The organism is Amycolatopsis circi (assembly GCF_003385235.1).
In the GTDB taxonomy this organism is placed as follows: domain Bacteria; phylum Actinomycetota; class Actinomycetes; order Mycobacteriales; family Pseudonocardiaceae; genus Amycolatopsis; species Amycolatopsis circi.
The window spans coordinates 1-101,076 of record NZ_PQIA01000002.1 but is presented as its reverse complement, the minus strand read 5'-3'; the positions used below and the strand labels follow the sequence as shown (position 1 = coordinate 101,076).

Sequence of the window (101,076 nt, the reverse complement as noted above, 5' to 3'; positions counted from 1 at the left end):
CTATTGGGTGGCAGCGTCAAATGTGTATACGAGACAGCCGCCACACCCGTTCCTCGACGCGCGACCCGGACCGCCATCACATCGGCGGGTTCCCGTGCTTGCGCGCCGGAACGTCGGCGTGCTTGGCCCGCAACATCGCCAGCGACCGGATCAGCATCTCCCGCGTCCGGCCGGGCTCGATCACGTCGTCGACCAGCCCGCGTTCGGCCGCGTAGTACGGATGCATCAGCTCGGTCTTGTACTCCTTGATCTTCTGCCGCCGCACCGCCTCCGGGTCGTCGGCCGCATTGATCTCGCGCCGGAAGATCACGTTCGCCGCGCCCTCCGCGCCCATCACCGCGATCTCGTTCGTCGGCCACGCCAGCGAAACGTCCGCGCCGATCGACCGCGAGTCCATCACGATGTAGGCGCCGCCGTACGCCTTGCGCAGGATCATCTGCACCCGCGGCACCGTCGCGTTGCAGTAGGAATACAACAGCTTCGCGCCGTGCCGGATGATGCCGCCGTGTTCCTGGTCCACCCCTGGCAGGAAGCCCGGCACGTCGACCATCGTCACCAGCGGAATATTGAACGCGTCGCACGTCTGCACGAACCGCGCGGCCTTCTCGCTCGCCTCGATGTCGAGCACCCCGGCGAGCGTCGCCGGCTGGTTCGCCACGATCCCGACCACATGCCCGTCGAGCCGCGCCAAGGCGCACACCACGTTCGTCGCCCAACCGGCGTGCACCTGGAGGAACTCGCCGTCGTCGACGATTTCCTCGATCACGGCACACATGTCGTACGCGCGCGCCGAGTCCGTCGGCACCACCTCAAGCAGCTTGTCCGTACAGCGGTCCGCCGGATCGGCCGTCGGCTCCACCGGCGGCACCTCGTTGTTGTTGGAGGGCAACAACGAAATCAGGTACCGCACGTCCTCAAGACAGCTGGGTTCGTCGTCGTAGACAAACGCGGCGACGCCCGACGTCGAGGCGTGCACGTCCGCGCCGCCAAGGCCGTTCTGGGTGATCTCCTCGCCGGTCACCGCGTGCACCACGTCCGGACCGGTGATGAACATCTGCGAGGTTTCGCGCACCATGAACACGAAATCCGTCAACGCGGGCGAGTACGCGGCACCACCAGCGCACGGGCCGAGCATCACCGAGATCTGCGGAATGACCCCCGAAGACCGGGCGTTGCGCTGGAAAATCCCGCCGTACCCGGCGAGCGCCGTCACGCCCTCCTGAATCCGCGCGCCCGCGCCGTCGTTGAGCGACACCAGCGGCGCACCGGCCGCCGCGGCGAGATCCATCACCTTGTGGATCTTCTGCGCGTGCGCCTCGCCAAGCGCGCCGCCGAAAATGCGGAAGTCGTGGGCATACACGAAAACCGTGCGCCCGTAGACGGTCCCCCAGCCGCACACCACGCCGTCCGAATACGGCTTCCGGTGTTCGAGCCCGAAGGCCGTCGCGCGGTGCCGGCGCAAGGACTCGATCTCGGTGAACGAACCCGGGTCAAGGAGCAGCTCGATGCGCTCGTGCGCGGTCAGCTTGCCGCGGTCGTGCTGCCGGGCGGTCGCGGCGTCGTCGGGGCCACGGCGCGCGGCCTCCTTGATCTCCCGCAGTTCCTCGAGCCTGCTGTCGAATCCGACCGCCAGTGCCTCAGACATGTGCACGCCCCTTGTCGACAAGCCGATCGGTCAGATACCGGAGAATCACGTCCTGGTGGCGGGTCAGGAAGAAATGCCCGCCGGCGAGCGGGACCAGCTCGAAGCCCGCCGAAGTGTGCTCGCCCCACGACCGGACCTCGTCGACCGAGGCGACCGGGTCGTCGGTGCCGGTGAACGCAACCACCGGGGCCGCCAGCGGCGAGCCCGGCTGGTACCGGTAGGTCTCCACGGCGCGATAGTCGTTGCGCACCACAGGAAGGATCATACGCACGACATCGTCATCGCCGAGCAGGTCCATTTCGGTGCCGCTCAACCGGCGCAGTTCGTCGATCACGCCGTCGTCGGTGCGGGTGTGCACGTTCTCGTCGCGACGCCGAGAGGGCGCGCGGCGGCCGGACACGAACAGCGTGTCCACCGCGGTGCCCGCGGCCTCCAGCCTGCGGGTCACCTCGAAAGCGATCATCGCGCCCATGCTGTGGCCGAACAACCCCAGCGGCAGGTCGTCGCGCCCGCGCAGCAGCTCGGCGATCCGGTCGGCCAGCGCGTCGACGGTGGTCAGGAACGGCTCGTGCCGCCGGTCCTGGCGGCCCGGGTACTGCACCGCCAGCACCTCGATGTCCGGCGTCAGCGCCCGCGAAACCGGGAAGTAGAACGGGGCCGAACCTCCGGCGTGCGGCAGGCACACCAGCCTTGCCTTCGCCTCGGGCGACGTGTGGAAGCGGCGAAACCAGCTGTCCTCGTCGGAATTCGCGCTACCCGTCATGTCGTCCCACCGCCTTTCCGACGTCTGCGCCGGGACGACCCGGCCACGGATCCTTCTTCGCCGACCCACGGTAACCGCGCCCACCGCGCGCAACGACCCCTAACTCCCCCTAGATCCACAATGGACAGTCAAGTCCGGCCCCTGGACAGAAGGATTCCCTCGCATGCAGCCAACGTTCGTCCTCGTCCTCGGCTCCCATGCCTCCGGACGCCGCTCCACCGCACTCCAACGCGAACTGGCCCTGCGCGGCCACCGCAGCCTGGCCGTAGACCTACCCGGCCACGGCACCGCTGGCTTCTCAACCGCCTGCGAGGCCCAAGACCGCGCAGCCTTCACCGAAGAACCGTCGCCCATGGCTGGCATCACGCACGCCGACAACGTCGCGCACGTCGCCGAGACCGTCCGCCGCGTACGCAAGCACGGTCCCGTCATCCTGGTCGGCCACAGCCGCGGCGGATTCACCGTCACGAGCGTCGCCAACGCCGTCCCGGACCTGCTGGCCCGAACCGTCTACGTCTCCGCCTGGTGCTGCGTAACTGGCACGGCCACCGACTACCTAGCCACCCCAGCCTTCAGATCACCCGACACCGGCGCAGAAATCGTCGCCTTCCGGTCGGCCCTCGACACCGACGAATCGCGAGACACCGGTACCGACCTCATAGACCCAGCCACCTGGGGCCGAATCCCGCACACCTACGTCCGGCTGACCGCCGACACCAGCATGCCCCTCGCACTGCAAGACCACTTCATCGAAGAAGCCGACGCCCTGACCCCCGGCAACCCCTTCGACGTGCACTCCCTGCCCGTCGGCCACATCGACCCGCTGCTCCGCCCGACGGGCCTGGCCGAAATCCTCGCCGGAACCGCCGACTACAGCGACGGAGCCTGATAGACGCCGAACTGCATCTCCCGGGCAAGCCGGAACCCCAGCTTCTCGTACAACCGGATCGCGCCGGTGTTCGTCCCGGCGGCGTGGAGAAACGGCCGTTCCCCGCGCTCCCGGATGCCGGCGGCCACCGCCAGAACCAGCCGGGCCGCCAGCCCCTGCCCTTGAAACTCCGGATCCGTGCAGACCGCACTGATCTCCGTCCACCCCGGCGGATGCATCCGCTCGCCCGCCATCGCCACCAGCGCCCCGTCACGGCGAATGCCAAGATAGGTACCCAAGGTGATCGTCCGCGGCAGGAAAGGACCGGGCTTCGTCCGCGACACCAGATCGAGCATCTCCGGCACGTCCGCTGCGGTCAGCCGCACCGCCTCCGCGTCGGCGACCGCCGGGGCGGCCGAACCGTCCATCTGCACCCCGGCGATCTCGGCCTCCACTGTCCAGTCCGCGGGCGGCGGCGTCCCGACCCGGCCTACCACGACCGTCGACGCAGCCGGCCCGATGAGGTCGGCGATGTCGTGCCACACGTGTTCGTCCGGCTGGTCCGGCACGGCGAGGAACGGAGAGACGTCCACCGGATACCGCAGCACCTGCCCCTTCTGCTCCGCGAACGACGCGTGCGGACCGCTCAACGCGGCCCAAGCGGGGTTTTCGAGCGGGGACGTGCTCATTCTCGCCTGCCATTCCGATCCGGGGTGCCCGATCAAGAATGCGTGCCCTGAACCGGACCCGGCCACCTCCTCCCACATGCTGAGCAGCCGAGGACCGCGGCTGTCCGCAATGCGCCATAACGTCGCCGCCATCACCGACGAAGGGACCTCGATGAGCACCGTCGACCGCAACCAGCCGCTCGGCACCCCGACCTGGATCGACCTCGCCGTGCCGGACCTGGACCGCGCGCGACGCTTCTACGGTGCCGTCCTCGGCTGGACCTTCGACGGCGGCCACTGTCTGCTGCGCGACCTCCCCGTCGCCGGTCTGCGCCAGGCAACCGACCCCAGTCCGGTCTGGACGGTCTACTTCGCCACCGACGACTGCGACGGCACCGCGAAAGCCGTCACCGCCGCAGGTGGCAAGCTCCTCGACCCACCCCACGACGACGGAGACCACGCCCGCATCGCCGTCGCGGAAGACCCGACCGGGGCGCGGTTCGGGATCTGGCAAGGCCGCAAACTCCCCGGCGCCCGACTCGTCAACGAAGCCTGCACCCTGATGCGCAACGACCTCGTCACGCCAGCCCCCACCCCGGCGCGCGACTTCTACTGCGAGGTCTTCGCCTTCACACTCGACGGCAACGACACCCTCCCCGGCGTCGACTTCACCTTCCTCCGCCGCCCGGACGGCCACGAAATCGGCGGCATCATCGGCGACCCAACCGTCCCAGCACCGGCGTGGGGCACCCTCTTCCTCGTCACCGACGCCGACGCGGCGGGCACCCAGGCGGTCGAGCACGGCGGGGAAGTCGTCGAAGCGCAGGACAGCCCGTACGGGCGCATGGTGACCGTCCGCGATCCGTTCGGCGCGGAGTTCGTCCTGGGCTCCTGAATCCCGGCCCCATTGCCCGGAACTCGGTGCTAGAACAGGAGAGGTGGACCTCGAAACCCTCCCCGGCGCGACCCTGCTCCCCGCGACCTCCGACGACGCCGCCGAGCTGATGGTGCTCCAGCGGTGTTGCTGGGTGCAGGAAGCCCTGCTCAACAACACCCTGGAGCATCCCGCGCTCACCGAAGACCTGACCGAGGTCCGCGAGGCCGTCAAGACCTGGCAAAGCTGGGTCGTCCGGCAAGGACACCGGCTCGTCGGCGCGGTCCGCGCACGCACCGTCGAGAACGACGGCTGGGAGATCGGCCGCCTGATGGTCGCGCCGGACCTGGCCGGGCGCGGTCTCGGGCGGCTCCTCCTTGAGCACGCCGAACGCCATGCCCCGCCGGAGACGAAGCAGTACGTCCTCTTCACCGGCGCGTCCAGCGAACGCAACATCGCCCTCTACGAACGGGCCGGCTACCGCCGCACGCCGATGCCGTTCGAAGCGACCGGTCTCCTCCGGCTCGCGGTCTACCTGGTCAAAGCGGCCTGACCAGGGTTCACAGCTCGTCGAACACCAGCACGGTGTGCGTCGAGAGCACGTCCGGCATGGACTGCAGCCGTTCGAACACCAAGTCCCGCAGGCTGTCCGCGTCGCGGGTTCGCACGAACAGGATCAGGTCGTTGTCCCCGGACACCAGGCCGCCGTGTTCGATTTCCGGGATGTGCTTAAGTTCCGCGCTCACCGTGCGCCACGAGTTCTGCGTGACCTTCAAGTACACGTACGCCGCCAGCCCCTGTCCCATCCGGCGCGGATCGGTGACAGCCGCGTACCCCGTGATCACTCCCTCGCGGTGCAGCCGCTCCACGCGCGTGTAGCAGCCGGCCCGCGAAATGTGCGCGCGTTCGGCGAGAGCGCGCATCGAGGCGCGGCCGTCTTTCTTCAGCTCGGCGATCAGTTTCAGGTCGACCTCGTCCAGCGCCGCTGCCATTTGTCCACCCGGCTGGGACATCCGCGCCACCTCGCAAGCCAATCGTCCAATCGGTACTCCACAACCCGGCCATCATTCCACAGTTCCTTGTCAAGTCTGGATCCCTGATCGGCCAAAAGCGAGTATCAGGGCCTACTCGTCTTGTCGATGGGAGCTGTCGGTGACCACCACGGAACGCACTGCCGCGTCCTATTTCCTGCCCAGCGACGAGCCGCTCGGCCTCGTGACCGCCGACGGCGCGCCGACGCCCGACCCGGCGCTCGCGATGCCCGCGGACGACGTCCTGCTGCGCCTCTACCGCGGCATGGTTTCCGGACGCCGCTTCGACACCCAGGCCACCGCGCTCACCAAACAGGGCCGGCTCGCGGTGTACCCGTCGGCGCGCGGGCAGGAGGCCGCCGAGATCGGCTCGATCCTCGCGCTTCGCCCGCAGGACTGGCTTTTCCCCACCTACCGCGACTCGATGGCCGTCGTCGCGCGCGGCGTCGACCCGGTCGAGGTGCTCACGCTGCTGCGCGGCGACTGGCACTGCGGCTATGACCCCTACCGCGCCAACGTCGCTCCGCAGTGCACGCCGCTCGCCACCAACACGCTGCACGCTGTGGGCTTCGCGCACGCTGCGCGTGTGAAGGGCGAGGACACCGTCTCGCTCGTTCTCGTCGGTGACGGTGCCACCAGTGAAGGCGACACGCACGAAGCGCTGAACTTCGCCGCCGTCTGGAAGGCTCCGGTCGTCTTCCTCGTACAGAACAACGGCTACGCCATCAGCGTCCCGCTCGAGAAGCAGACGGCTGCGCCTTCGCTCGCGTACAAGGGTGTCGGCTACGGCATGCCGTCCGTACTCGTCGACGGGAACGACGCGGCCGCCGTACACGCTGTCGTCGAGCAGGCTGTCGAGCGTGCCGCAGCGGGTGAAGGACCGACGCTCATCGAAGCTGTCACCTACCGCATGGAGTCGCACACCAACGCCGACGACGCGACGCGCTACCGCGACAAGGCCGAAGTGGAGAAGTGGCTCACGCGCGACCCGATCAGCCGTCTCAAGCAGTACCTCACCGACCGTGGCCTCCTCGACGACAAGGCGCAGCAGGAGATCGACGCGCGCGCCGAAGAGGAAGCAGCCGCGTTGCGCGAGCGGATGAACGTCGACACCCAGCTCGACCCGGCAGATCTCTTCCGGCACGTCTACGCCGAACCGACCGCCGCGTTGCGACAGCAGGCCGCCGAACTGGCGCACGAGAACACCGAGGACCAGGCATGACCGCCACTCTGGACACGACGCTGTCCCTCGCCGGAGCGCTCAACCGCGCACTGGCCGACGCACTCGCCGAGGACGACCGCGTACTCGTCTTCGGCGAGGACGTCGGCACGCTCGGCGGCGTCTTCCGCGTCACCGACGGCCTCGCCGCACGTTTCGGCGACGCCCGCGTCTTCGACTCGCCGCTGGCCGAATCGGGCATCGTCGGCACTGCGATCGGGATGGCGATGAACGGCCTGCGCCCAGTGATCGAGATGCAGTTCGACGCGTTCGCCTACCCCGCGTTCGAGCAGATCACCAGCCACCTCGCCAAACTCCGCAACCGCACCAAGGGCCAGGTCGAACTGCCCGTCGTCATCCGGGTGCCGTACGGCGGCGGCATCGGCGGCGTCGAGCACCACTGCGACTCGTCCGAGGTCTACTACACGCACACGGCTGGCCTGCGCGTCGTCACCCCGGCCACGCCGGACGACGCCTACACCCTGCTGCGCGAAGCGATCGACAGCCCGGACCCGGTCATTTTCCTCGAACCCAAGCGCCGGTATTGGGAAAAGGGAACCGTTGACCCGCAACGCCGTTCGCCCGGTCTTGACAAGGCAGTGATTTGCCGCGAAGGCAGCGACGTCACCCTCATTTCCTACGGCGGCGCACTCGGCACGACGCTCGAAGCAGCCGAAGCCGCCGCGGAAGAAGGTTATAACGCCGAAGTGATCGATTTGCGCAGCCTCGCGCCATTCGATCTGGAGACGGTCGCCGCATCTGTACGACGCACCGGCCGCGCAGTCGTCGTGCACGAGGCGAGCCGATTCTGCGGCTACGGTGCCGAGGTCGCCGCGCAGTTGTCCGAGCATTGTTTCCATTACCTGGAAGCACCGGTGTTGCGCGTCGCCGGGTTCGACATTCCGTATCCCGCACCGAATCTGGAACAGCACCACCTGCCGGGCGTCGACCGGATCCTGGACGCGATCGAGCGGCTCCAGTGGGACGACGCGGCATCGCTCGACGGGGAGAAGTGATGGCCGTCTTCAAGCTGCCCGACCTCGGCGAAGGTCTGACCGAGGCAGAGATCGTCGCGTGGCACGTCGCGGTCGGCGACACCGTCACGGTCGACCAGACCGTGGTGGAGGTCGAAACCGCGAAGGCCAGCGTCGAGGTCCCGGTGCCGTTCGCGGGCCGGGTCGCGACGCTGCACGGAACGGCGGGCGAAGTGCTGACCGTCGGCAGCCCGTTGATCACTGTGGACAGTGCCGCGGACTTCACCGAACCTGGCGTCGTCACGCCGGAGGGCAGCGGAAACGTCCTGATCGGCTATGGCACCAGCCAGACTCGCACTCGACGGGCGAGGCGGCCACGCGGCAGCAAGGCACCAGCACCAGCATCAGCGCCCGCCGCGGCAGCAAGGTCCACTTCGGACCGAATCCGCGTCGTGTCACCGCTAGTCCGCCGTCTCGCCCGCGAGTCCGGAGTGGACCTTCACGCGCTCACCGGAACCGGCACCGACGGCATCGTGAGCCGCGCCGACGTGGAACGCGCGATCACCACCCCGGCGACCCAAGCGACCCCGGCAGCGACTCCGGACGAGCAGCGAATCCCCCTGCGCGGCCTGCGCAAAACCGTCGCCGACAAACTCACCCGCTCCCGCCGCGAGATCCCTGAGGCGACCGTCTGGGTGGACGTCGACGCGACCGAGTTGCTGCAGCTGCGCACGGCGCTCAACAGCGATCCGCACGCCCCGAAGATCAGCCTGCTCGCGCTCATCGCCCGCTTCGCCGTCGCGGGCCTGCGCCGATTCCCTGAGCTGAACGCGCATTTGGAAGGCGACGAGATCGTCATTCCATCCGCGGTCCACTTGGGATTCGCCGCGCAGACAGACCGCGGCCTGGTCGTCCCGGTGGTCCAGAACGCCCACCAGCACACGCTGGAAGACCTGTCGGCGGCTCTCGCCGACCGCACCGAACAAGCCCGCTCCGGACGGCTCGCTCCGGCCGACCTCACCGGCGGCACGTTCACCGTCAACAACTACGGCGTGTTCGGAGTGGACGGTTCGGCCGCCATCATCAACTACCCCGAGGTGGCGATCCTCGGCGTCGGCCGGATCATCGACCGGCCGTGGATTGTCGACGGTGAGGTCACCGCCCGCAAGATCACCGAGCTGACACTGGCGTTCGACCACCGCGTCTGCGACGGCGGCACCGCGGGCGGATTCCTCCGCTTCGTCGCCGACTGCATGGAAAACCCAGTACGGCTGCTGCGCACTCTCTGAGGACGGTCAGGCTGGCAACTCTGCCAGCCTTTCCGTTTTCGCCCACACGTTCCGCTTCAAGACGATCCGTAACACGGCACGCCACGTCGCCAGCACGCCGAGCAACAGGAACGCCGGATAGCACAGCCCGGCCAGCAACGCCCGGTGCAACGGCTCGTCACGCAACCGGACAAAGTAGACGATCGCCCACATGATTCCGGGCAACAGCAACGCTGCCAGCCACCACCCCACTGCCTGCGCCAGATTCCCGGTCTCCGCGACCAAACCGCCGAACGTGTTTCCAGTCAGCAACGCCACCGGCACGATCACCAGCAGCGCTGCGGCGAGCAACGACAGCGGAACAGTCAGCCACGGCACGACGAGGTAGACCAGAAAGTCGAACAACCCCGTCCCAGCAATGAATCGCGAGGTCGCGAGACTGCGCAGATGCCGTGAACACTGGAGATTTCCCTGTGCCCAGCGGGTTCGCTGCCGCAGCAGTCGACGGGTGTCTTCCAGCCCTTGCTGAGTCACCCAAGCCCGCTGCGTGTACCGGATCCGCACCCCGGCCAAGTGCAGCCGCAGACCCAATTCAAGATCCTCGACCAGGCAGTCGCTCCACGGCGACGGCCCGAACTTACGCAACACCGACAATCGCGTGAACTGTCCGTTGCCACCCATCCCGACACTGCCGAGGACGTCACGCAACGACTGCGAAGCATCCGCGATCGCGCCGAACTCCAGGTCCTGCAACAAGGCCAGCAACCGGTGTCTATTGTGGATCCGCACCCGGCACTGCACCGCACCGACACCGCGGCTCCGCAGCATCGCCGCTACTTCCGTGAGCAATCCAGCACTGCCGCGCCCGTCCCCGTCGATGATGCCCACGACGGTCTGCGACACCGTGCCTTCCCGCTCGGCAATGGCGTCGATGTACCGATGACCCGCGTTAAGCGCCTCACCCTTGCCCCGCCGGGCCTGCGGCAAATGACGTCGCAGAACATGCAGCCGATCGTCGGCAATGCTCGCGACGATCTCCGGCGTGCCGTCGTCAGAGCCGTCGTCAATGACCAGCACTCGCACCGGAGTTTCCGGATTGCCGAGCCGTAACGCGTTCCGCACCGTGTTGGCGATAACGCGTTCTTCGTTCAGCGCCGGAATGACAATCCAGAACAGCAACGGGCGCGGCGAACGTTCCGAAGCAGGCCGAGGCGCGCGCCAGGCGAAGGCCGCCAGTACCAGGTTGTGCACCGGCCACCAGCACAGCAGCAGCACGAACCACCACGGCTGTGTCATGCCGAGTGCCGACCCCGGGACACGTGGGCGCGTAGCCGGACCGAGCGAACCGTGAACGCCATCGCCACGAAGCCGACGACGGACAGGACAAACCACAGCACCCCGTGGAACGGTGCGACACCGATCGCGGCAGCGGACACGACCGCGGGTGCGACCCGGGTGACAGACATTTCTTTTCCTTCCAGCGAAAAACTCAAGCAGTAACGGCGGCGGGAGACACGAAGCGATAGCCGAGCCCCTCGATGCCTTCGACTACCTTCTGAAGGTCGCCGATGCCAAGAAACGGGTGATAGTAGAAGCTGACGACGCTATCGGTCACCACGCGATGGGTTTTCGCGTCGGCCAGGATGTCGTCAGCAGTGCGCGCGGCGTGCTGGTTGAATTTGGCCGGAGCCACGTTGCCGACGTTCTCCGGCACCACGACAGTCCCGTAGACGTCGCGGACCGGATACGGGAAGAACTGGCCGTATACCTCGCGATAGGACACGTCGGTCAGTCCACATTGGCCGCCGTCGCACTGCCCGGCGTAGTAGCTGCCCCGGTCGTACCGCATCGGGAAGATCCGCCCGGCCTCCTGGTAGTCCACTGCGGAACCGCCGTAATGCGGGAACTCGAACGCGTCCGGCCGCGGCAGGCCGACCCGGTCGAACTCGGCGAGCCCGGTCGCGATACGGCTGCGGAACCACTCCGGCGAATCCTCCGGCACCGGACCGCTGAGCCGCACATTGTCCTTGTGATCGACGGTCGCCCGGTAGAACTCGTAGTCCGCGGCACTGGTTCCCGAGTACGGGTTGTCCGTCTCGCCGTATTGATGACTGTAGCCGTGCATCACCAAGTTTCCGCCACGCGCGACCGCATCGCGCAGAGCCGCAACGAGTTCCGGACTGTCCACCAAGCGCGCGTAGGTCGGCTTGCCGCCGTTCGCTTCCCCGCGCGGATCCGCGTAATACGGGTACACCGCCAGCGAGAACGGCACACCGCGGCCGCTGAGGTAGTCGGTGATCGCCCGAACTTCAGCGGGCGGCGTACGCGGGCCGATGTCCTCGATCCGCACGAGAGCACGTCGACGTTCCGGAGCGTCCGGTGCGAGCACGCCGAGCAGAATGTCCGCAGCCGCCAGATAGCGATCACTCGCACCCACGTAGGAATACGGCACTTCGGCAAGGTAGGTGAAAGATCCACTGTGGACTGCCCACGGCGATGTCACACCCTCCTCGGATTTCGCCTGCGCCAGCACCTTCGCCTTCGGTGAGGTCACCCGCACTCTCACGACATCGACCCCCGCGTTCGGATCGCGTCGCAGGTCAGTGTCCCGATAGGACACCGTCGTGACCTTGTCCTCCCGGAACGGAGCCCACGTCCAACCCCATTTTCCGGCCAGCGTCGGCGCGTGGTCGAACAACTGCCAGATATTGCTGCCGATCCACACCACCGGCAGCCGAGTCCGGCTCACGTCGTCCAGCAACGCGGAAGGAAGCTGCGCGTCGTAAACCGTGCCGACGTAGACGACCGCCTGGTACTCGTTCAGCTGGCCGCGCTGGTAGTCGGCGGCGGGCAGCATTCGCCAAGCGGTGGAACGGGAAACCAGGTTCGCCGTCTGGATCGCGTTGGCTTGTGCCTCCTCGGCGACCTGCGTCGCAGGAGGACTCGGCCGCAACCGCCGCCCGTCATCGAAGAGCACTAAAGTGCGCCGGTCGTCACGTCCGCCAGGACCGGCCAGGCCAATTTTCGGTTGCCGCAGAGCCGGTTCCATCGGAGCGGCGGCCTCCGATCCAGAACTGTCGTCCGAGACCACCACGACGATCCCGCCCACCAAGCTGACGACCGCGACGACAATGATCCCGAGCCGCAACCATGCCGGGAACCGTTGGTTCACTGCACAACCTCAGCGAACTCCGGTACGAACGACTCCGGCGCTTCGGCGGTCAGACCGAGCAGCCAGGCCACCGCTTGCTCGGTGCGTTCCGCGGCCCGGCCGTCGCCGAACGGATTGGTGCGCGCGTTCATCGCGGCCCGCTGCGCCGGGTCGGACAACAGCCGCGACACGGTCTCCACGATCAGATCGGCGTCCGTGCCGACGAGCATCGCACAACCGGCGTTGACGGCTTCCATCCGTTCCGTCGTGTCCCGCAGCACCAGCACCGGCACCTTGAAAGTCGGCGCTTCTTCTTGAATACCACCGGAATCGGACAGCACGAGTGAACTCGCCGCGATCGCCGCCGCGGTCTGTTCATAAGGCAGCGCCGGAGTAAGCACTACGCGCGGGTGCCCGGCGAGCGCCGAAGTGACCGCCTCCTGCACCGCCGGGTTCGGGTGCATTGGCAGCAACACGCGAACGTCCGGATGACGCGCGAGCAGAGTGTCCACAGCGGACAAAATGCGGGTCAGCGGCGCGCCCCAGGACTCTCGGCGGTGCGCAGTCACCAGAACCAACCGGCACTCGCCCCGCGTCGCCGACTCGACTACGTCGGCGACCGCACTGTCGGCAAAGGACACTCCCCGATCAGTCACCCGGGAAATCGCGTCGACGACAGTGTTTCCGGTGACCAGCAAGACGCTGTCGTCGACACTTTCGGCACGCAGGTTCTCCGCGGCCGTCGGCGTCGGGGCCAGGTGCAGACTCGCGGCTTGGGTGACCAGCCGCCGGTTCAGCTCCTCCGGGAAGGGCGACTGCAGGTCGAACGAGCGCAGCCCGGCTTCCAGATGCACGACGGGAATCCTGCGCCAGAACGCGACCAGCGCACCGGCCACAGTGGACGTCGTATCACCCTGCACGAGCACCGCCGCGGGCGGGCGCTGCGCGGCGAGCGCATCGAGGCCGGTGACGAGCTGCGAGAACAACTCCGGCTGACCGCCGTCGACCCGGTTCAGGGCGAGCCGCAGATCCGGGGTCAGCGAGAACGCCGCGAGCACTTGGTCGACCAGTTCCGGATGCTGCCCGGTCGCGACGAGCACCGGCTCCAGCCGTCCGGACCGGCGCATCTCCTGCACGACCGGCGCCATTTTGATCGCCTCCGGCCGGGTTCCGGCAATCAGCCAGACCACCGGTGCGTCACCCCGGGTCATCACGGAACTCCATTTCGGCGAGAGCGGACGCGACCCGGGAAAAGTCCCTGGATCGCGCCGACCACGCTAACTACGGCATCCGGAATCAACCTCACCCTCGCGGGTAAAACTCACCGTCAGTAGTCGCCGTCACAAGCCGTCAGGAAGACACCAAATGGCCTTGCACCACGGTTTTAAGCCGCCGCTTACTTGCTCAACCCTGGATGCACCAGGCATGCCAAGCACGCTCAGTAATCACGCTGGATCGGTTAAGTCACCAGACTCGGAAAAGGGCACCCGAAACCTCGGATGCCTTTTTTCCATTACCCGGTCAAACCGACGGTATGGCCGTCCGCGATCCTGCTCACATAGTGGTCCAGACCACCAGGTCAATGCTTCCCCGGAACGTATTCGCCGGGCACCATCCGCGTGGTGACCGCGAACCGGTTCCACGCGTTGATCACCGTGATCGTCGCGATCAGCTGAGCCAGCTCAGCCTCCTCGAAGTGCTCGGCGGCGCGGGCGAAGACGTCGTCGGGCACGAAGCCGTCGGTGAGCACGGTGACCGCTTCGGTCAGCTCCAGCGCGGCGACCTCCTTCGCCGTGTAGAAGTGCTTCGACTCCTGCCACGCGGAGAGCTGGATGACGCGCTCGGTCGTTTCGCCGGCCGCCAGCGCGTCCTTCGAGTGCATGTCGATGCAGAAGGCACAGTGGTTGAGCTGCGACGCCCGGATCAGCACCAGCTGTCGCAGGGTCGGGTCGAAGCCGTGGCGGGTCGCGGCGTCGAGACGGATCATCGCCTTGTAGGCCTCGGGGGCCAGCTCCGCCAGGTTGAGACGGGGCGGTTGCACCGGAAGTCGTTCTGTCGTGGTCATGGTTTCGACCCTACGAGCGATTGGCACTCTGTTATGGTCCATTTCCGTGCGCGCAGAGTGGGCCAGTTCGCTGAGTGAAGACCTCCACCTCGACCTGCGCGGGCCTCGCCTGCGCGACGGCCTGATGGAGGCCCTGCGCGACGCCATCCGCACCGGCCGCCTCGCTCCAGGCGCGAAACTGCCGTCCAGCCGGACGCTCGGCGCGGATCTCGGAATCGCCAGGAACACCGTGGCGCAAGCGTATGCGGAACTCGTCGCCGAGGGGTGGCTCACCGCTCGGCAGGGCTCCGCAACTCGGGTTGCCCCGCGCGCCGAAATCACGCCCGCGCCGACCGTGCCGAAGCCCGCGCCACGACACCCGATCGTGCACGACCTACGCCCCGGTCAGCCGGACCTGTCCGCGTTCCCTCGCGCAGACTGGCTGAAAGCCGCACGGCGCGCACTGGCCGACGCGCCCGACGACGCGTTCGGCTACGGCGGTCCCTACGGCCGCCCAGAGCTACGCGAAGCCGTCGCCGCGTACCTCGCCCGTACGCGCGGCGTACGCGCGCACCCGGACCAGATCATGATCTCCACGGGTACGTCGCACAGTCTCATCGTGCTCGCCGAAGTACTGAAGCAGCGCGAGACTCCGGCGGTCGCCGTGGAGTCGTACGGCCTGCAGGTGCACCGCGCGCATCTCGCCAAGGTCGGCCTGGCCACGCCGCAACTGCCGGTGGACGCGGACGGCGCGATGGTCGAGCACCTCAACGACCTGCCTGGTGTCGGCGCGGTACTGCTGACGCCGTCGCACCAGTTCCCCACCGGTGTCGCGCTGCATCCGGACCGCCGCGCCGCGGTGGTGGACTGGGCGCGCCGGACCGGCGGCCTGGTGCTGGAAGACGACTACGACGGCGAGTTCCGCTACGACCGCAGCCCGGTCGGCGCGATGCAGGGACTCGACCCGGAACACGTGATTTACCTTGGCACCACAAGCAAAGCTCTCGCTCCCGGCCTGCGCCTGGGCTGGATGGTGCTGCCGCCGCGGATCGCCAGGATTGCCGCCGGGATCAAGGGCGAGCGCGACCCGTTCTCCGGCGTGCTCGACCAGCTCACGATGGCCGAGTTCATCACTTCGGGCAGCTACGACCGGCACATCCGCGCGATGCGCCTGCACTACCGCCGCCGACGCGACCAACTCGTCGCGGCGCTGGCCGAGCACGCGCCGAACACGCGGGTGACCGGGCTGTCGGCCGGATTGCAGGTGCTCGTGGACGTCCCGTCCGGCGAGGAAACCGCAGTGGTGCAAGGGTCCGCGTGGCAGGGGCTGGCCATGCACGGAATCGGCGCGTTCCGGCACCCCGAGGCGCCCGCGGACCGCGACGCGCTGGTGATCGGCTTCAGCACGCCGTCGGCGAGCGCGTGGTCGGGCGCACTGGCCGCGTTGTGCCGGGTGCTGCCGTAGCCGGTCACTCGACGCCGAGCATGACCTCGGTCGACTTCACCAGCGCGGTCACCGGCTTGCCGACCTCGAGTTCGAGGTCCTCGGCGGCGTCCTTGGTGATCGAGGCGACGACGGACTGCCCGCCGTCGAGCTGAACCGTGACCACGGTCATGACCGCACCGGGCTGGATCGCGGAAACGGTGCCGGCGAGCTGGTTGCGAGTGGACAGACGCATGGCTGGGACCCCTTCGAAACCGAACAGAACACGGCCACGGTAAAGGGAAATCTCCGCGTTCGCTGCCGTGTGCCGCGGCGGGCGGGAGCAGGTGCGGACGCAGTCACTCCGCCGTGCCCGCAGGTGCTGCTCGCGAACTAAGCCCGGCGCCGATTCCGCGTTTTCCCAGGTTTGCCGCGCCGCGGAGCGGGTAGCCGAGTCGCGAGGCACCAGAAGGGAGGACCCGTCATGAACGACAAAGCCGAGAACAAGGCCGAAGAACTTAAGGGCCGCGCAAAGGAAGCCGTCGGCAACGCCACCGACAACGAGCAGTGGCAGGCCGAAGGCAAGGCCGAGCAGGGCAAGGGCAACCTGAAGCAGGCTGCCGAGAAGGTGAAGGACGCGTTCAAGAGCAACAAGGACTGACCGGACGCACGTCGCCGAGAAGCCCGGGGCACCCGCCCCGGGCTTCTTCTTTGCCGCCGAACTTGCGTGTCACGCAGAGTTTGCGCGCCGCGCAAGTTCTGGGCTATAGTGATGCCATGACCGAGCGCCCGAACCTGCGAGACCGCCGCCGCCAAGAGACCCGGGTCGACATCTCCTGGGCGGCAGTCCGGCTCACGGTCGAGCACGGTCTGTCGAACGTGACAATCGAGGACATCGCCCGCGAAGCGGGAGTTTCCCCCCGCACCGTCAACAACTACTTCTCCAGCAAAGCCGAAGCGATCGTCGCGCGGCACCAGGACCGAGCACGCGGGATCGCTGATCACCTCCGCGCGCGCCCGGCGACGGAGCCGCTGTGGACCGCGCTGCGCGAAGCCACTCTGCGGCAACTCAACGCCGATCGCGTCACCACTCCGGGCAGTGCACCGGGCGCACCGGATCCACAATGGACAGCCGGGGTCCGGGTCATGATCGCGGAACCCGCGCTGGCGGGCGAATTCCTCAAAGCCAACGTCGCGGCCGAAGAAGCACTGGCCGAAGCGATCGCGGAACGCCTCGGCGCGGACGTCCACGACCTCCGCGTCCAGCTCATCGCCACCACCGCGGGCGGCGTGCTGCGCGCAGTCATCCAGGAATGGCTGCGCGCCTCCCCGCCCGCGGATCTGTCCGACATCGTGCACCAGGCGTTCGACACCCTCGCCGAGGTGCTTCCCTGATCCCGCAAGGAGATCCCCATGTCCGCCGTCGTCATCGCGGGCGCCGGGCCGAACGGCCTGATGCTTGCCTCCGAACTCTGCCTTGCCGGAGTCCGCCCCCTCGTCCTGGAGCGGCTCGCCGAGCCCAAAGGGATCCGCCGCGCCAACGGTCTCGTCGGCCAGGTCGTTCCGCTGCTGCACCGCCGTGGGCTGTACGAGAAACTCACCGGTGCCCCTGAACCCGCTCCGGCTCCTCGGTTCGTCTTCGGCGCGTTCCCGATCGAATTCGCCGACCTGCCCAGAAACCCGATGTACCTGCTGCCGAAGCCGCAGCACGAGATCGAGCAGATCCTCTCCGCGCACGCCGGTTCGCTCGGCGCCGAAATCCGCCGCGGCCACGAGATCACCGGCTTCACGCAGAACGAGAACTCGGTGACCGTGCAGGTGCAGGGTCCGGACGGGCCCTACGAGATCGCCGCCGACTACCTGGTCGGTGCGGACGGCGGCCGCAGCACCGTACGCAAGCTCGCCGGGATCGACTTCCCCGGCGTCAGCTGGGACGAAACGGTGGCCCGCAGCGCGAACGTCCGGATTCCGCAATCCTTCGTCGATCCCGCGACCGGCGGGTTGAAGCTGGAAACCGGCGTCATCCCGCCGTTCCAGCACCACCGGACGGAAACCGGATTGTTCGTGTTCGCGCCGTTCGACCCGGCGAACCCGGTACTGTCGACCAACGAACACGGCGGAGCCGCCGATTACGCCGAGGACGATCCGCTGACCATGGCCGAATTGCGCGCCAGCGTGCAGCGGGTGCTCGGCGTCGACCTGCCGCTCGAACCGCCGTCCGGTCCCGGCCCGTTCCTGCTGCGCAGGCTGACCGGCGGCAACACCCGGATCGCCGAAACCTATCGGCGGGGCCGAGTGCTGCTGGTCGGCGACGCCGCCCACGTGCATTCCGCGCTCGGCGGGCCCGGGCTGAACCTCGGCCTGCAGGACGCGGCGAATCTCGCGTGGAAACTGGCCGCGGAACTGCGGGGCTGGGCTCCGCCGGGGCTGCTCGACAGCTACGAAGCCGAACGCCGCCCGGTGAGCGAGCGCGTCGTGATGCACTCCCAGGCGCAGAGCGCGCTCGTCGCGCCCGGGCCGGAAGTCACCGCGCTGCGCGAATTCTTCGCCGAACTGCTGGCTTCTCCGGATGCGCGGCAGCACATCGCCGACCTGATGTCCGGCGCGGACATCCACTACGGCACCGACCCGGACAGCGGCCGCTGGGCTCCCGACCTGCCGCTCGCCGACCCGGAACCGCTGACCGCCGCGTACCAGGCCGCGCGCCCGGTGCTGCTCGATCTGACGCCCGACGCCGTGCTCGCCGACGCAGCGGCGCCATGGCACGAACGCGTCACCACCGTGTCCACCACGAGCACGGGCGACGGACCAACCGCCCTGCTCATCCGACCGGATGGTTACGTCGCCTGGTCCTCCACCGACGCCGAACCGGACATCGAAGCGCTCCAAGCCGCTCTTACGCAGTGGTTCGGCGCACCGGTCAGGTCAGCCGTGTCGTCGCCACGTTGACGAGCGCCCCGGCCGGCAGCGTGCCGTCCGGGGCCACCAGCGACCGGGACGCCACCTTGAACGCGGTCCGCAGCCCCATCAGCTGCGTCTCGTCGAGGGCGTCGACCTGGTAATACGTGTCGTGGCAGGTCTGCCAGACCGAATCCGGCGTGCCGGACAGGTCCACCAGCAGCTGGCGCCATTCGACCGGCGCGAATCCGGCCGGGCCGAGCAGCGCGTCCAGGCCTTCGCGGGTGCGGCTGCGCGGGTCGCCGGAGGTCGGGATCTGGCGGTCTTCGGCGACCACCGCGAAGAGCGGCCGGGCGACCTTCAGGAACACCTCGAGGGCGTCGGTCCCGCCGCCGCCCACACCGATCACGAAGGTCCCGCCGGGCCGCAGCACGCGGGCGGTCTCGGCGATCACCTTCTCGACGTCGGACATCAGCATCAACGCCATGTGCGACACGACCGTGTCGTAGCTGTCGTCCTCGAACGGCAGCTCCTGCGCACGGCCTGGCCGCAGGTCCGCGTCGGCGAGCCCGGCCCGGCCGCGGGCGACGTCCAGCTGCTTGGCGGAAAGGTCGATGCCAGCAAGCCTTCCGGTACCGCGACTGGCGAGCACGGCCAGCAACGCGCCGTCCCCGCAGCCGAGGTCGAGCACGCTGCCCGGCCGGCCCACGTGGTCGGCGAACGCCTCGTACACCGAGCGTCCGTCGACGCGGCCCCGCTCGGCCAGTTCGGACGCAGCTGCCGGGTTCCGGTCGTGAAAATCGCGCAGGAACTCTTCGGCGGGCGTCATCATGCCCGTGACGGTAGCGCGAACGGTCACTCCAGCAGCTCGGTTTTGGCCAGGTTGACGCTGAGCCCGGCCGGAAGCCGTCCGTCCGCGGTGCGCAGCTGCGCGGTTTCGGCGAGGAAGGCCGAGCGCAGCCGGGCCAGCTGTGCGTCGTCGAGAGTGTCCGTCGAGTAATACGATTCACAGCACAAGGTCCACACCTCGTCCGGCGCGGCGGTCAGGTCGATCTCGTACGGCTCCCAGGAAACCGGCGCGAATCCGGCCGGAGCGAGCACCTCGTCGATGCCCTCGCGATTCGACGTGCGCCGCTCGGCGGTGTACGTCGCCCGTCGTTCCTCCGGCACCTCCCGGAACAACGGCCGGGCCAATTCCAGGAACACCGGAGTCGCACCGGTCGATTCGGGACCGCCGACAACCACCGCGAACGCCCCACGCGGAGTCAGCACCCTCGCTGCCTCGGCGGCGACTTCCTCGGGGTCGTCCATGAGCATGAACGCCATATGCGACACGACCGCGTCGAAGCTGTCGTCCTCGAACGGCAGTTCCTGCGCACGCCCGTGCCGCAGCTCCGCCCCGGCCAGCTCGGACCGTTGCCGAGCAAGGGCGAGCTGCCCCGAAGAAAGGTCAACACCAGCGAGCTTTTCCGCGCCGCCACGAGCGAAAACGGCCAGCAGCGCGCCGTCGCCGCAGCCGAGATCGAGCACCCGGCGCGCGGGCGCGACGCGATCGGCCAGCACCTCGTAACTCGTACGGCCGTCCCCGGTCACCCGACCGGATTCGATCAGCACGGACATCGCGTCCGGTTTGCGATCGTGGTACTCGCGCAGGTAATTCTCCGCGGCAGAGGTCATGCCCCGAAGGTAGCGAATTCCTGGTACCCCTGTGGACATGGACGAAGAGGCTCTGCTCGGCATCGACGTCGGCACGACCGCGGTGAAAGTCGCCGCGTTCGCACCGGACGGCCGGGAACTCGCGGCGCATTCGGTGCCCTGCCCGATCGCGCGGCCGCGTCCCGGATGGGCCGAACAGGATCCGGAAGACTGGTGGCACGCAATGGAAACCGCGCTGCACACCGTCCTTTCCGGACTTCCCGCCGGTTCGGTGCGCGCGGCCGGGATCGTCAGCCAGGTCAACACCCATCTCCTCGTCGGCGAAGACCTGCGGCCGCTCGCTCCGGCAGTGATCTGGCAGGACCAGCGCTGCGCGAAGATCGCCGCGGAACTCGACGCGCGCTTCACCGACGACGAGAAAAAACGCATCTGGGGCGGGCCGATCGTGCTCGATGCGTCGTTCGCCGGCGCAAGAGCCGCTTGGTTCGCGCGCGAACAACCGGAACTGTGGTCCCGCGCGCGGTGGATGATGAGCCCCAAGGACTTCATCGGGGCCCGGCTCACCGGACGGGTCGCGACCGACCTGCTGTCCGGCGTGCGCATCGCGGGCGCTTCCGGCTATTTGCCCGAAGCGGTCGCACTCGCGGACGGACTCGGCGACCGCTTGCCGGAACTGCTCGCTCCGGAGAACCCCCTCGGCCACGCTGCCGTGCTGGGCGACGCTCCGGTCGTCGTGGGAACCATGGACGCGTTCGGCGCCGTTTTCGGTACCCGCACAACAGAACCGGGCCGCGCGATGGTCATCTGCGGGACCTCGCTGGTAGTCGCAGCCGCTTCGCATCGAAGCGAATCGGTCCGGGGCCTGGTCACTTTCCCACCACGCGGCGACCTCGTCGTGCACGCCGGCCCCACTCAAGCCGCCGGCGACGCAGTGCGCTGGTGGAGCCAAGCGTCCGGGCTGTCACTGCCGGAAGTGTTCGCTTCCGCCGCGAAAGGCAAGCCCGGCGTGGTGTTCCTGCCGCATCTGCAAGGCGAACGCGCGCCGCTCTGGGACCCGGACCTGCGCGGCAGTTTCCTCGGCCTGACCTCCTCCACAAGCACCGCAGACCTGTCGCGAGCCGTGCTCACCGGAGTCGCCTTTTCCGCACGGCACGTGCTGGAAACCGTCGAGGAAGCCTGCGGCGAGCCCCTCCCTTCAGTGACGTTCTCCGGTGGTGGCGCACGCAGCGACCTCTGGACCCAGCTCCACGCCGATGTCCTGTCCCGTCCCGTCGAGCGCCTCCGCGTGCACGACAGCGCCGCACTCGGTGCCGCCCTGCTAGGCGCAGTCGGCGCGGGCCAGTACCCGGACGTCGAAACCGCCGCCGCCTCGACCGTCGCCGTGGAGCGAACCTTCACGCCCGAGACGAACCTGACCGGCCTGTACGAGGCGTATCGCGCGGCGCACGAAGGGCTCGCAAGAGTGCACGAACGGCTGGCGCGATGGTGATCTAATGGCCGCATGGAAACCCTCCGCTACGGCAGCGAGCCCAGCCAGTTCGTCGAACTCCACGGGACCCCGGGCGGGCGGGGAACCGCGATCCTGCTGCACGGCGGCTGGTGGCGCGCCCGGCACGACCTGCACCAGATGGACCCGATGGCGGCCGACCTCGTCGCCGCGGGCTGGTACGTGGCGAACCTGGAATACCGGCGCATCGACGGCGACACCGGCGGCTGGCCGCAAACCCTGGACGACGTGCTGTCCGCGATCGCCGAGACAGAGCGCCCGGCCGCGCTGCCGACCGTCGCGATCGGACACTCGGCGGGCGGACACCTGGCCTTGCTGGCCGGCGGCGGACTCTCCGGCGTCGTCGCGCTGGCCCCGATCACCGACGTCCCCCGCGCGCGAGCCGAGGAACTGGGCGAAGGCGCCGCCGGGCTGTTCCTGACCGGCGACGACCCCGCCGCCTCACCAATCCGGCAACTGCCGATCGGCTGCCCGCAACTGGTCGTCCAAGGCGACGCCGACGTTCGGGTCCCGGTGGCGCACAGCCGCGACTACGTGGCCGCGGCAAAGACGGCTGGCGACGACGTGGACTACGTCGAACTGCCTGGCGTCGACCACTTCCGCCTGATCGACCCGGCCGACGAGCCATGGCAGGTGGCCCGCGACTGGCTCGACCGACGGTTCAGCTGACGCCCGAGCCCCGGCGTCGGCCGCTCTCGGCCGATGGTTCAGCTGACGTCCGCCTCGACAAACCGATGCCCGGCCGTGTTCTCGATGACGACCGCCGCCACCTGCGCCGGATCGACGACCGCCGTGCCGTAGAGGTACGCACCGTCCCGCGCCGCCCGCTCCGACACCATCCAACCGCCCGCGACCTGGCGCTGGCCGTCCTTGCTCAGGACCACGAGCAGGCATTTCTGCCCAGCCGGAATGCCCGTCACGGAGCCGTCCACGCGCACCCACCCGGTTTCCGGCACGATGCTCGCGGTAAGCCGGGTCTGCCCGCTGGCGTCCGCACCGGACACCACCTTCGTGCCGGGAACCGCACTGGTCGTCGGCGGCGGCGCAGTCGGCACCGCCACCGCTGGCCCGGACCCGCTGTGCCCCACCAGCACCCCGACGCCCAACGCGGCCGCGGCCACCACGGCCGCCGCGACGACCGCCATCGACCGTCCCCGCCCGGTCTGCGCACGCGACTCCGCCCGGACCCGGTCCACGGTCCGCTGCATCATCAGGTCCGCGCCCAGCGGCGGCCCCTCCAGCAACGCCTCCGGCGGCAGCTCGCCGAGGAAACTCTGCACCTCGCGCAGAGACGCGGCCTCCGCCCGGCACCGCTCGCAGCCGTCCAGATGCGTCTCGACGTCGTGCTGCTCGCCCGAGGCGAGCTGACCGGACAGGTATCCCGCCAGGTCGACGTGTTCGTCGGCAGTGTTCATCCGGCCACTCCTTCCGCTCGCCGGAACTCTTCCCGCAACGCCCGCAACCCGTAATACGAGCGGGACTTGACCGTGCCCGGAGGAATCCCGAGCCGCTCAGCCGCCTCGGCGACGCTGCGCCCCTGCAGATACATCTGCTCGAGCACCTCGCGATGCTCCGGGGAAAGCCCGTCCAGCGCGGCGAGCACCACCATCGAGTCGACGACCTGATCGGCATGATCCCGCTCGACCGGCCCGCCCGCCGGCGACTCGGCCACCTCCTGCGGCCGCGCCTCCTTCGCCCGGAAGCGGTCGATCACAAGGTTCCGCACCACGGTGAGCAACCAGCCGCGCACGGACCCGCGCCCGTTGACCAGACTGTCCGGACTGCGCCACGCGCGGACGAGCGCCTCCTGCACCACATCCTCCGCCGCCGCGCGATCGCCGAGCAGCCGGGTGGCGTAGGCGAGCATCGCCCGCCCATGCTCCTCGAAAAGCGCGCGGACCAGCGCCTCGTCCGCAACCGCCCGCCGATGACGAGCCCTGAACCCGGCCATGCCCCGATCATCCTCCCGATCGAGACCGATTGTCCCGCACCGGTGCGGTGTTGCCGCTTGCCCGGTCCTGGCCCGTTCCCGGTGCTGCGTGCCTTCGTGGCTATTCCGTGCTAGGCGCGGCTTCGCTTCCGGCACCTCTACCCTGCCCCCGCTGCCGCCCGATCGATGCAGCTTCCAGTCCAATGCTCCCGCGCGCTGGGCACCGCTCCGCGCTCTTTTTGCTGCCCGATCGATGCAGCCTCCCGCCCGCTGCTCCTTTCGCGCTGAGTGCCGCTTCGCGCGCTCACTCCCGCCCGATCGATGCGGCCCTCCCACCCGGTGCTCCTTCCCAATGCCAGGGACTTAAGGCGGCGCTGCGGGTGTGACTTGAGGTGTGCTTGTCCTGGTCGCGGAGGGGTTGGCGAGGCCGGTGCGGGGTGTGCTGTCCGTGAGGGGAACCCTGAGGGACTCTGAGTCCCTCAGGGTTCCCCTCACGGACCTAAGAAAACAGCCATGCGGCCATCAATCGGGCATTTCGGCGATTCTGGCGTCCTTTACGGTCGGCCATCGGGCCGTGGTCACGCGGCTGAAGTCCCTGGCATTGGTGCGCCTTCCGCACTGGGTGGCGCATCTCGCCGAGCGCGCCTCCCATGCCGCTTTCCTATCGCCGCTCTTTCGCGATGGGTGCTGCTCCCCTGCCTCGGCTCGCGCCGCTTTCCCGATCGGTGCTGCTCCCCGGCCTGCCACCGCGCCTCGTCCGGCACTCCTTCCGCGGCGGGTGCCGCTTCCCCGATCGATACCCGCCCACCAGCGTGGTTCCGCCGACACGATCGGGGAACGCGCCGCCTGCGAGCCCCGGACCTGGGCTAAGTTCGAAATTGATCCAGCCGGAAGGCTTGCTCACCAGGTCGGCGCACGCCGGTGCCGTGCACTGGGATCACCGTCCCGGCCGCCCGACCGCCCTGGAGCCGCCGGGAGCGCTGCGCACACCGCCCTCCCGGCGGCTCCGGGGCACCTTGGGCCGTTTCGCACCCTGCCGGACTTCCGAGGGACAGTCGGGGCGCAGGCAGTGACGGCAGCGACGTCCAGGCAGCTTCCGCTGCTTTCTTGGACGCGGAGCGTGCCGGGCCGTTTGGCTTGCGCCGCCGGTGTCAACCGTGGCAACTCTTGCCGCGGCCAGCCACCGCACTCCCCCAGACGCAGCCGCCCGCCATCGCGCGAAATCTCCGACTCGAGAAGGCGCGAGCAGCCCCCACATGTCCGTCGAAATGGCACCCGCCTCGAAAGCACGTCGATCGAGTATCAAGATCCGCCGCTCGCCACAGGCACTGCGGCGCGAGCGCGGATCCGGGCTACGGAGCCGATCGCTTCCGACCTTGCCGTTCAAACATCTGGCCCGCCCCAGACAGTCCACAAAGGACTCAAGCGGCGGCGACTCCGAGATCCGTCAGCACCACCGGGCTCGCCGGTGCTCCGCGACGGTGCGCGATTCTCACCAGGCCCCTGCGGCGCAGGCGGTCCATCGCCTCCGTCTCCCACAGCGGGACCCGTCCGCCGACCGACCACAGGTAGCATGCCGCGGCCCCGACGAATCCGTTGTGGACCACCACCAGCCCGCGCCGTACGTCGTCCAGTGCGTGTACGTCCTCCTCGACGAGCACCATGACCGGCTCCCTCCGTCCCCTTCATGGTGAGACGTCCGGAGCCCCTGGCACATCCGGGAATCCACCTCAGGGGTCCCTGGAGAAATGGGGTCGCCCTCGCCTCGCCGACCTGGCAGGATCGGGCCTTGTGCGGCCGCCGACGATTGCGTGCGACGAATCCGGCTCCGAGGGCGTGAATCTGATCGGCGCGAACACCGCGGTATTCGCGCACGCCGCGGTTCGGCTGGAACCCGCGGCGGCAGCTGAATGTGTTGCGCGGCTGCGGGAACTCATTGGTTCGCCCGCGCTCGAGTACAAAGCCAATCATCTCCTGCGCGCCAAGAACCGCGCTGCGCTGGAGTGGCTGCTCACCGAACCCCTCGCCGACGCGGCCAGCGTGTTGCTCGTGGACAAGGCGCTGTTCCTCGCGGGCAAAATCGTCGACCTGCTGGTCGACCGGACCCCGTACCCGGAATGTCTGCGGCATCGTCCGGATCCTCGCGCCCGGGCCCTGCACCGAGACGGTCCGCGCGTCCACGGCTCCCAGCGCTGGACCGAATTTCTGCGCTCCTTCACCGGACTCTTGCGTACCTCGAACCGCCGCCTACCCGCGACTACTCCCGAAGAATTCTTCGCCCAGTCCGACGTCCTCGGCGATTTGGTCTCGGCTCGCCCGCATCTGACGGACCTGCGCGACGAACTTCTCGCCGACCCGGGCCTCGTCCCGCCGCTCGATCCGTTGATGCCCGCCCTCGCCGACACGATCGCGTTCTGGCGACCGGAAGAGGTCATCCACGACGAGCAGCCGTCGCTCACGCCAGCTCGGCTCGCCCAACTGCTCGATCCGGTGCCGCGGTGGCGGTTCGTCGACTCGAGGTCCGAGCCGCGGGTCCAGATCGCCGATTTCCTGGCCGGAGTCGCGCGGCGGCTGACCGAGGAGACCCTGCACGGCGGCGGGGACGCGGAGCTGGTCAAACTGCTGCGGCCGTATGTGCTTCCGGCGTCGGTCTGGATCGGGGACCCGGCGGACTAGCTACGCGCCACACCCAGCAAAGCGGTCACAAGTCCCGCGGGTTGACGACGTGCACCGCGGCTTCCTCGGCCGACGCCGCGCCGCCGTCGATGCCGATGTCCGAGGCGTACAGCTCGTCCTCGGTGTCCGGGCCGAAGCCTGCGTTGGAGGCCACCAGGCGGCCCGCGCGGAAGTCGCCGACCTCGTCGTCGACCAGCTCGCCGTCGGTGTCCTCGGTGTCGCCCAGGCCGTCGCCGTCGGTCGCGCGGATGTCCGGGAGTTCGCGGGCCAGTCGGCCAGCCCAGCTTTCCCCGGCGGCTTCTTCCGCGGCGGTGGTGCCCCAGTCGCGAGTCGCGAGTGGACGTTCCGGCGGCGAATACCCCTCGTCGTACGGGTCGCCGTCCTCCAGGGTGTCCTCCGGATCCAGCACGCCGGTGTCGGCGTTGTCTTCGATGTCGTCGTCCACTGCTCCTCCTTCCCGCGTGCCCAGGCTACTGCCGCCCGCTAGCCTGTGCGCTCACGCCGGGTGGAGGAACGATGACTCAGTGGAGCGGTCCTACGCTGATCGCCGTGTTCGCCGGATTCGGGCTGGCGTTCGTGCTGGTGGTGCCGTACGTGGCGATCAGCTATCGCAAACGCGGCGAACTCGGCCTGCTGCGCGCGATCGCCGCGCCGGCGTTCCTCGTGTACTGCTTCGCGCTGGTCACCTACACGCTGCTGCCGCTGCCGAACGTCGACGCGGCGTACTGCGCGGCGCACGAATCGCTGCGGCATCCGGTGTGGAATCCGCTCCAGTTCCTTGAAGACATGAAGCAGTTCAACACCGGGTTGCTGGACAATCCGGCGTTGCGGCAGGTGTTGTTCAACGTCGCGTTCTTCGTGCCGTGGGGCGTGTTCCTGCGGCGGTTGTTCGGGCGGAGCATCGGATTCGCCATCATCAGCGGGTTCTTCGTGTCGCTCGCCATCGAGACGACCCAGCTGACCGGCGTGTGGTTCCTGATGGAGTGCCCGTACCGGCTGTTCGACACCGGCGATCTGCTGTCCAACACCGTTGGCGCGGGGGTCGGCGCGCTTCTCGCACCTGTGCTGCGTCGTTCCGGACGGCTGCGCCCGGCCGACGAACCGCGTCCGGTCCTCGCTCGGCGGCGGCTGCTGGGCATGGTGCTCGATCTGATCTCGGTCACGCTGGTGGGCGTCGTGCTGAGCATGATCGCGCTCGCGGTCCAGTACGTCACGAAGGGCACGCTGCAGAACAACACGCTGATCGACGACGTCCTCGGCCGATGGGTGCCCACCGCGGTTCTGCTGCTGATCGTGCCGCTGGCGGGCAATGGCGCGACGCCTGGTCAGCGTGCGGTCTTGCTGACGGTGGTGCGCGCGGACGGGCGGCCGCCGTCGGTGCTGCAGACGATCGTCCGGTTCCTGATCGGCTCGGGCGGTTACTTCATCCTGGTCGGCTTGGATTCCGGGTGGACGTCGCTGTGGCTGCTGATGCACCTGGTGTTCATGGTTTTCACCAAGGGACATCGGGGGCTGACTGGGCTGGTGTGCCGGTTGTCCGTCGTCGACACGCGGGCGGCGGTTCGGGAGCCGGTTGCCCCGCCAGGGTGATGTCGTTTTTTCGCGAGGTTTCGTGCGCGCGGCGGGGCAGACTGGTCGGCGTGTACGAGGAGACCGAACGCTGTGTCCGCGCGGTGCAGTCGAAGGACGACCGCTTCGACGGGTGGTTTTTCACCGCGGTGCTGACCACGCGGATCTACTGCCGGCCGAGTTGTCCGGTGGTGCCGCCCAAGGTCGAGAACATGCGCTTCTACCCGAGCGCGGCCGCCGCGCAAGCCGCCGGATTCCGTGCCTGCAAACGCTGTCGGCCAGACGCGTCGCCCGGTTCGCCCCTGTGGAACGAGCGCGCCGACGTCGTGGCGCGCGCGATGCGCCTGATCGGCGACGGGGTCGTCGACCGGGAAGGCGTGCAGGGACTTGCCGCGCGACTCGGGTACAGCGTGCGGCAGATCGAACGCCAGGTGCAGGCCGAACTCGGCGCGGGCCCGCTCGCACTCGCCCGGGCCCAGCGTGCCGAGACCGCTCGGTTGCTGATCGAAACGACCGCGATGCCGATGAGCGATATCGCGCACGCGGCGGGGTTCTCCAGCATCCGGACGTTCAACGAAACCGTGCGGGCCGTTTTCGCGCTGACGCCGAGCGAACTGCGCTCCCGCATGCGCGGCGGCAAGCGGGCCAAGTCGCCGGGCGTGCTGTCGCTGCGGCTCCCGTTCCGTCGGCCGTTGTGCCCGGACAACCTGTTCGGGCACCTGATCGCCACCGCGGTCCCCGGCGTCGAGGAATGGCGCGACGGCGCTTACCGCCGCACCCTGCGACTGCCGCACGGCCACGGCGTGGTGTCGCTCCGTCCGGAGCCGGACCACGTCGCGTGCCGCCTGAGCCTTACCGACCTGCGCGACCTGGCCGCCGCGATCAGCCGTTGCCGCTGGCTCCTGGACCTGGACGCCGACCCGGTGGCAGTCGACGAGCAACTCGCCGCGGATCCGACCCTCGCTCCCCTGGTCGCCGCAGCTCCGGGCAGGCGGGTCCCGCGCACGACCGACTCAGCCGAGTTCGCCGTGCGAGCCGTTCTCGGCCAGCAGGTCTCGACCGCGGCCGCCCGTACTCACGCAGCACGGCTGGTCCTGGCGCACGGCACCCCGGTCGAGGATCGGGAAGGCGGCCTGACGCACCTGTTCCCGTCGCCCGAGGCACTGGCGGAACTGGACCCGGAAACGCTCGCGATGCCGAAGTCCCGCCGCGCGACCTTGCTGGGTCTCGTGTCGGCCCTGGTCTCCGGCGACGTCGACCTGACCGCGGGCGGCGATTGGGTCCACGCCCGCGCGCAACTGGGCGCGCTGCCGGGTTTCGGCCCGTGGACGATCGAGAGCATCGCCATGCGCGCCCTCGGCGATCCGGACGCCTTCGTCGCGACCGATTTGGGCGTGAAGATCGCTGCCGAAACCCTAGGCCTGCCAACGAGTCCAGCCGCGTTGACCGCCCACGCCGGCCGGTGGCAGCCGTGGCGCGCATACGCGGTCCAGCACCTCTGGGCGACCGGCGACCACCCGATCAACCGGATTCCCGCGGTGTCGGCATGATCGTGGTGCACACCGTCATCGACAGTCCCGAAGGCCCGCTGACCCTCATGGCCCGCGACGGCGGCCTGGCCGGCCTGTACATCGGCGACGAGCAGTACCGCCCGCCACGCGCCGCTTTCGGCGACCGGGACGACCGCCCGTTCGTCGCGGCGACACGTCAGCTGAACGAATACTTCGCTGGCGACCGGGTCGAGTTCGACCTTCCGTTAGCTTTCAGTGGCACTCCTTTCCAAGAGACGGTGTGGCGGGCGCTCCTTCAGGTCCCGTACGGCGAAACGACGACCTACCGAGAGCTGGCCGAGTCGATCGGGCGCCCGACGGCGTCCCGCGCGGTCGGCCTCGCGAACGGCCGGAACCCCATCGGCATCGTGGTGCCGTGCCACCGGGTGCTGGGCAGCGACGGATCGCTGACCGGCTACGCGGCTGGGGTGGAGTGCAAGCGAAGGTTGCTGGATTTGGAACGGAGCAGGCGGTTGGTGGTCGGGTGAGTCCGGGTTGAGTGGTCGGCGCGGCGCGGAAGAGCATGCCTGGTGAGGCTGCTCAAGTCACGGGGTGTCTCGTCCGGTTGGCCGTGTCATGACAACTGTGTAAGCCGCGGATGGACCAAGATCGGATCGCTCGATGCGATCCAGAAAGGCTCCATCTGTGACTGAGAACACATCTGCTCAGGCCGGGGGTTCCGAGGCCGGCGAGGCCCTGGCCGGAGCGCTGTCGCCGGAGAGGCTTGACGCGTTGGTGAAAGACGCGTATGCGAATGGCGGCGCGTTGGGCGCGCAGGAATTGCTGAACCGGATGACCAAGGCAGTGCTGGAGCGGTCGCTGGAAGCCGAGATGACACATCATCTCGGCTACGAGAAAGGCGACCCCGCCGGCAACGGGAGCGGCAATTCGCGCAACGGCCGGTCGACGAAAACGGTGTCCACGACGAACGGCCCGGTTGAGGTATCGGTTCCACGTGACCGGAACGGGTCGTTCGAGCCCGCGATCGTGCCGAAACGGGCTCGGCGGCTCGGCAATATCGACGAAGCGATCCTGTCGCTGTATTCACGCGGCATGACCACCCGCGACATCGAGTCCCATCTGCACGAAGTCTATGGCGTGAACGCGTCGCGGGAACTGATCTCCAACGTGACCGAAGTGGTCACCGACGAGATCGCCCTGTGGCAATCCCGCCCCCTGGACGAAATGTGTCCGATTCTTTATGTCGACGGGCTGCGGCTGCGGGTCAAGGACAAGGGCGTCGTCACCACCAAGGTCGGCTACCTGGCCGTCGGCGTCGACGTCGAGGGCCGCAAACACGCCCTCGGGCTCTGGATCGCCGACACCGAGGCGGCGAAGTTCTGGGCCAAGGTCGTCGCCGACCTGCGCAACCGAGGCGTGAAGGACATCCTGATCGCCTGCTGTGACGGGCTGACCGGCCTCCCGGACGCGATCCGCTCGGCATTTCCCGACACGGTGGTCCAAACCTGCGTCGTACACGTGATCCGCAACGCCATGCGGTTCATTTCCTACGGCGACCGCAAAAAAGTCGCCGCCGGAATGCGTGAAATCTACACCGCGCCCACCGTTGAAGCCGCCGAAATCGCACTCAAGAACTTCGACAAAGAATTCGGCACGCAATACCCTGCCGCCGTCCAGGTGTGGCGACACGCCTGGAACGATTTCACGCCATTTCTCGACTATCCGCCCGAGCTTCGCCGGGTCGTCTACACCACAAACCTGATCGAGAACATCAACTTTCAACTCAGGAAACTCACCAAGAACCGCGGGCATTTCGACAGCGACACTGCGGCAATGAAGCTTCTCTACCTCGGACTCCGAAACATCACCAGCCACCGAGGCGGACCATCGGGAACAGGAACCTCAGGCTGGAAACAAGCACTCAACACCCTCGTCACCCTCTTCCCCAACCGCATACCACTCCACTAGAATAAAGAAGAAAGCATCCGTGGCTTACACGGAAATCATGACAGGGCCGTCCGGTTTGGCACCCGCGTGCCTTCGCCCGCCGCGCCGCCTCGCGACGGGGCTAGTCGCCGACTGCCTCGGCGGAAATGCTCACCTCACCCCCGGCTCGCTTCGGCTGATCAGTCCCGATTCGTGCTTCGCCGCAGCCCAAAACAGGCCCCAGGCAACGATCCGCCAGCTTGGAGCCGCCCAGCTCAGCCCCAAGCGGTTCCCGCCCAAACAAGCCGTGACCGGGGCTCAGCTGAACCAGCCGTTCACCGTTCCGAAGTCCAGCGCACCGGTCACCTCCCCATAAGTCCCCTGCTTCAGCACCTCAGCCGCCGCGTGGTGGGCCAGGGAGTAAGCCGCCTGGGCGATCGACGTTCCCACGCTCACCCTGCGCACTCCGGCCGCTGCCAGGTCCGACACTGGGGGCGCACCTGGTCCGGCCATGGCGCTCACCGGGATCGGCGAGGACTTTGCCAGTTCCGCCAACACCTCGACGTCGACCAGGCCTGGAACGAAGATGCTGTCCGCCCCGGCTTCGGCGTAAACGCGGGCTCGGGTCAGCACGTCGTCGAAGCGGCCAGCGGGCTCGCCGATTCCGAACAGGTACACGTCCGTTCGGGCGTTGATCCACAACTCCGAGAGGCCAGCCGTCGCGGCGGCGGCGCGGGCTGCGGTGAAGCGTTCTGCCTGTTCGTCTGGGGTGAAGAGGGTCAGAGTTCCGGCTCGGGAGTCTTCCAGGTTCACGCCGACCGCCCCTGCCTCGACTACGCCGGTCACGGTTTCCGCGACGGCGGAAGGGGCTAGGCCGTACCCGCCTTCGACGTCGGCCGTCACCGGGACCTCTACGGCTGCGGCGATTTGCGCGACGACCGACAGCATTTCCGCACGAGAGAGGTGCTGGCCGTCGCCTCGGGCGAGCGCCCAGGAGACGCCGCCGCTGGTCGTGGCGATCGCTGGGGCGCCCGCGCGTTCGATGGCGACCGCACTGCCCGCGTCCCAGGCGTTCGGCAGCACGAGGACGTCCGCCGCGTGCAGTTCGCGGAAGAGTTTTGCCTTGTCTTGCAACGAGTTCACGAGGTTCCTCCCCAGTGGCAGGCCCCGGGCGGGCCAACTGCGGAGGAACGTATCAGCGGGCACCGACAAAAAACGGTGCCGAAGAAGTCAGGGGAGGTCGAAGCCCAGTTCGCGGGCGGCGACGGCGGGAGTCGGCTGGGTCCAGCGGCGGGCGACGGCCTCGTGGGTCGACAGCGAGCGCAGTTCGGCTCGGTCCAGGTACAGGATCCCGTGCAGGTGATCGGTCTCGTGCTGGACGATTCGTGCTGGCCAGCCGGACAATTCCTCGTCCAGCGCCGCACCCGTTTCGTCGCTGCCGCGAAGGCGGATCCGCAGGGCTCGCGCGACGACGGCCTGCCAACCGTGCACGCTGAGGCAGCCCTCGAAGAACGCGGCGGTTTCGTCGCCCACTCGGGTGTATGTGGGGTTTACCAGCACGCGGAACGGCAGCGGGACGATCCCACGCGTGGCAAGGGTGGCGACCCCCGGGCGTTCGCGTGCACCGTCTTCGACGACCGCGATCCGGACCGGCAGGCCGATCTGCGGCGCGGCGAGACCGACGCCCGGCGCGGCGTGCATGGTCTCCTTCATGCCCTCGATCAGCGCGGACAGCATGTCGTCGCTCAGTTCGCCCTCGTACGGGCGGGCCGCGGCGCGCAGCACGGGGTCGCCTGCCTGCACGATCGGCCACGGCAACGGCTGGGCGAGCAGTTTCTCGACCTGTTCGGCGAGCACCGGCGAACCCCTCTCCAAGGGCAACGGGACAGCGGCATGATCGCACCCGCGCGGAGCACGACACTCGCCCGGGGATCAGGCAAGCTGGCAGCCGTGGCCTACGACGTGAACGCGATCCGCAAGCACTTCCCCGCGCTCGAGAGCGGCGCTGCCCACTTCGACGGACCTGGCGGTTCCCAGGTACCGGATGTGGTCGGCGAAGCAGTGTCCTCGACCCTCTGCGCCGCTATCGCGAACCGCGGCACTGTCACCGCGGCGGAGCGACGCGCGGACGGTGTCGTGCGCGAAGCCCGCCAAGCCGTCGCTGACTTGCTCGGTGCCCGCCCGGAAGGCGTCGTGTTCGGTCGCAGCATGACCCAGGTGACCTACGACTTCTCCCGCACGCTCGCGAAGAGCTGGGGTCCGGGCGACGAGGTCGTGGTCACCCGGCTGGACCACGACGCCAATGTCCGGCCGTGGGTCCAGGCTGCCGAAGCACGCGGCGCGACTGTCCGCTGGGCGGACTTCGATCCGGAGACCGGCGAGTTGCCGACGTCAGCTATCACAGAGCTGCTCACTGACCGGACACGGCTGGTCGCGGTCACTGCGGCGTCGAACCTGCTCGGCACTCGTCCGCATATCCCGGCGATTACCGACGCGGTACGCGAAGCAGGCGCGCTGAGCTACGTGGACGGCGTGCATCTGACCCCGCACTCGCCGGTCGACATCGCCTCTCTGGGCGCTGACTTCTATGCCTGCTCGCCGTACAAGTTCCTCGGCCCGCACCTTGGTCTTCTCGCCGCCGCACCAGACCTCCTGGAGACCCTGCAGCCGGACAAGCTGCTGCCGTCGAGCAACGCGGTTCCTGAGCGCTTCGAGCTGGGCACGTTGCCGTACGAACTGCTCGCGGGCACTACTGCGGCTATCGACTTCCTCGCTGGGCTCGTGCCGAGCGACGGCAGCCGTCGCGAACGTTTGCGTACGTCGCTTACGGCGCTTGAAGCGCACGAAGACGCACTGCTGCAGCGGTTGGACAACGGTCTCGCTGCGCTGCCGCGCGTTGTGCGCTACGGCTCGCCGACGCGCCGTCGTACGCCGACAGTGTTGTTCTCGGTCACCAGCCTGACGCCGCAGGCTGTGTACGAGCGTCTCGGCGCACGCGGGATCAACGCGCCCGCTTCGACGTTCTACGCCATCGAGTGCGCACGGCATCTCGGCCTTGGCGACGCTGGTGCCGTACGCGCGGGCATCGCGCCGTACACGACTGCAGCCGAAGTCGATCTGCTGCTCGCTGCTGTTGCGGAGCTGTGAATGAGCATCGAGACGACTGTCGACGGACAGGTCACCACCATCACCATCAACCGGCCGGAGAAGCGGAACGCGCTCACGAAGGCGATGTACGTCGCCCTCGCTGACGCCTTCGACGCCGTCCGCACGCCTATCGTCGTGCTGCGCGGAGCTGGCGGCGCGTTCACCGCTGGCAACGACCTCGGTGACTTCCTCGCGCACGAAGCCGGAGACCGCACGAAGACGCCCGCGCGGATCTTTCAGGACGCTTTGCTCGCGACGCAGGCAGTGGTAGTCGCATCAGTCGACGGTCCGGCTGTCGGCATCGGCGCGACCCTGCTGTTGCACTGTGACCTCGTCTACGCCACTGAACGCAGCTACCTGCAGTTTCCGTTCGTACCGTTGGGACTGGTGCCGGAGTTCGGCAGCAGTTACGCACTGCCGCGCCTAGTCGGTCGACAGCGTGCGACAGAGCTGCTTCTGTTCGGAGAGCGCCTGCCTGCGGCCGAAGCAGCGCAACTCGGGTTGGTCAACGAAGTGCTCCCTGACGCGACAGCGCTCAGTAAGCGCGTCGAGGAACGCGTCACGACGCTCGCCACCCGGTCGGTGCGCGCCGTGACTGCCACGCGCGCGCTGTTGCACGACCGAACCGACGAGAGCGTCGAAGAGCGGATGGATTCAGAGTCCAAGCACTTCGCCGAACTGCTGCACGACCCGGACACCGTCGCCACGTTGCGCGCGAAGCTCGACAGGCGTTAGCGACGGCGGCGCTTGTCCACTGCGGCGTCGAGAACTGGACCTAGCTCCTCGACAACGGTATCGAGCGCCGTCACCGCACGCTCCACGCGCGCCAGCACTATGGCTCCTTCAAGCGCGCTGATCATCAACACTGCCAATGAAGCAGCGCGCGCCGCCGGTACGCCCATCTGCTCCAGCGCGGACACGATGGGCTTCCGCCACTCAACGAACGCGTCGTTCGCGCGCTCGCGCAGCGGTTCGCTCGACGCCGCCGTGTCGGCGACCGTGGCTACTAGCGGGCAGCCGTAGTCGTAGCCGATCTCAAGGAACTCTGCGCGCCAGTACTCGACTACCGCAGCGAAGAGCGCGGACGGCGTGGGGTCCGCGAGAGAGTCCATGGCGCGAGTCACGCGGCGCGCGGCGTAGCGGCCAGTCCAGTCGATGGCTTCGCCGAACAGCTGTTCCTTACCGCCCGGGAAGTAGTGCTGCAGCGACCCCCGCGGCGCCTCGGCATGCGCTACTACCTCGCGCATTCCGGTGCCGCTCAGGCCTTGCGTACGCAGCAACTGCGCAGCACTGAAGACCATCCGGTCGCGCGCCGGCCGTTCCGTCATCGAGCGTCTCCTCCGTGACTGTCAGCTCGTACTCGTTCTCGCCGCCGTACCCCGGGACGTAGCGGAACCCGCACGCCCGCAGCAATCCTTCCGCGGCGACGTTGCCTTCCTGCACGGTGGCGTGCAGCGTCCAGCCCTGCCACTCCTCCGCGGCCAGCCTGACCAGGCCGCGGCCGATGCCCTGCCGCTGCCACCGGTCGGCGACGAGCAGCCCCAGTTCGACGCGGTGGCCGTCCTCCGGAACCGCGTTCAGCAGCCCGGCAGGGACGCCGGATGCCTCAGCGACGAGAGCGGTGCCGACGAGCAGGAACCGCCGGTACCGGGACAGGACTGCGTCCGGTTCGATCGCACCGCCCAGGGTGAACCGGCGGCTCAGCGATTCCGGCGAGCAGGCGCGGACGAGATCGGCCACGGAACCGGCGGTGGCCGGGCGCACGGCGGTCATGACAGTCGTCATAAAGCGAGGGTCGCACACGGCCGCTGCTATGACAAGCGTCATGGGAGATGTCACGCTGCCGACATGGCGCGCGCGGTTCGTCGGCCCCGGGACCGCCGGGCGGCCACCGGTTTCGGGCAAGGCGAATTCACTTATCGTATCCGCCTTACCCCATCGGCGGTAATTCCACCGATTAATCGGGCACTGACCACGATGCGTGGTCAGCGGGCCTCTTTGGGTGAAAACGGTTCCCGATACCTGCCGGACACTCGTTTCTTCCTTATATTTTCCTGGACGCTCCGGCAGGCGAGCAAAGGAGACACGGCCATGACCCAGTCGCTCGAGGTTCCGACGAAGGAATTCTGTCTCGACTGGACGATGGACGGGGCTAATGGCGGCAGGGTGCACTTCACCCTGTCCGGCCAGGTGAGCCTGTTGGACGGCAAGCGGTTCTACAAGGTCGACGGCGTGCTGTACATCGCGGACGGCAGCGCGTACTGCCGGGAGATCGGGAACCCGCGGCTGCACGTGCGGCGCAACGGCGTCGAGGAGACCGGACGGCAATGGGGCTGGGAAGCGATCAGTTCCCGCAAGAGCGCGAACCGGCTCTGCACAATGGACGGCTATTTCGTGCGCACGGGCTACTGGGCGCCCGCCGATCGCAGCATCCAACTCGGAATCGTCGCCGAACACGGGATCACCCGGCGGCGTTCGCACAGCCCTACCGCGACGATTCGCCTGGTCGACTGAATGGCTCCCGGATATCGGGATTGTCCCTCGGTTTGTGTTCGGCGATGACCCGGATTCGGGTCGGACGGCGGTGCGCGTTTTCCCGACAGCCCGGGCAAGCCTGCCCGGGCTGTCCGCGATGGAAACCGGCGGTTGCCGCCCGGCGAACAGCCAGCGTCCGCTGCGCGATGGCACGAGATCGCTTACCCGCCAACGTGAACCGTGCGAATCAGACGTTCCGCCGAAGCGCCCGCATCGCCGAACCATCGGTACCGCAACCCATTCGCGGACGATCCCGGCGAAAGATCAACCCCGGCAACGTGCTCTGGGCCACCCCAGTCCGCGAGACATTGGCCTGGACCACTCGCCTCGGCTGGTCCAAAACTGTGCCACCACAGGCCAAACCGCCGCTCGTCGTCACCCACACGGGTAAACCCCTGGCCCGGAGGTAAGCAGAAACACACCGGATCCCCAGGAAAAACGCGAAAAACGTTGTGCGGGACACAGCGCTCGCGCGCGCGAAAGAGGACGATGGGAGCCATGCGGAACAGGACTCGGGCAGGCAGACCACCACACCCTGGTAAACGATTGCTCCGACGGCTCGGCGTCGTGCGCAACCCGCTCGTGCGACGGTCGGACCGGATCGAAGGCGTGTTCGCCGGGATCGTCACGCTGCTGGCGCTCATCGCGATTCCGTTCGCGATGATGATCGGAAGCGCGGACATCACCGCGGAGACGGCCGCGTCGGACGCGCAGCTGCAGTCGCGGCACCAGGTCACCGCCACGGTGCTCACGACGGCCGCGCAACCGGCCGCTTCCGTCGGCGACAGCGCGCCGATCGCCAACACCGCGCGCGTGAACGCGGTCTGGAAGCCGCCGAACAGCGTGCAGCGGACCGGGATCATCACGGTGCCCAGCGCTTCCGCGACCGAGGGTTCGACCACCGACATCTGGCTCGACGACACCGGCAAGCAGACCACCGCCCCGCTGACGCACGCGGACGCGGTCACGAACGGCGTGCTGGTCGCGGCCTTCTGCTGGCTGTGCGCGGTCGCGGTGCTGGGCGGAGGATTCTGGGTGGCGCGGCGAGTGCTGGACCACCGGCGCGCGGCGCGGTGGGCTGCCGAGTGGGCGCAGTTCGCTGGACCGGAAGCGGTTCGCTAGCGCCTTAGCTGGTGCGGCCGCGGTGCTGGGTGGCGTTCCGATGGCCCGACTAGCCTCGACCGCTGACGCGCTGCTGCTGAAACGGGCGCGATGAGGTCGGCCGGAAGCGGTTCGCTGACGTCTTCGCCAGGGCGGTCGCGGTGCTGAGCGGTGTTCTGCGTGGCCAGATGAGCCTCGATCGCTGACGCGCTGCCTGCTGAACGGGCGCGATGCGCCGGGCCGAAGCGGGTCGCTGACGCCTCCGCAAGCGCGGCTGCCGTGCCCGAGCAGCATTCTTGATCACCCGGCGAGCCTCGACCGCCGACGCCCCGGTTGCCGGACGGGCGCGATGCGCTGGGTCGGAAGCGGGTCGCTGACGCCTTCGCCGGTGCGGCCGCAGTGTTGTGCGGCGTTCTGGGTGGCCCGACGAGGCTCGACCGCAGACGCCCTGAGCGGGCGCGAAGAGCCGGACCGGAAACATCTTCGCAAGCTGTGTGCAGGCGGGATGCTCGCCGGGGAGCCTTGGGAAGCGACGAGCCAAAACCACCGGCGCGTTTGGCCATCAACCGGGCACAGTTTCGCCGTTCCGGAGTCGCCCCGAGGGCCATGCTCGGCCACTCGCCAAGGCGCTCCAGAGGACGGGTGCTCGACACCGCTGCGCCAGGCCGGACCGGCACAACCCGGCGAGCTTGCTGGCACCCTCCGCTGACTAGGCGGCAAGCAAGGCCGGGGGTGTTCCGGGGAGCCGTCGGACGCTGAACGGGCCACTTCCGCAACCCGGCCGCAGTCCACCGGCAGCCGTGCGAGTACTCGACGAGCTGTGTCACGAGTTGCCGGATGGCGTTGTGCGCCCGGCCCGGAGGCAGTCCGATCGTGCTTCTGCTGCCTCCGGGCCCGGCCTCGGCGGACCGAGCGGGGCGACACCCCCAGCGTCGCCCCGGGCCGGTACTACGCCTGCCGCTCTGCCCGGATGTGGCGAGTTAGCCACCAGCTATCTCGTTGAGGCACAGTCTTGTGGAGCCCTCCGGCGATTGTCAACTGTGAGCTAATCTGAGATAGTCGCCTTAGCTGAGAGCAATCAGCTGCAACTGGAGGGGCGTAGCAGCATGTCCGAAGACACTCAGCCGGGCGATGTCCGGCCCACCCTGGCCTCCAGACTCGACGACCTCTTCCGCACGGTGCGCCCGCAAGGAAGACACTGGACGAACGCCGAGGTGGCAGCGGAGCTGAAGCGGGCGTCGCCGGAACTGAAGGCCGGCGCGGTGTACTTGTCTCAGCTGCGCACCGGCAAACGGACCAATCCCTCTCAGGAGCTGCTGGCCGCGCTGGCGAAATTCTTCGGAGTGTCCGTCGCGTACTTCTTCGACGACGAGGTCGCCGGATCGGTGCTGTCGGAGCTGGCCGCGGTCGAAGCGATGCGGCAGGCGGGCGTCCGAGCGGTCGCGATGCGCGCGGCGGGCATGCGCGAGGAAAACCTCCAGGCGATCACCACGATCATGGACCAGTACCGCAAAATGCAGGGGCTGCCCCCGGTCACGGACGAAGCAGCACGGTGACCGGCACCCCGTCCGAAGCCCCGCAGCGGCGCGAGCAGCTGCGGCGGATGCGCGACGAAGGCGCCCAGCGGATCGCCGAACTCGGCCTTCCGCCGAAATACGACCTGGCCGCCCTCTGCGCGCGCCTCGGCGAGATCCGCGAGCGGCCGATCACCCTCGTGCCGCTGCCGATGCCGGCGTCGCACCCGTGCGGAATGTGGGTAGCCGCGCGGGGCGAGGACCTGATCTTCTTCGACGCCAACACCACCGGGGCGCACCAGGAGCACATCATCTTGCACGAGCTGGGTCACATCATCTGCTGCCATCGCGGCTCGGGTCTCCTTGACGACGAGAGCGCTCGCTCGCTGTTTCCCAATCTGGATCCGGACATTGTCCGGGACATGTTGATGCGCGCTACTTATGACGACGCGCAGGAGCAGGAGGCGGAGATCATCGCGTTTCTGCTGTCGGAGCGGATGGGGACGCCTGCCAAGCCTATTGCGGGGGCTCCTGAGGCGGGGGAGAAGCCTATGGATCGGATTGAGCGGTCGCTTCTTTAGCTTGGGTTGGGTGCGGCTCGTCGCCTGGCGGCGACATTGCGCACGGGCGTGCGTGGAGCACCCCGAAGCTTGATTGTGCTGACGGTCTGAGGGTGTTTGTCAAGGCGGGAAAGATGCCTTGACAAACACCCTCAGACCGCATTTTGGCTTCGTATCGGGGTGCGGGGGTGGTGTGGGTGCACCTCGAGTTGGGTGCAGCGGTGGCGGTTTGGTGTGTTGCTTGGGCTACCTCACTTTGCCTGCAGCTTGGCCAGTTCCGTTCCCACTGCTCCTACGGCGTATCTCAACTGGTCTTCCCGGTGTTCGCTGGTGATGAAGAACCGTAATCGGGCTTGTTCCTCGTCCACCGCCGGGTACAGGATCGGGTCTACCACTACCCCGCGCTCGTACAGTGCCGTGGCCAGTTTCAGCGTGGTATCCGAGCCTCCTACTACACACGGCACGATTGGTGTGTCTCCTGCTGACCCGGTCGGCAGGCCTACCGCTGTCGCCAGTTCCAGGAACAATCTGGAATTGTCTCGCAGCCGTACCAACCGTTCCGGTTCTTCCCGCAAGATCCTCAGCGCGGCAAGGGAAGCGGCGGCATTCGCTGGAGTGATCCCTACGCTGTATACAAAACCGGGCAACGAGTATCGCAGCCAGCGCACCGTCTTTGCTGATCCGGCTAGATATCCTCCACACCCGGCCAGCGACTTTGACAGGGTGCCCATCCAAAGATCAACTCCGGAACGGTCGACCGCGAAGTGGTCCCCGATCCCTGCTCCTCGCGGGCCCATCGTGCCGATGCTGTGCGCCTCGTCCACCATCAGCAACGCGCCATAGCGTCGCTTAAGTTCAATCAGCGCAGGCAAATCAGCGACATCACCGTCCATGCTGTACACGCCTTCGACGACAATCAGCACTCGCCGAAACCGTGATCGGGACCGACGCAGCACGTCCTCCAGTCGTGCTGTGTCGTTGTGCGGAAACGGTTGCCGTGTCGCGCCAGACAGCGCACAGCCTTGCAGAATGCTGTCGTGTGCCAGCGAATCGTGCACGATCAGGTCGCCCGGTCCGACTAGGTGGCCGATCGCGCCGACGTTGGTCGCGTGTCCGCTCACCAGTACCAGGCTGTCCTCGACTCCGAGAAACGCGGCAAGCTCCGTCTCCAAGTCGCGCGACAAGTCGCGGTCACCGGCGAGCAAACGACTGCCGGACACCGAAGTTCCGTACCGCTCGACAGCTTCATGCACCGCCGCGGTCACTGCCGGATGTCCGGCCAGCCCCAGATAGTTGTAGCTGGAGAAGGACAAATACTCCCGGCCGGCCACCGATGTCGTGGCGTCCATCCGTCCCTGATGCTTGCGGAAGTACGGATTCGGCACGCCGAGGTCGTCGAACTCCTTCAGTCGCGCCTCGATCGCCGCTGCCTCCGGGAACTCCTCGATCGCCGCGCTCGCCGGGTCCCAGACCGGAACCGGAGCCGGAGCGTCCGAAACCGGAGCGGTCGGTGCCAAAGCCGTTGCGGGAGCTAGCATTCCGGCCACCGCGCCTACTGTCAGCGCACTCGACTGATCGACCTCCAGAGGCAAGCCCGGGAACCGCTTGCGCAAGCGACCTTCCAGTTCGGTGACCATCAGCGAGTCGAATCCGAGGTCGTCCACGAGCAGTTGCCCGGCATACAACTCGCTGACCGGAAACGCCGTCGTCCGCGCGACTTCTTCGAGTACGACCGCCAGCACGTCTCGCGCGGACGTCGTCTCCTCCGTCTCCTCGGCCGGTGCCGCGGTGGCGCCGAGCGGTTCCAACGACTGCGCTTTGGCGAGTTTCGCGTCGTCGACGACCCAGTGCCGGCGCGGGCTGAGCGGGCTTGGCGGGAGCGTGCAGTGCGGCAGGCCGTCGGCGACCGGCCTCAGTCCGGCACCCTTCACCGCGCGCGGGGCCAGCTCGGCCGGTACGCCGTCCTCGACCGGCTCCTTCCCTGGCGACACGACGCCCGCGAACACGTCCGGCACCAGCTCGCCGAGCTGTCCGGATTCGAGGGCGACCGACGCGGTGACCAGCTTGGAGACCGCATCAGCGACGTCGTCCGCGGCTACCGCGAGTCGCTCCGGGAAGAGCGTCCGGCGGGCGAGGGTGCCGGCGACGGCGGCCAGCGGCGGGTTCTCGCTGGATAGCGTCTCGGCCATCTCCCGGGCGTGCCTAGCCAGCCCGGCTCGGTCCCGTGCGGTGAGCAGCAACAGCCGCGACGTCTCGACGGGCGGAGTCTCCTGCGCCGCTTCCTCGACGACTACGTGCACGTTCGAGCCGCCGAAGCCGAACGCGCTTACTCCGGCCCGGCGCGGTCCGTCGCTGTCCCACGGCGTGACCTGGCCGGCTACCTGGAGCCCGGCGTCTTGCAGCGGCAGGTGATCTGCCTGTTCGAAATCCGGCTGCGGCAGGATCTGTCCCTTGTGGACGGACAAAATGGACTTGATCAGACCTGCGATTCCGGCGGTGCCAAGGGAATGGCCGACCACCGACTTCGCCGCGCCGAGATACGCCGCGTCCTCCGCGCCGCGGCGCAGCTCGGCCAGTGCGCTGATCTCCACGTCGTCGCCGACCGCGGTCGCGGTGCCGTGCGCCTCCAGGAAACCGACCGACGCCGGGTCGACTCCCGCGTCCCGGTAAGCCCGCCGCAATGCTCGCAACTGGCCGGATTCCTGCGGCATCATGCCGCCCTTGACCGTGCCGTCGTTGGACAATCCGACGCCGCGGATCACCGCGTAGACCCGGTCCCCCGCCGCCCGCGCGTCCGCGAGCGTGCGCAGCACCAGAACGCCGGCCCCCTCGCCGAGCACGAAACCGTCCGCCCGGCGGTCGAACGGACGGCATTCGCCGGTGCGCGAGATCGCGCCGATCCGGCACAGGCCCACGAACAAATCCGGGGCCAAGACCAGCTGTGCGCCGCCAGCGACGGCAATCCGGCACCGGCCCGCCCGCAGCGCGAACACCGCGTTCGCCACCGCGGTCAGCCCGCCGGAACAGGCCGAGTCCAGCGCGTAGCTCTCGCCGTGCAGGTCGAAGACGTTGCTGATCGAACTCGGCCCCATGTTGAGCAGCAGCCCGGCCATCGCGGTGGCGTGCAGGCCGCTGACCGCGGACGCCGCCTCGGCCATCGCCGGATCGCCCGCCCGGCCGAACTCGCCGCCGACCAGCTGTTTCAGCCGCAGGTGCAGCGTGCTCATGTCGCGGTAGCCGCTGTCGCTGAGCGACATGATCACCGACGTGTCGTCGCGGTCGAACCCCTCGGCTTCCCATCCCGCGTCCTGCAGCGCTTCGCGGGTCAGATCGACCAGCAGCCGGTGCTGCGGGTCGAGCGATTTGGCCCGCCTCGGCGGGATCTTGTAGTGCCCGGCGTCGAAGTCGCCGACGTCCTCCAGCAGCGCCATGCGGTCGGAGTAGACCGCGGTGCTGTCCCGGAAATCGTCGTTGTAGAACGCTTCGCGCCGCCACCGCGAATCCGGCACTCGCCGAAACTGCGGTTTGGGCTCGCTCAGCAGATCCCAGTACTCGTTGACGTTGCGCGCTCCCGGAAAACGGCATCCCATTCCGACAACGGCGATGTCCTGGCTATTTTCGGATTCTTCCCACCCAGATGTCGCAGACCCCATGGCATGACTTCCTCGTGCCGATTCCCACCCAGTCGACACCGAGATTGCCCGTTCTTGCCCAGGTTTTCAAGGACATTGGGCAATTTGCGGAGGAATGCACAGGCAACTCAACTCACGGTAGCCGATCGATCACGCCACCAGGCCACGGTCCTGGCGAATTGATCTTTCTCCGCCGTCGGCGCGATAGCGAAGAATTCCTGTGCCGCACGGGAAACGAGGACGAACGGGAGGTCGAACTGGTAGCGGACCTCCTGCAGCTCGCGCAACAACGGCGAAACGAGCGCGCCCGCCTTCAGTAACATCGGGGAAAGGCGTTGCACAGGCACCGGAGGCACTCCGGCCGCCTCGCACAACAGCGCGACCATCACCCGAGCGGACCGCGGCGGACCAGTCGGCACATGCCACGTCTTGCCCCACGCCTTTTCTTCGCGCGCGGCCGCGACCAGCGTGCGGGCGACATCGGAAATGTACGTCCAACTGTGCGGCGCGTCCGGATCGCCGAGTACCTGCACCTTCTGCCCTCGCAGCACGTTCGGAACGACCCGGGCGGCGAGATGGCCGCCGTCGGTCACTCCGGGGCCGAAAAAATCGGAAGCAAGCACTTCGACCATCCGGAGGCGGCCCTCCGCGTGCGATGCGTGCAGTTGTCCGGACAGCAAAGCCCGGATCCGGCCCTTGGTTCCGGTGGCCGCGAGCGGCAGATTCTCAGTGAGCGGGCCATCGACCGGGCCGTAGCCGTACAAATTCCCCAGCGACACCAGCAGCGCGCCGTTCGCTTCGGCGGCGGCGCAGATCGAGGCCTGCAGCGGCGGCCAATCCGTCGCCCACCGATGATAAGGCGGGCTCGCACAGCTGTAGATCGCTGACGCGTCCTTGGTCGCTTCGATGAGCGCGGCCTGGTCAGCGGCGTCGAGCGTGATGTGCTCCAGCCCCGGTTCGTTCTCTCGGGGCGAACGGCCGATCACCCGGACTCGCTCTCCCCGTTCGGCCAGCAACGCGGCAGTGGCCGCCCCCGCCGGTCCGTACCCGAGCACCACCTGAAGACCCATGGCGACACCCTAGCCACCAGCGCATCCCGTTGCGGCCGTTCACGAACCCGCCTCCCGCCGTTCACCGGAGAGCCGCGGCGGACAGGTCTCGAGCAGGCCGCCGACACCGGAGATCCACTCGGAATTCGCCCAGGCCAGAACCAGTTTTCCGGCCCTAGTTCAGCACGTTGCGGTGGTGTATGGTCGCCGATCGTGAACAATTCCGCCGAGGTCGCCGCGCACACCGTTCCGCCCGCCGGGCACTGACCGCATTCCGGGGGCGCGAGTGAACACCCTGAAGATCATTCTGTTCTCCTTGTCGGCGGTCTCCTCGTACGCGGCCTTGCTGTACAAGCTTTTCTCGATGCGCCGCTCGTGGCGCGACCCGGCCTACATCGTGCTGATGACGACGCTGATCCTGCAGTGCGTCACCTTCACCCTCGGTGCGCTCTCGCTCAGCATCGGCTCGCTGTTCGGGGTGCCCAACCTGGCGATCTTGATCTTGCACCTGGCCGCGGTCGCGTACTGCATCAGCGCACAGCTCCTGCTGATGCTGTGGGCGAATCCGCCCGCGGAAATCCGGTCCCAGATCCGGGCGTGGATCATTTCCGGCGCGGTGCTGTTCGTGGTGCTGACCGTGCTGTTCTCCATCGGCAACAAGCCGGGCACCCCGGGCACCGCCTTTGCGGTGGGCAGCAGCGACCCGGTGATCCTCACCTACCTGCTGCTGTTCATCATTTCGCAAGCCGTGCCGTGCGTGACGATCTACCTGCAGTGCCTCCCGTACGCGCGGAGCACGTCGAGGGTGTGGTTGCGCCGGACGCTGCGGACGCTCGCGGTCGGCGCGGTGATCCTCTTCCTCTACTGCGCCACGCGCGCGGTGAACATCGTGAGCCCGGCGCTCGGCTGGCACCTCGGCGCGTGGGCGATCGCGCCGTCGGTGTTCAGCGCGCTGGGCATCGTGCTCGTGTCGTTCGGGCTGACCATGCCGTCGTGGGGCGAGCACGTGTCGTCGGTCGCCAGGTGGCAGCGCAATTACCGCTCTTATCGCGCGCTTTACCCGCTGTGGCATTCGCTGTACGAATCCTCGCCGGGCATCGCGCTCGAACCGCCGACCGAGGGAGACACCGATCGGCGCTGGTCGGATCTGCACTACCGGCTGCACCGCCGGGTGATCGAGATCCGCGACGGCTGGCGCGCGCTGCGGCCGTACATGGACCGCGCCGACGCTCCGAACGGCGATCAGGCGATGGCCGAGGCCCGCAAGATCCGCCAGGCGCTGGAGGCGAAGACGTCCGGCGTGAGCCCGGCGGAAAACCAGGACAACGGCGCGTTCGACGACCACGACGCGAAGACGTTCGCCGCCGAAGTAGCCTGGCTGACCCAGGTTTCGGAGGCTTACGCCAAGCTCGGCTGAGGCTGGTCCCCCAGCAGCGTCTGGCCCTTCGTCAGCCACGCGAAACCGAACGCGAACACCGCGAGCGACTCCAGCCAGAGCGTCGGGTGCAGGGCCGCGGTGGCGGCGCTGAAGAACAGGCCGTTGACGACGATCAGCACCAGGCACGCGAGCATCACGATGCCGCAGGTCCGGTAGACGGCGTTGCGCGAACGTTTGCGCTTGGTCGGCGCGCCGTCGTCCTTGGTGAACAGGACGAGACAGAAGAACGCGAGGGTGAGGAAGAAGATCGCGGCGAACACGAGGTGCGCGACGCCGATCGCGTGCTGGGCGGGCGTCGGCGAGACCGGCTGGGTCGGGAACAGCGCGACGCCGATGCCGGCGATCGCCGCGATGTTCGCCGCGATGTCGTCGACGCGGCCGTAACCGCGGTAGGCGATCAGGAAGACGCCGATCGCGCACAACGTGCCGACGAAGACGTTCCGGAGATCGCTGTAGTAGTAGCCGCTGAGCGAGCCGAGCAAGCCGCCGCCTTCCAGCAGCTCCTTGCCGACGATCACGACGATCGGCAGCAGGATCCCGAGCACTCCGATGGCACGGCGAAGGAACAGGTAAGAGCGCACGAAAGCAGTCATGGCACGGCTCCCCGAAGTCGTGCACTCTTTGTACCTGTTCCGTCACCGGACCACCGGACAGACGGGGAAATCCACCGGTTCAGCCCAGAAGATCGTCCAATTCCGCGAGCAGTTTCGCCTTCGGGCGGGCGCCGACGAAGGACGCGACCGGGGCGCCGTCGCGGAACACCATCAGCGTCGGCAGCGCCATCACCTGGTAGGCGCGCATCGTTTCCGGGTTTTCGTCGGTGTTGATCTCGCGCACGGTGAGGCCGGGCCGTTCCGCCGAGACCTCGGCGAGCACCGGCGCGATCATCCGGCACGGCGGGCACCAGTCGGCGGTGAAGTCGACCAGGACGGGCTGGCCGTGCTCCAGGACGTCGGCGGCGAAGGTGGCGTCGGTGGTCATCGGGACTCCTCGAGTTCGGCGGGGGCGGCGCACGGATCGGCCGGGCGGGCAGTGGCGGCGGCGAGTTTGTCGAGCAGGGCGGAGCGGACCGCGGCGAGGTCGCGCATGCAGGCCTCGACCTCGTCGAGCTTCCGCCGGTACACCTCGACCGACGCCGGACACGCGTCGCCCGCGTCGTGGCCGGTGCGGAGGCAGTCGACGAACGGGCGGGTGTCGTCGAGGCTGAATCCGACGGTGCGCAGGGTCTGGATTTCCGTGACGAGGCGCAGGTCGTCCTCGTCGTACTCGCGATAGCCGTTCGCCGCGCGCGCCGCCGGGAGCAGGCCCTGTGCCTCGTAGAAGCGCAGGGCCCGCGTGGTGGTCCCGGCCCGCTGTGCCAGTTCGCCGATCCGCATGTCTTCGACGCTAAACCTTCTCCTCAGCGTCAAGGCAAGGCGTGCGCGCGGGGCTGAGGGTATTCGCGGAATTTGACCGCGTTCGCGGCGCGGCTGCCCATGTACTCGAAGACGCGGCGGCCGATCGGACCGGTCAGCGAGCGGTACATCTTGTTGCGCTTGCGCAGCTTCTCCTCGGTGGCCGGGACGAGGAAGTCGGCCGAACCGGCACCGTTGCGCTGGCCGACGCGGGCGGGCTTGCGCAGCCGCTGCTCGTAGCGGGCGAACGCGGTCGCGTGGTCGCCGCCGGCCGCGGCGAGTTCCCCTGCCAGCACCTGCGCGCCCATCATCGCGAGACCGGTGCCGGATCCGCCCGGGCCGGCGCACCAGGCGGCGTCGCCGAGCAGCACGACCCGGCCGCGGGACCAGCAGTCCAGCTTGACCTGGCCGACGGTGTCGAAGTACAGGTCAGGCGCGTCGGCGACGGCGGTGAGCAACTGCGGGAGTTCCCATCCGGCGTCGGCGAAGACCTCGGTGACGATGTCCTTTTGGCGAGCCAGGTCAGGGCGGCCGTAGCCGTCCGGGTCGCCGCGGAAGGTGAGACCGACGGTGACGGAAGCCGGGTCGCGGTGGCTGGTGACGATCGCGCCGAGGCCGGGTTCGTTGTAGAGCAGGCCCGCGTGGTCGAGGCGGAGGTGGTTGGGCGCGGTGAACCCGGCGACGTGGTAACCGAGGTCGGTGCGGAACTTCGCCTCCGGGCCGAACGCGGCCGTCCGCACGCCGGAGTGGATGCCGTCCGCGCCGACGACCAGGTCGAAGCGGCGCGGGGCGCCGTGGCGGAAGGTGACGTCGACGCCGTCGGCGGTCTCCGCGAGCGAGGTGACGCGATCGCCGAAGACGTACTCGGTGTAGTCCTTGGTGTGGTCGTAGAGAATGCGGGCCAGGTCGCCGCGCAGGACTTCCAGCTCGCCGTTGGTGAACCCGCTCGGGAGCGTGAAGGCGGGCTGTCCGGACGGGTCGAGCTGCACCTGCTCGCGCAGCGCGGTCTCGTGCTCCCGCAGGTCATCGAGCAGGCCCATCGCCTCGACGAGCTTCATCTGCTCACCGCGGAAATCGACGGCCTGCCCGCCCGGCCGCAGCTGCGGCGCGGCCTCGACGACGGTCACCGAATAGCCATAACGGTGCAGCCAGTAGGCGGCGGACGGACCCGCGACGCTGGCGCCGGACACGAGAACGGTTTTGCTGGTCATCTCTGCTCCCCTGGGTCGGTAGGCGATGCGGCAACACTGCGGCGCACCGCTTACCGCGCCCGCACGGAGCGCTGACGGCCTCGGTCAGTCCTGCGCCAACCGGGTGAGCATCCGGGAGAAGACGCGGCCGAGCAGTTCCAGCTCGGGGCCGCTGACCTGGTCGAAGAAATACCGGCGGACGAGTTCGCCGTGCTGCCCTTCGGCGGCCTTGACCGCCGCGCGCCCGGCGTCGGTGAGCCGGACGTTCGCCCCGCGCGCGTCCTCGGTGCAGTTCTCCCGCACGACCAGCCCGCGTTTGCACATCCGGCTCACGTGATGCGACAACCGGCTGCGGTCCCATTCGACGGTCGCGCCGAGTTCCCGCATCCGCAGCACGCCGTCGGGCTCGTTCGCGAGCGGGACGAGGAGGGCGTAGTCCGCTCCGGAGATCCCGGCGTCGCGCTCCAGCTGCCGGTCGAGCGCGCTGCCGAGCACCCGTTGCACACGCTGGTAGGAACACCAGACCTCGGCCTCGCGCCGATCGGTCGCCACGTCCGCCATCCGGTGATTCTACAAAGAGACGGCGGGATTTCGCGCCGGTGCGTAAGTTGGGAGAGTGACCAGGACCGCGCAAGAAACCTTCTTTCGTGCCTTCCACGCAAGCCATCCGGCGGTTACCTCGCGCGCGTTCGGCGGCGGGCGGAGCGCCGACGGGCGGTCGAGCTACGAGCTTCTCCGGGACGAGATCGCCGGTCCGGGGCGCGTGCTCGATCTGGCTTGCGGCGACGGATTCCTGCTCGAACTGCTTGCCGCGGCGGGACATCAGGCGATCGGGGTCGACGTGTCGAGCGTCGATCTGGCACTCGCCAGGCAGCGTTCGGCGACGGTGGCGGAGGGACGGGCGCAGCAACTGCCGTTCGCGGACCACGCGTTCGATTCCTGTGTGTCGCACATGGCGTTCATGCTGATGACTGACATCGACCAGGTGGCCGCGGAGCTGGCGCGCGTGCTCCGGCCGGGCGGGCAACTCTCGCTCGTCCTCGGCGGCGGAGTCAGCGACGGCGGCACCTACGCGCTGTTCGGCAAGCTGCTGCGGGAAATCCTCGCCGACGTCCCGGCCGAGCAGCGGATCCCCAAGCTCGGCGATCCGCGCACGCGGGATCAGGCCGGTGTGGACGAAATCCTCGCCCCTGCCGGGTTCAGTCCCGTCCAGTGGCGCACCGAGGAGATCGATTTCAGCGGGTCGCTCGATCAGGTCTGGGATTTCGTCTCGACCGTCTACAACGTCTTCCCGCTGAGCGAAGCGGCTTCCAGCGCGCTGAAAACCGCCTTTTTCGCCGAGGCACCGGCACTGACCAGACCCGATGGGCTGATTCCGCTTGCTTTCCAGGTACATCTGGCCAGCACCCGAACTGTCCACAAAGGACGGTAACCCGCCCTGGTGGCACCCGTCACCTTCTGGCAAGATCGTGGGCTCTGACGTCTCCAGTTCACGCCGAAGGGGCAGGGCATTGGGTCTGGGCAGGAAACTGGCGGTCGCCACCACCGCGGTCACCGCGGCGACGGCATTGTTCACCGCGGCACCGGCAGGCGCCGCACCCGCGGCGATCGACTGGAAGCCTTGTCCTACCGGGCAGGGCGCCGAATGCGGCAAGCTCACCGTGCCGCTCGATTGGGACCATCCCGGCGACGGCACGATCCAGCTCGCGCTCGCGCGGCGCAAGGCCACCGATCCCGCGCACCGGATCGGTTCGGTGCTCATGGATCCCGGCGGGCCGGGCGGGGCAGGAGCGGGCGAGGTGGAAAGCGGCTGGACGCTCTCGCCGAAGGTCGCCGCACGGTTTGACACGGTCGGGTTCGATCCGCGCGGGGTCGGGGAAAGCACCGCGATCAAGTGCGGGCTCGACGAACTCACCGCGAAAAACCCGGTACAGCCGAAGGATTCCGCCGAATTCCAGCAGCTGCTCTCGTACAACCGAGCGCTCGGCCGCAGCTGCGAGAAGATCACCGGGCCGCTCGCCACGCACTCCGACACGCGCAGCGTCGTGCGCGACATGGACGCGATCCGCGCCGCGCTCGGCGACAAAAAGCTCACCTATTACGGCATTTCCTACGGCACGCTGATGGGCCAGCAGTACGCCGAGGCGTACCCGGACCGGGTGCGCGCGCTCGTGCTCGACAGCAACATGGACCACTCCATCCGCAGCACCTGGGAGTTCCTGAAGACGGAAACCCAGGCCACGCAAGAGTTGTTCGAGCAGTTCAGCGACTGGTGCGACCGGACGACGTCGTGCGCGCTGCACGGCCAGAACGTCCGCGCGGTGACCGCGGACCTGTACGCCCGCGCCGAACGCGGCGAACTCGGCACCCCGGACGACAAACTCGACCCGATGGCGCTGGTCGGCATCTACTCGCAGAACTTCTACGGCCCCACCTGGGGCAAGCTCGCGCAGAACCTGGTCAGCCTGCGCGACGGGAAACCGATCGGAGCGGACTTCGGCAAGGACGACATTCCCATTCCGAACCCGTTCAACAGCATCTTCTGCTCGGACTGGCGGCTGCCGATCACGAGCTACCCGCAGCTCGACAGCTATCGCCGGGCGCTCACCGGGGTGTCGCCTGACCTGCACTTCTCGCCGCTGGGCTGGAGCGCAGCGACCGGGTGCGCGGGCTGGCCGGCTCCGGTGCGCAACCCGCAGCACGCGTTGTCGGTCCAGCGGGGCGTGCCGATGCTGATGCTGAACAGCCGTTACGACCCGGCCACTCCGTACAGCTGGGCGGTGCGCGCGGCGCAGCAGTCCGGCGCGCCGCTGCTCACCTACGAGGGCTGGGGTCACGGCGCGTACTTCAAGAAGAGCCAGTGCGTCACCGACGCCGCCGACTCGTTCCTGATCGACGGCACGAATCCGGGCCGCGGCAAGCATTGCCCGGCGGTCGAGCCGAGCGTTCAGTCCAGGATGGACGGTCCGCGGGCACCGGCTGCGCAGCCGTACTGAGACAACGAAAAGCGGGGCCCTGATCGGAGCAGGGCCCCGCTTTTTCGCGGCTGCGGCGGCTCAGTAGTCGTCACGCCCGGTGAACTGCTGTTCCAGCAGTTCGGCCGAACCGGCGACGAGTTCGAGCGGATCGGTGAACTCGTTGAGGTCGAGGTTCAGCAGCGGCAGCGAATGCCGCAGCACGAGGTGCTCGCCCATCACCACGAGCCCGCCGACCACCAGCGTCTGGCCTACCTCGCTCAGCACGGTGAGCAGATCGACCTCGTCGACGCGGGCGAACGGGGTCGCGATCTGCACCCAGTCCTCGCGCTGGTCGAAAATCTCCCGGGCGATCACCACGACCTGCGCCCGTCCCGTCGTCTCCGCGTCGTCGCCGAACAGGACCCGGATCCGGATTTCGCCCGGGTCGTCCCGGATCACCCGGTAGGTCTGCCTGATGTAGGCGACCAGGTCATTCCACTGCGCCACGCGCTTTCCTCCCGTTGGGTAGGCAACGAAGATCAGCGTAGCGGGACCCGGCCGTCCGTGAAGGACTCCTCGATGGAATCTGATTCCCTCAAGGAGTCCTTCACGGACTTCGGTCAGAGCAGTTTCCAGGCTCCGGTCAGGGCGTCCCGGAGGATCTGCTCCATCTCGTCGAACTGCGGCTGGTCGCAGATCAACGGCGGCGACAGCTGGACCACCGGCTCGGCGCGGTCGTCGGCGCGGCAGTAGAGGCCGCCCTCGAACAGTGCGTTCGAGAGATAACCGCGCAAAATCCGTTCCGATTCCCCGGCGGTGAAGGTCTCCTTGGTCGCTTTGTCCTTGACGAGTTCGATGCCGTAGAAGAAACCGGTTCCGCGCACGTCGCCGACGATCGGCAGATCGGTCAGCCGGTCGAGGGTCGCCCGGAAGGCGGTTTCCTTTTCCAGCACATGGCCGTAAAGGTTCTCGCGCTCGATGAGGTCGAGGTTGGCCAGCGCCACCGCGCAGGAAACCGGGTGGCCGCCGTAGGTCGAGCCGTGCATGAAGGTCGCCTCGCCGCCGGCGAACGGTTCCATCAGCTTCTCGCTCGCCAGCACCGCGCCGAGCGGCGCGTAACCCGAGGTCAGGCCCTTGGCAGTGGTGATGATGTCCGGCTGGTAGCCGTAGCGTTTGGCCGCGAAGTCGTAGCCGACCCGGCCGAACGCGCAGATCACCTCGTCGGAGACCAAGAGCACGTCGTGTTTGTCGCAAATCTCGCGGACTCGTGCGAAATAGCCCGGTGGCGGAACAAAACAACCACCGGTGTTTTGCACGGGTTCGAGGAATACCGCAGCTACCGTATCCGCGCCCTCGAATTCGATGGCCTGCTCGATTTGGTCGGCAGCCCATCGGCCGTATGCTGCATAGTCGTCGGCGTGTTCGGGCGCGCGGTAGAAGTTCGTGTTCGGCACGCGCAGAGTGCTCGGCACGAGCGGTTCGAAATCGGCCTTCGCGCCCGGAATTCCGGTGATGGACAGCGCGCCCTGCGACGTGCCGTGATACGCCAGCGCGCGGCTGATCACCTTGTGCTTAGTGGGTTTTCCGACCAGCTTGAAGTACTGCTTGGCGAGTTTCCACGCCGTTTCCACGGATTCGCCGCCGCTGACGGTGAAGAACACGCGGTTGAGGTCGCCCGGCGACGCGACGGCCAAGCGTTCGGCCAGTTCGAGCGCGGGCGGATGCGCGTGACCCCAGAGCGGGAAGTACGCGAGCTGCTTCGTTTGCCGCGCGGCGGCTTCGGCCAGTTCCTCGCGACCGTGGCCGACCTGCACCGCGAACAGCCCGGCGAGGCCGTCGAGGTAGCGCTTGCCGGTGTCGTCCCAGATGTAGGCGCCCTCGCCGCGCACGATCACCGGGATGTCGGCGGTGTCGGCGCGGCTGTGGCGCGTGAAGTGCAGCCAGAGGTTGTCGCGTGCGGCAGTGCCCGAGCCGGTGGTGATCCCGGCGGGTTCGGCGGTCGTGGTCATGGCTCCTCGAAACGGGCCTCGAAGCTGCCGGCACGCACCCTGGCGTACCGGCCGGACTTCTCGGTTATCGCACGAGCTGGTGCCGGTTGGCAAGCGGATCAGTCGTCAGTGCCACCCACAACGACTAATTTCATCGTTTCCATCGGGACTGATCTTCGGATTTCGTCGTCACCCGCGGTGCAGGCCCCACTGGTACGACTGTTTCCGCAGCTTGAGGTACACGAGTGTCTCCGCAGTGCGCACTCCGGGCAGCGTCCGGATGCGATTGGAGATGAGGTCGAGCAGCGCCTCGTCGTCGGCGCAGAGCACCTCGCACAGCACGTCGAAGCGGCCGGCGCAGAGCACGACGTACTCGATCTCGTCCATTTCGGCCAGTGCGTCGGCGACCGGATCGAGCGGCCCGTCGACCGTGATCGCGACCATCGCCTGGCGGAAAAGCCCGATCTGCAAGGGATCCGACACCGCGACGATCTGGATGACGCCCGAATCGGACAGTCGCTGCACCCGCTGGCGGACCGCCGCCTCGGACAGCCCGACCGCCTTGCCGATCGTGGCGTACGGCCGCCGTCCGTCCTCTTGCAACTGGGCGATGATCTGCTTCGAGATGTCGTCGACCACCGGCGGCGCGGGCCGGTTCGGGTCCTGGCTCTGCATCCCGGGATCATCCCGGCTCGGCCTAGGCGTGGGCAAGCTGGACCGTGGCGAACGGTCGCCCAGAGTGTCCAGATGGTCCGTTGACCGGGGTGGCCGACAACGGATTTCGTCGTCTTTCCGGCGTTGACAACGGCAAACCCGTCCTGTTCCATCCGTCGAATTCCAGCGCCGCCGACGGAGGGATCCCCATGCCGCCTGTTCCGGTCCCCGTCCAGACCGACCCTGCCGCCGGTTCGCCCGCGCGCCGCTCGCTGACCAGATCGATCGGGGTCGGCGGCGGAACTCTGCTGACGCTGAGCTGCGTGACCCCGGCGTCGTCACTGTTCGTTCTCGTCCCGCCGCTGTTCGGCTCGCTCGGCACCGGCACCGCGCTGGCCATCGGGCTCGCCGTGCTGCTGTGTGTCGGGATCGCGTTCTGCTACTCCGAACTCGGCACGCTGGTGCCGAGTTCGGGCGGCGAGTACGCGATGGTGTCGACGGTGGTCAGCCGGTTCGCCGGGTGGATCACCTTCATGCTGTCGTTCATCGTGATCCTGGTGGTGCCGCCGATCATCGCGATCGGAGTGGCCGACTACCTGGCGGTGGCGGTGCACGTCGATCCGTCGGTGGCGGGTGCGCTGGTGATGCTGGCGTCCACCGGGATGGGCCTGGTGAACCTGCGGTCGAACGCGTGGCTGACCGGGATTTTCCTGGTGATCGAGATCGTGGCAATCGTCGTGGTGTCCGTGCTCGGCTTCGCGCACAGCGACCGGCCGCCGTCGGTGCTCGTGCGGCCCAGCCTGGACGGATTGCACCCGATCGCGCTGGTCTCGGTGATCGCCGGGTTGGCGGTGGCGTTGTTCGTGGTGCAGGGGTTCTCGACCGCGGTGTATCTGGCGGAGGAGATGCGGGAGCCGCACAAAACGGTGTCGCGGACGGTGTTCTGGACGCTCGGCATCAGCTCGGTGGTGATCCTGGTGCCGGTCGTGGCGATCACGCTGGGCGTGCCGGATCTCGCGACGCTGGGGAACCTCGACCTGACCGCGCTCGTGGTGAGCTGGAGCAGTACGACGTTCGGCACGATCGTGAGCCTGTGCATCGCGGCGGCGATCGTGAACGCGGTGATCGTGATGGTGATCCAGAATTCGCGCGTGCTGTACGCGTCGGGGCGGGATCACGCTTGGCCTGCGCCGGTGAATCGCGCGTTGAGCGTGGTGAGCCCGCGGTTTGGGGCGCCGTGGGTGGCGACGCTCGTGGTGGGTGTTTCGGAAGCGGTGCTGTGTTTCGTGCCGGTGGAAACGCTGAGCGGTGTGACCGGGGTGGCCGTGGTGGCGCTGTACCTGGCGATTTCGGTCAGTGTGCTGTGGGCACGGCGGCCAGCGCATCGGCGGCCGCAGGTGTGGCGGATGCCCGGGTGGCCGGTGGTGCCCGTTGTGGTGGTGCTGGCGCTGGGGTATGTGCTGGTGTCGCAGAGTTTGCTGGACCTGGCGATTACGGCTGGGGTGCTGGTGGTTTCCGCTGGGTACTGGTGGGGGTATTTGCGGCGGCGGTCGGATCGGTGGCTGGTGACGATTCCCTGACGCGCGCCCTGGTGAGGATGGATAGCTCGGCCGGGTGGAGTGCGTCGCCGCGTTTCCATTCGGCCGGGGTGAGCGTCGCTCTTTGCCGGACGTGCTCTATCGGTTCGAGCAGGTGGTCTCGCAGGAGCGCGGCCATCTGCTCGGCGCTGAGGAAGGTTTGCCAGGGTTCGCTGTGGTCGGCTGCTGCGGCCATGACCATCTCCGCGTACGCCTGGCCTGCTGTCGGTTAAAAGTTTCTGTTTCCAGTGCTGGGTGGCCCGCCGTAGGACTGGTGGTAGCTGAGGAGTTCCTCGGCGCGTTCTCCCAGAAAACGCTCCGCGAGCGGGTCAGCGAAGATCGGACGCTCGTCAACGAGCAGAAGCGCGGCTCGTGCTGCGGCTGGGTCGCGCGTCGGAGTTCATGAGATCGGACTTTAGCGCGATATAGGATGATTACAGCACAAGAAGAACTTAAAAGATCTTGGCGATTCCGGTTCGGCAACAACGGGAATTCGGCTCAGGAGTCGAGGGAGATTTCGTAGAGGGCGAACGGTTCGCCGCGGTGCGGGAAATCGTGGCGGTAGGTGAAGCCGAGCCGTTCCATCACCGCGCGGGACCGGACGTTGTGCACCTCGGTGAAGGCGACGACTTCCCTCACGCCGAGTTCGCGAGCATGGGCCAGGCCAACGAGGCCGATCTCGGTGGCATAGCCCTTTCCCCGGTGCACCTCGCGCACTGCCCAGCCGATCTCCAGCCGTCGCGCGCCATCGACGTCCTGGTAGGACAGTCCGCCGCGGCCGACGAGTTCGCCGGATTCCCGGTGATGGGCAAGCCATTTGCCGACGCCGTCGCGTTGCCAGCTTCGGCCGATCTCCGCGGCGCGGGCTTCTGCGTCGGCGCGGGTCCAGTCTCCGTACCAGCGAGCAATGCCGGGGTCCAAATGCAGGCGGTACAGCTCGCCTGCGAGAGGCGGGCCGATCGCGGTGAGGCGGAGGCGTTCCGTCTGCAACTCAGGCGGCCATTGTGGACGGAACCGCCAGCGAAGCATTGACCCGGGTGATGAACTCCGCGTTGGACTTCGTCGTGCGCACCTGGTCCAGGAACTGTTCCGCGGCTCGCTTCGGGTCTTGAGCGGACAGGGCGCGGCGGACCTCGTTCATCACGGCGAGTTCCTGCGGCGGGATGATCAGCTCGTCGCGGCGGGTGCCGGAGCCGAAGAAATCAATCGCCGGGAAAACGCGGTGGTCGGCGAGCATGCGGTCCAGGCGGAGTTCCGAGTTGCCGGTGCTTTTCAGTTCTTCGAAGAACACCGTGTCGGCAAGAGAACCCGTTCCTACCAGAGCGGTCGCGATGATGGTGAGCGAGCCGCCGTTCTCGATGTTCCTTGCTGCGCCTAGGATTTTCTTCATCGGGTGCAGCGCGCTGGCGTCGACGCCACCGGACAGGATTCGGCCGGAGGTGCGGGCTGCCAGGTTGTACGCGCGGCCCAGGCGGGTCAAAGAATCCAGCAGCAGCACGACATCGCGGCCGGTTTCGACTAGGCGTTTCGCGCGTTCCAGAGCCAGTTCGGCGACGGCGGTGTGCTCAGCGGGTTTGCGGTCGAAAGTGGACGCGACTACCTCGCCGTGCACCGAGCGGCTCATGTCCGTCACTTCTTCGGGGCGTTCGTCGGCGAGCAGCACCATCAGGTGCGCTTCCGGGTGGTTGACCGCTACGGCTTGCGCGATCGCTTGCAGCACAGTGGTTTTGCCGGTGCGCGGCGGGGCGACGATCAGGGCGCGTTGGCCTTTGCCGAGCGGTGCCACCAGATCCAGGACGCGCGTGGTGAGCTGGTGCCGGGTGGTTTCCAGGACCAGTCGCTGGTTCGGGTGAATCGGGGTGAGTTTGTCGAAATCGGGGCGCTTTTCTCCGGGCGGGCGGCCGTTGACCGAGACGAGTTCACCGTCGGCCAGGACGAGTTCGTCGCCGCGGCGCAGGCCGTGGGTTCGGATCAAGGACACCGGCACGGACGGGCCGCCGGAGGCGTAGCCTAGCGTGGCGGTCTTGCCGTGGATGTCGAGAATTCCTTGCTGTGTCATGGTTTGTGGCTCCTTGAGCAGTGACAGTCGACGCGGTAAAGCGGACCGCCGAGTGAGACGAAGCGGGTCAGGCGACGGGCTTCGGGAAAGACGCCGTTCCTCGTCGCGTGGACTCACGCTGAGTGAGGGGGCGAAACCCCTGGGCGGCGGGGCCGACTTCCTGGGGTATGCGGTGAGAGTAGCGCATCCGATCCGGCCGCACAACTGAAAGGGGCCTCGTGAGTGTTTACGCCGGTTAGAACCGGCATCGCCACTCACAAGGCCCCAACGCACCCAGCCGCGGGTCTATTCCCGCGCCGCGGTCACGGCATCTCCCACGGAGCCTGCGGCAGCACGTGCCCGGTCTCCAGCAGCGACTTCAGGTTCGACAGCACCGCCGCCCAGCCGCCGGACACGTCCTGGTGCGCCTTCTCGTCGGGCAGATCCTCGTGGGTCACGGTCAGCCGGACGATTCCCGCGTGCTGCTCGATGTCGAACGTCGCGCGGGACGGCTCCTGGTCCTTCGGGCCGTTCGGGTCGAACCACGTGGTGACCAGACGCTTCGGCGGAACCGATTCGACAACCTCGCCCTCGACGTCGGCGATTCCGGACCCGTCGGTCCGCACGTGCGCCCACCGCGAACCCTGCTTGAAATCGGATTCGTTGCGGTGGCCCCAGTACTGCCCGGTCAGCTCGGGGTCGGTGAGCGCGTGCCACACCTTTTCCGGCGTGCTCTCGATGTAGGTCACGTACACAAAACTCGGCTTCATGACTTCCTCTGCTCGACGTTTGACGGCACTGAGCATCCGCAGCCGCGGCTGCTCGAACCGGTCCACCCACCGCTCCTGCATCTCGTGCAGCGGCACCGGATTCAGGTAGTGCAGCTTTTCCCGGCCGCGGCGCACGCTGCTCACCAGATTCGCCGCCTCCAGCACGGCGAGGTGCTGGGTCGCGGACTGCCGCGTCATCTCCAGCCGGCGGCACAGCTCGCCCAGCGTCTGCCCGTTGTCCTCGCGCAGCTGGTCGAGCAGGTACCGGCGGGTCGGATCCGCCAGCGCCTTGAACACTTTGTCCAGGTCAGGTTGCACACTTACAGTAAGGCAGTCAAATGCCTGCCTGTCAAGTCGGCGAGTGCAGACACAGGTCAGCGCCGAGGCGAGTCACGGACCGCCTCGGCGCTGACTACTCAAAGTGTTCAGAAGACCTCGGGAGTGAGCGAGGGGGCCGCCATGTCGGCGTCGAAGGGGAACATCGGCCGGACGATGCCGCCGTGGCCCAGCCGGAGCAGGTCCTGGTCGACGCCGCCGGGCGTGAGGGCCAGCAGCCAGTCCGCGGCCATGTCGTACAGCTCCGGTTCGAGGTAGCCGATTTTCACGATCACGACGTCCGCCTCGCGCGGACGCAGGCCGAGCGCGTGGAAGTCGGATTCGAGGTGATACGGCTTGCGGCGCGCGGTCACGATCACCCGCAGGCCGCCGACCGCCAGCGCCACCGCGGTTCCGGCAACTGGGTCGTCGGTGTCGATCGCGGCCACCTGCGCGGTGAGCGCGACCGGGCCGTGCGGTCCGGAGTCGACTTTTCCGCCCAGCTCAACGGAAATCGTCGCGCCGACGCCCGCCGCCACCGCCGTCGCGACGGCTTCTGGGTCCACAATGGCCGCGTACAAAGTGGTCAGCGAATAGTCCACAATGGCCGGAGTGTTCAGCAGGACGTCCAGGCTCCACGACGTGTCCCCGGCACCACCGGCGGTCGGGTTGTCGCCGGAATCGCTGATGAAGAACGGCCGCGAGGTCGAAGCAACCGCCTGCTCCAGGCATTCCGGCAAGGTGCCAGTCGGGGCGACGAAAGCGAAGTCGTGTCGAGCGTCCCAATAGGACTGTGCCAGATACTCCGCTTCCTTGGTGATCACCGAAACGTCGTCGCCCATCACCACTACCGCGGCCTGGCAGCGTGGTTCGTCGGCCCATGCATAGCCGACCCAGATCGCTGCGTCCAGAACTCCGTCGAGCGCTTCGACGTCGTCCACCGCCGCGTAAATGCTCTTCGCCGGTTCCAGCCGGGTGCTCGTCTTCTCCCCCGGCAGCAAAACCGGAACCTGCACCCAAGCCTTCTTCGGCCGGCCGCCGGACCGCAGCCGCGACACCAGATTCCGCGCCGCCCGCTCACGGGTGTCCCACGCGTCTTCGTGCGGAGCCATCCGATAGCAGGTGATCAAGTCCAACGCGGTGACCAGTTCGCGGGAAACGTTGCCGTGCAAGTCCATCGACGCCGACACCAGGACATCCGGGCCGACAAGGGAACGGATCTCCTGCGCGAGCGAAGCCTCCACATCGGACCGTCTGACGACGCTCATCGCTCCGTGGATGTCGAAGAACAACCCGTCCAGGTCGCCCGCTGAACGCAACCGGTCCAGGATTTCCCCGGACAGTTCGGCATAAGCCTCCTCGGTGACCGCGCCACCGGGGAGCGACCGAGCGTCGACCAGCGGAACCCATTCGACGTCGGAAGCCCAGCCCGCGTTGAGGAAGTCGTAGCGGGCCAGCAAATCGTCGCCGCGCGATATCCGGAAGTCGTCCACAGTGGACCGATGCGGGGAGAAGGTACTCGATTCGATGGCGATTCCGGTGATCCCGACCCGCAGCTTCTTCATCGTCCACTCCGTTTGATCGCTTGCTCGAACACCGCGTCCAGCGCGAGCGCGCCCGCGCCGTAAAGTCCCGCGTCCGCCCCGAAACGCACCCGGTCGATCCGCAGTTCCCTGGTAGCCAAGGGAAGACACCGTTCGTACAGCGCACCGCGCACCGCCGCGACGAACGCTTCCGAACCGGCCAGCGCGCCGCCGAGCAGCACCTCGTCCGGGTTGCTGAAGTTCACCACCGTGGCCAGCACCTCGCCGAGCCGCAGGCCGGCCCGCCGCACGGCCGTGGTCACTTCGGGGTGTCCGTCCTCGGCGGTGGCCGCCACCTGCGCGGTGGTCTCCAGCTTCATCCCCTGCGCCCGCAACTGCCCGACGAGCGCGGCCCCGCTGGCCACCACCTCCAGGCAGCCGCGATTCCCGCAGGCGCACGGCCGGTCCTCGGCGGCGGGCACGCGGACGTGGCTGATGTCGCCCGCGACCCCGGCCCGGCCGCGGTAAAGCTCGCCGCTCAGCACGATTCCCGACCCGATCCCGGTGCCCGCTTTCACCACGAGCAGGGTCCGGCCGGGCGGCCCGGACACGGATTCGCCCAGCGCCAGCAGGTTCGCGTCGTTGTCCACGACGACCGGAAGGTCGAACTGCTCTGCCAAGGCCTCCCGCACCGCGAACCCGCGCCAGCCCGGCATCCGCGACGCCAGCGTGATCGTGCCCGCGACGACGTCCACCGGACCGGGAAATGCGACGCCGAGGCCGAGCGCCCGGCCAGGACACTCCGCTTCCGCCATGACTTCGCGCACCACGGCCGCGAATCCGGCGACCAGTTCGCGCGGCTCTTGGCTGATGTCCAGCGGCCGTTCGTGCACCTGCAACAGGTTGCCCGCGATGTCGAGCGCGCCGATCCGCACGTGCCGGGAACCGACGTCGACGGCCCAGACGTGGCCGAACTCCGCGTTGACCGACAGCAGCTTCGGCCGCCGTCCGCCCGCGGACCGGCCTTCGCCGGACTCGCTCAGCACCCCGGCGGAGATCAGCGCCTGCGTGCGCACCGACACCGTCGATTGCGGCAGCCCGAGCGCTCGCGCCAGGTCCATGCGCGACGTCGCGTGGCCGTGCGCGACCAGCCACAACAGCCGCACCGGTCCGGCCGGATCCACCGCGTCACCTCTTTCATCAAAACTGATGTAACTAAACCGTTCGACAGGACTCTTGGCATTTCCCGTCTCTCGTGCGAGATTACCCGACAGCCAGGACACCGCATAGCACCTGGCACCGGTCTTTCATCAGAGTTGTTGGAAGTGATGCGAATGGCTCGACGCCCGTGGCGCGCCGCACTCGGGGTCACGCTCGCCGCCGCGCTGGCGTTGTCCGGCTGCGCGGCGAGCCGGGAACCGCACGGCGGCGGTTCCGGCACCCCGAAAACCGGCGGCACCGTGCGGTTCGCGATGCCCCCGTCGGCGACGCCGAACTGGATCATGCCGTTCTCGATCCCCGGCTACGGCGGGTCGTACAACGGCATGATCCGCTCGACGATGTTCGTGCCGCTCTACGCCTACGACGACAGTTCCGGGTCGGTCACGCTCGACGACGCCGCGAGCGCCGCCAACCCGCCGCGCTACTCCCCCGACGGCAAGACCGTGACGATCACGCTCAAGCCGTTGACCTGGGCCACCGGCGAGCCGCTGACCAGCCGCGACGTCGAGTTCTGGCTCAACCTCGCCCGCGCGGGCAAGGACAACTGGGGCAAGTACTCGAAGGGCCTGATCCCGGACAGCATCACCGGCTTCCACGCCGTGGACGACCGCACGTTCACGTTCACCCTGGACAAGGCGTACAACCCGGACTGGTTCACCGCCAATCAGCTCAGCCTGATCGTCCCGATGCCGCACGCGTGGGACCGCACGAGCGCCGCGGGCCCGGTCGGCGATCACGACCGCACCCCGGACGGCGCGAAGCAGGTCTTCGATTTCCTGGTCAGCCAGGCGAAACAGCTCGGCACCTACGGGACAAATCCACTGTGGAAAGTCGTGAACGGACCGTTCACGTTGGCCGGTTTCACCACGTCCGGCGAGGTGACGCTGCGGAAGAACCCGAAGTACACCGGACCTGACCCGGCGAAGCTCGACACCGTCCGGTTCCTGACCTTCACGAGTTCGTCTGCGGAGTACAACGTGCTGCGCGCCGGTGGCGTCGACTACGGCTACCTGGCGACGTCGAACCTAGGCCAGCGCTCGAAACTGGAGGAGCAGGGCTACCGGGTCGAACCGTGGAACGGCTGGTCCATCACGTATTCGCCGTACAACTTCAACAATCCCAAGCTGGGCAAGGTGTTCTCCCAGCTGTATGTGCGGCAGGCGATCCAGCACGCGGTCGACCAGGACGCCATCACCTCGGTGATCTGGCGCGGTGCCGCCCGCGTCGGCTACGGCCCGGTTCCGCAGGACAACGACACGAAGTACCTGTCCCCCAAGCAGAAGACCAATCCGTATCCGTTCGACCTCGCGAAGTCCAAAAAGCTGCTCGCCGACCACGGCTGGAAACCCGGCGCCGACGGCGTCCTCCTCTGCGCGGACGCCAAACAGTGCGGCGAAGGCATCGCAACGGGCACCCGGCTGTCGCTGACCATGCTGACCGAATCCGGTTCCGACGAGACCGACGGCACCATGCAGGAACTGCGCTCGGAGCTGTCAAAGGTCGGCATCGAGATGAAGATCAACGCGCAGCCGCTGAACACCGTGCTGGCCAACGGAACCGCGTGCGAGTCGAAGGATCCCTCCTGCAGCTGGCAGCTGTCCTACTTCGGCACACAAGGCAGCTGGTACTTCTCGGCGAACCCGAGCGGCGAGGAGCTGTTCGCGACCGGCGCGGGCACGAACTTCGGCAGCTACACCGATCCGAAGGCGGACAAGCTGATCGCGGCCACCAACCTCGCGTCAGACGACCGCGCGATGCTCGAGTACAGCGCTTACCTGGCCGAGCAGCTTCCGGTGCTGTGGCTGCCGAATCCGCCGTATCAGGTGTCGGCGATCGACACCGCGCTGCACGGCGTTTCTCAGGACCCGATGGCCGGGCAACTGCTGCCGCAACGCTGGTTCTGGACGAGGTGAGGACATGACGCGCTACATCCTCCGCCGGCTCGTGCTGGCCGTGGTGGTCGTGCTGCTGGTCACCGTGGTGACCTTCGTGCTGCTGCACTTGCTGCCCGGCGGCCCGGCTCGCGGCGTTCTCGGCGTGAAAGCGACCGAGGCACAGATCGCCGCGTTCAACCACGCGCAAGGCTTCGACCAGCCGCTTCCGGTGCAGTACTGGGATTACCTGCTGCGATTGCTGCAAGGCGACCTCGGCGAGTCGTACACGCAGAACTCGCCGGTGAGCACGCTGCTGGCCGAGCGGATGCCGAAAACCCTGCTGCTCACCGTGTTCTCCACCGCGCTCGCGATCCTCGTCGCGCTGCCGCTCGGTGTCTGGCAAGCGGTTCGTCGCGGCCGTACCGCGGATCTGCTCACCACCGCGATCACGTTCGTGCTCTACGCGACGCCGGTGTTCTTCCTGTCGCTGGTGCTGATCATCCTGTTCGCGCAGGTCTTGCCGTGGTTCCCGGCGCAAGCCGCACAGGGCGAGACGATCGGCGAGCTGCTGTCCCAACCGGGTGCGCTAGTCCTGCCCGTACTCGCCGGGACCGGAGCCGCGCTCGCCGCGTTCAGCCGGTACATGCGAGCGTCCACTCTGGACAGCCTGTCCGAGGACTTCGTGCGCACCGCGCGGGCGAAGGGAACGCCGGAGCGCACGATCATCTGGCGGCACGTCTGGCCGAACTCGCTGACCTCGGTGGTCTCCATGCTCGGCTACTACGTGCCGGTGGTGTTCGGCGGCTCGCTGGTCGTCGAATCGATGTTCAACTACCCCGGCATCGGCCTGCTGTTCTGGACCGCGACCCGCACCGCCGATTTCCCGGTGCTGCTGGGCGTCGTGCTCGTGATCGCCGTCGCGACCGTGCTCGGCTCCCTGCTCGCGGACCTGATCCAGCTGGCGATCGACCCGCGGGTGCGGGTGAAGGGAGCGCGGTCGTGACTGTCCTTTCCCGCCTGCTGCGCCGCAAGACCGCCGTCACGGGCGCGGTCCTGCTGCTGCTCGTGGTGGCGTTCTGTTTCCTCGGGCCGCTGGTCTACGGCACCGACCAGTCCCACACCGACCTCGCCGCGGCCCGGCTCGGGCCTGGCGGAGGACATCCGCTCGGCACCGACGACCTCGGCTACGACGTGCTCGGCAGGCTCATGGTCGCCGGCCGGACGTCGCTGGTCATCGGCGTGCTCGCCGGGCTGATCGCGACCGCGATCGGCGCGGTGTGGGGCGCGGTCGCCGGGTACACCGGCGGCTGGCTGGACACCGTGCTGATGCGGATCGTCGACACCGGCGTCGCGATCCCGGCGCTGTTCCTGCTGCTGGTGGCCGCGACGCTGGTGACGCCGAGCGTCGGCGTGCTGGCGCTGCTGATCGGCGCGGTGTCGTGGCTGGTGCCCGCGCGGCTGATGCGCGCGGAAACGGTGAGTTTGCGCGAACGCGACTACCTTCGAGCGATCACGGTCATCGGCGCGAGCCGCACGCGCGTGGTGTTCCGGCACATCATTCCCAACGCGATCGGCACCGTGGTGGTGAACGCGACGTTCCAGATCGCCGACGCGATCCTGCTCGTGGCGTACGTCAGCTTCCTCGGCCTCGGCGTTCCCGCGCCCGATACCGACTGGGGCGCAATGCTGTCTAAAGGAATTACCTACACCTTCGACGGCGCGTGGTGGCTGATCCTGCCGCCGGGCATCGCGATCGTGCTGGTGGTGTGCGCGATCAACTTCCTCGGCGACGGGCTGCGCGACGCGTTCGCGGTGAAGGGGCGACGATGAGCGAAGCAGTGCTGGACATCCGTGACCTGCGGGTGTCCTATGCGGACGGTTCGGCGGCGGTCGACGGGCTCAGCCTGTCAGTCGCGCCCGGCGAGATCGTGGCGGTGGTCGGCGAGTCCGGTTCCGGCAAGAGCACGGCGGCGCTCGCGGTGCTCGGGCTGCTGCCGGATTCCGCGCGAGTCACCGGGACGATCGAGCTGGCCGGGCAGAACGTGCTCGACCTGCGCGGCGAGGACCTGCGGAAACTGCGCGGCCCGGCCGCCGGGATGGTCTTCCAGGAGCCGATGACCGCGCTGAACCCGTTGCGGACCATCGGTTTCCAGCTCGCCGAGGCGATCCGCAACCACGACCCGGAAAAGTTGCGCCACCGGCGCTATTACGACCGATGCGCCGAACTGCTGGACCGGGTCGGCGTTCCGGAATCGGCCGCGCGGCTGAAGCAGTACCCGCACGAACTGTCCGGCGGTCTGCGGCAGCGCGTGATGATCGCGATCGCGCTCGCGGCCGGGCCGAAGCTGATCATCGCCGACGAGCCGACCACCGCGCTCGACGTCACGGTGCAACAGCAGATTCTCGACCTGCTGCGCGATATCCGCGAAAACGAAGGCACCGCGACGCTGCTGATCACGCACAACATGGGGGTGGTCGCGGACGTCGCGGATCGTGTCGCAGTGTTGCGCCGCGGCAAGCTCGTGGAAGAAGCTCCGGCGGCGGAACTGTTCGGCTCGCCGAAGGCGGATTACACCCGGGAACTGCTGGCCGCGGTTCCGCAACTGGGTTCGTTCTCGCATGAAACGGCGCCCGAAGAGACCCGGAAACCGGTGCTCGCGCTGTCGAAGGTGGTGGTCGAGTACGGCGGACGGCAGGTGGTGAACGACGTTTCCCTGTCCGTCTCACCGGGTGAGATCGTCGGGCTGGTCGGCGAATCCGGTTCGGGGAAAACCACGCTCGGGAACTGTGCGCTGGGCCTGGTCACGCCGAAATCCGGGACCGTCGAAGTGCTCGGCGGGCCGCTGCCGAAAGGCACTGGCCGGTCAGCGCGGGCAGTGCGACGGCAGATCGGCGCGGTGTTCCAGGACCCGGCATCCTCGCTCGACCCGCGGATGACGGTCGCGCAGACCGTCGCCGAACCGATGGTGGTCCACACCTCGACCGGCCGCGCCGAGCGCCAGCGGCGGGTGCGGGAACTCCTCGACGCGGTCGAGCTGCAGGAAAGCCTGCTGGGCCGGTACGGGCACGAGCTTTCCGGCGGGCAACGGCAGCGCGTGAGCCTCGCCCGCGCCCTCGTGCTGGGGCCGAAGCTGCTGATCGCGGACGAACCGACGAGCGCGCTCGACGTGTCCGTGCAGGCAGCGGTGCTGGAAGTGTTCCGGCGGCTGCATCGCGAGTTCGGCTTCGGCTGCCTGTTCGTGAGCCACGACCTCGCGGTAGTCGACAGCATTTGTGACCGGGTCGCTGTGCTGCGCGCGGGCGAACTGGTGGAGGAAGGCCCGGCGGAAACGGTGTTGCGCACTCCGGAACACCCGTACACGCAGGCGTTGCTGCTCTCCTCGCCGGTGCCGGACCCGCAGTTGCAGCGGAGCCGGCGCGAGGCGCTGGCCGGCGCGGACCCCGCGGCGTGACGGGGTTGCGGGCCGGGGTCGACATCGGCGGGACGAAAACCCTGGTGGTGGTGTGCGACGACGAGGGCAGGGAACTGGGGTCGACGTCCGCGCCGTCCGAATCGCACCGGGGCGGCGCGGCGATCCTCGACCGTGTGGCGGAGCTGGTCAGCTCGCTGGTGCCGGACCACGCGGCGCTCGCCGGGGTCGGCGTCGGCGCGGCGGGCGTCGTTGATCCGGTGACCGGAACAGTGCTGGTCACCGGCGATTCCTTCACCGGCTGGGCGGGCACGCCGGTCAACGCCGAGCTGTCCGCGCGACTCGGCGGGGTGCCGGTGCGCACCGTCAACGACGTCGACGGATTCCTGCTCGGCGAACTGTTGCCAGGCGAGCGGAACGTGCTCGGCGTCGCGGTCGGCACCGGAGTCGGCGGCGCATTGTTCGTGGACGGGCGGCTGCTGTACGGCGGCGCGACCGGGGCCGGGGAGATCGGGCACGTTGGGCGTTACGGGGAGGAACGCTGCACTTGCGGGCAGATCGGACACCTTGAGGCGTACGCGGCCGGCCGGGCCCTGACCCGCCGCTACGCCGAGGCGACCGGCCGGACCCTCGGCGCGGAGGCCGTCGCCGCGGAAGCGCTTGCCGGAGACCAAGCCGCTCAAGCGGTATTCACGGACGCGGGACGATTCCTCGGCCAGGCGATCGCGCACGCGGCCGGGCTGCTCGGCATCGCGACCTGCGTGCTCGGCGGTTCGGTGATCAGATCCTGGACGCTGCTGGAGAAGCCGGTGCGGGAAGCGCTGGAAGAACGGCCGCTGCTGTCCGGGAAACCAGCAGCCGTCCGGCTCTCCCGGCACGGGGCGAAATCCGTGGCGCTCGGCGCGGCCGGTCTTACTGCCGGTATTCAGCGATTACCGGACGTGATCAACCCCTAGACCAGTCCTCTGTGGACCATCGAGAAAACCGTGGCCTCGGGGTATACGCTGTCGGGCACCGACGGAGCCGGGGGCAACGATGCGCGCGAAGCTGGGCGGAACGGGACAGGGCAGAACTGCGCGGGACCACGCGCGTGAGCGTGGTCTCCACCCCGCTGACAGCAGGTGACTTGGTCTATACCATTCCGGTGATCAATTCCCGTCCGGTGGCCCACGAGGGGATCCCATGCCCGTCATCAGGCGCAATATCGTCCCGCTCCGGTATTCCGACCCGAGCGTCGTCGCTTACGTGCGCAGCCCGAGCGACTGGATGGTGTCCAATTGCGGCTGGATCCGGGGCCGGGAAGGCGTCCTGCTCGTCGACACCTGCGGCACCGAACGCGACACGCTCGACCTGGTCAGCGACGTCCGCAAGTACTCGACCGTCGAAATGCCGCTCACGCTCGTGCTGACCCACGCGCACGGCACCCACCACAACGGGGCGGGCGTCGCGCTGCGCAACGGCGGCCGGATCCTGGCCGCGCCCACCGCGGTGCCGATCATCCGGTCCGGCCCGCAGTGCAACGAGGAGATCTTCGCCTGCGCGAACTGGGGCAAGCTCGAAGCGCCCCGGCCCGAGGCGGTGCACGCGGTGATCGAACCGGTCGAAGTGGACCTGGGCGGCGTCGTCGTGGAGGTCGTCCCATTTCCCGGGACCGCGCACACCGACGGCGACCTCGTGTTGTTCGAACCGCGCACCGGGACGCTCTTCACCGGCGATCTGCTGTCGGTCGGGTCCACGCCGTTCGCCGTGCACGGCTCGATCCCGGGCTGGCTGACCGCATTGGACTGGCTCGACAAAATGTTCCCGGACGTCCGCACGTTCGTGCCCGGGCACGGCGGGCTCAGCCATCCGGGCAGTTTCCCGGTCGCGGTGCTGCGCACTTATCTGCACTGGCTGCTCGACGCGACCGCGAGCGCACAGACGCCGGACTTTTCCGAACTCGCCACGATCGCCCGCCGCCGGTGGCCCACGTGGACGGTCCCGGAACGGCACATCGGGAATCTGCTGCGCGCGCACGCCGACCAGCACGGGGAACAGCTCGCGTCCGCCGAAGCGATGCGCGCGATCCGCGACGCCGCCGGCGGCAAGATCGACCTGGACACGCTGCTCGGACTCGGCAAGTCTTAACCCCGGGAAATCGATTCCCCGGAGCGGTCGACGCGGCTCTTCCCCGGCACCGGCTCCGCTCCCGAAGAGGTCCGTGAAGGACCCCTCGAGAGAATCTGATTCCCTCGAGGAGCCCTTCACGGACCTCTGTATCGTTTAGGCGCGGGGAATGCGCTATTTCCCCTCAGGCAGCCAGAAGGGCGCCGCCGGGAAACCCGGCGACGCCCTCACCGCTGATCACTAGCCGCGGCCCCCGCGGCACAGCTGCCGAAAAGAACGCTCAGGCGCTGGCCTTCTTGCGCGGCGCGCGCTTGCGGGCCGGCTTGGCCGGTGCCTCGGTGTCGCGCTCCTCGTATGCCTTCACGATCTCCGCCGGGAGCCGGCCGCGGTCGGACACGGTGAAACCGTTGTTCTCGGCCCACTCGCGCATCGCCTTGTTGCGCTCGCGGTCCGCGGCGGTCGAAGCCGGCCGCGGGGCCTGCCCGGCGGCCATCCGGACCTTGCGGCCGCCGACCCGGCGCGAGGCGGCGACGTAACGGGCCAGCTCGTCCCGCAATGCGGCAGCGTTGTCTTCGGACAGATCGATCTCGTAGCTCACGCCGTCGAGACTGAACGGGACGGTCTGTTCGGCGATGCTGCCGTCGATGTCGTCCACCATCTCGACAAGGACTTTTTGCGCCATGATTCGCGTTCCTTCACCTTCTACAGGATGTGCCTGCGATTACCCTATCGTGTCGAGTGACGGCCCGCGCAGCGCGAGTCCATTCCGGTTCGGCCGCCCGTGCTTTCCCGGCCGGTTCCCGAACACCTGCGGCGCCCAATCCGCGACTGCACGCGACTTTCCCGGGCACTGGAAAATTTCCAGTATCGCGGTATTCGCACGCGGTTTCCCGCTGAGCGGACTGGGAGACCGGCCCCGGAAACGGCCGAAGGCCACCGGGTCGAAACCCGATGGCCTTCAGTCTCGTGCAAGAAACGCGAGCTAGTTGCGCCCGGTCGGCGCACCCGTCTTCGGGTCGAGCGGGAGCTTGCCCGCCTGCGGCCGCCAGAAGTTGAACATGTTCCAGAGTCCGCCCGCGCGAGTGTCGAACGAGCCGTCGCCGACCCGGCCGGAGAACCAGTTGTCCTCGATGAACTTCAGCACCGAGGTCTGGTCGGTCCGGGTGTGGTCGACGTAGTTCGCCTTGCTGTAGGGCGAGATGACCAGCAGCGGCAGCCGCGGGCCGTAACCGCAGCGGTCGGCGTGCCCGCCGAGACCGGCCGGCTTGCCGGTGCAGACGGCCTGGTCCTGCGAAGCGTCCTGAGAACCGTTGACGATCTTCGAGTTCTCGTGGTCGTACCAGCCGTCGGAGTCGTCGTAGGCGAGCACGACCGCGGTCGAACCCCACTCCGGCGACTGCTGGATCTTGTTGATCTCGTCGACGACGAAATGCTGTTCGTCGAGCGGGTCGGAATAGCCCGCGTGCCCGTCCTGGTACTCCGGCGCCTTGAGGAAGCTCACCGCGGGCATCGAACCGGCCTTGAGCGAAGCGTCGAAGTCGCTCGTGTCGTACTGGTGGTTGGCCTGGTCGGTCTGCCCGATCGCCTGCACCGAGGACGGCGGCAGGTGGTGCGGGTTCGAAGTGGACTTGTAGTACTGGAAAGGCTGGTGGTGCGGGCTGTAGTCCACGGAGGACTGATTGCCGACGTTCGCGTGCTTCTGCCCGCAGACCGCGTAGCCGTTCTGGGTTCCGGTCGGCTTGAAGCCGCCCTGGAACCAGCCCCACGTGACGTGCCGGTCGTTCAGCAGGTCGCCGACGTTGCGGCCCTGCATCGCGCCGAGATTGTCCTTCGAGGTGTGGTTCTTGCCCGAACAGTCGTCCCACGCCGGGTCCGGATCGTTGATCACGGTGCCGACGCCGTTCTCGTCCGGCGACGCGACGACGTAGGAGTCGTTCTTCGGCTCGTGCGTGACCGGGTCGACGGCCTGGATCCCGTGCGTCTGCCCGGAGATCAGGTTGATCGCGCCCGGGGTGGACGGGCCGAAGACGGTGTTGTACGAGTTGTCGCTCAGCGAATAGTGCTGCGCGTAGTTCCACATGCCGGTGACGGTGTTGCCGTCGTAGTAGTCCATGACGAGACCCGGCTCGCCGAACAGCACCGGCTGCCCGGTGCACTTGTCGGTCTCGGTCTTCTCGACGAACTTGTCCATCTTGCCGCCGTTGAACGCGGCCTGCTCGGCGCCGTAGCTGTGGTTCTGGTCGCAGGTGAGCGCCTGGTCCGGCCCGAGCCGCTTCGGGTTGTAGGCGTTCGGGTTGTGGGTGAGCAGCTTGTCGTCGAGGCCGTTGACCTTCGGCGTGTGCTTCGCGGCCTGGAACGGGGTGCCGTTCTCGTTGGTCGCGTTCGGGTAGGTGCCGAAGTAGTGGTCGAACGAGATGTTCTCGCCGAAGATCACCACGACGTGCTTGATCGGGGTGAGCGTGGGCAGCCACGACGCGGGCAACTGGTGCAGCGGCTGGGCCTGCGCGGACGACGCCGCGGAGCCGGTGACGATCGCGAGCACGGCCGCCGAGACGAGCGCGCCCGCACCGAGCAGGCGACGGCGCCGCCTGCCGAATGCTGTGTCCACTGAGGATTCCTCCTGGTTTTCGCGGGTGGGGATCGGGGCGCGCCTCAGGCGAGGAGCGCCCGGCCGAAGTGGTCGCCGGGACCGGTGACGCCGGGCAGCGCGAAGAAATAGCCGCCGCCGAACGGGGAGATGTAGTCGACGAGCGGCTCGCCGATCAGCCGCTTCTGCACCGCCTCGAACTGGCGCTCGAGATCCTGCTGGTAGCAGGTGAAGACGAGGCCCATGTCGAGGTTGCCGTTGGAGTCGACGCCGCGGTCGTAGTTGACCGCGCGACGCAGGATCCGCTGCCCGTCGGTCTGCGGCGTGCGCGGATTCGCCTTGCGGATGTGGCTGGTGAGCGGGATGACGGTGCCGATCGGGTCGTCGGCGTAGCGGGGTTCGTCCTGTTCGGACGCCCCGTCCAGCGGAGCGCCGGTGTCGCGGCGACGGCCGACGATGTTCTCCTGCTCGGTGATCGAGACCCGGTCCCAGAACTCGACCAGCATCCGGATCAGCCGGATCACCTGATAGCTGCCGCCGGTCGTCCACGCGGGCTCGCCCGCCCCCGCCACCCACACCAGCCGGTCCATTTCGGACTCGCCCGGATTCGCGGTGCCGTCCTTGAACCCCATCAGATTGCGCGGGGTGCCCGACGGCCGCGACGGCGAGCTGAAGCCGTTGATCTTCCAGCGAAGCTGCATTCCGCCGCGGGTCGCGCGGGCCAGATCGCGCAGCGCGTGCAGCACAGTGTCGGTATCGCCCGCGGACAGCGTGAGCGACAGATCGCCGTGGCATTGCGGAGCGTCAAGCGCGTCGTTGGGGAACATGGTCATCGGCTTGAGCTTCTTGGGCTTGCGGTCGGCCAGCCCGTAGCGACCGTCGAAAAGGGACGATCCAACGCCGACGATCACCCCGAGGTCGCTGTGCGGCACCACCGGACCGAGCACCCCGGAGTCCGCAGGCGGGGCGGTAATCCCGAGCGCGGCCGGAGCGCCGCCGTTCGTGAGAAACCGCGCGCGGTCAGTGATTTCCTGGAACAGCTCGGTCAACTCGGCGCGATTCTCGGCGACCACATCGAAGGACGCGATGATGCTCTGCGCCGGAGGCTGGCGAAGAATCGCGGCTTGTTTTGGACCGTGGAACGGAACCGTGGCAGGCGATTCTTCGCTCGCGCTGGCTGTTACTCCGATTCCGGCAGCCGCAGTGATCCCCGCGCCCACGACGGTGCGACGCAGGAAGGACCGGCGAGAGGCTTCGGTCGTCACGAGGTCCTCCTCGGCTCCGCGATGGCGGCGATCGGAGCGAGCAACTCGGTCAGCTCACTGACGTCCCCGTTGAGCTTCTGCCGCTGCGGCGCGGACAACTGGCTCACCGGCGTCCACGAGTTGTCCGGCTTCTTGGCACTGTCGAGCGTGGCTTTCGTGCGCTTCATCCAGCTGTCCACCTTGGACAGTGCCGGGTAGCGCGGGGCAAGCACCGGACGCAAGACATCGAGGACCGCTTGAGTCCCGTCGAGATTCGCGCGTGCGGTGGCGAGGTTGGTGCCGCTGCCGTAATCGGTGCGAGCGGTCAATTCGAATTGCAGGGTATTCTCCACGATCTCGTGCGCGCGCAGGCCAAGGTCGTTAGGATCGATCTGACTGTCCGCAAAGGACTTGCGGAGCTTCTGCACGTCGCTGTCCAACTGCTCGGCCACCGGCGCGAGGGCGGCGAGGTCTTCGTTGTGCCACAGCCCGGATTCGATCCGATGGAATCCGGTGAAGCCCGAACTCTTGACCCCGTCCGGCAACCCGTCGGCGGTTCCGTTGATGGCTTTGTCGGAGTCGCCGAAGGCGTTGTAAGCCGCGCCGAGCCGCTCGTAGTCGAGATGCGCGACAAGCCAAGCAGCCTGACTCGCACCGCGATCGTTGCCGCGGATCGCGTCCTTCAGCTTGCCGACGTCAGCGGCCAACTGCCCAAGCCCTTGCGTCACATAGCCTTGATAGGACTTCAACGGTCCGAGCAGATCGTTCTGCGTGACCGGCGCGACACCCGGGCCGCGTTCAGCACCACCGCTAACCGTGACAGTCGGCCCAACGATCGCCGACGAATCCTCGGGAAGGCAACGGAATGCGTAGGATCCATTGCCAAGCGTCACCTGCATGGGCCGGACAGTCCCGCTGCCGAGCCCCTCCACCTCGCCGTAAACCACGCCGGTCCCCGGGTCGATCAAATCCACCTCAGAGGTGACGGATCCGGTGTTGTGCAGGTGAAACGTCTGAACCCCAGGCCGCGGATCCGCCCACCCCTGCCCGCAGGACGACCGCGAGATCTGAATCTCCGGATCCTGCGCCGAAGCCCCGTCGGGCCACACCAAGAAGGCGATCCCCGCCGCCACGACCGCAATCGCGACCCCACCGCCAATCCAGCGGGCGCGCACAGACCCCGGCACGCTTTTCCTCCTGCCACACGTTCGGACTACCGGACCGGAATTATGCGTGCGGAAAGTGAAGAAACCCTGGTCGAGAACATCACCTACCCGGGAATTCACCAGGACTTCAACCAGACAACGGAAGAAACCGGATATACCAACCAAAGCGTGTGGCAACCCCCCGCCCGATTCGCCGCTTATGACTTCTTCTCCCGGCGACGTCCGTGAGGGGAACCCTCACGGACTCTGAGTCCCTCAGGGTTCCCCTCACGACCCTCCACTGTCCGTGAGGGGCCCCTTCACGGACCTAGATTCCCTCAAGGGGCCCTTCACGGACCGCCCCGCTCACCGCCGCCGCGATGCGCCCACCCGCGAACCGCAGCCGCTGCACCCAACGATCGAGGCACCCAGCCCCTCCCCCAACCCCGATACGAAGCCTCCCTGCGGTTCGGGGGTGCTTGTCAAGGCATCTTTCCCGCCTTGACAAGCACCCCCGAACCGTCAGCACAATCAACCTTCGGGGTGCCCCACGCAACCACCGCCGACCACAGAAAAACCGGCAGCCCGCCCCCAACATCCCCGCTAACGTGAACCCGCTGAGCAAGAAAGGGCGGAACCCATGAACCACCCCGAACTAACCGACCGTTTCACCAGACTCACCACCGCCCACCTAGCCGACGCCTGCCTGCGAGCCCGCCTAACCGTCCGCTGCGCCCCAGCCGGAACCAGCGCAGTCATCCCAGGCCAGAAGCTGGCCGGAAGAGTCCTCCCAGCGAGACACGCAGGCAGCGTAGACGTCTTCCTGGAAGCGATCACCACCGCGAACCCAGGCGACGTCCTAGTCGTGGACAACCAAGGCCGCCAAGACGAGAGCTGCGTAGGCGACCTCATCACCGCCGAAGTCGCCACCGCCGGACTGAGCGGCATAGTCATCTGGGGCCTGCACCGAGACACCGCCGAACTGCGCGAAATCGGCCTCCCGGTCTACAGCCTGGGCTCCCTCTCCACCGGCCCCCTCCACCTCAACGACCGCGCCGTAGACGCCTTGGAGTCCGCCACCGTCGGCGAATGGACCGTAACCACCGACGACCTGGTCTTCGGCGACGACGACGGCGTCCTCTTCGTCCCCGCAGCCCAAGCCGAAGAGGTTCTCCGGCTAGCCGAATCCATCCGCGACACCGAACACCGCCAAGCAGCGAAGATCCGAGACGGCGTAACCCTCCGCGAACAGGTCCGGTTCACCGAATTCCTCGCCCGCCGGGAAACCGACCCGTCCTACACGTTCCGCCAGCACCTCCGCGCGAAAGACAGCGCCATTGAAGAATAAGAAAACCGCACTGGTCACCGGCGTAGGAAGACAGGCCGGAATCGGCGCGGCGATCAAAACCCGGCTCGAAGAGGACGGCTGGACCGTCGTCACTACGCACTGGTCCGACTACGACCGCCGAATGCCCTGGGGTGCGGACGAAACCGTCCAGGGCATCGAAGCCGACCTGGCCGACCCGGAGACCCCAGCGAGGCTCTTCGACCAGATCAACGACGACGTCCAAGCACTAGTGCTCGCCCACTGCGAGTCTGTGGATTCCAGCCTGCTGGACACCACAGTGGACAGTTTCGACCGGCACTTCGCGGTGAACGCCCGCGCGAGCTGGCTGCTGATCCGAGAGTTCGCCCGACGCTACCGCGGACCGCACGGCGCAGGCCGGATCGTCACGCTGACCAGCGACCATGTAGTACACAATCTCCCTTACGGTGCAAGCAAAGGCGCACTAGACCGAATCACCCTCGCCGCCGCCGGGGAACTCGGCCACCTGGGCATCACAGCGAACGCAGTGAACCCCGGCGCGACCGACACCGGCTGGATCACCGAACCCCTGCGCGAAGCAATCATCCACCACACGCCACTGGGCCGGATAGGCACGCCACGCGACTGCGCGGGTCTAGTCGCGTTCCTGTGCGGCCCGGAAGGCGGCTGGGTCAACGGTCAAGTCCTCGTCGCCAACGGAGGAGCAGCATGAACGACAAACACCTCGCCTACGTCCTGCTCTCCCGAGGCGAGACCGTCCTGCTGCTCCGCCGTGCCCCCGGGACTTTCCTAGGCGGGCATTGGGAATTCCCCGGCGGCACCGTCGAGCCCGGCGAAGCACCGGAGACCACCGCGGTACGGGAAGTCGCCGAGGAAACCGGGCTGCGCGTACGGCTCGCCAGGGAGCGGGCCCGCCAATCCTGGCCGGACCGCACCGGCAAACCGTTCACCGTGCACGCCGCCTACTACGACGCGCACCCGGAGTTCCTCGGCGACCTTCAGCTCAACCCGGCCGAACACGACGACCACCGCTGGCTGACCCCCGCGGACGCGGCCGGACTCCCCCTGTCCGATCACGTCAGGCAGGTACTGCTCGGCTGAAATCCCGAGCCAGCTGCGCGGCCCGGTCCCGCAGCAACGCCCGGGCCTCGGCCACGCACCGATGTTCGTCCGGCTCCACATCGGTCAGCGCGTACACCCCGGCGAAACCCGCCGCCTGCCACTCCGGCGCGGACAGCAGACAGCGACCGGCCAAGGCGACCACCGGGGTACCGCCCGCTGCCCGCAGAACACCCACCGGCGCTTTTCCGTGCAGCGACTGGGTATCCAGCGAACCCTCACCAGTGATGACGAGCCGGGCATCACGGGCAGCTGCCGGGAAGCCCAGCAGCTCCAGCAACAACTCGATACCCGGCCGAATACGGGCGCCGAGTCCGGTGAGCACACCGAACCCGACGCCGCCTGCCGCGCCAGCGCCCGGGGTGGTGGCGTGCGCGGAGCCCACCACTTCGGCCCACCGAGTCAGCCCGCGTTCCAGCGACGCGATCTCGGCGGGGCCAGCGCCCTTCTGCGGCCCGTACACTGCAGCCGCGCCATCCACCCCCAGCAGCGGGTTGTCCACATCGGACGCCAGGACAATGTCCACTTCGGGCAGTCCGGAGAGATCCACTGTGGACAACTCCGCCAACGCCGCACCGCCCGGCGGAAGCGGCGCACCGGAAGCGTCCAGCAATCGCGCACCCAACGCTGTCAGCAATCCGGCTCCACCGTCGGTACACGCGCTGCCGCCGACGCCCAGCACGACCTGCGTGGCACCGGCGGCACGGGCGGCCGCGATCAGCTCGCCCGTGCCGTAGCTCGACGCGGTCAGCGGTTCGAGCCGACCACCGGGCAGCCGGTGGAGGCCGGACGCCTCCGCCAGCTCGACCACGGCAACCGTCCCGCTCAGCGCGTAATACGCGGTGATCCGGCGGCCGGTCGGCCCGGAAACCCGCGCCGGCACCCGCCGGAACCCGGCGGCGACAGCGGCGGCGACCGTTCCGTCGCCGCCGTCCGCCACCGGCAGCTGCCGCACCGGTTCACCGGGCGCGACCTCGGCGAACGCCGCGGCAACCACCTCCGCGACCTCCGCCGCGGTGAGCGAGCCCTTGAACTTGTCCGGAGCCACCAGAACCGTCACGCCGCTGCCTTGAACGCTCGCCAGTCGCCGATTTCCGTGATGTCCCGCAGCTGCACGTGCGAGGTCTGCGGCCGCCGCAGCAGCATCGCGAACGCCGAACTGCCGTCGGCCAGTTCGATCACGCCCAGCTCCAGCTCCGGCGGTTCGGACGGGAGCACGCGGTCGCGCAGCTGGTCCAGTGTGAGGTCGTAGACCTCGCCGGAGATCGCCGCGCCGCCGTGCGCTACCGGGACCAGAGCTGGGCATTGCCCGCCGACCGAGTAGAACCGGTACTTCGCGGCCGTGGTCGTTTCGGCCACCAGTGGAGCGCCGTCGAGCAGGTGGTGCAGGGGTTCGCCGCGCATCGCGCCGCCGTTGAGGAACATCAGAGGCATGGTGGTCCCTTTCTCTTTAGAGGATCGCCTTCACCACGTCGATTCCGAAATAGACGGTGAACACGAGCGCGAGCACGGTGAGGATCCACCCTGCTTCACGCCACTTCCCACGGAAGGTCTTGATCAGCACGAACGCGATGAGCCCCGCGCCGACGCCGTTGGTGATGGAATAGGTGAACGGAATGAGCGCGACCGTCAGGAACACCGGGATCGTGTAATCCGGGTCGTTCCACGGGATGTTGCGGCATTGCGCCACCATCATCCCGCCGATCACCACGAGCGCGGGCGCGGCGGCCTGCGCCGGGACGATGCCCGCGATCGGCGTGAACAGCAGCGTCGCGCCGAACAGCAGTCCGGTCACGACACTCGCCAGCCCGGTCCGCGCGCCCTCCCCGACGCCGGCCGCGGACTCCAGGAACACGGTGTTCGGCGACGAGCCGGACATCCCGCCCGCGATCGCCCCGGCCCCGTCCACGAACAGGATCCGGCCCATCCGCGGCACCCGGCCGTTCTTCGACAGCCCGGCTTCGGCGGACACACTGGTGATCGTGCCCATCGCGTCGAAGAAGCCGGACAACACCAGGGTGAACAGGAAGATCGTCGCGGTCAGCGCGCCCGCCTTGGCGAATCCGCCGAACAGGTCAACGTGCCCGAGCAGCCCGAAATCCGGAGCCGCCACCACGGAATGCGGCAGCGTCGGCGTCGTAAGCCCCCAGTCTCCGACGCCGAATCCGTCGTGCAGCACTACCGCGAGCACAGTGGCGGCGGCGATGCTGATCAGCACCGCGCCGGGCACCTTCCGTGCCATCAGCACGGTCATCAGCAGCAGGCCGAAGCAGAACACCGCGATCGGCAGGCCGGACAGATGCCCGTCGGTCCCGAGCCGCACCGGGACGGTCGTGTGCGCCGCGTCCGGAATACGAGTCACGAACCCGGCGCTCACCAGGCCGACGAGCGCGATGTACAGCCCGATGCCGACGGTGATCGCGGTTTTCAGCGGTCCGGGAATCGCGTTCATGATGCGTTCCCGGACGCCGCTGACCGCCATCAGCACAATGCAGACGCCTTCGAGCACTACCAGCCCGAAAGCTTGCGCCCACGTCATCGACGGAGCCATCTGGAACGCGACGATGCCGTTGATGCCGAGACCGGCGGCGAGCGCGAGCGGCGCGTTGCCGACGAGTCCCATGAGGACAGTCATCACGGCGGCGGCGAGCGCGGTCGCCGTGGTCACTTGCGCGGCGCTAAGTTTCGCGCCGGTGATGTCGGCGGAAGCGCCGAGGATCAGCGGGTTGAGCAAGACGATGTAGGCCATCGCGACGAAAGTGGTCACGCCACCGCGTACTTCGCGGCCTACAGTGGTGTTGCGAGCGCGTATTTCAAAAAGTCGCTCCACAATGGACTTGCGCTGTGGTCCGGGAGCCGAGGTCACCGCTTCGTCGAGGCGTACCTGGGTCATGCGTCCTCCCCTTGCCGGTGGGTGTGCCGCACCGCACCCCTGGCATACGCACGGGGCAGGACGGCGGGACGTTTGCGTTTTTCTGGTGCTCCGGTCAGCACCGGGATGGTGGCCCGGTGGGGTGGGGCGGTGGACGCTGAAGCCGATTCTGACCGGCATTCAGCACTCGCCGAGGCTCAGTACTCGATCCGGTCGGATCGGCCGAGCCAGGCGGAAAACGGGGCGAAAGCCTCCGGTGTGGACACTCGCGAAACCGGGGTCTGCCACGTTTCGCGCGGGTGCTCGAACAACTCGTAGAACGCCCGGTCGTCGAATCCGGCGCGGGCGGCGTCGTCCCGGTCGGCCGCGTAAAGCACGCGGTCCACGCGCGCCCACAGCGACGACGCGAGGCACATCGGGCACGGCTCGCACGAGGAGACGAGCACGCAGCCGGCCAAGCTGAACGTGCCGAGCGCCTGGCAGGCCGCGCGGATCGCGACCACCTCGGCGTGCGCGGTCGGGTCGAGCGACGGGGTGACCCGGTTGACGCCGGTCGCGACCTTCTCGCCGTCCTTCACCACCAGCGCGCCGAACGGGCCGCCGCCGTCGGCGACGTTCTTCTCGGCGATCCGCACGCATTCGGCGAGCCAGGCGCGTTCGACGTCGGCATCGATGGACACGGTCATAACGGTAGCGCTCCCAACAGATCGGAGGTCGGATTGCTCAGGACCAGGCCGGGCCGGCCGGCGGGGCGTCGTCGCGCAGGACGGTGCCCTCGATCAGGCCGTAGGGCCGGTCGGCGGCGTAGAACACCTCGCCGGGGTTGTCGAGGCCGAACGGCTCGAGGTCGACGAGGAAGTGGTGCTTGTTCGGCAGTTCGAAGCGGATCTCCGCGATTTCCGGGACGGCCTCCAGCACCGCCTGTCCCATCGCGTACAGCGTCTGCTGCAGGGACTGGCTGTGCGTGCCGCCGAACGCGTCGAGCAGCGTGGCGAGCGCCGTTTCGTGCGCGTGCGCCCAGTCGGCCTCCTCGACGGAGTACCGCCAGGTCGCGGACACCGCGGTGGCGAGGATCCGGTCCTTGACCTCGACCAGCGTGGTGTATTCGTCGCGCGGGAAGCCCCAGAATTCGGAGCCGGTGGAGTTGAGGACCGTCAGGTCGTCCACCCCGCCGAGCACCCAGGCCCGCTCGCCGTCGTAGGTGACGCGAGCGGTCCGCGTGCCCGCCCCGGAACGCGCGAACGAATGGTGCGCCGGCCGACCGCCGACCCGCAGCCGCTCCCACGGATGAGCCACGATCCCGACGCGGGCGGCGTGAATGCTCTCCTGCGTGGACACGAAGTGCTTGGCCAGCCGCAGCGCGAAGTCCTCGATCTCGCCGATGCCGTCGCGGGCGAAGGCGAAGACGGTGTTCTTCTGCGTGTCGGTGGCCAGCACCTTGTCGTTGGCCCCGGTCAGGTGGGTGTCGCTCATGTCGCCCGACAGCGACACGCTCACGGTGAGGTCGGTGATCCGGTGCTCGTCACCGTCACGGTCGACGCGGACCAGTCGGTTTTCGGCCTTCCCGTAGCGGTTGTCGCCAAGAACGATCGCCATTGGTATCCCTTCCGTTCGCTCGCCGAGTGAGTACACCTGCCGCGGCGTGGCCCGGGCCACGGCAGATCCACCGAAAGCGGCGACGGCGAACGGCCGGTTTTTCGTAGTTTCCGCCAAACCCCTCTGGTGTGCGGTACTGATGGGCGGAAGGAGGCGCGCATGCGGCTGGGTGCACTGCTCGACACGCGAGAGCTGGGGTTGCGGCTGCTGGCGGGCGCGAAGGCGCGCGACCGCGAGTTCGGCCGCGTCTTCCAGGCGACCCTGCAGGATCCGACGCGGTACCTCGACGGCGGCGAGATCGTGCTGTGCGGGATGCGCTGGCTGCCCGGGCCGTCGGACGCGGACGCGTTCGTCGGCAAGCTCGCCGCCGCGGGCGTGACCGCGCTCGGGGCCGGGACCGCCGAGGTCGGCGGACCGGTGCCGGACTACCTCGTGACCGCCTGCGAGCGCGTCGGCCTGCCGTTGTTCGAGGTGCCGGTGTCGGTTTCGTTCGCGACCGTGGCCGAACGGGTGATCCTGGGCCTGGCAGCGGAACGCTCGGCGCCCGCTCGCGATTCGCACCGGCGGCTAGTGGCCGCGGTGACCTCCGGGCGCGGTCTGTCCGCGCTGGTCAAAGCCGGTGCGGAGGAGCTGGGCACCGGCTGTCTCGTGCTGAGCGCGACCGGGCAGCAGCTGGCCGGTGGACCCGAACTGCCCGCCGCGCGCCGCACTGCGCTGGCGCGGAAGTTCCTGCGCGCCGAACGGCTGCCGTGCCAGGACGGTCCGGTGACGCTGCTCGGCGCGGCCGGGCGCTCCGGCCATCGGATCGCGAGCTGGTTCCTGGTCGTGGACGGCGATCCGGCACAGTGGCCGTCCGCGCGCCGCGAGCTGGCGCAGGAACTGGCCGCACTGGTCGGGCTCGAACGGTCCCGAGTGGACGAAACCCGGCGGATCGAGAACCGGGCGGCCGAACCGCTGCTGCGGCTGGTGCTCTCCGACGACGCCGCCCCGGGCGAGCTGACCTCCCGGCTGGCCGCCGCCGGGTTCGCGCCGCAGGAGCCGGTGGCGACGCTGTCCGCCGAGGTCCGCGGCGGCGGGCCGGGTCTCGCGCAGGTGCTGGTGGAGGAGTTGCTTTCGGCCACCGGACAGTCGGTGCTGGTGGCGACTGTCGACGGCGAGACGTTCGGCCTCTTCTCCTCGCGCGACACCGAGACGTTGCGAGAAGCGGTGCACACCATCGAACCCGCGCTCGGGTCCGCGCGGCTGACGCTCGGCCTCAGCCGCGCCGCGGACGCGGCCGGTCTCCGCGCCGGCGTGCAGGAAGCCCGGCACGCGCGCACCTTGGCGGCGTTGACGCCGGGCCGCGCGACCGTATTGTCCGGCGACGAAGTGGCGTCGCATCTGCTGCTGCTCGCGGCCGTGCCGGAGGACTTGCGCCGGACATTCGGCGAAAAAGTACTGGGGCCGGTACTCGCGTACGACGCGGCACACGGTTCCGAATTGATAACGACACTCAAGGCGTTCCTGGAACATTCGGGATCTTGGACACAGACGTCGGCCACGCTCCACTTGCACGTGAACACCCTGCGATACCGCATCACCCGGATCGGCGAACTCACCGGACGCGATCCGAGCCGGTTCGCCGACCGCGTGGATCTTTATCTGGCCGGCTGCTTCACGCAGAACTGGGGGTGGTCTTGACCATCCGTCCGAAATGTCCTGCGGAAACGCCGAGCGCGGTGATTTTCCGCACCCAGCAACGAAAATCCAACAGTACGCTTATCCGTAAAGAATGATGGGAAACCCTTGACCATTCGATGAAGCACGACGGCACTCGGGAGGAGGATGCACCATCCGACCGAGCGTCCTACTCTGAGGTCATGTACATCGCATTGCTGTCCTACACAGCACCTCGAAACGAAGTCGACTACGCACTGGCCGAACACGCGGACTGGCTGCGCAGCCACTTCGCGCACGGATTGTTCCTCGTTTCCGGAAAAGGAAACGAGGACGCGGACCAGGTCATCATCTCCCGCCCGTGCCTGCGCGGCAAGCTGGACGCCGTGCTCGCCACCGACCCGCTCGTGCTGCAACGCCTCGCGCACTATCGCGTGATCGAATTCTCCGCCACCCGCACCGCTGATGAGTTCCTGACCGTCAACGAGGCGCTCGCCTCCTGATCGCACCGCTTCACGCAGATCGACGAACGCCCGGACGCAGGTGGCCTCCGGACCGCTCCGCCCGCCACCTGCCGGACGTACTCCCGCCGCGAACTCGCCTATGATCACGCGAGATCTTTCGTTCCGGCCCGGGAGACCGCATGCACACGCCCGACCTCGTGTTCCGAGGCCGTCGCCTCACCAGTGACCGCGCCCTGGTGATGGCCATCATCAATCGCACTCCCGACTCGTTCTACGACAACGGTGCGACCTTCGAAGAAGCCCCCGCGCAGGCGGCCATCCGCCGCGCGCACGCCGAAGGCGCCGACCTGATCGACATCGGCGGCGTGCCCGCGGGCAAGGGCCCCGAGGTCACCGCAGCGGAGGAAATCCGCCGCGTCGTGCCGACCGTCGAATGGGCCCGCGAGAACTTCCCCGAGCTGGTCATCAGCGTGGACACCTACCGCGCCGACGTCGCCGACGCCGTCTGCCGCGCGGGCGCGGACCTGGTCAACGACAACTGGGCCGCGATCGAACCGGAGATCCTCGACGTCGCCGCCGAACACGGCGCGGGCTACATCTGCTCGCACACCAACGGTCTCGTGCCGCGCACCGAGGCGCTCCGGCCGGTGTACGACGACGTAGTGGCCGCGGTGATCGAAGGCACCACCGCGCTGGCCGAGCGCGCGCTCGCCGCGGGCGTGCCGCGCGAGGGCATCATGATCGACCCCTGCATCGACTTCGGGAAGAACTCCTACCAGTCGCTCGAACTGCTGCGGCACGTCGACGCGCTGGTCGCGACCGGCTGGCCGGTGCTGATGGCGCTGTCGAACAAGGACGTGATCGGCGAAACGCTGGATCTCCCGGTCGGGGAACGGGTCATCGGCACGCTCGCCGCGACGGCGGTGTCCGCGCTGCACGGCGCGGCGATGTTCCGCGCGCACCAGGTCCGCGAGACGCGGCAGGTCGCGGAGATGGTCGCGAGCATCATCGGCACTCGGCCGCCGGCGAACGTTGTACGGTCGGTCTGATGCGCGAAGTCTTTCCGGGAAACCAGGACCGCACCGAAGCCGACGTCGAGCAGCTCTACGTCTATCCGGACGTGCCGAAGTGGCTCGCGGTGAATTTCGTGTCGAGCGCCGACGGCGGGATCACCATCGAGGGCCGCTCCGGCGGGCTGTCGACGCCCGCGGACCGGATCGTCTACCGGCTGGGCAACGACCTCGCCGACGTCCTGCTGGTCGGCGCGGGCACCTCGCAGGCCGAAGGATTCGAGGGACTGCGGCCGGACGAGAAGACCGCCGAGCGGCGGCGCAGGCACGGGCTGGCTCCGATCGCGCCGATCGCCGTGGTCAGCACCGGCCGTTCGCTGCCGCCGGACGCACCGGTGATCACCAAGGCCCTGGTGCCGACGATCGTCATCACGAGCGCGGCGACGGATCCCGAATTGCGCGCGGCGTGGGCGGCGGCCGGGGCGGATGTCCTGGTCGCTGGGACAGGCGACCCAACTCTGCACGAGGCCACCGGCGACCCGGCTCTGCACGCCGACCCGGACGACCAGCGCCCGCGCCCCAGGCACGGCGACGTCGACCTGCGGGCCGCGGTAGACGAACTGGCCCGCCGAGGCCTCCGCCGGATCGACTGCGAAGGCGGACCGCACCTTTTCGCATCGCTGCTGGCCGCGGGTGTGGTCGACGAACTGCGCCTGACGGTCGCGCCGATGCTGATCGCCGGCGACGCGCCGCGGGTCGCGATGGGCGCGGCGATCGACCCGCGGCAGCTCGAACTTCTTTCCGCACTGGTGGACGACAACTCAGTACTCTTGCGGTATCGCGTCCACTGACCCGGGGAGGGATCGTGGCCAAGACCGCTCTGCGCAATGTGCGCGTCTTCGACGGGCGAGTGCTCACCGAACCGCGCACCGTCGTGATCGACGGGCCAGTACTCGGCACGGATCCAGCCGGGGCACGGGAAATCGATGCCGCCGGGGCGACGCTGCTGCCCGGGTTCATCGACTCGCACGTCCACCTGACCGAGCCCGAGCAGTTGGCCGACTTCGCCGCGTGGGGCGTCACGACCGCACTGGACATGGGGTGCTTCCCTGCCGAACGGGTCGCCGCTTTGCGGTCGGCGGGCCCGACGGAGTTCCGCAGCGCCGGCCCGCCCGCGATCGGTCCGGGCGGCATGCACGTCCGGATCCCGGGGATGCCCGCCTCCTCGATCGTGACGACCGCGGAGGCTGCCGTCCGGTTCGTCGAGGCGCGGGTCGCGGAGGGCGTCGACTACGTCAAGGGCGTCGCGGAAGCTCCCGGCGACGGCGGGCCGCCCGCCGAGGCGTTGCAGGCGCTGGTCGACGAGGCACGGAAACGGGGTCTGGACACCGTCGTGCACGCGGCGACGCCCGGCGCGTACCACTTGGCGGTGGCGACCGGCGCGCGATTCGTGACGCATGTGCCGGTGATCGGCCGGATCGCCGCCGAGGACATCGCGGCGATGAAGGCCGCTGGGCAGACGGCGATTCCGACGCTCACCATGATGGAGGCGGCACTGCCCTACTTCGATGGCGCCGAAGGCGATTTCGTGGCCAACGTGGCCGCTTTGCGCGCTGCCGGGGTCGAAATCCTCGCCGGTACCGATGCCAACGCCGAGCCCGGCGCCCCGGCCGCGATCCCGCACGGGTCGAGCCTGCACCACGAATTCGAGCTGCTCGCCGAGGCCGGTTTGAGTTCGGTGGAGATCCTGCGCGCCGCGACGGTCGACCCGGCGCAGGCGTTCGGGCTGACCGACCGGGGCGAAATCCGGCCCGGACTGCGGGCGGACCTGGTGCTGGTCGACGGCGATCCGGTGGCGGACCTGTCGGCGACCCGGGCGATTCGCACGGTGTGGTGCGCGGGAACGGAACTCGACCGCTAGCTGGCGGGCTTTGTCGTCCGTGAGGGGAACCCTGACGGAATCTGATTCCCTCAGGGTTCCCCTCACGGACCTACACGTCCTTAAGACCGCTGAACGGCGTCATCGGCTTCCTCGAAGGTCTTCTGCGCCTTGGCCAGTTCGTCGGAAGCCCGGGCAGCGCGTTGCTCGGCCTCGGCAAGCCGTTCCCGCAATTCGGTCACCCGATCATCGGCCTGCTCGGCCGTCCGCTCAGCTCGCTGCAGATTCCGCTCCGCTTCCGCCCGCGCCCGGACCGCCTGCCGCCGTTCCAGTGCGCGGACCCGGGATTCCTCCTCGGCCTTCCGGTCCTTTTCGGACTGTCTGGTCTTCTTGGCCGGGGCGGGATTCGTCGGCAGCGACAGCCAGCGGTCGGTGTCCTGGCTGGCCTTCGAAGTCAACCGTCCGGCCAGCGCCAGCCGGGCGACGTCGGCGTCCGCGACGATCGCTTCCAGCGTCTCCTCCACCTCGCGCTCGACGGAATCGCTCAAGCCGGACGCGTCCCGCACGATCCGCTGCACTAGCTCCGCGCGCTGATGCGCCAATTCGCGCAGCCGGGAGCCGTCGAGCTGCTCGTGCGCGGCACGCAGCTTCTCGCCGATCGACGCCAGCTCGGACAGCGGAGCGGAACCGTCGCGCGCCAGGCGGTTGACGTACGCCGCGGCCGCGGTCGGCTTGCGCAGCGCGCGGATCCGGCGCGCCAGCTCGACGTCGCCCGCTTCCTTCGCCGCGCGGGCGGCCGCGGTGCGCTCCGCGACGAAGTCGGCCGGTTCACCTGCGTAGAGCCGGTCGGCGACGGTATCGAAATCCGAGGTTGCCACGTGTGCCACCGAACCACACGAGTAGTCCGAACGCGACGCAACGCGTAACGTGGACGTCCACCCAACAAGGTCGAGTGAAGCGGGACTGCCCATGACGCCTCCGGGCCGGCTCGCGCTGACGGCCAGCCCCCTGGTCGCCGGCGCGCTCAAAGCACTGCAAATCGCGACCGAGCTGCCCGTCGCGATGGGCGGACCGGTGTCGGCGGCGTCCCGGTCGCACGTCATCGACCAGCTGCGCGGCACCGCCACCCGGTCGATGCAGCACGTGCAGGTGGACACCGGGGCCGGACTCGGCGGCAAAGCGGTGGCGCTGGCCCGGCCGTCAACGGTCGTCGACTATCTCAACGCACAGGGCATCACGCACAAATACGACCACGCGGTCGCCCCCGAACGGCTGCGCGCGATGGTGGCGCTGCCGGTGCGCGTCGGCGAGACCACGCGCGCGGTGCTGTACGCGGCGTCCCGGGATTCGATTACGTTCGGCGACCGCGTGTTGCACGCGGCCACCGCGGTGGCGACTCGATTGGGACGTGACATCGAGGTCGAAGAGGAAGTACAGCGTCGGCTGGCCGCACCGACGGTCGTCCCCGCGGCCGAACGCGGCGACCTGCATGCCGAACTCACCGCGATCGCCGGGTCGATCCAGGACGAAAGCGCCCGGCAGCGGCTGCTCGCGGTGTGCGAACGGCTGCGTCCGGAGCTGGACGTGCCCGGGGTGGCGCTGACCCCGCGCGAGGTCGACGTGCTGCGGCTGGTCAGCGAGGGCTGTACGAACGATGAGATCTCAGACCGGCTCGGCCTGCTGCCCAACACCGTCAAGTCGTATCTCAAGCACGCGATGCGGAAGCTGGCGGTGTCCAACCGGGTGCAGGCGGTGAACCGGGCTCGCGCCGCCGGACTGCTGCGCTAGGGCGTGGCGATGTCCGGTCGCGGGTGTCCGATGGGGACACACCCTCCATGTGGGGTGGCTGGATCCGGTTCGGCGAGCGAAAATCACCCGCGCGGGCAGTGCGGCCCGCTGACGCGAAGGGATCGCCATGTTCTATGACCTGAGTGTCCGCGACTTCCTCGACCGCGCCGAAACGGTGTACCCGGACCGGATCGCGGTGGTGGACGAGCCTGCTCAGCCCGCGGAGTCCTGGGGCTCGGTGACCTACCGCGAACTCGCCCGCCGCGCCCGCGCGCAGGCCGCGAACCTCGACGCGCTCGGCGTTCCCGTCGGCGGCCGGGTCGCCGTCGTCTCGCACAACTCCGCGCGGCTGCTGACGTCGTTCTTCGGCGTCTCCGGCTGGGGCCGCGTCCTGGTGCCGGTGAATTTCCGCCTCGCCGCCGCCGAAGTCCGGTACATCGTCGAGCATTCCGGCGCCGAGGTCCTGATCATCGACCCCGAGCTGAAACCGTTGCTGGACAACGTAACCGCCAAACACGTGTTCGTCCTTGGCGAGGACGACGACAAAATCTGGGGCGGCGACGGCGAACCGCAACCGTGGGCCGCCGACGAATCCGCGACCGCCACGATCAACTACACCTCCGGCACCACCGCGCGGCCGAAGGGCGTCCAGCTCACGCACCGCAATTTGTGGCTCAACGCAACGACTTTCGGCCTGCACACCACGCTCAGCGACAACGACGTCCTGCTGCACACGCTGCCGATGTTCCACGCGAACGGCTGGGGCATGCCGTACGCGGTGACTGGCCTCGGCGGACGGCACATCGTGCTGCGCAAGGTGGACGGCACCGAAATCCTGCGCCGCGTGCAGGAACACGGCGTGACGATCATGTGCGCCGCCCCCGCCGTCGTCACCGCGGCCCTGGACGGTGCCGCCTCCTGGGACGGCGAAATCCCCGGCCGCGACCGAGTCCGGATCGTGGTCGCCGGCGCGCCGCCGCCGACCCGGACGATCGAACGCGTGCGTGCGGAACTCGGCTGGGAGTTCATCCAGATCTACGGCCTGACCGAGACTTCGCCGCTGGTCACGGTGAACCGCTTCCGGAGCGAATGGGCCGACCTGGACTCGCACGAGCAGGCAAAGCTTTTGGGCCGCGCCGGTGCGCCAGCCCTGGGCGTGCGCGTCACGATCGACACCGACGGCGAAGTCCTCACCCAAAGCAACCACAACCTCGACGGCTACTGGGAAAACCCGGACGAAACCGCGCGGGTGCAAGAAGGCAACTGGTTCCACACCGGCGACGGCGGCACCTTCGCCGACGGCTACCTGACCATCGCCGACCGCAAGAAGGACGTCATCATCACCGGCGGCGAGAACGTGTCGTCGATCGAGGTGGAGGACGCGCTGAGTTCGCACCCGGCCGTCCGGGAAGCCGCGGTGATCGGCATCCCGGACGAAAAATGGGGCGAACTGGTCACGGCGCTGGTGGTAACCGACGGCAGCGAGGTGACGGCGGACGAGCTGATCACGCACTGCCGCCAGCACCTGGCCGGGTACAAATGCCCGAAGCGGGTGGAATTCCTCGCCGAACTGCCGCGGACAGCGACGGGGAAGATCCAGAAGTTCAAGCTGCGGCAGCCGTTTTGGGAGGGGCAGGACCGGCAGGTGAACTGAGCTTTGTCGCAGTGCTCCTTCGCATCGCACCCGAAGGAGCACTGCGGCTAGCAGCCTCGGCGGACAATCCCGGCTAGCCCAACAGGTCGTCCCCGATCTTCGTGGACAACGACTGGAGTTCCGCAGAGGTCATGGGCGAGTTCGCGGAACGCTGACACTCCAGCGCGCCCAGACCTTTCAGTCCCGGCTCGCAGCCTGTTTCCTGGACCACTCCGCGGCATCGGCACCATAGCGGGTCAGCAGCCGAGCGAACTGGATCCGTTCCCCCGCCGACCAATCAGCCGTGATCTCCTCGAACGCTTTTCTTTGCTCAGCAGCAAAACGGTCGCGTTCCGCCTCGCCCTGTTCGGTGAGTTCGAGCACCGTACGGCGTCCGTCGGCCTGAGACGCCGCCCGACGCAGCAACCCGTCGGCGATGCACGCGGCGACAGTCCGGCTGGCCACCGGCTGGACGACCCCCATCTCCATCGCGAGGCCGCCGACTGTCGTCTCGCCTGGCGCGTCGGCGATCACGTTGAGCACGAGATTGCGGGACAGATCCTTGTTCGACGCCGGGGTGCGCCTGCGCAACCGGGACAGCGCCGGGCCGATCTGGTCCAGCACCGGGTCGCCGGGGGTCCGCTCAGGAGAGCTGCTCATGCGCTTGATCCTAGGCCCGCGCCCGCCCACTTGCATACCTCGACGCAAGTACATAGCATTAGGTATGTAAATGAGCTGAGCAAGGAAACGAGACGAACTGCCATGACACTGACCGCGATCACCAACGCCCGGGTCTTCGACGGGGAGAAAACCCTCGGCGTGCAGACCGTCGTCCTCGACGGCGCGAGGATCGCCCAGGTCGGCGGCGAGATCCCCGAGGGCAGCGAACAAGTCGACGGCACCGGAGCCACCCTGCTGCCGGGGCTCATCGACGCCCACGTGCACTCCGCCCCGGGTTCGCTCGCGTTGGCGCTGCGGTTCGGGGTGACGACCGAACTGGAAATGCAGGGCATGAACACCCGGGAGAACCGGGGCCACATCACCGACGACGACACGGTGGCCGACGTCCGGTCCGCCGGTTTCGGCATCACCCCGCCCGGCGGTCATCCCAGCGAGCTGATGCCCGAAGGATTCCGGCCGAAGTGGGACCTGCCGCCGGCAATGCCCGTGATGCCGTTCTCCACCACACCCGAGGAAGCGGCCGCCTTCGTCCCCCAACTCCTCGCCAGGGGCTCCGATTTCATCAAGTTCATGATCGACGACGGCAGCGTGGAAGGACATCCCGGACTGCCGTGTCTCGACCAAGCCACCGTGAACGCCGGGGTCGCGGAAGCCAAGAAGTACGGCGCTCTCACCGTCGCTCACGCTTTGACCGTGGAGGCGACCGAAATGGCCGTCGAAGCGGGCATCGACGGGCTCGCCCACGTCTTCATGGACCAGCCGCACACCGCCGAGATCATCAGCCTCGTCAAGGACGCGGGCATGTTCGTCGTTCCGTGCATCAGCCTCAACGCCTCGCTGATGGGCATCACCGGCAGCACGCTCGCCGACGACCCGCGGGTCGCCTCCCGCCTCGACCGCAAGTGGGACGAAACCCTGCGCTCCAGCTACAACCGCTACCCGCAGGGCAAGCTCGACGACGTGTACGACACCGTCCGCGCGCTGGACGCCGCCGGTGTCGACGTGCTGGCTGGCACCGATGTCTCCATGCCCGAAACGTTCTTCGGCGGTCTCGCACACGGAGCGAGCCTCCACCACGAACTGCAGTACCTTGTGGAAGCCGGTCTCACGCCGGAACGAGCCTTGCGAGCGGCCACCGCGACCACCGCCCGCCGCTTCCGCCTCAGCGACCGGGGCCGCGTCGCCGAGGGACTGCGCGCCGACCTTCTGCTCGTCGACGGAGACCCGACCCGCGACATCAGCGACACCCTCAATACTCGCGCGATCTGGCGTCGCGGAGCCCGTCTGGCGGAATGACGCCTGTGCCCCGAATCCTGCTCAGCGAGCCGGATTCGGGGATGGCCGCCGTCCTTTTCGGACAGTGCTAGCCGGCAGACGGCGTCGTGCTCCCGCGCCCGAATCCGCAGGCGTTCGCAAACCGGCCGCGCACCATCGACGCCGATTTGCCGAACAACTCGGTCGCATCGAAATCAAATTGGTCGATTTCAGTGCCCCCGAAAGCAGTCTCCGAAAGCCCGGCAGAGCTGAGATCGACAATTACGCCCAAGTCAGTCGTCAGACGGCCGGTAAACCAGCCGCAGCACCCCATTGCGGAACGCCGTCGTGTCCGCCAGCTCAAAGTCCAACTGCGGCCCCTCCTCCGGGAACAGCCGCCGCCCCTTGCCGACCACCACCGGATACTGCAGCAACGTCAGCTCGTCCACCAACCCGTGCGACAGCAGCCACCGCACCAGCGTCGTGCTTCCGCTGGTCATGATGTCGCCGCCCTCGCCGGACTTCAGGTCCGCGATCGCCTCGCCGACGTCGCCGCGCAGGAGGGTCGTGTTGTGCCAGTCCGCCGCGGTCAGGGTGGTGGACGCGACGTACTTCGGCACGCTGTTCATGAACTCCGCGCCCGGGTCGTCCGTGCGCCCGGGCCACGCCTCGGCGAAGCCCTCGTAGGTCACGCGGCCCAGCAACATCGCGTCGGCGTCCGCCATGCCGTCGCCCACCGCGTGTTCCAGTTCGTCGTTCCAGTACGAGAGCGACCACTGGTCCGGCGCTTCCACCACGCCGTCGAGCGAGACGAACAAGGTGGACACGATCTTGCGCATCGAGCGACTCCTTGAGGTTCGGGATCGCCGACACTATGGCGCAACCGGACCCGCCGACGCAGCCGGATGGCCCCATAATTGGTCTGTCAGGGCACTTCCGTTACCAACTCGAGTGCCCGGCCGAGCGTCGCCAGCCGTTTGTCCAGCGTGTCGCCCGCCGGATACAGCCGGACCGTGTCGACTCCGGCGGCGTGCCACACCTTCAGCCGCGCGCGGACCATGTCCTCGGTGCCGATCAGAGTCGTCGCGAGGACCATCTCGTCGGTCACCAGCTCGGCCGCGCCGTCGCGATCGCCGGACTGCCAGCGTTCCCGCACCTCAGCGGCGACCTCGGCCCAGCCTTGCCTGCTGTAGGCGTCGTGGTAGAAGTTCGTGCTCGCCGAACCCATGCCGCCCAACGAGAAAGCCAGCTCCTTCTTGCGCCCGGCGACCATGGGACGCAGTTCGTCCTCATCGGACGCGAACGCGACCTCCGCGCCTTGGCACACCACGAGATCGCTACGGCTGCGACCCGCTTTCGCGAGCCCGGCGTCGAGGTGGCGGAAGTAAGCGTCGGCCCCCTCGGGGACGAAGCTCGTGCCAAGCCAGCCGTCGGCGAGTTCGCCGGTGAGTTCCAGCATTCGCGGCGACAGCGTGGCCAGGTAGATCGGGATGTCCTCGTTCGGCGTCGTCGACAGCCGCATCGGACGGGACTCGCCAGGCAAGGGAATCTGGAAAGCCTTGCCCGCGAAGGAGATCTTCTCCCCGGCGAACGCGCTGCGGATGATCTGCACCGTCTCGCGCATCCGGGTCAACGGTCGTGCGAACGGCACCCCGTGCAATCCCTCGATCACCTGCGGACCGGACGGTCCGAGTCCCAGCGCGAACCGTCCGCCGGACATCTCCGCGAGGGTGAGCGCGGCCTGCGCGAGCGCGACCGGCGTCCGCACGCCGAGCTGCATGATGCCGGAACCCAGCCGGATCCTCTCCGTGCGCGCGGCGAGGTAGCCGAGCACCGACGGCGCGTCCGAGCCCCACGCCTCGGCCACCCAGCATTCGTCGAGACCCAGTTTTTCCGCCTCCAGCACGAAATCCCGGGTGCCGGGCCAGCCGGACGACGCCTCGACGGTGGTGGCCGTGCGCATCATCCGGCGGCCTCCACGCGGTCCTTGATCGCGCCGAGCGTGGCGGTCATCGAGGCCTCGAACTCGCTCAGCCGGACGTGCACGATCTTCTGTTCCTTCTCCGGCATCCGCGCGATCACCTCGGTCACCCCGGACGGCCCCGGCCCCATCTGCGCCCACTGCGTGAGCCGCGTGCCGCCGTTCTCCGGGGCGAGGGTGAACCGCCAGACCGCGGTCGGATTGGCCGGATCGGTGACCGCCCAGGCGAAGACGCGCGGCTCCTCGCATTCGATGATGTAGGACGTGGTCTCCCAGTCGCCGCGCATCTCGTGCCGGTTGTGCCCGATGAAGGAGCGTCCGACCGCCGGCGCCGAGCCCTCGTCGCACCACCGGACCGACTGCAGTTCGCCGCACAGTTCCGGCATGAGCGAGATGTCCGAGGCGAACCGCCAGACCTGCTCGGGCGAGCCGTCGATCCACGCGTCCACCTGCACGGTCGGGGCGTCCGCGTACCGCGCGCCGGTCCACTCCATGCCGAATCCTCCTCCGTTGGCGTCTCGACCAGCATAGTTTCGTAACAAGACTGACCCTGTCAATCGCTCCGGAGGCCCAAAGTCCGTGAAGGGCTCCTTGAGGGAATCTGATTCCCTCAAGGAGTCCTTCACGGACCGCTACTCCAGCGGCGCGAACCTCGCCTGGACGTCGGGGCGCTGCGCCAAGCGCTCGGGAAAGCCGGGCCCGCGTTGCATCCGGGTGTCGTCCGCGGACAACGGCTCGCCGCAGTCCGCGCACACGACGGTCGCGGTCGTGTCATGCCCGCAAGCGTCGTGGTGCAGCACGATCGGCGGGCCCGCTTCGGTGGCCAGCCACCGGTCGCCCCAGGCCGTCATCGCGGCCAGCACACTCCAGAAATCGCGCCCCTTCTCGGTGAGCACGTAGTCGTAGCGCACCGGTTCGGCCTGGTAGGCACGCTTCTCCAGCAAACCCTCGTCGACCAGCCTGCGCAGCCGGTCGGCGAGGGTGTTGCGCGCGATGCCGAGCGCCTGCTGGAACTCGTCGAAGCGGCGGACGCCGTAGAAAGCGTCCCGCAGCACCAGCGGCGTCCACCAGTCCCCGAGCAGGTCCATGGTCCGGGCGATCGAGCACGGCCACTGCGCGAAGGAAGTGCGTTTCATGACGGCGAGGATACGCCGTCCCACGATGCAACCCAGCAGGTCAGACGTGATGCCCGACGGTCACGTCGACAGTGTCGGGCACTTCTTCGTGCTCGTCGCCGACCGAAAGCGTCCCGGACGGCTCCACGAGCAGCACCACCGCGCCCTCCTTCGACGACGGCTTGTGGAACGTGCCGCGCGGGACCACGAACGCCTGCTCGCGCGTCAGCGTCACGGTCCGTTCGCCGCCCGCTTCGCGCAGGCCGATCTCGATGCTGCCGTCGATCACGAGGAAGAACTCATCGGTGTTGTCGTGCTTGTGCCACACGTGCTCGCCGGCGAACCGGGCGAGGCGGATGTCGTAATCGTTGACGTTGGCGACGATCCGGGGGCTCCACGGTGCGTCGAAACCGGCGAGCACGGCCTGCAGGTCGAGGGGTTGAGTTGTCATAGTTCGATCTTGGGCTTGGTTTCCGGCACCCGGGAGTGCTAGGAATCGCATATGTCGAAAGGATCCTCGCACCGAGTCGTGGTGATTGTCGGCGACGGCTCGAACCCGTTCGAAATGGGCGTCGCGACGGAGCTGTTCGGCTTGCGCCGGCCGGAGCTGCAGATGCCGTGGTACGACTTCGCGCTCGCGGCGCCCGGCGGCCAAGCCCGGATGCACCTCGGCTTCTTCACTCTCGCCGACGTCGCCGGCCTCGATGCGGTCGACGCCGCGGACACGGTGATCGTCCCGAACCGGCCGGATCCGCACACCCCCGCCGATCCCGAAATCCTCGCCGCCATCCAGCGCGCGGACGCCCGCGGTGCGCGGTTGATGAGCTTCTGCACCGGCGCTTTCACCCTGGCCGAGGCCGGCGTGCTGGACGATCGCCGAGCCACCACGCACTGGCAGTGGGCCGAGTCGTTCACCGCCCGCTTCCCGCGGGTCCGGCTGGAGCCGGACGTTCTGTTCGTCGACGACGGCACAGTTCTCACCGCCGCCGGAAGCGCGGCCGCGCTCGATCTGTCGCTGTATGTGATCCAGCGAGACCACGGCGCGGAAATCGCCAACGCGGTGAGCCGCCGCCTCGTTTTCACCGGACATCGCGAAGGCGGCCAGCAACAGTTCGTGGAACGCCCGATGCCGGAGATCCCGGACGCCTCGCTCGCGCCGGTGCTGGAATGGGCCCGCCAGCACCTCGACCAGCCGCTCGCGGTCACCGATCTCGCCGCCCGCGCGTCGACCAGCGCCGCCACCCTGCACCGCCGGTTCCGCGCCGAACTGGGCACGACGCCGCTCGCCTGGCTCACCGCCGAACGCGTGACGCTGGCCCGCCGCATCCTCGAGCGGGGCGAACCTGGTCTGGACCGGATCGCCGCCCGCACCGGGCTGGGCACCGGCGCGAACCTCCGGCTGCAGTTGCGCAGGCACACCGGGCTGTCGCCGTCGGAATACCGGAAACGCTTCGGCCCGGCGGCCTGACGCGTCCGTGGTCCACTGTGGACCCGACGAACGGATTGCTCCATTCGGCCTATTCGGCAAAATTCCGGTTAAGCCCCGATGACCGGAACCCACCGAAGGTTTTATGCCAGACGAACGAAAGTTGGCCGGAACGGACAGAATTCCGCCGACCCCTCACCGGATCGCGGATTGATCCGCTAGCTTGGCCGCAGACCGGCAACCGAACGGGGAGACACGCATGGCCAGACGCCGCCTGGAGGGACGGAACGCCCGGAGCCGGGCTTTCGCCGCCCTCGCCGGAGGCGCGCTCGTGGTGCTGCCGACGGTGACGTCGTCCGGCATCCCGGTGGCATTGCGCGCCGCGGAACCGCCGTCGGCCGCCCAAGCCGCGCCGAACTCGCCCGGCGTGGCGCCCGGCATCACGCTCCCGCCGATCGGCGTCGACGGCAGCCTCCCGCAGCCGCCGGTCCCGCAGGCACTCGGCGTTCCGGGATACCCCAACGGCCCCGGCTCGGCCACCACCGCCGGCCCGCTGGGCATCCCGGACAGCATGCTGCGGGCCTACCACAACGCAGCCGACATCATGGCCCGCGAACAGCCCGGCTGCCACGTCGACTGGGCGCTGATCGCGGCCATCGGACGGATCGAGTCGAACCACGCGCGCGGCGGCTACGTCGACGCCCGCGGCAACACCCTCGAACGCATTCTCGGCCCGGTCCTCGACGGTTCCGGCGGGTTCGCCGCGATCCGCGACACCGACCACGGCCGCTACGACGGCGACCCGGTGTGGGACCGCGCGGTCGGCCCGACCCAGTTCATCCCGTCGACCTGGGCGTCCTACGCCTCCGACGGCAACGGCGACGGCGTCTCCGACCCGAACAACATCTACGACGAGACACTCGCCACCGCGCGTTACCTGTGCTCGGGCGGTCTGGACCTCTCCAGCGACGCCAACCAGCGCCTCGCGGTGCGCCGGTACAACAACTCGCAGTCCTATGTGGACACCGTGATGGCGTACGCGAACGGCTACCGCAACGGCGTCTCGGAGCTGCCGGACAGCCAGGTCCCGATCGGCGCTCCTCCCGGCCCCGGCGCGGTTGAAGCCGCGGCTGGCAGCCCCGCAGGCGATGTCGCGCCGCCCGTCCCGCCGCCGGTCACCCCGGCCCAGCCGAACCAGCCCGGCACGCCGACGCAGCTTCCCGGCAGCAGCACCGCGCCGAGCAGCAGCACTCCCGCGAAGCCGACCAGCACGACACCGACCACGCCGACCACACCGTCTACACCGTCTACGCCGACGAGCACCACGCCGACGGCCCCGACCAGCACGACGCCGTCCACCTCCGCCCCGGCGAACCCGGCCACGTCGACCACCACCACGACGACCTCCAGCACCACCACGGAGGCCGCGCCGACGCACTGACCGCGACGTTCGTATAGTCCGGACCGACCGGAAACCGGACTGTTGGGGGCGATCGTGGCGTGGAATCCCCGGAACTTGCCTGACCTCGCTGGCAAGACCTACGCGGTGACCGGAGGCAACGCCGGGATCGGCTACTTCATCACCGAGCAGCTGGCCGCCGCCGGAGCACACGTCGCGCTGCTGGGCCGCGAGCCATCACGGCTGCGCGCTGCCGTCGAAATGGTGCGCACGCGCGTCGGTTCGGCTTCGCTGAGCATGATCCCGCTAGACCTCGCCGACCTGGACTCCGTCCCCGCCGCGGTCGAGGCTCTCGGACGGCTCGACCGCGTGGACGCGTTGATCGAGAACGCTGGCATCACCGCGCCCGGACCCGTGCGCCGGACCACTCAACAGGGCCTGGAGCTGGCGGTCGGAACCAATCATTTCGGCCACTTCGCACTCACCGCCCTCGCGATGCCGGTGCTGACCGCCTCGTCTGCGCGGGTGGTGCTGGCGGGCAGCCTGATCACCCGGATGTATCCGTACGACATCGACGATCTGCAGAGCCAGCACAAGTACTCGGACTTTCGTGCGTATGCGTTGTCGAAGCACGCCGTGCAATCGTTCGCGATGGAACTCGACCGACGCCTGCGCGCGGCGGGCTCGCCGGTGCAGGCGATCCTCGCGCACCCGGGGTTCAGCCTCGAACGCACCAGCCCTGCTCGGCCGGGAATCACCAAGCCAGTGCCGGTGATGCGGCTACTCGCGCCTTATACGCACGGCAAGGACCACGGCGCGTGGCCAGCGATCCGAGCCGCAGTCGACCCTGCTGCGACGGGCGGTTCCTACTACGGTCCGGCCTTCGGTGGAGTGGGCCGACCTCGGCTGGGTAAGGCGATGGGCGCTTCGCGGGATCCCTTGCGGGGACGTCGGTTGTGGACGCTTTCCGAGGAAGCGACCGGAATCCAGTTCGCGCTCGGGGGTTCCTGACTCGCTCGCTAGAGCTTGTCTGTTCACCCGACGGGACACTCGACGGCGAGGCCGACGCCGAACCGCGCCGCCCGCGCGGAGAATCACGCGGATCACCCGTGCGTCGCGCAGCATCTTGGCCGCGGCACTGGGGATCAGGGCGGATCCGGTCGGGGAGAGGAATCCGATCACCGTGAACGCCGCTGCAAGGACCAGAGTGTCAGCAGGTCGCGCGCCGTGGTGGAGGACTGCGAAATGACGCTGGTGAAGACGATGACCGTCTTGGGGTTGGACAAGTCGCTGAGAAGTCCTTCCCGGAACGCGCGCCATCCGCCACGTGGCCGACCGGTGTTCAACGCCGCGACGTCGGGCCCAGCGGAGGCAGCCGAGGAGCGGGTCAGCAGAACGGTCAGTCCGGCGACCGACGCGCCAGCCCGCACCAGGTCAGCGGCCAGCGCGGTCAGTAGAGCCGGGCCCGGCCGCGCTCTTGAGAACCAGCATGACCGCGGTGGCGGGCAGATTCGGGCCAGTTCAACTTTTACCGCACGCGTTAGCCGCCGACGGCGGGCGCAGGTCTCGAGTGCTCGCGGCGAAGCTGGCCGCCTTTCCGACACTCACGAAGCTCACGGCTCTGGCCCGGTCAAAGCGTTTGAACTTACTTGCCGACCTGGTCGATCCGATCGGCAATCCCGTCGAGAAGCCGGTCCAATCCGAACTCCGACGCATCCGAAGCCTGCTCCGCCGAAGGCTTCTCGAACCCGCCAGCCAGCCAGGTCCGGTTCATCGCCGGATGGGATTCGACGTCGAAATGCGTGTACCAGAACGAAGAACGCTGTCCCCACCAGGATTCATTGGACTGTCCCGTGACCTGTTCCAAGTGGACACTCTCCGCCTCGACCGCCGCGTTCGCGTCCACATATCCCGCGACAGAATTGGCCGCCGCGACCACTTCGCGCGCAGGCAGGCCCAGGCTGTCCATAATGGACAGCAGATATTCCTGTCCGGCCAACTGCCCCGGGCCGAGCGCGGGTCGCACCCGGGATCGCTCCCGCAGCCAGGGATGCCGACGGTAAATGTCGCGTGTCCGGTCGGCGTAAACGCGCACCTGCGCACGCCAGTCCGCCGGCCGCGGCTCGCCTGGTCCGGGGAGTTTCCGTTCGAGGAGAACGGTGTCCACCATCAGGTCGATCAGCTCGGTTTTGCCGGGAACATAGGTGTAGAGCGTCATCGTGCCCGCGCCGAGTTCCTTCGCGACGCGGTGCATGGACGTCGCGACAAGCCCCTCGGCATCGGCGACCGCGATGGCGGCCACGATGATCCGTTCGATGGTGAGAGTCGGCCGCCTGCCGCGAGAGGAAGGTTCCGGGGCACCTACGCGATCGCGCCATAACAGGGAGAGCGTGCGCGCGATCGCCTCGCGCGCAGCCTCGGGACCGTCGCCCTCGTGCTCGACGATCATCGCGTCCCCTCCTGGCCTTCGTACACCTCAGCGTGGGATCTTACCTGCCGTTTCAGGACCTTGGTCCCCTCCGCACCGGCGTGCTGGCCGCTACGCTGGGCAGCCAGGGAGGTGGTTCCAGTGACGGAACGCAAACCGCCGGGCGTGTCGCACGGCACCTGGGTCGACCGGCAAATCGCCGCCGCCGAATCCCGCGGCGACTTCGAAGACCTGCCAGGAGCCGGAAAACCGCTCCCGCCCCCGTCCGGCCGCGACGCGGCGACCGACTGGGCGATCCGCCGCGCCCGCGAAGGCGACCTAGACGCGGCCGCGTTCCTGCCGCCGTCGCTCGCGTTGCCGAGGGAAATCCAAGATCTGCCGGGAAAACTGGCGAAGGTGCGCTCCGAAGCCAAGGTGCGGGAAATCGTCGAGGACCTGAACGACCGCATCCGCAAGGCACACGCGATGCCCCAAGAGGGCCCAGTGCTGCGGGCGCGGCCGCTGGACGTGGAGGAAACGGTGACCAGCTGGCGTGCGGGCCGGGAAGAGTCCTGAGCCTCGCGAGCTAAGCCCGGTTGGCCGTTGCCGCCCGCGCTGACGCCTTTTCTGGGGCACGAAACCGGAGAATCCTGAGCCACGCGCGGCCGGAACGGCAGCATTCGCTTTCCGGAGCCCGCACGACGCGGTGACGCACAACCGGCCACCCGGAGAACGCCCGCGCATCGCCGAGCCAACCGGCGACAGCCACCTCGCCCGCCCGCGCGGCCGCCTCGCCAAACCACACCAACAGCGCCCCTGCTCATCCGCGCTGCCACCACCCCGACCGGCAACCACCACACCGCAGCGCCCCCACCACACGCGCAACGCCATCGCCGCCC

General features: G+C 68.3%; 101 protein-coding genes. 49 read left to right on the top strand and 52 right to left on the bottom strand.

Translation table 11 applies throughout. The features are described 5' to 3' along the window. Positions 1 to 76: 76 nt before the first annotated feature. Both D0D37_RS00990 and D0D37_RS00985 read right to left on the bottom strand, forming a co-directional pair. On the bottom strand, positions 77 to 1,645 hold the full coding sequence (locus D0D37_RS00990; protein ID WP_116198557.1) for an acyl-CoA carboxylase subunit beta: 1,569 nt from the start codon (positions 1,643 to 1,645) through the stop codon (positions 77 to 79). Continuing rightward, a complete protein-coding gene (locus D0D37_RS00985) occupies positions 1,638 to 2,408 on the bottom strand; it encodes a thioesterase II family protein (RefSeq protein ID WP_116198556.1) in 771 nt (256 codons plus the stop codon). The genes D0D37_RS00990 and D0D37_RS00985 overlap by 8 nt, the downstream gene beginning before the upstream one ends. 163 nt (positions 2,409 to 2,571) lie before the next feature. Here D0D37_RS00985 and D0D37_RS00980 point away from each other — a divergent pair, with 163 nt between their 5' ends. Next, positions 2,572 to 3,297, top strand: coding sequence for an alpha/beta hydrolase (locus D0D37_RS00980; protein WP_116198555.1), 726 nt, complete (start codon positions 2,572 to 2,574; stop codon positions 3,295 to 3,297). On the opposite strand, the gene D0D37_RS00975 is transcribed toward D0D37_RS00980, so the two are convergent. Continuing rightward, on the bottom strand, positions 3,279 to 3,965 hold the full coding sequence (locus D0D37_RS00975) for a GNAT family N-acetyltransferase (protein ID WP_116198554.1): 687 nt from the start codon (positions 3,963 to 3,965) through the stop codon (positions 3,279 to 3,281). The two genes, D0D37_RS00980 and D0D37_RS00975, sit on opposite strands and share 19 nt — an antisense overlap. Before the next feature lie 151 nt (positions 3,966 to 4,116). Between D0D37_RS00975 and D0D37_RS00970 the strand changes: the two genes are divergently transcribed. Both D0D37_RS00970 and D0D37_RS00965 read left to right on the top strand, forming a co-directional pair. Then, positions 4,117 to 4,839, top strand: a complete 723-nt coding sequence (locus D0D37_RS00970; protein ID WP_116198570.1) for a VOC family protein — start codon at positions 4,117 to 4,119, stop codon at positions 4,837 to 4,839. A gap of 43 nt (positions 4,840 to 4,882) precedes the next feature. After that, positions 4,883 to 5,371, top strand: coding sequence for a GNAT family N-acetyltransferase (locus tag D0D37_RS00965; protein ID WP_116198553.1), 489 nt, complete (start codon positions 4,883 to 4,885; stop codon positions 5,369 to 5,371). 7 nt (positions 5,372 to 5,378) lie between these two features. Here D0D37_RS00965 and D0D37_RS00960 read toward each other — a convergent pair whose 3' ends face one another. Then, the gene (locus D0D37_RS00960) at positions 5,379 to 5,831 is read right to left on the bottom strand and encodes an Lrp/AsnC family transcriptional regulator (RefSeq protein ID WP_235079332.1); all 453 of its coding nucleotides are present in this window, start codon (positions 5,829 to 5,831) and stop codon (positions 5,379 to 5,381) included. Between the two features lie 139 nt (positions 5,832 to 5,970). On the opposite strand from D0D37_RS00960, the gene pdhA reads away from it, so the two are divergent. The 3 genes from pdhA to D0D37_RS00945 are packed head-to-tail and all read left to right on the top strand — an operon-like array spanning position 5,971 to position 9,331. Beyond that, on the top strand, positions 5,971 to 7,071 hold the full coding sequence (gene pdhA, locus D0D37_RS00955; protein WP_116198552.1) for a pyruvate dehydrogenase (acetyl-transferring) E1 component subunit alpha: 1,101 nt from the start codon (positions 5,971 to 5,973) through the stop codon (positions 7,069 to 7,071). Then, entirely contained in the window at positions 7,068 to 8,084 is a 1,017-nt protein-coding gene (locus tag D0D37_RS00950) for an alpha-ketoacid dehydrogenase subunit beta (protein WP_167493474.1), read from the top strand. Before pdhA ends, D0D37_RS00950 begins: the two co-directional genes overlap by 4 nt. After that, the gene (locus tag D0D37_RS00945) at positions 8,084 to 9,331 is read left to right on the top strand and encodes a dihydrolipoamide acetyltransferase family protein (RefSeq protein WP_116198551.1); all 1,248 of its coding nucleotides are present in this window, start codon (positions 8,084 to 8,086) and stop codon (positions 9,329 to 9,331) included. Before D0D37_RS00950 ends, D0D37_RS00945 begins: the two co-directional genes overlap by 1 nt. A gap of 6 nt (positions 9,332 to 9,337) precedes the next feature. Here the strand turns inward: D0D37_RS00945 and D0D37_RS00940 are convergent, their stop codons facing one another. The 5 genes from D0D37_RS00940 to D0D37_RS00925 form a co-directional block, all read right to left on the bottom strand. After that, the gene (locus tag D0D37_RS00940) at positions 9,338 to 10,606 is read right to left on the bottom strand and encodes a glycosyltransferase family 2 protein (protein ID WP_116198550.1); all 1,269 of its coding nucleotides are present in this window, start codon (positions 10,604 to 10,606) and stop codon (positions 9,338 to 9,340) included. Beyond that, entirely contained in the window at positions 10,603 to 10,776 is a 174-nt protein-coding gene (locus tag D0D37_RS46415; RefSeq protein WP_162834022.1) for a hypothetical protein, read from the bottom strand. The genes D0D37_RS00940 and D0D37_RS46415 overlap by 4 nt, the downstream gene beginning before the upstream one ends. A gap of 23 nt (positions 10,777 to 10,799) precedes the next feature. After that, positions 10,800 to 12,482 carry a DUF2334 domain-containing protein gene (locus D0D37_RS00935; protein WP_167493473.1) on the bottom strand — a complete coding sequence of 561 codons (1,683 nt, stop codon included), beginning with the start codon at positions 12,480 to 12,482 and terminating at the stop codon, positions 10,800 to 10,802. Beyond that, the gene (gene wecB / locus D0D37_RS00930; protein WP_162834021.1) at positions 12,479 to 13,672 is read right to left on the bottom strand and encodes a non-hydrolyzing UDP-N-acetylglucosamine 2-epimerase; all 1,194 of its coding nucleotides are present in this window, start codon (positions 13,670 to 13,672) and stop codon (positions 12,479 to 12,481) included. The genes D0D37_RS00935 and wecB overlap by 4 nt, the downstream gene beginning before the upstream one ends. Positions 13,673 to 14,040: 368 nt before the next feature. Beyond that, positions 14,041 to 14,526, bottom strand: coding sequence for a carboxymuconolactone decarboxylase family protein (locus D0D37_RS00925; RefSeq protein ID WP_116198549.1), 486 nt, complete (start codon positions 14,524 to 14,526; stop codon positions 14,041 to 14,043). Between the two features lie 46 nt (positions 14,527 to 14,572). Here D0D37_RS00925 and pdxR point away from each other — a divergent pair, with 46 nt between their 5' ends. Then, positions 14,573 to 15,970 (top strand): MocR-like pyridoxine biosynthesis transcription factor PdxR, encoded by a 1,398-nt coding sequence (gene pdxR / locus D0D37_RS00920; RefSeq protein WP_116198548.1) that lies wholly within the window; start codon positions 14,573 to 14,575, stop codon positions 15,968 to 15,970. A gap of 4 nt (positions 15,971 to 15,974) precedes the next feature. On the opposite strand, the gene D0D37_RS00915 is transcribed toward pdxR, so the two are convergent. Further along, positions 15,975 to 16,184 (bottom strand): TOBE domain-containing protein, encoded by a 210-nt coding sequence (locus D0D37_RS00915; protein WP_116198547.1) that lies wholly within the window; start codon positions 16,182 to 16,184, stop codon positions 15,975 to 15,977. Positions 16,185 to 16,412: 228 nt separating this feature from the next. On the opposite strand from D0D37_RS00915, the gene D0D37_RS00910 reads away from it, so the two are divergent. The 3 genes from D0D37_RS00910 (at position 16,413) to D0D37_RS00900 (ending at position 18,877) form a co-directional block, all read left to right on the top strand. Further along, positions 16,413 to 16,589 carry a CsbD family protein gene (locus D0D37_RS00910; protein ID WP_116198546.1) on the top strand — a complete coding sequence of 59 codons (177 nt, stop codon included), beginning with the start codon at positions 16,413 to 16,415 and terminating at the stop codon, positions 16,587 to 16,589. Positions 16,590 to 16,705: 116 nt separating this feature from the next. Then, on the top strand, positions 16,706 to 17,323 hold the full coding sequence (locus D0D37_RS00905) for a TetR/AcrR family transcriptional regulator (RefSeq protein WP_116198545.1): 618 nt from the start codon (positions 16,706 to 16,708) through the stop codon (positions 17,321 to 17,323). A gap of 18 nt (positions 17,324 to 17,341) precedes the next feature. Next, the gene (locus D0D37_RS00900; RefSeq protein ID WP_116198544.1) at positions 17,342 to 18,877 is read left to right on the top strand and encodes an FAD-dependent monooxygenase; all 1,536 of its coding nucleotides are present in this window, start codon (positions 17,342 to 17,344) and stop codon (positions 18,875 to 18,877) included. On the opposite strand, the gene D0D37_RS00895 is transcribed toward D0D37_RS00900, so the two are convergent. Then, entirely contained in the window at positions 18,849 to 19,658 is an 810-nt protein-coding gene (locus tag D0D37_RS00895) for a class I SAM-dependent methyltransferase (RefSeq protein ID WP_116198566.1), read from the bottom strand. The two genes, D0D37_RS00900 and D0D37_RS00895, sit on opposite strands and share 29 nt — an antisense overlap. A 23-nt stretch (positions 19,659 to 19,681) precedes the next feature. Further along, entirely contained in the window at positions 19,682 to 20,503 is an 822-nt protein-coding gene (locus D0D37_RS00890) for a class I SAM-dependent methyltransferase (protein WP_116198543.1), read from the bottom strand. Positions 20,504 to 20,540: 37 nt separating this feature from the next. On the opposite strand from D0D37_RS00890, the gene D0D37_RS00885 reads away from it, so the two are divergent. Together D0D37_RS00885 and D0D37_RS00880 are read left to right on the top strand one after the other, a co-directional pair. After that, a complete protein-coding gene (locus D0D37_RS00885) occupies positions 20,541 to 21,971 on the top strand; it encodes a xylulokinase (protein ID WP_116198542.1) in 1,431 nt (476 codons plus the stop codon). Positions 21,972 to 21,983: 12 nt separating this feature from the next. Continuing rightward, entirely contained in the window at positions 21,984 to 22,658 is a 675-nt protein-coding gene (locus tag D0D37_RS00880) for an alpha/beta hydrolase family protein (protein WP_116198541.1), read from the top strand. Positions 22,659 to 22,696: 38 nt separating this feature from the next. On the opposite strand, the gene D0D37_RS00875 is transcribed toward D0D37_RS00880, so the two are convergent. From D0D37_RS00875 to D0D37_RS00865, 3 genes are all read right to left on the bottom strand, one after another. After that, positions 22,697 to 23,404 carry an anti-sigma factor family protein gene (locus tag D0D37_RS00875; protein ID WP_116198540.1) on the bottom strand — a complete coding sequence of 236 codons (708 nt, stop codon included), beginning with the start codon at positions 23,402 to 23,404 and terminating at the stop codon, positions 22,697 to 22,699. Beyond that, complete coding sequence (locus tag D0D37_RS00870) at positions 23,401 to 23,940, bottom strand: sigma-70 family RNA polymerase sigma factor (RefSeq protein WP_116198539.1); 540 nt, start codon at positions 23,938 to 23,940, stop codon at positions 23,401 to 23,403. The genes D0D37_RS00875 and D0D37_RS00870 overlap by 4 nt, the downstream gene beginning before the upstream one ends. 1,400 nt (positions 23,941 to 25,340) lie before the next feature. Next, positions 25,341 to 25,583: a hypothetical protein gene (locus tag D0D37_RS00865; protein WP_116198538.1), complete on the bottom strand. Its 243-nt coding sequence runs from the start codon at positions 25,581 to 25,583 to the stop codon at positions 25,341 to 25,343. A 127-nt stretch (positions 25,584 to 25,710) separates the two neighbouring features. Between D0D37_RS00865 and D0D37_RS00860 the strand changes: the two genes are divergently transcribed. After that, positions 25,711 to 26,595 carry a DUF3800 domain-containing protein gene (locus tag D0D37_RS00860; protein ID WP_116198537.1) on the top strand — a complete coding sequence of 295 codons (885 nt, stop codon included), beginning with the start codon at positions 25,711 to 25,713 and terminating at the stop codon, positions 26,593 to 26,595. Between the two features lie 25 nt (positions 26,596 to 26,620). Here D0D37_RS00860 and D0D37_RS00855 read toward each other — a convergent pair whose 3' ends face one another. Further along, positions 26,621 to 27,040 (bottom strand): DUF5709 domain-containing protein, encoded by a 420-nt coding sequence (locus tag D0D37_RS00855; RefSeq protein WP_116198536.1) that lies wholly within the window; start codon positions 27,038 to 27,040, stop codon positions 26,621 to 26,623. Positions 27,041 to 27,111: 71 nt separating this feature from the next. Here D0D37_RS00855 and D0D37_RS00850 point away from each other — a divergent pair, with 71 nt between their 5' ends. From D0D37_RS00850 to D0D37_RS00835, 4 genes are all read left to right on the top strand, one after another. Next, entirely contained in the window at positions 27,112 to 28,185 is a 1,074-nt protein-coding gene (locus D0D37_RS00850; protein WP_116198535.1) for a VanZ family protein, read from the top strand. Positions 28,186 to 28,235: 50 nt separating this feature from the next. Then, positions 28,236 to 29,714 (top strand): AlkA N-terminal domain-containing protein, encoded by a 1,479-nt coding sequence (locus D0D37_RS00845; protein ID WP_116198565.1) that lies wholly within the window; start codon positions 28,236 to 28,238, stop codon positions 29,712 to 29,714. Further along, positions 29,711 to 30,202, top strand: coding sequence for a methylated-DNA--[protein]-cysteine S-methyltransferase (locus tag D0D37_RS00840; protein WP_116198534.1), 492 nt, complete (start codon positions 29,711 to 29,713; stop codon positions 30,200 to 30,202). Before D0D37_RS00845 ends, D0D37_RS00840 begins: the two co-directional genes overlap by 4 nt. Positions 30,203 to 30,410: 208 nt before the next feature. Next, positions 30,411 to 31,643 (top strand): IS256 family transposase, encoded by a 1,233-nt coding sequence (locus D0D37_RS00835; RefSeq protein ID WP_116198564.1) that lies wholly within the window; start codon positions 30,411 to 30,413, stop codon positions 31,641 to 31,643. A 276-nt stretch (positions 31,644 to 31,919) separates the two neighbouring features. Here D0D37_RS00835 and D0D37_RS00830 read toward each other — a convergent pair whose 3' ends face one another. Both D0D37_RS00830 and D0D37_RS00825 read right to left on the bottom strand, forming a co-directional pair. Then, positions 31,920 to 32,744, bottom strand: coding sequence for an isocitrate lyase/PEP mutase family protein (locus D0D37_RS00830; RefSeq protein WP_116198533.1), 825 nt, complete (start codon positions 32,742 to 32,744; stop codon positions 31,920 to 31,922). Between the two features lie 87 nt (positions 32,745 to 32,831). Beyond that, complete coding sequence (locus D0D37_RS00825) at positions 32,832 to 33,458, bottom strand: peptide deformylase (RefSeq protein ID WP_208719733.1); 627 nt, start codon at positions 33,456 to 33,458, stop codon at positions 32,832 to 32,834. A 93-nt stretch (positions 33,459 to 33,551) separates the two neighbouring features. Here D0D37_RS00825 and D0D37_RS00820 point away from each other — a divergent pair, with 93 nt between their 5' ends. Beyond that, the gene (locus tag D0D37_RS00820; protein ID WP_116198563.1) at positions 33,552 to 34,748 is read left to right on the top strand and encodes a cysteine desulfurase-like protein; all 1,197 of its coding nucleotides are present in this window, start codon (positions 33,552 to 33,554) and stop codon (positions 34,746 to 34,748) included. Then, complete coding sequence (locus tag D0D37_RS00815; RefSeq protein ID WP_116198531.1) at positions 34,749 to 35,483, top strand: enoyl-CoA hydratase-related protein; 735 nt, start codon at positions 34,749 to 34,751, stop codon at positions 35,481 to 35,483. On the opposite strand, the gene D0D37_RS00810 is transcribed toward D0D37_RS00815, so the two are convergent. Together D0D37_RS00810 and D0D37_RS00805 are read right to left on the bottom strand one after the other, a co-directional pair. Beyond that, on the bottom strand, positions 35,480 to 35,995 hold the full coding sequence (locus D0D37_RS00810; RefSeq protein WP_244223334.1) for a TetR/AcrR family transcriptional regulator: 516 nt from the start codon (positions 35,993 to 35,995) through the stop codon (positions 35,480 to 35,482). The two genes, D0D37_RS00815 and D0D37_RS00810, sit on opposite strands and share 4 nt — an antisense overlap. Continuing rightward, a complete protein-coding gene (locus D0D37_RS00805) occupies positions 35,928 to 36,533 on the bottom strand; it encodes a GNAT family N-acetyltransferase (protein WP_244223333.1) in 606 nt (201 codons plus the stop codon). The genes D0D37_RS00810 and D0D37_RS00805 overlap by 68 nt, the downstream gene beginning before the upstream one ends. A 306-nt stretch (positions 36,534 to 36,839) precedes the next feature. Between D0D37_RS00805 and D0D37_RS00800 the strand changes: the two genes are divergently transcribed. The 4 genes from D0D37_RS00800 to D0D37_RS00785 all read left to right on the top strand — a co-directional run bounded on the left by D0D37_RS00800 (position 36,840) and on the right by D0D37_RS00785 (position 40,479). Further along, positions 36,840 to 37,262 (top strand): hypothetical protein, encoded by a 423-nt coding sequence (locus tag D0D37_RS00800; protein ID WP_116198529.1) that lies wholly within the window; start codon positions 36,840 to 36,842, stop codon positions 37,260 to 37,262. Between the two features lie 567 nt (positions 37,263 to 37,829). Next, positions 37,830 to 38,405, top strand: a complete 576-nt coding sequence (locus tag D0D37_RS00795) for an Rv1733c family protein (protein WP_208719732.1) — start codon at positions 37,830 to 37,832, stop codon at positions 38,403 to 38,405. A 1,085-nt stretch (positions 38,406 to 39,490) separates the two neighbouring features. Next, complete coding sequence (locus D0D37_RS00790) at positions 39,491 to 39,940, top strand: helix-turn-helix domain-containing protein (RefSeq protein ID WP_116198527.1); 450 nt, start codon at positions 39,491 to 39,493, stop codon at positions 39,938 to 39,940. Beyond that, the gene (locus D0D37_RS00785; protein WP_208719731.1) at positions 39,937 to 40,479 is read left to right on the top strand and encodes a toxin; all 543 of its coding nucleotides are present in this window, start codon (positions 39,937 to 39,939) and stop codon (positions 40,477 to 40,479) included. The genes D0D37_RS00790 and D0D37_RS00785 overlap by 4 nt, the downstream gene beginning before the upstream one ends. Before the next feature lie 230 nt (positions 40,480 to 40,709). Here D0D37_RS00785 and D0D37_RS00780 read toward each other — a convergent pair whose 3' ends face one another. Together D0D37_RS00780 and D0D37_RS00775 are read right to left on the bottom strand one after the other, a co-directional pair. Next, a complete protein-coding gene (locus D0D37_RS00780; RefSeq protein ID WP_116198526.1) occupies positions 40,710 to 44,111 on the bottom strand; it encodes an aminotransferase class I/II-fold pyridoxal phosphate-dependent enzyme in 3,402 nt (1,133 codons plus the stop codon). A 107-nt stretch (positions 44,112 to 44,218) separates the two neighbouring features. Beyond that, on the bottom strand, positions 44,219 to 45,160 hold the full coding sequence (locus D0D37_RS00775; protein ID WP_116198525.1) for an NAD-dependent epimerase/dehydratase family protein: 942 nt from the start codon (positions 45,158 to 45,160) through the stop codon (positions 44,219 to 44,221). A 265-nt stretch (positions 45,161 to 45,425) separates the two neighbouring features. Between D0D37_RS00775 and D0D37_RS00770 the strand changes: the two genes are divergently transcribed. Next, positions 45,426 to 46,556, top strand: coding sequence for an MAB_1171c family putative transporter (locus tag D0D37_RS00770; RefSeq protein ID WP_116198524.1), 1,131 nt, complete (start codon positions 45,426 to 45,428; stop codon positions 46,554 to 46,556). Here D0D37_RS00770 and D0D37_RS00765 read toward each other — a convergent pair. The 5 genes from D0D37_RS00765 to D0D37_RS00745 form a co-directional block, all read right to left on the bottom strand. After that, positions 46,538 to 47,170, bottom strand: a complete 633-nt coding sequence (locus D0D37_RS00765; RefSeq protein WP_116198523.1) for a DUF998 domain-containing protein — start codon at positions 47,168 to 47,170, stop codon at positions 46,538 to 46,540. The genes D0D37_RS00770 and D0D37_RS00765 overlap by 19 nt on opposite strands. Before the next feature lie 79 nt (positions 47,171 to 47,249). Next, positions 47,250 to 47,558 (bottom strand): thioredoxin, encoded by a 309-nt coding sequence (trxA, locus tag D0D37_RS00760; RefSeq protein ID WP_116198522.1) that lies wholly within the window; start codon positions 47,556 to 47,558, stop codon positions 47,250 to 47,252. Further along, positions 47,555 to 47,953 (bottom strand): MerR family transcriptional regulator, encoded by a 399-nt coding sequence (locus tag D0D37_RS00755; RefSeq protein ID WP_116198521.1) that lies wholly within the window; start codon positions 47,951 to 47,953, stop codon positions 47,555 to 47,557. The genes trxA and D0D37_RS00755 overlap by 4 nt, the downstream gene beginning before the upstream one ends. Before the next feature lie 29 nt (positions 47,954 to 47,982). Beyond that, entirely contained in the window at positions 47,983 to 49,182 is a 1,200-nt protein-coding gene (locus tag D0D37_RS00750; RefSeq protein ID WP_116198520.1) for an FAD-dependent monooxygenase, read from the bottom strand. Between the two features lie 84 nt (positions 49,183 to 49,266). Further along, entirely contained in the window at positions 49,267 to 49,722 is a 456-nt protein-coding gene (locus tag D0D37_RS00745) for a MarR family winged helix-turn-helix transcriptional regulator (protein ID WP_116198519.1), read from the bottom strand. Positions 49,723 to 49,777: 55 nt separating this feature from the next. Between D0D37_RS00745 and D0D37_RS00740 the strand changes: the two genes are divergently transcribed. Next, positions 49,778 to 50,593, top strand: a complete 816-nt coding sequence (locus D0D37_RS00740) for a class I SAM-dependent methyltransferase (RefSeq protein WP_116198518.1) — start codon at positions 49,778 to 49,780, stop codon at positions 50,591 to 50,593. Positions 50,594 to 50,672: 79 nt separating this feature from the next. Then, a complete protein-coding gene (locus D0D37_RS00735) occupies positions 50,673 to 52,157 on the top strand; it encodes an alpha/beta hydrolase (RefSeq protein ID WP_116198517.1) in 1,485 nt (494 codons plus the stop codon). A gap of 60 nt (positions 52,158 to 52,217) precedes the next feature. Here D0D37_RS00735 and D0D37_RS00730 read toward each other — a convergent pair whose 3' ends face one another. The 3 genes from D0D37_RS00730 to D0D37_RS00720 all read right to left on the bottom strand — a co-directional run bounded on the left by D0D37_RS00730 (position 52,218) and on the right by D0D37_RS00720 (position 54,781). Beyond that, the gene (locus D0D37_RS00730) at positions 52,218 to 52,625 is read right to left on the bottom strand and encodes a hypothetical protein (RefSeq protein ID WP_067580428.1); all 408 of its coding nucleotides are present in this window, start codon (positions 52,623 to 52,625) and stop codon (positions 52,218 to 52,220) included. A gap of 113 nt (positions 52,626 to 52,738) precedes the next feature. Beyond that, entirely contained in the window at positions 52,739 to 54,127 is a 1,389-nt protein-coding gene (locus tag D0D37_RS00725; protein ID WP_116198516.1) for an aspartate aminotransferase family protein, read from the bottom strand. Positions 54,128 to 54,295: 168 nt separating this feature from the next. After that, positions 54,296 to 54,781, bottom strand: a complete 486-nt coding sequence (locus D0D37_RS00720) for an Lrp/AsnC family transcriptional regulator (RefSeq protein ID WP_116198515.1) — start codon at positions 54,779 to 54,781, stop codon at positions 54,296 to 54,298. A 188-nt stretch (positions 54,782 to 54,969) separates the two neighbouring features. Here D0D37_RS00720 and D0D37_RS00715 point away from each other — a divergent pair, with 188 nt between their 5' ends. Together D0D37_RS00715 and D0D37_RS46410 are read left to right on the top strand one after the other, a co-directional pair. Next, positions 54,970 to 56,340 (top strand): APC family permease, encoded by a 1,371-nt coding sequence (locus tag D0D37_RS00715; protein WP_116198561.1) that lies wholly within the window; start codon positions 54,970 to 54,972, stop codon positions 56,338 to 56,340. 82 nt (positions 56,341 to 56,422) lie between these two features. After that, on the top strand, positions 56,423 to 56,743 hold the full coding sequence (locus D0D37_RS46410) for a hypothetical protein (RefSeq protein ID WP_162834020.1): 321 nt from the start codon (positions 56,423 to 56,425) through the stop codon (positions 56,741 to 56,743). 92 nt (positions 56,744 to 56,835) lie between these two features. Here the strand turns inward: D0D37_RS46410 and D0D37_RS00705 are convergent, their stop codons facing one another. The 5 genes from D0D37_RS00705 to D0D37_RS00685 form a co-directional block, all read right to left on the bottom strand. After that, positions 56,836 to 57,327 carry a GNAT family N-acetyltransferase gene (locus D0D37_RS00705; RefSeq protein ID WP_208719730.1) on the bottom strand — a complete coding sequence of 164 codons (492 nt, stop codon included), beginning with the start codon at positions 57,325 to 57,327 and terminating at the stop codon, positions 56,836 to 56,838. Position 57,328: 1 nt separating this feature from the next. After that, complete coding sequence (gene rho / locus D0D37_RS00700; protein WP_116198513.1) at positions 57,329 to 58,396, bottom strand: transcription termination factor Rho; 1,068 nt, start codon at positions 58,394 to 58,396, stop codon at positions 57,329 to 57,331. Between the two features lie 302 nt (positions 58,397 to 58,698). Next, positions 58,699 to 59,463 carry an ArsR/SmtB family transcription factor gene (locus D0D37_RS00695; RefSeq protein WP_244223332.1) on the bottom strand — a complete coding sequence of 255 codons (765 nt, stop codon included), beginning with the start codon at positions 59,461 to 59,463 and terminating at the stop codon, positions 58,699 to 58,701. Positions 59,464 to 59,570: 107 nt separating this feature from the next. After that, positions 59,571 to 61,025, bottom strand: coding sequence for a M81 family metallopeptidase (locus tag D0D37_RS00690; RefSeq protein WP_116198512.1), 1,455 nt, complete (start codon positions 61,023 to 61,025; stop codon positions 59,571 to 59,573). Further along, a complete protein-coding gene (locus tag D0D37_RS00685) occupies positions 61,022 to 62,167 on the bottom strand; it encodes an ROK family transcriptional regulator (RefSeq protein WP_244223331.1) in 1,146 nt (381 codons plus the stop codon). The genes D0D37_RS00690 and D0D37_RS00685 overlap by 4 nt, the downstream gene beginning before the upstream one ends. A 150-nt stretch (positions 62,168 to 62,317) precedes the next feature. Between D0D37_RS00685 and D0D37_RS00680 the strand changes: the two genes are divergently transcribed. From D0D37_RS00680 to D0D37_RS00655, 6 genes are all read left to right on the top strand, one after another. Further along, positions 62,318 to 64,117: a peptide ABC transporter substrate-binding protein gene (locus D0D37_RS00680; protein WP_116198510.1), complete on the top strand. Its 1,800-nt coding sequence runs from the start codon at positions 62,318 to 62,320 to the stop codon at positions 64,115 to 64,117. Positions 64,118 to 64,121: 4 nt separating this feature from the next. Continuing rightward, positions 64,122 to 65,081 (top strand): ABC transporter permease, encoded by a 960-nt coding sequence (locus D0D37_RS00675; RefSeq protein WP_116198509.1) that lies wholly within the window; start codon positions 64,122 to 64,124, stop codon positions 65,079 to 65,081. Beyond that, the gene (locus tag D0D37_RS00670; protein ID WP_116198508.1) at positions 65,078 to 65,908 is read left to right on the top strand and encodes an ABC transporter permease; all 831 of its coding nucleotides are present in this window, start codon (positions 65,078 to 65,080) and stop codon (positions 65,906 to 65,908) included. Before D0D37_RS00675 ends, D0D37_RS00670 begins: the two co-directional genes overlap by 4 nt. After that, positions 65,905 to 67,530 (top strand): dipeptide ABC transporter ATP-binding protein, encoded by a 1,626-nt coding sequence (locus D0D37_RS00665; RefSeq protein ID WP_116198507.1) that lies wholly within the window; start codon positions 65,905 to 65,907, stop codon positions 67,528 to 67,530. The genes D0D37_RS00670 and D0D37_RS00665 overlap by 4 nt, the downstream gene beginning before the upstream one ends. Continuing rightward, positions 67,527 to 68,444, top strand: coding sequence for an ROK family protein (locus D0D37_RS00660; RefSeq protein ID WP_116198506.1), 918 nt, complete (start codon positions 67,527 to 67,529; stop codon positions 68,442 to 68,444). Before D0D37_RS00665 ends, D0D37_RS00660 begins: the two co-directional genes overlap by 4 nt. Positions 68,445 to 68,670: 226 nt before the next feature. Then, a complete protein-coding gene (locus D0D37_RS00655) occupies positions 68,671 to 69,615 on the top strand; it encodes an MBL fold metallo-hydrolase (RefSeq protein WP_116198505.1) in 945 nt (314 codons plus the stop codon). Positions 69,616 to 69,874: 259 nt separating this feature from the next. Here the strand turns inward: D0D37_RS00655 and D0D37_RS00650 are convergent, their stop codons facing one another. The 4 genes from D0D37_RS00650 to D0D37_RS00635 form a co-directional block, all read right to left on the bottom strand. Further along, complete coding sequence (locus tag D0D37_RS00650; protein ID WP_116198504.1) at positions 69,875 to 70,276, bottom strand: histone-like nucleoid-structuring protein Lsr2; 402 nt, start codon at positions 70,274 to 70,276, stop codon at positions 69,875 to 69,877. A 300-nt stretch (positions 70,277 to 70,576) separates the two neighbouring features. After that, positions 70,577 to 72,202: a phospholipase C gene (locus D0D37_RS00645; protein WP_116198503.1), complete on the bottom strand. Its 1,626-nt coding sequence runs from the start codon at positions 72,200 to 72,202 to the stop codon at positions 70,577 to 70,579. Between the two features lie 44 nt (positions 72,203 to 72,246). After that, positions 72,247 to 73,446, bottom strand: coding sequence for a Dyp-type peroxidase (locus D0D37_RS00640; protein ID WP_116198502.1), 1,200 nt, complete (start codon positions 73,444 to 73,446; stop codon positions 72,247 to 72,249). Continuing rightward, the gene (locus D0D37_RS00635; RefSeq protein WP_244223330.1) at positions 73,443 to 74,768 is read right to left on the bottom strand and encodes an EfeM/EfeO family lipoprotein; all 1,326 of its coding nucleotides are present in this window, start codon (positions 74,766 to 74,768) and stop codon (positions 73,443 to 73,445) included. The genes D0D37_RS00640 and D0D37_RS00635 overlap by 4 nt, the downstream gene beginning before the upstream one ends. A 442-nt stretch (positions 74,769 to 75,210) precedes the next feature. Between D0D37_RS00635 and D0D37_RS00630 the strand changes: the two genes are divergently transcribed. Genes D0D37_RS00630 through D0D37_RS00620 form a run of 3 tightly spaced genes read left to right on the top strand, consistent with a single transcriptional unit; the run spans position 75,211 to position 76,998 of the window. Beyond that, entirely contained in the window at positions 75,211 to 75,918 is a 708-nt protein-coding gene (locus D0D37_RS00630) for an RraA family protein (RefSeq protein WP_116198500.1), read from the top strand. After that, positions 75,908 to 76,609, top strand: a complete 702-nt coding sequence (locus D0D37_RS00625) for an SDR family oxidoreductase (protein ID WP_116198499.1) — start codon at positions 75,908 to 75,910, stop codon at positions 76,607 to 76,609. The genes D0D37_RS00630 and D0D37_RS00625 overlap by 11 nt, the downstream gene beginning before the upstream one ends. Continuing rightward, positions 76,606 to 76,998 carry an NUDIX hydrolase gene (locus tag D0D37_RS00620; RefSeq protein ID WP_116198498.1) on the top strand — a complete coding sequence of 131 codons (393 nt, stop codon included), beginning with the start codon at positions 76,606 to 76,608 and terminating at the stop codon, positions 76,996 to 76,998. Before D0D37_RS00625 ends, D0D37_RS00620 begins: the two co-directional genes overlap by 4 nt. Here the strand turns inward: D0D37_RS00620 and D0D37_RS00615 are convergent. The 5 genes from D0D37_RS00615 to pucL all read right to left on the bottom strand — a co-directional run bounded on the left by D0D37_RS00615 (position 76,976) and on the right by pucL (position 81,484). Next, positions 76,976 to 78,076: a glycerate kinase gene (locus D0D37_RS00615; RefSeq protein WP_116198497.1), complete on the bottom strand. Its 1,101-nt coding sequence runs from the start codon at positions 78,074 to 78,076 to the stop codon at positions 76,976 to 76,978. The genes D0D37_RS00620 and D0D37_RS00615 overlap by 23 nt on opposite strands. After that, entirely contained in the window at positions 78,073 to 78,450 is a 378-nt protein-coding gene (locus D0D37_RS00610; RefSeq protein WP_009082380.1) for an allophanate hydrolase-related protein, read from the bottom strand. The genes D0D37_RS00615 and D0D37_RS00610 overlap by 4 nt, the downstream gene beginning before the upstream one ends. Positions 78,451 to 78,466: 16 nt before the next feature. Then, positions 78,467 to 79,909: an NCS2 family permease gene (locus tag D0D37_RS00605; protein ID WP_116198496.1), complete on the bottom strand. Its 1,443-nt coding sequence runs from the start codon at positions 79,907 to 79,909 to the stop codon at positions 78,467 to 78,469. Between the two features lie 176 nt (positions 79,910 to 80,085). Then, entirely contained in the window at positions 80,086 to 80,574 is a 489-nt protein-coding gene (locus D0D37_RS00600) for a nucleoside deaminase (RefSeq protein WP_116198495.1), read from the bottom strand. Between the two features lie 37 nt (positions 80,575 to 80,611). Then, positions 80,612 to 81,484 (bottom strand): factor-independent urate hydroxylase, encoded by an 873-nt coding sequence (gene pucL, locus D0D37_RS00595; protein ID WP_116198494.1) that lies wholly within the window; start codon positions 81,482 to 81,484, stop codon positions 80,612 to 80,614. Positions 81,485 to 81,643: 159 nt separating this feature from the next. On the opposite strand from pucL, the gene D0D37_RS00590 reads away from it, so the two are divergent. The 5 genes from D0D37_RS00590 to D0D37_RS00570 all read left to right on the top strand — a co-directional run bounded on the left by D0D37_RS00590 (position 81,644) and on the right by D0D37_RS00570 (position 86,535). Then, positions 81,644 to 83,164 (top strand): PucR family transcriptional regulator, encoded by a 1,521-nt coding sequence (locus D0D37_RS00590; protein ID WP_116198493.1) that lies wholly within the window; start codon positions 81,644 to 81,646, stop codon positions 83,162 to 83,164. Positions 83,165 to 83,343: 179 nt separating this feature from the next. Next, a complete protein-coding gene (locus tag D0D37_RS00585; protein WP_116198492.1) occupies positions 83,344 to 83,643 on the top strand; it encodes a YciI family protein in 300 nt (99 codons plus the stop codon). Between the two features lie 140 nt (positions 83,644 to 83,783). Beyond that, positions 83,784 to 84,653, top strand: coding sequence for a dihydropteroate synthase (gene folP, locus D0D37_RS00580; protein ID WP_116198491.1), 870 nt, complete (start codon positions 83,784 to 83,786; stop codon positions 84,651 to 84,653). Continuing rightward, entirely contained in the window at positions 84,653 to 85,465 is an 813-nt protein-coding gene (locus D0D37_RS00575; RefSeq protein WP_116198490.1) for a dihydrofolate reductase family protein, read from the top strand. The genes folP and D0D37_RS00575 overlap by 1 nt, the downstream gene beginning before the upstream one ends. Positions 85,466 to 85,479: 14 nt before the next feature. Then, a complete protein-coding gene (locus tag D0D37_RS00570; RefSeq protein ID WP_208719729.1) occupies positions 85,480 to 86,535 on the top strand; it encodes an amidohydrolase family protein in 1,056 nt (351 codons plus the stop codon). An 80-nt stretch (positions 86,536 to 86,615) separates the two neighbouring features. On the opposite strand, the gene D0D37_RS00565 is transcribed toward D0D37_RS00570, so the two are convergent. Next, a complete protein-coding gene (locus D0D37_RS00565) occupies positions 86,616 to 87,371 on the bottom strand; it encodes a hypothetical protein (protein ID WP_116198489.1) in 756 nt (251 codons plus the stop codon). Between the two features lie 91 nt (positions 87,372 to 87,462). On the opposite strand from D0D37_RS00565, the gene D0D37_RS00560 reads away from it, so the two are divergent. Beyond that, positions 87,463 to 88,281, top strand: coding sequence for a response regulator transcription factor (locus D0D37_RS00560; RefSeq protein ID WP_116198488.1), 819 nt, complete (start codon positions 87,463 to 87,465; stop codon positions 88,279 to 88,281). A 127-nt stretch (positions 88,282 to 88,408) separates the two neighbouring features. Continuing rightward, the gene (locus D0D37_RS00555) at positions 88,409 to 89,935 is read left to right on the top strand and encodes an AMP-binding protein (RefSeq protein ID WP_116198487.1); all 1,527 of its coding nucleotides are present in this window, start codon (positions 88,409 to 88,411) and stop codon (positions 89,933 to 89,935) included. Positions 89,936 to 90,112: 177 nt separating this feature from the next. Here the strand turns inward: D0D37_RS00555 and D0D37_RS00550 are convergent, their stop codons facing one another. Next, a complete protein-coding gene (locus tag D0D37_RS00550) occupies positions 90,113 to 90,574 on the bottom strand; it encodes a MarR family winged helix-turn-helix transcriptional regulator (protein WP_116198486.1) in 462 nt (153 codons plus the stop codon). Positions 90,575 to 90,676: 102 nt separating this feature from the next. Between D0D37_RS00550 and D0D37_RS00545 the strand changes: the two genes are divergently transcribed. After that, a complete protein-coding gene (locus D0D37_RS00545) occupies positions 90,677 to 91,891 on the top strand; it encodes an amidohydrolase family protein (protein WP_116198485.1) in 1,215 nt (404 codons plus the stop codon). Between the two features lie 251 nt (positions 91,892 to 92,142). Here D0D37_RS00545 and D0D37_RS00535 read toward each other — a convergent pair whose 3' ends face one another. The 5 genes from D0D37_RS00535 to D0D37_RS00515 form a co-directional block, all read right to left on the bottom strand. After that, a complete protein-coding gene (locus D0D37_RS00535) occupies positions 92,143 to 92,688 on the bottom strand; it encodes a dihydrofolate reductase family protein (protein WP_116198483.1) in 546 nt (181 codons plus the stop codon). Between the two features lie 86 nt (positions 92,689 to 92,774). Further along, positions 92,775 to 93,812 (bottom strand): LLM class flavin-dependent oxidoreductase, encoded by a 1,038-nt coding sequence (locus tag D0D37_RS00530; protein WP_116198482.1) that lies wholly within the window; start codon positions 93,810 to 93,812, stop codon positions 92,775 to 92,777. Further along, positions 93,812 to 94,324: an SRPBCC family protein gene (locus tag D0D37_RS00525; protein WP_116198481.1), complete on the bottom strand. Its 513-nt coding sequence runs from the start codon at positions 94,322 to 94,324 to the stop codon at positions 93,812 to 93,814. Before D0D37_RS00525 ends, D0D37_RS00530 begins: the two co-directional genes overlap by 1 nt. A gap of 138 nt (positions 94,325 to 94,462) precedes the next feature. Continuing rightward, positions 94,463 to 94,966: a winged helix-turn-helix transcriptional regulator gene (locus D0D37_RS00520; RefSeq protein WP_116198480.1), complete on the bottom strand. Its 504-nt coding sequence runs from the start codon at positions 94,964 to 94,966 to the stop codon at positions 94,463 to 94,465. A 40-nt stretch (positions 94,967 to 95,006) separates the two neighbouring features. Then, positions 95,007 to 95,396 carry a cupin domain-containing protein gene (locus D0D37_RS00515; protein ID WP_116198479.1) on the bottom strand — a complete coding sequence of 130 codons (390 nt, stop codon included), beginning with the start codon at positions 95,394 to 95,396 and terminating at the stop codon, positions 95,007 to 95,009. 51 nt (positions 95,397 to 95,447) lie between these two features. Between D0D37_RS00515 and D0D37_RS00510 the strand changes: the two genes are divergently transcribed. The 3 genes from D0D37_RS00510 (at position 95,448) to D0D37_RS00500 (ending at position 98,781) form a co-directional block, all read left to right on the top strand. Further along, the gene (locus tag D0D37_RS00510) at positions 95,448 to 96,413 is read left to right on the top strand and encodes a helix-turn-helix domain-containing protein (protein WP_116198478.1); all 966 of its coding nucleotides are present in this window, start codon (positions 95,448 to 95,450) and stop codon (positions 96,411 to 96,413) included. A gap of 217 nt (positions 96,414 to 96,630) precedes the next feature. Beyond that, positions 96,631 to 97,812 carry a lytic transglycosylase domain-containing protein gene (locus D0D37_RS00505; RefSeq protein ID WP_116198477.1) on the top strand — a complete coding sequence of 394 codons (1,182 nt, stop codon included), beginning with the start codon at positions 96,631 to 96,633 and terminating at the stop codon, positions 97,810 to 97,812. A gap of 75 nt (positions 97,813 to 97,887) precedes the next feature. Then, positions 97,888 to 98,781 carry an SDR family NAD(P)-dependent oxidoreductase gene (locus D0D37_RS00500; protein ID WP_244223329.1) on the top strand — a complete coding sequence of 298 codons (894 nt, stop codon included), beginning with the start codon at positions 97,888 to 97,890 and terminating at the stop codon, positions 98,779 to 98,781. A 634-nt stretch (positions 98,782 to 99,415) separates the two neighbouring features. Here D0D37_RS00500 and D0D37_RS00490 read toward each other — a convergent pair. Then, positions 99,416 to 100,219 carry a TetR/AcrR family transcriptional regulator gene (locus tag D0D37_RS00490; protein ID WP_116198475.1) on the bottom strand — a complete coding sequence of 268 codons (804 nt, stop codon included), beginning with the start codon at positions 100,217 to 100,219 and terminating at the stop codon, positions 99,416 to 99,418. Positions 100,220 to 100,339: 120 nt separating this feature from the next. On the opposite strand from D0D37_RS00490, the gene D0D37_RS00485 reads away from it, so the two are divergent. After that, positions 100,340 to 100,753 carry a DnaJ family domain-containing protein gene (locus D0D37_RS00485; protein ID WP_116198474.1) on the top strand — a complete coding sequence of 138 codons (414 nt, stop codon included), beginning with the start codon at positions 100,340 to 100,342 and terminating at the stop codon, positions 100,751 to 100,753. The last annotated feature ends 323 nt before the right edge of the window (positions 100,754 to 101,076 follow it).

Excerpts from the sequence above, each read along its gene's own strand:
- D0D37_RS00885 (WP_116198542.1), top strand. The coding sequence starts at position 20,541 with ATGGACGAAGAGGCTCTGCTCGGCATCGACGTCGGCACGACCGCGGTG.
- D0D37_RS00555 (WP_116198487.1), top strand. The coding sequence starts at position 88,409 with ATGTTCTATGACCTGAGTGTCCGCGACTTCCTCGACCGCGCCGAAACG.
- folP (WP_116198491.1), top strand. The coding sequence starts at position 83,784 with ATGCACACGCCCGACCTCGTGTTCCGAGGCCGTCGCCTCACCAGTGAC.
- D0D37_RS00530 (WP_116198482.1), bottom strand. The coding sequence starts at position 93,812 with ATGCGCACGGCCACCACCGTCGAGGCGTCGTCCGGCTGGCCCGGCACC.
- D0D37_RS00780 (WP_116198526.1), bottom strand. The coding sequence starts at position 44,111 with ATGGGGTCTGCGACATCTGGGTGGGAAGAATCCGAAAATAGCCAGGAC.
- D0D37_RS00505 (WP_116198477.1), top strand. The coding sequence starts at position 96,631 with ATGGCCAGACGCCGCCTGGAGGGACGGAACGCCCGGAGCCGGGCTTTC.
- D0D37_RS00890 (WP_116198543.1), bottom strand. The coding sequence starts at position 20,503 with ATGACCTCTGCCGCGGAGAATTACCTGCGCGAGTACCACGATCGCAAA.
- D0D37_RS00755 (WP_116198521.1), bottom strand. The coding sequence starts at position 47,953 with ATGCGGATCGGCGAACTGGCACAGCGGGCCGGGACCACCACGCGGGCC.
- D0D37_RS00715 (WP_116198561.1), top strand. The coding sequence starts at position 54,970 with ATGCCGCCTGTTCCGGTCCCCGTCCAGACCGACCCTGCCGCCGGTTCG.
- D0D37_RS00940 (WP_116198550.1), bottom strand. The coding sequence starts at position 10,606 with ATGACACAGCCGTGGTGGTTCGTGCTGCTGCTGTGCTGGTGGCCGGTG.
- rho (WP_116198513.1), bottom strand. The coding sequence starts at position 58,396 with ATGACACAGCAAGGAATTCTCGACATCCACGGCAAGACCGCCACGCTA.
- D0D37_RS00550 (WP_116198486.1), bottom strand. The coding sequence starts at position 90,574 with ATGAGCAGCTCTCCTGAGCGGACCCCCGGCGACCCGGTGCTGGACCAG.
- D0D37_RS00490 (WP_116198475.1), bottom strand. The coding sequence starts at position 100,219 with ATGATCGTCGAGCACGAGGGCGACGGTCCCGAGGCTGCGCGCGAGGCG.
- D0D37_RS00750 (WP_116198520.1), bottom strand. The coding sequence starts at position 49,182 with ATGACCAGCAAAACCGTTCTCGTGTCCGGCGCCAGCGTCGCGGGTCCG.
- D0D37_RS00585 (WP_116198492.1), top strand. The coding sequence starts at position 83,344 with ATGTACATCGCATTGCTGTCCTACACAGCACCTCGAAACGAAGTCGAC.
- D0D37_RS00680 (WP_116198510.1), top strand. The coding sequence starts at position 62,318 with ATGGCTCGACGCCCGTGGCGCGCCGCACTCGGGGTCACGCTCGCCGCC.
- D0D37_RS00650 (WP_116198504.1), bottom strand. The coding sequence starts at position 70,276 with ATGGCGCAAAAAGTCCTTGTCGAGATGGTGGACGACATCGACGGCAGC.
- D0D37_RS00950 (WP_167493474.1), top strand. The coding sequence starts at position 7,068 with ATGACCGCCACTCTGGACACGACGCTGTCCCTCGCCGGAGCGCTCAAC.
- D0D37_RS00515 (WP_116198479.1), bottom strand. The coding sequence starts at position 95,396 with ATGACAACTCAACCCCTCGACCTGCAGGCCGTGCTCGCCGGTTTCGAC.
- D0D37_RS00605 (WP_116198496.1), bottom strand. The coding sequence starts at position 79,909 with ATGACCCAGGTACGCCTCGACGAAGCGGTGACCTCGGCTCCCGGACCA.
- D0D37_RS00870 (WP_116198539.1), bottom strand. The coding sequence starts at position 23,940 with ATGGCCGGGTTCAGGGCTCGTCATCGGCGGGCGGTTGCGGACGAGGCG.
- D0D37_RS00805 (WP_244223333.1), bottom strand. The coding sequence starts at position 36,533 with ATGACGACTGTCATGACCGCCGTGCGCCCGGCCACCGCCGGTTCCGTG.
- D0D37_RS00960 (WP_235079332.1), bottom strand. The coding sequence starts at position 5,831 with ATGTCCCAGCCGGGTGGACAAATGGCAGCGGCGCTGGACGAGGTCGAC.
- D0D37_RS00665 (WP_116198507.1), top strand. The coding sequence starts at position 65,905 with ATGAGCGAAGCAGTGCTGGACATCCGTGACCTGCGGGTGTCCTATGCG.
- D0D37_RS00520 (WP_116198480.1), bottom strand. The coding sequence starts at position 94,966 with ATGAAACGCACTTCCTTCGCGCAGTGGCCGTGCTCGATCGCCCGGACC.
- D0D37_RS00905 (WP_116198545.1), top strand. The coding sequence starts at position 16,706 with ATGACCGAGCGCCCGAACCTGCGAGACCGCCGCCGCCAAGAGACCCGG.
- D0D37_RS00720 (WP_116198515.1), bottom strand. The coding sequence starts at position 54,781 with ATGCAGAGCCAGGACCCGAACCGGCCCGCGCCGCCGGTGGTCGACGAC.
- D0D37_RS00675 (WP_116198509.1), top strand. The coding sequence starts at position 64,122 with ATGACGCGCTACATCCTCCGCCGGCTCGTGCTGGCCGTGGTGGTCGTG.
- D0D37_RS00525 (WP_116198481.1), bottom strand. The coding sequence starts at position 94,324 with ATGGAGTGGACCGGCGCGCGGTACGCGGACGCCCCGACCGTGCAGGTG.
- D0D37_RS00895 (WP_116198566.1), bottom strand. The coding sequence starts at position 19,658 with ATGATGACGCCCGCCGAAGAGTTCCTGCGCGATTTTCACGACCGGAAC.
- wecB (WP_162834021.1), bottom strand. The coding sequence starts at position 13,672 with ATGACCCGGGGTGACGCACCGGTGGTCTGGCTGATTGCCGGAACCCGG.
- D0D37_RS00560 (WP_116198488.1), top strand. The coding sequence starts at position 87,463 with ATGACGCCTCCGGGCCGGCTCGCGCTGACGGCCAGCCCCCTGGTCGCC.
- D0D37_RS46415 (WP_162834022.1), bottom strand. The coding sequence starts at position 10,776 with ATGTCTGTCACCCGGGTCGCACCCGCGGTCGTGTCCGCTGCCGCGATC.
- pucL (WP_116198494.1), bottom strand. The coding sequence starts at position 81,484 with ATGGCGATCGTTCTTGGCGACAACCGCTACGGGAAGGCCGAAAACCGA.
- D0D37_RS00925 (WP_116198549.1), bottom strand. The coding sequence starts at position 14,526 with ATGACCACGACAGAACGACTTCCGGTGCAACCGCCCCGTCTCAACCTG.
- D0D37_RS00810 (WP_244223334.1), bottom strand. The coding sequence starts at position 35,995 with ATGCGCGAGGTAGTAGCGCATGCCGAGGCGCCGCGGGGGTCGCTGCAG.
- D0D37_RS00985 (WP_116198556.1), bottom strand. The coding sequence starts at position 2,408 with ATGACGGGTAGCGCGAATTCCGACGAGGACAGCTGGTTTCGCCGCTTC.
- D0D37_RS00945 (WP_116198551.1), top strand. The coding sequence starts at position 8,084 with ATGGCCGTCTTCAAGCTGCCCGACCTCGGCGAAGGTCTGACCGAGGCA.
- D0D37_RS00910 (WP_116198546.1), top strand. The coding sequence starts at position 16,413 with ATGAACGACAAAGCCGAGAACAAGGCCGAAGAACTTAAGGGCCGCGCA.
- D0D37_RS00510 (WP_116198478.1), top strand. The coding sequence starts at position 95,448 with ATGTCGAAAGGATCCTCGCACCGAGTCGTGGTGATTGTCGGCGACGGC.
- D0D37_RS00690 (WP_116198512.1), bottom strand. The coding sequence starts at position 61,025 with ATGAAGAAGCTGCGGGTCGGGATCACCGGAATCGCCATCGAATCGAGT.
- D0D37_RS00575 (WP_116198490.1), top strand. The coding sequence starts at position 84,653 with ATGCGCGAAGTCTTTCCGGGAAACCAGGACCGCACCGAAGCCGACGTC.
- D0D37_RS00800 (WP_116198529.1), top strand. The coding sequence starts at position 36,840 with ATGACCCAGTCGCTCGAGGTTCCGACGAAGGAATTCTGTCTCGACTGG.
- D0D37_RS00915 (WP_116198547.1), bottom strand. The coding sequence starts at position 16,184 with ATGCGTCTGTCCACTCGCAACCAGCTCGCCGGCACCGTTTCCGCGATC.
- D0D37_RS00655 (WP_116198505.1), top strand. The coding sequence starts at position 68,671 with ATGCCCGTCATCAGGCGCAATATCGTCCCGCTCCGGTATTCCGACCCG.
- D0D37_RS00765 (WP_116198523.1), bottom strand. The coding sequence starts at position 47,170 with ATGACTGCTTTCGTGCGCTCTTACCTGTTCCTTCGCCGTGCCATCGGA.
- D0D37_RS00620 (WP_116198498.1), top strand. The coding sequence starts at position 76,606 with ATGAACGACAAACACCTCGCCTACGTCCTGCTCTCCCGAGGCGAGACC.
- D0D37_RS00745 (WP_116198519.1), bottom strand. The coding sequence starts at position 49,722 with ATGGCGGACGTGGCGACCGATCGGCGCGAGGCCGAGGTCTGGTGTTCC.
- D0D37_RS00840 (WP_116198534.1), top strand. The coding sequence starts at position 29,711 with ATGATCGTGGTGCACACCGTCATCGACAGTCCCGAAGGCCCGCTGACC.
- D0D37_RS00880 (WP_116198541.1), top strand. The coding sequence starts at position 21,984 with ATGGAAACCCTCCGCTACGGCAGCGAGCCCAGCCAGTTCGTCGAACTC.
- D0D37_RS00990 (WP_116198557.1), bottom strand. The coding sequence starts at position 1,645 with ATGTCTGAGGCACTGGCGGTCGGATTCGACAGCAGGCTCGAGGAACTG.
- D0D37_RS00875 (WP_116198540.1), bottom strand. The coding sequence starts at position 23,404 with ATGAACACTGCCGACGAACACGTCGACCTGGCGGGATACCTGTCCGGT.
- D0D37_RS00775 (WP_116198525.1), bottom strand. The coding sequence starts at position 45,160 with ATGGGTCTTCAGGTGGTGCTCGGGTACGGACCGGCGGGGGCGGCCACT.
- D0D37_RS00545 (WP_116198485.1), top strand. The coding sequence starts at position 90,677 with ATGACACTGACCGCGATCACCAACGCCCGGGTCTTCGACGGGGAGAAA.
- D0D37_RS00815 (WP_116198531.1), top strand. The coding sequence starts at position 34,749 with ATGAGCATCGAGACGACTGTCGACGGACAGGTCACCACCATCACCATC.
- D0D37_RS00900 (WP_116198544.1), top strand. The coding sequence starts at position 17,342 with ATGTCCGCCGTCGTCATCGCGGGCGCCGGGCCGAACGGCCTGATGCTT.
- D0D37_RS00970 (WP_116198570.1), top strand. The coding sequence starts at position 4,117 with ATGAGCACCGTCGACCGCAACCAGCCGCTCGGCACCCCGACCTGGATC.
- D0D37_RS00725 (WP_116198516.1), bottom strand. The coding sequence starts at position 54,127 with ATGACCACGACCGCCGAACCCGCCGGGATCACCACCGGCTCGGGCACT.
- trxA (WP_116198522.1), bottom strand. The coding sequence starts at position 47,558 with ATGACCACCGACGCCACCTTCGCCGCCGACGTCCTGGAGCACGGCCAG.
- D0D37_RS00535 (WP_116198483.1), bottom strand. The coding sequence starts at position 92,688 with ATGCGCAAGATCGTGTCCACCTTGTTCGTCTCGCTCGACGGCGTGGTG.
- D0D37_RS00850 (WP_116198535.1), top strand. The coding sequence starts at position 27,112 with ATGACTCAGTGGAGCGGTCCTACGCTGATCGCCGTGTTCGCCGGATTC.
- D0D37_RS00865 (WP_116198538.1), bottom strand. The coding sequence starts at position 25,583 with ATGGTGCTCGTCGAGGAGGACGTACACGCACTGGACGACGTACGGCGC.
- D0D37_RS00980 (WP_116198555.1), top strand. The coding sequence starts at position 2,572 with ATGCAGCCAACGTTCGTCCTCGTCCTCGGCTCCCATGCCTCCGGACGC.
- D0D37_RS00590 (WP_116198493.1), top strand. The coding sequence starts at position 81,644 with ATGCGGCTGGGTGCACTGCTCGACACGCGAGAGCTGGGGTTGCGGCTG.
- D0D37_RS00790 (WP_116198527.1), top strand. The coding sequence starts at position 39,491 with ATGTCCGAAGACACTCAGCCGGGCGATGTCCGGCCCACCCTGGCCTCC.
- D0D37_RS00600 (WP_116198495.1), bottom strand. The coding sequence starts at position 80,574 with ATGACCGTGTCCATCGATGCCGACGTCGAACGCGCCTGGCTCGCCGAA.
- D0D37_RS00975 (WP_116198554.1), bottom strand. The coding sequence starts at position 3,965 with ATGAGCACGTCCCCGCTCGAAAACCCCGCTTGGGCCGCGTTGAGCGGT.
- D0D37_RS00610 (WP_009082380.1), bottom strand. The coding sequence starts at position 78,450 with ATGCCTCTGATGTTCCTCAACGGCGGCGCGATGCGCGGCGAACCCCTG.
- D0D37_RS00630 (WP_116198500.1), top strand. The coding sequence starts at position 75,211 with ATGAACCACCCCGAACTAACCGACCGTTTCACCAGACTCACCACCGCC.